At 40.9% G+C, this 115,343-nt stretch carries 99 protein-coding genes, 2 pseudogenes and 2 riboswitches (2 of these 103 only partly in view); of the genes and pseudogenes, 49 read left to right on the top strand and 52 right to left on the bottom strand.

Features of this window, described 5'->3' with window-relative positions; all coding sequences use genetic code 11:
* Positions 1–1,216: the 3' portion of an efflux RND transporter periplasmic adaptor subunit gene (locus AKG98_RS15765; RefSeq protein ID WP_067047946.1), read on the top strand. It extends 116 nt beyond the left edge of the window; the window shows 1,216 of its 1,332 coding nt (coding positions 117–1,332); its start codon lies beyond the left edge, outside the window; its stop codon occupies positions 1,214–1,216.
* Positions 1,216–4,317, top strand: coding sequence for an efflux RND transporter permease subunit (locus AKG98_RS15760; protein WP_067047938.1), 3,102 nt, complete (start codon positions 1,216–1,218; stop codon positions 4,315–4,317). Before AKG98_RS15765 ends, AKG98_RS15760 begins: the two co-directional genes overlap by 1 nt.
* Before the next feature lie 104 nt (positions 4,318–4,421).
* Here the strand turns inward: AKG98_RS15760 and AKG98_RS15755 are convergent, their stop codons facing one another.
* A complete protein-coding gene (locus tag AKG98_RS15755) occupies positions 4,422–4,754 on the bottom strand; it encodes a hypothetical protein (RefSeq protein ID WP_067047935.1) in 333 nt (110 codons plus the stop codon).
* 426 nt (positions 4,755–5,180) lie between these two features.
* Between AKG98_RS15755 and AKG98_RS15750 the strand changes: the two genes are divergently transcribed.
* The 3 genes from AKG98_RS15750 (at position 5,181) to AKG98_RS15740 (ending at position 7,974) form a co-directional block, all read left to right on the top strand.
* Positions 5,181–5,531: a phasin family protein gene (locus tag AKG98_RS15750; protein WP_067047933.1), complete on the top strand. Its 351-nt coding sequence runs from the start codon at positions 5,181–5,183 to the stop codon at positions 5,529–5,531.
* 346 nt (positions 5,532–5,877) lie between these two features.
* A riboswitch (purine riboswitch) is annotated at positions 5,878–5,979 on the top strand.
* Between the two features lie 90 nt (positions 5,980–6,069).
* On the top strand, positions 6,070–7,395 hold the full coding sequence (locus AKG98_RS15745) for an NCS2 family permease (protein ID WP_067047931.1): 1,326 nt from the start codon (positions 6,070–6,072) through the stop codon (positions 7,393–7,395).
* Between the two features lie 15 nt (positions 7,396–7,410).
* Entirely contained in the window at positions 7,411–7,974 is a 564-nt protein-coding gene (locus tag AKG98_RS15740; RefSeq protein ID WP_067047928.1) for a xanthine phosphoribosyltransferase, read from the top strand.
* A gap of 182 nt (positions 7,975–8,156) precedes the next feature.
* Here the strand turns inward: AKG98_RS15740 and AKG98_RS15735 are convergent, their stop codons facing one another.
* From AKG98_RS15735 to AKG98_RS15695, 9 genes are all read right to left on the bottom strand, one after another.
* On the bottom strand, positions 8,157–9,410 hold the full coding sequence (locus tag AKG98_RS15735; RefSeq protein WP_067047925.1) for an FAD-binding oxidoreductase: 1,254 nt from the start codon (positions 9,408–9,410) through the stop codon (positions 8,157–8,159).
* Complete coding sequence (locus tag AKG98_RS15730; protein WP_067047923.1) at positions 9,407–10,795, bottom strand: NAD(P)/FAD-dependent oxidoreductase; 1,389 nt, start codon at positions 10,793–10,795, stop codon at positions 9,407–9,409. Before AKG98_RS15730 ends, AKG98_RS15735 begins: the two co-directional genes overlap by 4 nt.
* Positions 10,788–11,105: a (2Fe-2S)-binding protein gene (locus AKG98_RS15725; protein ID WP_067047921.1), complete on the bottom strand. Its 318-nt coding sequence runs from the start codon at positions 11,103–11,105 to the stop codon at positions 10,788–10,790. The genes AKG98_RS15730 and AKG98_RS15725 overlap by 8 nt, the downstream gene beginning before the upstream one ends.
* A 538-nt stretch (positions 11,106–11,643) precedes the next feature.
* Entirely contained in the window at positions 11,644–12,201 is a 558-nt protein-coding gene (locus AKG98_RS15720) for a prepilin-type N-terminal cleavage/methylation domain-containing protein (protein WP_067047919.1), read from the bottom strand.
* Positions 12,202–12,249: 48 nt separating this feature from the next.
* Positions 12,250–12,534, bottom strand: a complete 285-nt coding sequence (locus tag AKG98_RS15715) for a hypothetical protein (protein WP_067047917.1) — start codon at positions 12,532–12,534, stop codon at positions 12,250–12,252.
* Positions 12,535–12,620: 86 nt separating this feature from the next.
* Positions 12,621–14,165 (bottom strand): YdiU family protein, encoded by a 1,545-nt coding sequence (locus AKG98_RS15710; protein ID WP_198155549.1) that lies wholly within the window; start codon positions 14,163–14,165, stop codon positions 12,621–12,623.
* A gap of 140 nt (positions 14,166–14,305) precedes the next feature.
* A complete protein-coding gene (gene msrB, locus AKG98_RS15705; RefSeq protein WP_067047913.1) occupies positions 14,306–14,740 on the bottom strand; it encodes a peptide-methionine (R)-S-oxide reductase MsrB in 435 nt (144 codons plus the stop codon).
* Between the two features lie 19 nt (positions 14,741–14,759).
* Positions 14,760–16,604: an ABC transporter ATP-binding protein gene (locus AKG98_RS15700; protein WP_067047907.1), complete on the bottom strand. Its 1,845-nt coding sequence runs from the start codon at positions 16,602–16,604 to the stop codon at positions 14,760–14,762.
* Positions 16,605–16,661: 57 nt separating this feature from the next.
* Positions 16,662–17,240: a VOC family protein gene (locus tag AKG98_RS15695; RefSeq protein ID WP_067047902.1), complete on the bottom strand. Its 579-nt coding sequence runs from the start codon at positions 17,238–17,240 to the stop codon at positions 16,662–16,664.
* Between the two features lie 205 nt (positions 17,241–17,445).
* On the opposite strand from AKG98_RS15695, the gene AKG98_RS15690 reads away from it, so the two are divergent.
* Together AKG98_RS15690 and AKG98_RS15685 are read left to right on the top strand one after the other, a co-directional pair.
* Positions 17,446–17,748 carry a DUF496 family protein gene (locus AKG98_RS15690; RefSeq protein ID WP_045109488.1) on the top strand — a complete coding sequence of 101 codons (303 nt, stop codon included), beginning with the start codon at positions 17,446–17,448 and terminating at the stop codon, positions 17,746–17,748.
* 251 nt (positions 17,749–17,999) lie between these two features.
* Positions 18,000–19,196, top strand: coding sequence for an MFS transporter (locus tag AKG98_RS15685; protein ID WP_067047891.1), 1,197 nt, complete (start codon positions 18,000–18,002; stop codon positions 19,194–19,196).
* Positions 19,197–19,306: 110 nt separating this feature from the next.
* On the opposite strand, the gene AKG98_RS15680 is transcribed toward AKG98_RS15685, so the two are convergent.
* Together AKG98_RS15680 and AKG98_RS15675 are read right to left on the bottom strand one after the other, a co-directional pair.
* Positions 19,307–20,890 carry an ABC-F family ATPase gene (locus tag AKG98_RS15680; protein ID WP_083543987.1) on the bottom strand — a complete coding sequence of 528 codons (1,584 nt, stop codon included), beginning with the start codon at positions 20,888–20,890 and terminating at the stop codon, positions 19,307–19,309.
* A 227-nt stretch (positions 20,891–21,117) separates the two neighbouring features.
* Complete coding sequence (locus AKG98_RS15675; protein ID WP_067047886.1) at positions 21,118–21,762, bottom strand: LysE family translocator; 645 nt, start codon at positions 21,760–21,762, stop codon at positions 21,118–21,120.
* 339 nt (positions 21,763–22,101) lie between these two features.
* On the opposite strand from AKG98_RS15675, the gene AKG98_RS15670 reads away from it, so the two are divergent.
* Positions 22,102–22,995 carry a hypothetical protein gene (locus AKG98_RS15670; RefSeq protein WP_067047881.1) on the top strand — a complete coding sequence of 298 codons (894 nt, stop codon included), beginning with the start codon at positions 22,102–22,104 and terminating at the stop codon, positions 22,993–22,995.
* An 82-nt stretch (positions 22,996–23,077) separates the two neighbouring features.
* Here AKG98_RS15670 and AKG98_RS15665 read toward each other — a convergent pair whose 3' ends face one another.
* The 4 genes from AKG98_RS15665 to AKG98_RS15650 all read right to left on the bottom strand — a co-directional run bounded on the left by AKG98_RS15665 (position 23,078) and on the right by AKG98_RS15650 (position 27,136).
* Positions 23,078–23,980 (bottom strand): LysR family transcriptional regulator, encoded by a 903-nt coding sequence (locus tag AKG98_RS15665; protein ID WP_067047871.1) that lies wholly within the window; start codon positions 23,978–23,980, stop codon positions 23,078–23,080.
* Positions 23,981–24,160: 180 nt separating this feature from the next.
* Positions 24,161–24,874, bottom strand: coding sequence for a lactate utilization protein C (locus tag AKG98_RS15660; protein WP_067047857.1), 714 nt, complete (start codon positions 24,872–24,874; stop codon positions 24,161–24,163).
* A gap of 2 nt (positions 24,875–24,876) precedes the next feature.
* Positions 24,877–26,337: a LutB/LldF family L-lactate oxidation iron-sulfur protein gene (locus tag AKG98_RS15655; protein WP_067047854.1), complete on the bottom strand. Its 1,461-nt coding sequence runs from the start codon at positions 26,335–26,337 to the stop codon at positions 24,877–24,879.
* A 1-nt stretch (position 26,338) separates the two neighbouring features.
* Entirely contained in the window at positions 26,339–27,136 is a 798-nt protein-coding gene (locus AKG98_RS15650) for a (Fe-S)-binding protein (RefSeq protein WP_255358642.1), read from the bottom strand.
* Between the two features lie 740 nt (positions 27,137–27,876).
* Here AKG98_RS15650 and AKG98_RS15645 point away from each other — a divergent pair.
* Positions 27,877–29,466 carry an L-lactate permease gene (locus AKG98_RS15645; protein ID WP_067047851.1) on the top strand — a complete coding sequence of 530 codons (1,590 nt, stop codon included), beginning with the start codon at positions 27,877–27,879 and terminating at the stop codon, positions 29,464–29,466.
* A gap of 147 nt (positions 29,467–29,613) precedes the next feature.
* Here AKG98_RS15645 and AKG98_RS15640 read toward each other — a convergent pair whose 3' ends face one another.
* The 4 genes from AKG98_RS15640 to AKG98_RS15625 form a co-directional block, all read right to left on the bottom strand.
* On the bottom strand, positions 29,614–30,306 hold the full coding sequence (locus AKG98_RS15640; RefSeq protein WP_067047849.1) for a hypothetical protein: 693 nt from the start codon (positions 30,304–30,306) through the stop codon (positions 29,614–29,616).
* A 238-nt stretch (positions 30,307–30,544) separates the two neighbouring features.
* The gene (locus AKG98_RS15635; RefSeq protein ID WP_067047845.1) at positions 30,545–31,510 is read right to left on the bottom strand and encodes a porin; all 966 of its coding nucleotides are present in this window, start codon (positions 31,508–31,510) and stop codon (positions 30,545–30,547) included.
* 564 nt (positions 31,511–32,074) lie between these two features.
* On the bottom strand, positions 32,075–33,004 hold the full coding sequence (gene nudC, locus AKG98_RS15630) for an NAD(+) diphosphatase (protein WP_067047842.1): 930 nt from the start codon (positions 33,002–33,004) through the stop codon (positions 32,075–32,077).
* A 65-nt stretch (positions 33,005–33,069) separates the two neighbouring features.
* A complete protein-coding gene (locus tag AKG98_RS15625; RefSeq protein WP_067047837.1) occupies positions 33,070–33,975 on the bottom strand; it encodes a LysR family transcriptional regulator in 906 nt (301 codons plus the stop codon).
* A gap of 164 nt (positions 33,976–34,139) precedes the next feature.
* Between AKG98_RS15625 and AKG98_RS15620 the strand changes: the two genes are divergently transcribed.
* The 3 genes from AKG98_RS15620 (at position 34,140) to AKG98_RS15610 (ending at position 38,142) form a co-directional block, all read left to right on the top strand.
* Positions 34,140–36,977 (top strand): FAD-binding and (Fe-S)-binding domain-containing protein, encoded by a 2,838-nt coding sequence (locus tag AKG98_RS15620; protein WP_067047830.1) that lies wholly within the window; start codon positions 34,140–34,142, stop codon positions 36,975–36,977.
* A 153-nt stretch (positions 36,978–37,130) separates the two neighbouring features.
* Complete coding sequence (locus AKG98_RS15615; protein ID WP_067047827.1) at positions 37,131–37,457, top strand: hypothetical protein; 327 nt, start codon at positions 37,131–37,133, stop codon at positions 37,455–37,457.
* A 136-nt stretch (positions 37,458–37,593) separates the two neighbouring features.
* Positions 37,594–38,142, top strand: a complete 549-nt coding sequence (locus AKG98_RS15610) for an ankyrin repeat domain-containing protein (protein ID WP_067047825.1) — start codon at positions 37,594–37,596, stop codon at positions 38,140–38,142.
* Positions 38,143–38,344: 202 nt separating this feature from the next.
* Here the strand turns inward: AKG98_RS15610 and AKG98_RS15605 are convergent, their stop codons facing one another.
* The 3 genes from AKG98_RS15605 to AKG98_RS15595 all read right to left on the bottom strand — a co-directional run bounded on the left by AKG98_RS15605 (position 38,345) and on the right by AKG98_RS15595 (position 40,300).
* A complete protein-coding gene (locus AKG98_RS15605) occupies positions 38,345–38,887 on the bottom strand; it encodes a CatB-related O-acetyltransferase (RefSeq protein ID WP_067047823.1) in 543 nt (180 codons plus the stop codon).
* A 54-nt stretch (positions 38,888–38,941) separates the two neighbouring features.
* Positions 38,942–39,481, bottom strand: a complete 540-nt coding sequence (locus AKG98_RS15600) for a GNAT family N-acetyltransferase (RefSeq protein WP_067047821.1) — start codon at positions 39,479–39,481, stop codon at positions 38,942–38,944.
* A gap of 198 nt (positions 39,482–39,679) precedes the next feature.
* Positions 39,680–40,300: a helix-turn-helix domain-containing protein gene (locus tag AKG98_RS15595; protein WP_083543986.1), complete on the bottom strand. Its 621-nt coding sequence runs from the start codon at positions 40,298–40,300 to the stop codon at positions 39,680–39,682.
* Positions 40,301–40,399: 99 nt separating this feature from the next.
* Here AKG98_RS15595 and AKG98_RS15590 point away from each other — a divergent pair, with 99 nt between their 5' ends.
* The gene (locus tag AKG98_RS15590; protein ID WP_067047819.1) at positions 40,400–41,581 is read left to right on the top strand and encodes a benzoate/H(+) symporter BenE family transporter; all 1,182 of its coding nucleotides are present in this window, start codon (positions 40,400–40,402) and stop codon (positions 41,579–41,581) included.
* Positions 41,582–41,601: 20 nt separating this feature from the next.
* Here the strand turns inward: AKG98_RS15590 and aqpZ are convergent, their stop codons facing one another.
* Positions 41,602–42,303, bottom strand: a complete 702-nt coding sequence (aqpZ, locus tag AKG98_RS15585) for an aquaporin Z (protein ID WP_067047817.1) — start codon at positions 42,301–42,303, stop codon at positions 41,602–41,604.
* A 308-nt stretch (positions 42,304–42,611) separates the two neighbouring features.
* Between aqpZ and AKG98_RS15580 the strand changes: the two genes are divergently transcribed.
* Positions 42,612–44,525 (top strand): ATP-dependent DNA helicase RecQ, encoded by a 1,914-nt coding sequence (locus tag AKG98_RS15580; protein WP_067047815.1) that lies wholly within the window; start codon positions 42,612–42,614, stop codon positions 44,523–44,525.
* 114 nt (positions 44,526–44,639) lie between these two features.
* On the opposite strand, the gene tpx is transcribed toward AKG98_RS15580, so the two are convergent.
* Entirely contained in the window at positions 44,640–45,137 is a 498-nt protein-coding gene (gene tpx / locus AKG98_RS15575; protein ID WP_067047813.1) for a thiol peroxidase, read from the bottom strand.
* A 218-nt stretch (positions 45,138–45,355) separates the two neighbouring features.
* On the bottom strand, positions 45,356–46,810 hold the full coding sequence (gene nagE / locus AKG98_RS15570) for an N-acetylglucosamine-specific PTS transporter subunit IIBC (protein ID WP_067047811.1): 1,455 nt from the start codon (positions 46,808–46,810) through the stop codon (positions 45,356–45,358).
* A gap of 290 nt (positions 46,811–47,100) precedes the next feature.
* On the opposite strand from nagE, the gene nagB reads away from it, so the two are divergent.
* The 5 genes from nagB to ribB all read left to right on the top strand — a co-directional run bounded on the left by nagB (position 47,101) and on the right by ribB (position 51,850).
* Positions 47,101–47,910, top strand: coding sequence for a glucosamine-6-phosphate deaminase (gene nagB, locus AKG98_RS15565; protein WP_067047798.1), 810 nt, complete (start codon positions 47,101–47,103; stop codon positions 47,908–47,910).
* A 4-nt stretch (positions 47,911–47,914) separates the two neighbouring features.
* On the top strand, positions 47,915–49,051 hold the full coding sequence (nagA, locus tag AKG98_RS15560; protein WP_067047795.1) for an N-acetylglucosamine-6-phosphate deacetylase: 1,137 nt from the start codon (positions 47,915–47,917) through the stop codon (positions 49,049–49,051).
* The gene (locus tag AKG98_RS15555; protein ID WP_228140325.1) at positions 49,051–50,280 is read left to right on the top strand and encodes an ROK family protein; all 1,230 of its coding nucleotides are present in this window, start codon (positions 49,051–49,053) and stop codon (positions 50,278–50,280) included. The genes nagA and AKG98_RS15555 overlap by 1 nt, the downstream gene beginning before the upstream one ends.
* Before the next feature lie 115 nt (positions 50,281–50,395).
* Complete coding sequence (yciH, locus tag AKG98_RS15550; RefSeq protein WP_228140324.1) at positions 50,396–50,737, top strand: stress response translation initiation inhibitor YciH; 342 nt, start codon at positions 50,396–50,398, stop codon at positions 50,735–50,737.
* A 106-nt stretch (positions 50,738–50,843) separates the two neighbouring features.
* Positions 50,844–51,087, top strand: a riboswitch (FMN riboswitch).
* A gap of 109 nt (positions 51,088–51,196) precedes the next feature.
* Entirely contained in the window at positions 51,197–51,850 is a 654-nt protein-coding gene (gene ribB, locus AKG98_RS15545) for a 3,4-dihydroxy-2-butanone-4-phosphate synthase (protein WP_067047791.1), read from the top strand.
* A 67-nt stretch (positions 51,851–51,917) separates the two neighbouring features.
* On the opposite strand, the gene AKG98_RS15540 is transcribed toward ribB, so the two are convergent.
* On the bottom strand, positions 51,918–52,373 hold the full coding sequence (locus AKG98_RS15540) for a hypothetical protein (protein WP_067047790.1): 456 nt from the start codon (positions 52,371–52,373) through the stop codon (positions 51,918–51,920).
* Between the two features lie 752 nt (positions 52,374–53,125).
* Here AKG98_RS15540 and AKG98_RS15535 point away from each other — a divergent pair.
* Genes AKG98_RS15535 through AKG98_RS15525 form a run of 3 tightly spaced genes read left to right on the top strand, consistent with a single transcriptional unit; the run spans position 53,126 to position 55,457 of the window.
* Positions 53,126–53,878 carry a hypothetical protein gene (locus tag AKG98_RS15535; RefSeq protein WP_157534148.1) on the top strand — a complete coding sequence of 251 codons (753 nt, stop codon included), beginning with the start codon at positions 53,126–53,128 and terminating at the stop codon, positions 53,876–53,878.
* On the top strand, positions 53,848–54,255 hold the full coding sequence (locus tag AKG98_RS15530) for a VOC family protein (protein WP_067047787.1): 408 nt from the start codon (positions 53,848–53,850) through the stop codon (positions 54,253–54,255). Before AKG98_RS15535 ends, AKG98_RS15530 begins: the two co-directional genes overlap by 31 nt.
* Positions 54,252–55,457 (top strand): MFS transporter, encoded by a 1,206-nt coding sequence (locus AKG98_RS15525; protein WP_198155548.1) that lies wholly within the window; start codon positions 54,252–54,254, stop codon positions 55,455–55,457. The genes AKG98_RS15530 and AKG98_RS15525 overlap by 4 nt, the downstream gene beginning before the upstream one ends.
* A gap of 63 nt (positions 55,458–55,520) precedes the next feature.
* Here AKG98_RS15525 and AKG98_RS15520 read toward each other — a convergent pair whose 3' ends face one another.
* The gene (locus AKG98_RS15520) at positions 55,521–58,037 is read right to left on the bottom strand and encodes an ABC transporter permease (RefSeq protein WP_067047784.1); all 2,517 of its coding nucleotides are present in this window, start codon (positions 58,035–58,037) and stop codon (positions 55,521–55,523) included.
* Positions 58,034–58,792, bottom strand: coding sequence for an ABC transporter ATP-binding protein (locus tag AKG98_RS15515; RefSeq protein WP_067047780.1), 759 nt, complete (start codon positions 58,790–58,792; stop codon positions 58,034–58,036). Before AKG98_RS15515 ends, AKG98_RS15520 begins: the two co-directional genes overlap by 4 nt.
* Here AKG98_RS15515 and AKG98_RS15510 point away from each other — a divergent pair.
* Positions 58,791–59,417: an arylesterase gene (locus AKG98_RS15510; RefSeq protein WP_067047777.1), complete on the top strand. Its 627-nt coding sequence runs from the start codon at positions 58,791–58,793 to the stop codon at positions 59,415–59,417. The two genes, AKG98_RS15515 and AKG98_RS15510, sit on opposite strands and share 2 nt — an antisense overlap.
* Before the next feature lie 105 nt (positions 59,418–59,522).
* On the opposite strand, the gene AKG98_RS15505 is transcribed toward AKG98_RS15510, so the two are convergent.
* Complete coding sequence (locus tag AKG98_RS15505) at positions 59,523–61,973, bottom strand: DNA polymerase II (RefSeq protein WP_067047775.1); 2,451 nt, start codon at positions 61,971–61,973, stop codon at positions 59,523–59,525.
* A 178-nt stretch (positions 61,974–62,151) separates the two neighbouring features.
* On the opposite strand from AKG98_RS15505, the gene AKG98_RS15500 reads away from it, so the two are divergent.
* Positions 62,152–64,290: an MFS transporter gene (locus AKG98_RS15500; protein WP_083543985.1), complete on the top strand. Its 2,139-nt coding sequence runs from the start codon at positions 62,152–62,154 to the stop codon at positions 64,288–64,290.
* 101 nt (positions 64,291–64,391) lie between these two features.
* Entirely contained in the window at positions 64,392–64,604 is a 213-nt protein-coding gene (locus AKG98_RS15495; RefSeq protein ID WP_067047771.1) for a hypothetical protein, read from the top strand.
* 59 nt (positions 64,605–64,663) lie between these two features.
* On the opposite strand, the gene AKG98_RS23025 is transcribed toward AKG98_RS15495, so the two are convergent.
* The gene (locus AKG98_RS23025) at positions 64,664–64,807 is read right to left on the bottom strand and encodes a zinc ribbon domain-containing protein (protein WP_369814928.1); all 144 of its coding nucleotides are present in this window, start codon (positions 64,805–64,807) and stop codon (positions 64,664–64,666) included.
* On the bottom strand, positions 64,800–64,904 hold the full coding sequence (locus AKG98_RS21955) for a helix-turn-helix domain-containing protein (RefSeq protein ID WP_083543984.1): 105 nt from the start codon (positions 64,902–64,904) through the stop codon (positions 64,800–64,802). The genes AKG98_RS23025 and AKG98_RS21955 overlap by 8 nt, the downstream gene beginning before the upstream one ends.
* Before the next feature lie 183 nt (positions 64,905–65,087).
* Here AKG98_RS21955 and AKG98_RS15490 point away from each other — a divergent pair, with 183 nt between their 5' ends.
* Complete coding sequence (locus tag AKG98_RS15490) at positions 65,088–65,510, top strand: MAPEG family protein (RefSeq protein WP_067047769.1); 423 nt, start codon at positions 65,088–65,090, stop codon at positions 65,508–65,510.
* A gap of 128 nt (positions 65,511–65,638) precedes the next feature.
* Here the strand turns inward: AKG98_RS15490 and AKG98_RS15485 are convergent, their stop codons facing one another.
* The 5 genes from AKG98_RS15485 to AKG98_RS15465 all read right to left on the bottom strand — a co-directional run bounded on the left by AKG98_RS15485 (position 65,639) and on the right by AKG98_RS15465 (position 73,098).
* A complete protein-coding gene (locus tag AKG98_RS15485) occupies positions 65,639–66,931 on the bottom strand; it encodes an MFS transporter (protein ID WP_067047766.1) in 1,293 nt (430 codons plus the stop codon).
* A complete protein-coding gene (locus AKG98_RS15480) occupies positions 66,931–67,680 on the bottom strand; it encodes a glycerophosphoryl diester phosphodiesterase (protein WP_067047760.1) in 750 nt (249 codons plus the stop codon). The genes AKG98_RS15485 and AKG98_RS15480 overlap by 1 nt, the downstream gene beginning before the upstream one ends.
* Positions 67,681–68,079: 399 nt before the next feature.
* The gene (locus AKG98_RS15475) at positions 68,080–69,933 is read right to left on the bottom strand and encodes a sugar phosphorylase (protein ID WP_067047757.1); all 1,854 of its coding nucleotides are present in this window, start codon (positions 69,931–69,933) and stop codon (positions 68,080–68,082) included.
* Between the two features lie 38 nt (positions 69,934–69,971).
* Positions 69,972–71,195 carry a glycosyl transferase gene (locus AKG98_RS15470; RefSeq protein ID WP_067047749.1) on the bottom strand — a complete coding sequence of 408 codons (1,224 nt, stop codon included), beginning with the start codon at positions 71,193–71,195 and terminating at the stop codon, positions 69,972–69,974.
* A gap of 52 nt (positions 71,196–71,247) precedes the next feature.
* Positions 71,248–73,098, bottom strand: coding sequence for an HAD-IIB family hydrolase (locus AKG98_RS15465; RefSeq protein ID WP_083543983.1), 1,851 nt, complete (start codon positions 73,096–73,098; stop codon positions 71,248–71,250).
* A 242-nt stretch (positions 73,099–73,340) separates the two neighbouring features.
* Here AKG98_RS15465 and AKG98_RS15460 point away from each other — a divergent pair, with 242 nt between their 5' ends.
* The 3 genes from AKG98_RS15460 (at position 73,341) to AKG98_RS15450 (ending at position 75,762) form a co-directional block, all read left to right on the top strand.
* On the top strand, positions 73,341–74,345 hold the full coding sequence (locus AKG98_RS15460; protein ID WP_067047726.1) for a rhodanese-related sulfurtransferase: 1,005 nt from the start codon (positions 73,341–73,343) through the stop codon (positions 74,343–74,345).
* 189 nt (positions 74,346–74,534) lie between these two features.
* Positions 74,535–74,963 (top strand): DUF4399 domain-containing protein, encoded by a 429-nt coding sequence (locus tag AKG98_RS15455; protein ID WP_067047720.1) that lies wholly within the window; start codon positions 74,535–74,537, stop codon positions 74,961–74,963.
* Positions 74,964–75,042: 79 nt separating this feature from the next.
* Positions 75,043–75,762 (top strand): DUF4184 family protein, encoded by a 720-nt coding sequence (locus tag AKG98_RS15450; RefSeq protein WP_067047717.1) that lies wholly within the window; start codon positions 75,043–75,045, stop codon positions 75,760–75,762.
* Positions 75,763–75,987: 225 nt separating this feature from the next.
* Here AKG98_RS15450 and AKG98_RS15445 read toward each other — a convergent pair whose 3' ends face one another.
* A complete protein-coding gene (locus AKG98_RS15445; RefSeq protein ID WP_198155546.1) occupies positions 75,988–77,889 on the bottom strand; it encodes a hypothetical protein in 1,902 nt (633 codons plus the stop codon).
* A gap of 587 nt (positions 77,890–78,476) precedes the next feature.
* On the opposite strand from AKG98_RS15445, the gene AKG98_RS15440 reads away from it, so the two are divergent.
* The gene (locus AKG98_RS15440; protein ID WP_067047713.1) at positions 78,477–78,725 is read left to right on the top strand and encodes a hypothetical protein; all 249 of its coding nucleotides are present in this window, start codon (positions 78,477–78,479) and stop codon (positions 78,723–78,725) included.
* Positions 78,726–78,791: 66 nt separating this feature from the next.
* On the opposite strand, the gene AKG98_RS15435 is transcribed toward AKG98_RS15440, so the two are convergent.
* The gene (locus AKG98_RS15435) at positions 78,792–79,535 is read right to left on the bottom strand and encodes a sulfite exporter TauE/SafE family protein (protein WP_067047711.1); all 744 of its coding nucleotides are present in this window, start codon (positions 79,533–79,535) and stop codon (positions 78,792–78,794) included.
* A 305-nt stretch (positions 79,536–79,840) separates the two neighbouring features.
* On the opposite strand from AKG98_RS15435, the gene AKG98_RS15430 reads away from it, so the two are divergent.
* Positions 79,841–80,047, top strand: a complete 207-nt coding sequence (locus tag AKG98_RS15430; protein WP_067047709.1) for a DUF3565 domain-containing protein — start codon at positions 79,841–79,843, stop codon at positions 80,045–80,047.
* Positions 80,048–80,056: 9 nt separating this feature from the next.
* On the opposite strand, the gene AKG98_RS15425 is transcribed toward AKG98_RS15430, so the two are convergent.
* The gene (locus tag AKG98_RS15425) at positions 80,057–80,383 is read right to left on the bottom strand and encodes a putative quinol monooxygenase (protein WP_067047707.1); all 327 of its coding nucleotides are present in this window, start codon (positions 80,381–80,383) and stop codon (positions 80,057–80,059) included.
* A 555-nt stretch (positions 80,384–80,938) separates the two neighbouring features.
* Between AKG98_RS15425 and AKG98_RS15420 the strand changes: the two genes are divergently transcribed.
* The 6 genes from AKG98_RS15420 (at position 80,939) to AKG98_RS15395 (ending at position 91,661) form a co-directional block, all read left to right on the top strand.
* On the top strand, positions 80,939–81,730 hold the full coding sequence (locus AKG98_RS15420; RefSeq protein ID WP_067047704.1) for a hypothetical protein: 792 nt from the start codon (positions 80,939–80,941) through the stop codon (positions 81,728–81,730).
* A 10-nt stretch (positions 81,731–81,740) separates the two neighbouring features.
* On the top strand, positions 81,741–83,393 hold the full coding sequence (locus AKG98_RS15415; RefSeq protein ID WP_067047702.1) for a GH3 auxin-responsive promoter family protein: 1,653 nt from the start codon (positions 81,741–81,743) through the stop codon (positions 83,391–83,393).
* Positions 83,394–83,467: 74 nt separating this feature from the next.
* A complete protein-coding gene (locus tag AKG98_RS15410) occupies positions 83,468–84,568 on the top strand; it encodes a hypothetical protein (RefSeq protein ID WP_067047699.1) in 1,101 nt (366 codons plus the stop codon).
* Between the two features lie 121 nt (positions 84,569–84,689).
* Positions 84,690–87,095: an efflux RND transporter periplasmic adaptor subunit gene (locus tag AKG98_RS15405; protein ID WP_067047689.1), complete on the top strand. Its 2,406-nt coding sequence runs from the start codon at positions 84,690–84,692 to the stop codon at positions 87,093–87,095.
* Positions 87,092–90,370: an efflux RND transporter permease subunit gene (locus tag AKG98_RS15400; protein WP_067047686.1), complete on the top strand. Its 3,279-nt coding sequence runs from the start codon at positions 87,092–87,094 to the stop codon at positions 90,368–90,370. Before AKG98_RS15405 ends, AKG98_RS15400 begins: the two co-directional genes overlap by 4 nt.
* Positions 90,371–90,395: 25 nt before the next feature.
* Positions 90,396–91,661 (top strand): peptide synthetase, encoded by a 1,266-nt coding sequence (locus AKG98_RS15395; protein WP_067047680.1) that lies wholly within the window; start codon positions 90,396–90,398, stop codon positions 91,659–91,661.
* A 110-nt stretch (positions 91,662–91,771) separates the two neighbouring features.
* On the opposite strand, the gene AKG98_RS15390 is transcribed toward AKG98_RS15395, so the two are convergent.
* The 5 genes from AKG98_RS15390 to ubiG form a co-directional block, all read right to left on the bottom strand.
* Positions 91,772–92,614: a DUF692 family multinuclear iron-containing protein gene (locus AKG98_RS15390; protein ID WP_067047676.1), complete on the bottom strand. Its 843-nt coding sequence runs from the start codon at positions 92,612–92,614 to the stop codon at positions 91,772–91,774.
* A gap of 277 nt (positions 92,615–92,891) precedes the next feature.
* On the bottom strand, positions 92,892–93,167 hold the full coding sequence (gene yfaE, locus AKG98_RS15385; RefSeq protein WP_067047673.1) for a class I ribonucleotide reductase maintenance protein YfaE: 276 nt from the start codon (positions 93,165–93,167) through the stop codon (positions 92,892–92,894).
* Positions 93,167–94,297 (bottom strand): class Ia ribonucleoside-diphosphate reductase subunit beta, encoded by a 1,131-nt coding sequence (gene nrdB / locus AKG98_RS15380; RefSeq protein ID WP_067047670.1) that lies wholly within the window; start codon positions 94,295–94,297, stop codon positions 93,167–93,169. Before nrdB ends, yfaE begins: the two co-directional genes overlap by 1 nt.
* A gap of 87 nt (positions 94,298–94,384) precedes the next feature.
* Positions 94,385–96,658: a class 1a ribonucleoside-diphosphate reductase subunit alpha gene (gene nrdA, locus AKG98_RS15375; protein WP_067047667.1), complete on the bottom strand. Its 2,274-nt coding sequence runs from the start codon at positions 96,656–96,658 to the stop codon at positions 94,385–94,387.
* 582 nt (positions 96,659–97,240) lie between these two features.
* The gene (gene ubiG, locus AKG98_RS15370) at positions 97,241–97,939 is read right to left on the bottom strand and encodes a bifunctional 2-polyprenyl-6-hydroxyphenol methylase/3-demethylubiquinol 3-O-methyltransferase UbiG (RefSeq protein ID WP_067047665.1); all 699 of its coding nucleotides are present in this window, start codon (positions 97,937–97,939) and stop codon (positions 97,241–97,243) included.
* Between the two features lie 250 nt (positions 97,940–98,189).
* Here ubiG and gyrA point away from each other — a divergent pair, with 250 nt between their 5' ends.
* From gyrA to AKG98_RS15355, 3 genes are all read left to right on the top strand, one after another.
* Positions 98,190–100,910, top strand: coding sequence for a DNA topoisomerase (ATP-hydrolyzing) subunit A (gene gyrA / locus AKG98_RS15365; RefSeq protein ID WP_067047662.1), 2,721 nt, complete (start codon positions 98,190–98,192; stop codon positions 100,908–100,910).
* 876 nt (positions 100,911–101,786) lie between these two features.
* Entirely contained in the window at positions 101,787–102,818 is a 1,032-nt protein-coding gene (gene ltrA, locus AKG98_RS15360; RefSeq protein ID WP_369814932.1) for a group II intron reverse transcriptase/maturase, read from the top strand.
* A gap of 470 nt (positions 102,819–103,288) precedes the next feature.
* The gene (locus AKG98_RS15355; RefSeq protein WP_067047659.1) at positions 103,289–103,786 is read left to right on the top strand and encodes a hypothetical protein; all 498 of its coding nucleotides are present in this window, start codon (positions 103,289–103,291) and stop codon (positions 103,784–103,786) included.
* Positions 103,787–104,061: 275 nt separating this feature from the next.
* Here AKG98_RS15355 and AKG98_RS15350 read toward each other — a convergent pair.
* Together AKG98_RS15350 and AKG98_RS22325 are read right to left on the bottom strand one after the other, a co-directional pair.
* Positions 104,062–105,124, bottom strand: a pseudogene (locus tag AKG98_RS15350) (transposase).
* A complete protein-coding gene (locus tag AKG98_RS22325; protein WP_157534147.1) occupies positions 105,121–105,297 on the bottom strand; it encodes a hypothetical protein in 177 nt (58 codons plus the stop codon). The pseudogene AKG98_RS15350 and the gene AKG98_RS22325 overlap by 4 nt, the downstream one beginning before the upstream one ends.
* Before the next feature lie 213 nt (positions 105,298–105,510).
* Between AKG98_RS22325 and AKG98_RS15345 the strand changes: the two genes are divergently transcribed.
* Positions 105,511–106,008: a GNAT family N-acetyltransferase gene (locus AKG98_RS15345; RefSeq protein ID WP_067047656.1), complete on the top strand. Its 498-nt coding sequence runs from the start codon at positions 105,511–105,513 to the stop codon at positions 106,006–106,008.
* A 114-nt stretch (positions 106,009–106,122) separates the two neighbouring features.
* Entirely contained in the window at positions 106,123–106,524 is a 402-nt protein-coding gene (locus AKG98_RS15340; protein WP_067047652.1) for a GFA family protein, read from the top strand.
* 288 nt (positions 106,525–106,812) lie between these two features.
* Here the strand turns inward: AKG98_RS15340 and AKG98_RS15335 are convergent, their stop codons facing one another.
* Together AKG98_RS15335 and AKG98_RS15330 are read right to left on the bottom strand one after the other, a co-directional pair.
* Positions 106,813–107,874 (bottom strand): IS91 family transposase, encoded by a 1,062-nt coding sequence (locus tag AKG98_RS15335; protein WP_067047648.1) that lies wholly within the window; start codon positions 107,872–107,874, stop codon positions 106,813–106,815.
* Positions 107,871–108,626 carry a site-specific integrase gene (locus tag AKG98_RS15330; protein WP_067047645.1) on the bottom strand — a complete coding sequence of 252 codons (756 nt, stop codon included), beginning with the start codon at positions 108,624–108,626 and terminating at the stop codon, positions 107,871–107,873. The genes AKG98_RS15335 and AKG98_RS15330 overlap by 4 nt, the downstream gene beginning before the upstream one ends.
* A 210-nt stretch (positions 108,627–108,836) precedes the next feature.
* Between AKG98_RS15330 and AKG98_RS15325 the strand changes: the two genes are divergently transcribed.
* The gene (locus tag AKG98_RS15325) at positions 108,837–109,244 is read left to right on the top strand and encodes a GNAT family N-acetyltransferase (protein WP_067047642.1); all 408 of its coding nucleotides are present in this window, start codon (positions 108,837–108,839) and stop codon (positions 109,242–109,244) included.
* A 127-nt stretch (positions 109,245–109,371) separates the two neighbouring features.
* Positions 109,372–109,773, top strand: a complete 402-nt coding sequence (locus tag AKG98_RS15320; RefSeq protein WP_067047639.1) for a RidA family protein — start codon at positions 109,372–109,374, stop codon at positions 109,771–109,773.
* Between the two features lie 249 nt (positions 109,774–110,022).
* On the opposite strand, the gene AKG98_RS15315 is transcribed toward AKG98_RS15320, so the two are convergent.
* Together AKG98_RS15315 and AKG98_RS22320 are read right to left on the bottom strand one after the other, a co-directional pair.
* Entirely contained in the window at positions 110,023–111,084 is a 1,062-nt protein-coding gene (locus tag AKG98_RS15315; RefSeq protein WP_067047636.1) for an IS91 family transposase, read from the bottom strand.
* On the bottom strand, positions 111,081–111,257 hold the full coding sequence (locus AKG98_RS22320; RefSeq protein WP_157534146.1) for a hypothetical protein: 177 nt from the start codon (positions 111,255–111,257) through the stop codon (positions 111,081–111,083). Before AKG98_RS22320 ends, AKG98_RS15315 begins: the two co-directional genes overlap by 4 nt.
* A gap of 191 nt (positions 111,258–111,448) precedes the next feature.
* On the opposite strand from AKG98_RS22320, the gene AKG98_RS15310 reads away from it, so the two are divergent.
* The 4 genes from AKG98_RS15310 (at position 111,449) to AKG98_RS15295 (ending at position 114,040) form a co-directional block, all read left to right on the top strand.
* Entirely contained in the window at positions 111,449–111,964 is a 516-nt protein-coding gene (locus tag AKG98_RS15310) for a GNAT family N-acetyltransferase (protein ID WP_198155545.1), read from the top strand.
* A gap of 78 nt (positions 111,965–112,042) precedes the next feature.
* Positions 112,043–112,510 carry a GNAT family N-acetyltransferase gene (locus AKG98_RS15305; protein WP_083543982.1) on the top strand — a complete coding sequence of 156 codons (468 nt, stop codon included), beginning with the start codon at positions 112,043–112,045 and terminating at the stop codon, positions 112,508–112,510.
* Positions 112,497–113,390, top strand: coding sequence for an SDR family NAD(P)-dependent oxidoreductase (locus tag AKG98_RS15300; protein WP_198155544.1), 894 nt, complete (start codon positions 112,497–112,499; stop codon positions 113,388–113,390). The genes AKG98_RS15305 and AKG98_RS15300 overlap by 14 nt, the downstream gene beginning before the upstream one ends.
* 128 nt (positions 113,391–113,518) lie before the next feature.
* Positions 113,519–114,040: an SMI1/KNR4 family protein gene (locus tag AKG98_RS15295; protein ID WP_067047633.1), complete on the top strand. Its 522-nt coding sequence runs from the start codon at positions 113,519–113,521 to the stop codon at positions 114,038–114,040.
* A 71-nt stretch (positions 114,041–114,111) separates the two neighbouring features.
* Here AKG98_RS15295 and AKG98_RS21950 read toward each other — a convergent pair.
* Positions 114,112–114,654: pseudogene (locus AKG98_RS21950) on the bottom strand (transposase); the annotation flags it as partial.
* A 199-nt stretch (positions 114,655–114,853) separates the two neighbouring features.
* Here AKG98_RS21950 and AKG98_RS15285 point away from each other — a divergent pair.
* Positions 114,854–115,343 carry the 5' portion of a LysE family translocator gene (locus AKG98_RS15285; protein ID WP_067047619.1) on the top strand. Its footprint extends 149 nt past the window's final position, so only the first 490 of its 639 coding nucleotides appear in the window; it begins with the start codon at positions 114,854–114,856; the stop codon falls past the right edge of the window.

Raw genomic sequence — 115,343 nt, 5'->3', positions numbered from 1 at the left:
ACACAGTGTTTATACTACTCAGGTCCAAGTTCAGAGCATTGCTCCCGCAGTAAAAGGTTATGGTCATGTCATCGCGAAAAACAAGTGGCAAGGTATCTCCGAAGTCAACGGTAAAGTCATTTACAAAAACGAACGATTACAAGGTGGTACGTTCATCAATGAAGGTGTGGAACTACTGCGCCTAGACCCGGTATCGTATAAATTAAATCTAACAACTGCACACGCGAACTTAGACAATATTAACGCTGAAGTTGAAAATCTCGATATTGAAGAGCAGCGCTTAACGCGTTCATACCAAGTCGAGAGCAAAACCCTTGCGCTGGAAAAAAAAGAATACCAACGTAATATCAAACTAAACAAAAAAGGTACTATCTCGGCGTCAAGTTTAGAGCAGCAAGAACGTATCGTATACAATACCCAGCTACAATTAAATGATTTAAAAGCACAAGTAAATCAACTTCCAGCCCGTAAAAAAGCACTACAAGCACAAATAGCCCAAGCGCAAAGCCAAATCGATCAAGCACTACTTGATTTAGAAAATACCATCATTACCATGCCATTTAACGGTCGTATTATTGATGTTAGTGCCGAACTGCGACAGTTTGTGTCTGCTGGCACGAGTCTGATCTTGGCCCATGATGTGTCGACATTAGAAGTCGAAGCGAAAATGCCCACCAGCCAGCTCAGCCGCCTCATACACAGCTTAAAACAAGACCGAGATGTATTAGATAATCTTAACGCTGTCCCTGATATCGCTATCGCGAATTTAACGGCACGTATTACATTACGTAATTCATCATCAGAAACCCATTGGCAAGGTAAGGTAACCCGAATCCTGGGTGAAATTGATTCGCGCTTAGGCACTGCAGGCTTAGTCGTTGAAGTTGACTTTGATTTCCTTGAATTCATTAAACGTAATGATCCCAATGACAGTCCGATTATCTCGGGTATGTTTGTTGAAGTGACCGTAAATGGCCAAGTTCAACCGCAATTAACCGTACCATTAGCAGCCCTGCATAATAATCGTTTATACCTGGTAGATGAAGATAATAGACTGCAATTACAAACCGTTAATGTGCTGTTTATTCGCGATCAAGTCGCCGCCATTAAAGCAGATGGCCTTAAAGTCGGTCAACAAGTGGTGTTATCTGACATTATCCCTGTTGCCAATGGCCTAAAACTAGCGCCGACAGTGTGGGCAGAGGATAAAGAATAATGATCCTGTTCTTTACCAGACATCCGACTGCTGCCAACTTAATTATGGCGATGTTTTTAGCACTCGGTGCGATCACTATTTCTGATATGAAGCGGGAAACCTTTCCAGACTTCTCCGTGACCATCGCACAAATTACCGTGCCCTACCCAGGTGCGAGTCCAGAAGATGTCGAACAAGCCATTTGTTTACCAATGGAAGATGCCCTCGATGGGATCAACAACCTTAAAAAACTCACCTGCAGTGCCAGCGAAGGTGTTGCGGTCACCACAGCTAAAATGACCCATGACGGTAATGGTACTACCTTTATTTCGGATATTAAAACCGTGGTCGATGCCATTGACCAATTCCCTGATGAAGTGGAAACGACTATTGTAAAAGAACTCCTGACATATGACAGTGTGGTCAGTCTGGTTATTTACAGTGACATGGATAAACAAGCACTCAAACTGTATGCCGAAGATGTTAAACGCCGTCTAAAACGCTTAAAAGGTATTGCCCAAGTTGAGATCAATGGTTTCTCTGATCCACAACTGCGCGTCGAACTTGATTTAATCGCCCTACGTCAACTCAATGTATCAGTCCAGGACGTGGCAAATCAGATCGCCAAACAAAATGTGAAAATGCCCAGTGGTAACTTGAATACCCCCAGCAGCACAATCCTATTACGTTTCGATGCACAGCGTTATACCTCACGCGAGCTGGGTGAGATCATTGTTTTTAGTAATGAAGATGGCAGTAAAATACAGTTAAAAGACATCGCCACAATAACCCGACGCTTTGAACTAGACGAATCGAAAATATCGGTCAATGGTAAAGAAGGTACCATGCTCGATATCAAAAAGTCGAAAGCCGATGACTCACTGGATGTACTTGAAGAAGTGCAACAATTTATTGTAAGCGAAAAACTGAAAACACCGGATAGTATTAAATTCTCGCTCACAAAAAACATTGCCTCGATCGCGAAAGATCGTCTGGAACTGCTGTTATCAAACGGTTGGCAGGGGTTCATTTTAGTATTCTTGGTGATGTGGTTATTCTTCCCTTGGCGCTACGCCATTTGGGTTGCAATGGGCTTACCAGTCTCTTTCCTTGCCAGTATGTATGTACTGTCATTAGTGGGCATTAGCTTAAACCTGATGTCGATGGTGGCGCTGCTAGTAGCTATCGGCCTGTTAATGGATGATGCCATTGTATTATCCGAAAGTATCGCTCATGAACTCAGTAAAACCGAAAATAAACTTGCGGGGATCGTCAGGGGGGTTGACCGGGTTAAAAATGGTGTATTTTCATCGTTCTTAACCACAGTGGCAATTTTTGGCTCGCTGGCATTTCTTGAAGGGGACATGGGCGCAGTACTTAAAGTGATCCCGATAACCTTAGTGATTACCTTAAGTGTATCCTTGGTTGAAGCATTTTTGATCTTACCGCATCACCTTTATACATCCATTAAAGATGTCGATGGCAGCGTTGCAGAAAGCAGTTTCAAAGGACGTTTTAATAAGAAGTTTGAATACTTCCAGTTTACTATTTTACCTAAAGTGATTGGTGCTGTTGTGGACCGTCGTTATATGGTCACGGCAGGCATCATAGCTTTGTTCATCGGTACAATATCGCTGGCATCCAGTGGTATCCTACGCTTCTCAGCCTTTCCCGAAGTGGAAGGTGATTGGGTACAGATAACAGTATTGATGCCGCCTGGCACCCCCCTTCATAAAACAGATGACGTTGTTGCCCGAATTACTCATGATATTAAGGCTACCAGTGCCAACTTTGGTGAACAACCCGATAAGGAATCATTGCTTAAATATATCACGGTACAAAGTGGCGCGAACGCTGACGCAGGGGAAACAGGTGAACATGTCGCCACGATCTTTGTTGACCTGCTCACATCAGAAAAACGCTCGACACGTATGGCCGATTATTTAGCTGCACTGCAACAACAGATTGGTGTGATTCCCGGTGTGACAAACCTGATTGTCCGCGAGCCTACAATCGGACCAGCGGGGCGTGCGATTGATATTGAACTCAGCCATCCTAGTATTCAAACGTTGAAAGATGCAGGTAATGAATTGGCACAATACCTGTCACAATTTAATGGTGTGAGTAACATTATTAGCAATCTTCGTGATGGTAAACCCGAACTGAGAATGTCACTGCTGCCTGGCGCTGAAACGTTTGGTGTCACAGGACAGGATATTGCAATGCAACTGCGCGCGGCATTTTTTGGTGTCACCGTCGATGAATTACAAATCGGCAGTGAAAATGTCGAATTAGACGTAAGGCTGGCCGAGCGTTACCGCTCTAATCTGGCTTACTATGAAGATTTCCCTTTTACCCTTGCTGATGGTAGCCAAATACCCCTTGCCAGTATTGTGAAAGTAGAATGGGGCCGTGGTGTCAGTCAGTTAAACCGTATTAATAATATCCGGACGATGTCGTTAAAAGGTGACATTGATAAAGAAAAAGCCAATACCGTAGAACTGATGACGCAGATGCAGAAAGATTTCGTCCCTAGCCTGACACAGAAATACCCTGGTATTGAAGTGCGTTTAGGGGGGGAAGTTGAATCCACCGCTGAAACTGGCACTTCAATGGTAAAAAGTTTCTCAATCGGTCTGTTCGTGGTCTTTGCGATCTTAAGCTTCCAGTTCCGCAGTTATGTTGAACCTCTCATTGTTATGCTTGCGATCCCACTGGCACTTATTGGGGTATTCTGGGGTCATTACATGCTGAATTATGATCTGACTATGCCGTCAATGCTGGGCTTTACGTCACTGGCCGGGATCGTAGTGAATAACTCCATTTTGTTAGTGCAGTTTATCAAAGAAGATTTAATCAAGAGTAATAACATTAGGCAAGCAGCAATACATGCAACAACTCACCGTATTCGTGCGATCTTAATTACCACAGCGACAACGGCAGCGGGCTTAATGCCGATATTACTTGAACAAAGTATCCAAGCTCAGGTGATTATCCCACTGGTTGTGGCATTGATTTTTGGTTTGTTAGCATCAACCATGTTAGTAATCTTAATTCTACCGGCTTTTTATGGCATCTTAGATGACTTTGGTTTAACCGAACGTCACAAATTAAGTGACTAGACCATTAACATGAATGACGCATAAAAAAAAGCCAGAAACAAAATGTAACTGGCTTTTATCGATACGGTTATCGCATACTTTAACTTGAATGTGACAATCTTTCGTTAAGCACAAATACCAATATGACGGCTTACATCATCAAACCAAGGTTGGCTTTCGCAGTCGAGTTCTACATCAAATTTACGGGATAACATTGACTGTACGTTTTTAATCGCATCACTGGCAATCAATACTTTTTCGCCTGCTGCATCATTCTGTTTTAAGGCAAGTTCATCGGCATAATTCAGTAAATCTTCAGCAGAAGCCAAATTAAAAGAAGCTGTGTGTAAGATGTCTAAACTTGCTTGCTTATAATTACATCCACGGATAAAACTAATCTCTTGTCTTACACGTGACACAAGCGCCAAACCATCTTTTATTAATTGTTGAAATTCCACTGTTAGCCTCTCAATTAAATTTAAGTCGCCGAATTATAGTCACCATCCTCAAAAAGCAGAATTGAATATAATTAAATTTTCGTTATAACAATGTAACTGGTCATTAATAATAAGATAGCTGTTCAATTAATAACTTACAATATGTATAAACAAAAATTATGAGCCTTGATAAGTATTATATGAATAAAAAATCGTTCCCATCACCCTTTCACTAATCCTACATATAATCACACAGATACATGTTTGAATTACTCATACTAAAATAAGATTGCGACCAAATAAGTGAAGCATAGTTAGACTGAAAAACCATTCTAAATTAATCTTTATTTTTCTATAAAAGTAAATCCACAATTTGTATGCATTTTCTAATTTAAAACCATATTCTGGCCACATCAAATAGAAACGCACCCTGAAAGGATAAGTACCATGACACAATTAAACGTAGTTGATACAGCTAAAAAACTTTGGAGCAGCAAAGACGAAATCGCTAAAAATATTTGGCTAGCAGGTCTTGGTGCATACGGTAAAAGCATTGATGAAGCGAACAGAGTTTCAGACAAATCTTCAACATTATTCGAAGAGCTTGTTGCTAAAGGCGCTAAGATTGAAGAATCAGCAAAAGCAAAATTATCTGATAAGAAAATCTCTACAGACGTTTTAGAAAATCGCGTAAACCAAGTGTTCACTAAAATCTCTGGTGTTGATAGCACTAAAGTTGACACGCTAAATGCTAAAGTTGACGAATTAACTAAAGCAATTGCTGAACTTAAAAAGTAACTCTTTTTGACGTTAAAGTAGTTCTTTTAAAGTTGATAAAATGGTGAGCCTAGGCTCACCATTTTTCGTTTTAGGATATAATAAAGTGCAAATCAGCAACAAGTTCACCAATATTTAGTCAAATATGAACATATAAAGCATATTATCGACTTGTTTAGATATTGACCAAAAAGTCAGTTAAATGAAAAATATTTAATATTATCCAGTTATACACCTAAATCCTTTCAAAGCCCTATAAGTAGCAGTCCGCCCTAACAATACTGGCTGTTTATATCCTAGATACCTGCCTGTTTTGAATCATCGCATCGCACAAAAAAATTGACAACCGCGTCAACATCTTTAAGATGCCCCGCAAGCAATGTGACGTTGTATAATTTTGGCAATATGGGCCTTAAGTCTCTACTCTGAAACCGTAAATTTCAGACCTACAATGAAGCAGGATAATTGTACCTTTTTTCTGGTATAGTTCCCCTACCCAAGTTTATACTTCGGAATATTGTCATTTTAAATCAACCAACTAAATAGTAATGGGTGTTTAATGGACAAGTACTTCCTCCTGTCTGCGCGTGGCGCAACTGTAAAAAATGAAATCTACGCGGGTTTAATTACCTTTTTAGCGATGAGTTATATCTTAGCAGTGAATCCGGCAATCTTAGGAAGCATCGAAGGGATAGACAAAGGCTCGGTATTTACCGCAACAGCACTCTCTTCAGCTATCGCAACATTTATTATGGGTGCGTTTTCTAAATATCCAATTATGTTAGCGCCAGGTATGTCGATGAACGGCTTCTTTAAAGCTATCTTACTCGGTGGCGGTATCTCGTTACTTTGGCATGAAGCACTCTTTGCTATTTTCCTTTCTGGTTGTCTCTATTTAATTTTAAGCTTAACACCCGCTCGTAAGGTGATGATTGATGCGATTCCTGAAGATTTAAAACTCGGTATTGCCGTTGGTCTGGGCTTATTTGTTTCTTTTCTTGGTTTACGTAACGCCGATATCATTGTAAGTAACCCGTTTACCTTGGTCAGTATGGGCGATGTTAGCGATCCCAAAGTGTTTATCGCCCTGTTCAGTATCTTTATTGCGATTGGCTGTTTAGTCCGTGATATGAAACTCGCGACTGTTATTTCGTTCATCTCATCTATCATTTTAAGTTTATTAAGCGATCACTTCCTAGGTAGTAACTTAATTACTTTACCAACTGAAGTATTTTCTATGCCGCCAAGTTTAGCGCCCACATTTGGTGCTATATTTGATTTGTCACAACTGACAATGCCAAAACTGACTGATTTAATTTTCTTAGTTATTATCTTCTTTATTGTCGATTTCTTCGATGGTTTAAGCACGATTGTGGGTGTCGGCCGTGATGCGGGTATTATCGGTAAAGATGGTAAAGTACCAAACGCGAAATCGGCATTAGTGGCTGATTCAGGCGGTACGATCATTGGTACTATACTAGGGACAACGTCAATTACCGCTTATTCAGAATCTGCAGTCGCGTCATCATTGGGGGCTAAGACAGGTATCAGTGCGATCACGGTGGCTGTGATGTTCTTGATATCTATGTTCTTATTCCCTGTATTCTCAATCTTTACCTCGGCGATTGTGGCGCCAGCACTGGTTGTTATCGGTATTTATATGATTAAGAATTTGGCAAACGTTAACTGGGATAAGAAAGAGTCAGCAATTCCTGTATTCTTTATTATGGTATTTAGCTTGTTAACCTTCTCGCCTGCAAACGGTATGGCAATGGGTTTCATCAGTTACTGTTTCGTCATGTTAGTACAAGGTGACGGCAAAAAAGTTCACCCGATTATTTACTCACTCGCACTACTATTTGTTGTTTATTTAGCAATTTCATAATTTAGGGACTGACACATGAATTTATTAGAAAAAGCGATTTTAGAGCACGGAAAATCAGTTAACAACGTAGCCCTAGACGCTAGTAGCTTTTTAACAAAGCAAATCGATATTCAGATTTTAGACTGGTGTGCATCACAATTAGCTATCCACTTTCAAGATGCCAAGATCGACCGTATTTTAACGATTGAGAGCGGTGGTATTGCGATCTCTACATTGGTGGCCTTAAAACTCAATGTGCCATTAGTGGTCATGAAGAAAAAGCGTAGCATGTTAGACCCAGAGAATGTACTAACGGCTAACGTATTCAGCTTTACTAAAAATACCTCATACGAATTGAACTGCAATGTTGAACACATTAATGACAATGACCGCGTATTATTTATTGATGATGTATTGGCACACGGTAATGCGGTTGAAGGGACGCTGGCTATTCTTGAGCAAACCACAGCTAAATTAGTCGGTGTTGGTATATTATTCGAAAAATCGTTCCAAAGTGGCGCAGCAATGCTCGCAGAAAAAGGCATTGACACCTTGTCATTGGCCCGTATAAGTTCGCTAGAGAATGGTATCCATTTTTAATAAAATACCTGTTAGTAGAACAAAATAAACCGAAAGGGGAGAAACCACATATGTTTCTCCCCTTTTTAGTTTTTATGCTTAACGAGATAGCCATAAACAAAATACTAGGATATAAGCAAATCCTCATCTTTAATTGTCAACAGCCCCCCCCCCCCCCNNCCCCCCCCCCGAATAAACTATTTTTATAAAGCCGTTTCTAAATGATATGCGCCAATCATCTTACCCTCAAGATTCAGGAACCGTTCATAGGAGAATGGCTTGATATCGACACTGGTTGGTTGACCCCGAACAAGTTCATCCAAAATCTTCCCTGTGATCGCAGACGTCAACATACCAGTGCGAAAATGACCACAGGCATTCAGATAACCTTCAACGCCTGGAACAGGCCCAAGAATAGGTAATTCATCAGGCGTCCCTGGACGCAGTCCAGCCCAGCAACGTTTAATATTCATATCCTTTAGAGCAGGAATTGATTTTAAAGCACCTTGTGCTAATTCTCTGATGTGCTGAATATTATTACTGGTATCAAAACCAGATTCTTCAGTTGTCGAGCCTATCAGGATCTCACCATTATCCTTCTGTGCAATATAGCAATCACTCGTGGTCAGACAGCCATTTAATAACTTAGGCAATTTCTCCGTAATCACCACCTGTCCTTTTACTGGAAATACAGGGAGTGCATATCCTGTCGCCCATTTACTGATTGTTTCGGCCCACGCGCCTGCCGCGTTAACCATTAACTTGCAATTTAATGTACCTTGCTCAGTTTTTACAGCCGTTACTTGGTTTCCATTTCGCTCAACACCAGTCACCTTAGTATTCAGATATAACTCAACACCATTTTGCCGCGCAGCTTCTAAATACGCTTCGTTAAGACGATAGGGGTTAATCTGATGGTCACAATCGAATTCCATTGCACCGATGGCTTCAGGAGAAATCTGTGGTTCCTCGGCACGTAATTCTTCCTGAGTGACCCAGCGAACATGCTCCTGCCGGTTCGGTACTGCTGCTGCAATCTGCTCTGCATACAAACGGTCATATTGATCAAACATGACAAACTTAAGACCAGTCCGTTCCAATTTGAAATCCACATTATGCTTTTCAAGTAACTCTTTATAGAGAGACGGATACATTGCATTAGACATCATTGCCATATCAAAGAATGGTTCAGGCATGATGTGTGGGTTCATTTCAGGCGTTTTACCTGTTGCAGATTTCTCCATCTGCTTAGACAGTGTTTTAAATAGAATTACGCCACAACCTAGTCCTGTTGATTCGCCCATAGGCCACAAGCCTCCAGCAGAAGCTCGAGATGCATTACCCGGATACTTATAATCAACCAGTGCGATTTTTAAATCCCGTTGGCGACTAAGAAAGTAGGCAACTGAAGCTCCAATAACACCACCGCCACAAATTACTACATCATATGTATTCATACTTCGTTCTCCATAAGCGCTGAGAATGGAATCGGATCTAACGGAAATCTTGGGCGTATTAAACCGATCTCTTGACTAAACCCTTCTTTCTTCATTCGGTCATAACAATAATGAGCACAGGTTTTTCCCTGACAGTCTCCCATCGTGACGCGTGTGCGCATCTTTAACGTTACAATATCCCGGCATCCCTGTGCAATTGCTTCATCTATGGATTTTTTCTTCACTTGTTCACAACGGCAAATAACCGTTTCATCATCAGGCAGTGACACTAACCCCAATTGACGATGACTTGTATTATCGAAAGCCTTTCGGAATCGGTACAAACGAGAAAGAGTACGATGAAAAGCAATAATACATTGCTCCGCAGTTGCATGATCTAATTTTCCTAGCTCACAAGCGATAGCTTTCGCGGCAATCTTTCCTTCGGTTATAGCGGCATCAGCTCCAGCGATCTTTACGCTATCTCCCGCACATAAGACTCCACCCACACTACTTCGCTGCCACTTATCAACTTTTGGAATAGCGCCACTCATGTGATCATATTCCACATCAAGTTCCAAAAGTTGTGCTAATTGTGAACGCGCAGCAAAACCATAACCTACACCAAGAGTATCTACAGTGTGAGTCACCGCTTTTGATTTATCCGGTAACCACGACCCATCATAAGGTGCCACCATAACTTCATTTAACTGATTATCCCCCTCAGCTTTCACCAGCCCCCAACCATAGTGGAGAGGAATCTTTTGTTGCTTGAGATACCACATCATAGATAAGCCATCGAGCACCTGTTGCGGGCGGTTGAGCATCGCTAGCGTTTCTTTGGCAATAGCACTGAATTTTGCGGCTTCATATATGGCTTCAACTTGACAACCCGCTTTGTGCAACTGACAAGCTACCAGTACTAAAAGTGGTCCACTACCCGCTATCACAACTTTATTTCCCGGCCTGACCAAACCACTTTTTAGCTGTAATTGTATCGCACCGAGTAACATCACTCCCGGAAGCTGCCAACCCTTAAAAGGTATACTGCGCTCCTGACAGCCTGTTGCCAGAATGAGGTGATCATATTCAATATTGGTAAGTTGGTGGTCATGTGTAATTAGAAGGTTATTATTTCCTAATGGCCCAAGGACTCGAGTTTGGGTTTGAAGATTAATAAAAGATGAATAACTTTGATATTCCTGCTGAAACTTATCCATTGAAGCTTTTAGCTTCTCATCGAGATGCGGCATATCTGGTGTATTACGCCATGGCCCACGATAGATAACGCCTCCCGCTTTAGGCGCTTCATCAATAACAGTACTATAAATACCATTTCGAGCTAATTCTATCGCAGCAGACATACCCGCCGGACCAGCACCCACAATCACAATCTTCTTAGCCATGTTTCCCACCTTGTTCCTGTACCATATTGCGCCCAGTCTCGATTTGCATATCTGGTTTTACAATAGTCTGGCATGCTCGCTGTTTATGCTTGCCATCGATATGTAGATGGCAGCAATGGCATACCCCCATACCGCAATAAGGTCCAGATTTAACACCGTAATCGTTTTTCATCAACTGGCGAACGCTAGATGCCAATAATGTACTGAGTACACTTTCTCCTTCAATTGCCGAAATCTGTGTTCCATCAACATTAATAGTAAACAGCCTGTCCATAGCTTCTGTTATATCTTGCTTTCTTTTTTCTGACATTATTCTGTTACTCCATAGAAGTTGAAGTTATGACAAATACTTATTATTCGCCTATAACTGACACCAACGGCGCGATAACATACGCTGTCATTACAGTAAGGCGAGTAAATAAAGTCATCAAACAATAACCATAAAAATAACAAGGTTAAAGTATCACTAAAGGGTTATCATTTTATTTTTGACATCAATCACATTTTTAATTTAATTTCATGATCAACATCACACATCACTGAAATAAAAAAACAAAAAATGAACCTAAATCAGGACTATACCCCATTAAATATCGACAAAGCAGACATTAACACTGTAAGTCAAAGTAAATTAATTACACTGTAAATAAGAAGTTTTTTACATAAGTAGAGTTGAAAATCTAAATTAGTGGGTATGGAGGTTGAAATTAGAATCTTGTTTGAACGAATATTCAGACATTACGCTGCAATACGAGCAGAAAATACATTGGTATCCTGTCATTGGCACGTTCTAGTTCACTAGAGAATGGGATTAATTTTGAATTAAATGACTATTAGTTAGTATAAAACTAACACCCGTCTTCAATTGTAGATACTTCATTGTATACGACAATCCCATTACTCACCCTGAATGCATAAAATGCATAACATTGGTCCCTCACTGATTTACCATTTGGTACAAACAGCATACCCCAGCCTTGGGGGTAACCGGCAGTGATACTACTAGCAGGCGTTTGATCAACAACACATGCTGGCGCTTGCGAACACACCTCATCTAAAACCGTCGGTTGATAATAACCATTACCCAGGTAATGCAGATTACTGTTCATTAACTCTGCTAACGCATTATCCCAGATCTCTTGTGGCTTACCAAAGTAGGTATTTATTTCGACATCACCGATAGTCACTTTGACGCTGGATCGGTCCTCGACACCTTGCATGATCGCGGCATAACGAACTTGCTCAACAACAAAGCTAAAGTTACCAGCAATACCCTTAATCGCAGCTATTCGAGCGCCTTGCTGGATATTGATAAATCGAGGGATTGCGACCGCGGCAAGCACGCCGAGTATAATGATCACGATAACCAACTCGATAAGGGTAAAGCCTTTATTCTTATGTCTCATTAATTTGATATCCCTATCCTAGAGATGAGTTCATCCCGTTATAATCCTTTATTTAATGAGCGACACACCTTCAACTTGAGTCACTGTGCTCGCATTAGTACGTTCGATTGTTTTAACAAGCACAGATTGAATCGTTTCATCTTCTCGGGCATCACTTTTGCTCACAAACTTTTGTGCTTGTGGTTCCGCGCCCTCTTCTAACGTGAACGTCACAACAACTTCGGTTGCAGCATCCTTCGTTTCACCAAAGTACGCTAACGCGACTAACGGATAACCTTTAAAACCTTTCTTAACTAATTTTTCGATACGCTTTTTTGCTTTATCTAAATTCATCATTGAATCCTTGTGGTTATTAAACCTGAAAATATAATACGTTAAAAAATAGGGAATAGTTATTCCCTAAATTGACTAGCTTGCGACTAAGACGAACAGCTCAACACCATCTTGCGTCCCCACTCAGGAGGTAATGCAGCGAGCTTTTCAAACTCAGGGTGTTCGGCAAACGGATTCGATAATACTTCAAGTAACTCATTCACCAAGCTGTAGTCGTAGTCAGTTGCTTGCGTGATCGCTTGCTGCGCTAAGTAATTACGTAAAATATACTTAGGGTTAACTTGGTTCATGCTCACTTTACGCAGTTCATCTACGCTCGATTCTAAGACTAAACGTTGCTGATATTTAACCGCCCAAACATCAAATGCCTCTCGGTCAATAAACTGATCGCGTATTAGGCTATTATCAGCATCCTCAGCGCTATTAAAATCACTTAATAGACGGAAAAAATAGGTATAGTCCACTGCGCTACCGGCCAATATTTCCAACAAGTGTTTAATCAACTCACCATCCGTATCATGCACTTGTTGTAAACCGAGTTTACCACGCATCAACTCACGAAATTTCGCTAAAAATATATCATCATAAGTTTGTAGCACTGCATTTAACGGATCGATATCAACGAACGGAGTCAGGGCTCGGCCTAACGCCATTAAATTCCAATAACCCACTTGTGGTTGCTGATTAAAGGCATAGCGACCCGAATAATCGGTGTGATTACAAACATAAGCGGGATCGAAGTTATCCTGAAACGCAAACGGGCCATAATCAAAGGTTTGCCCTAAGATCGACATGTTATCGGTATTCATCACCCCATGAACAAAACCAACCGCTTGCCAATGTGCCATTAACTCCGCAGTAGTGGTCATCACTTGCTTATAAAACGCCAAGTAAGGTACTTCTTCGTTTAAGGCATCAGGGAAATGCTTGGTTAGAGTGTAATCCAACATCAGCTTTAAATCGTCTAAACGCTGGGTATAATAAAAATGTTCAAAGTGACCAAAACGCACATGCGATTCTGCAACACGCACCACCATGGCGGCTTGTTCAACTTGCTCTCGCATCACCGTATCACTACCAACAACCACACTTAATGCTTGTGTTGTTGGAATACCTAACCCTTGCATTGCCGCACTGCATAAATACTCGCGAATACTTGAACGTAATACTGCGCGACCATCACCTTGACGGCTATAAGGCGTTCGGCCTGCACCTTTTAAATGCAGATCCCAAGTCGTGTTATTGCAACTATCGCCACTAGTATCATTACCTTTAACTTGCGCTAACAGCAAACCACGACCGTCACCGAGATCCGGGTTGTAGTGACCAAACTGATGACCGGTATACTTCATAGCCAGGGGTTCGAAACCGCTTGGTAGATAGTTACCAGAACATAGCTGCAATAACGCATCACTATCAGCAACAGCAGTATCGAACCCTAACAAGGCTAATACTTGCGGGTTTAGACTGACCATTTTCGGGTCGCTGATCCCATCTGGCATTTGCTTGTTATAAAAATGCGCGGGCAACGTCGCATAGTGATTATCACAGTTCAGTGAATCAATACTTGTCAGCTTATCAAGCCTATCGGTTTGCTCATGGCTGTCTACTGGCTTATTAACGATGCTCACAGATTATCCCTGCGGTTAAAGACTTTATATAAATATACCCAAATTATTGCATGGTATTGTGCTCAACACCTAACAACAACTTGGGTATATGCTTCATCGACTATTTTGTGACGATCGCTTTAGCGTTCTAGCTTAATGACCTAGTCTTTGCTATTGGCATTAAAACCCATCGATATCGAGTTAATGCAAAAACGTTGACCTGTCTCTGTTGGTCCATCCGGAAATACATGTCCTAAATGCGAATCACAGTTACTGCACGTCACTTCAATGCGTTGCATGGCTAAACTGCTGTCTTCGGTATACACCACTGCGCCTGATTTAATCTCTTTATCAAAGCTTGGCCAACCGCAGCCCGAATTAAACTTGCTATCACTGGTAAATAACGCACTACCACAGCATTTGCAGTGATATACACCCACGGTCTCATTGTTTAACAGCGTCCCCGTGTAAGGATGCTCTGTGCCTTTTTTACGGCACACGTGAAACTCTTCATCCGTTAACTCTGCTTGCCACTCGGCATCAGTTTTAGTCACTGTAATACTGCTTTTATCTGTGTTCTTTATCTCTTTATTCATACTCTTTTTGTCCTCACGGTTAATGAGTAGATTGTAAGCGACCGTACAATGTTTGATAAAGCCCTTCAACCTGTAATAATTCATGATGTTGTCCTGACTGGCTTATTTCGCCATCGTCGAGCACATAGATCAAGTCAGCCTGTTTAATTGCGCTAAGTCTATGGGCTATAATTAATGTCGTTCTGTCTTCTAAAAATTCGCTAAGGTTGTGGTGTAAACGACTTTCGGTTTCGGTATCTAATGCCGATGTTGCTTCATCAAATACCACCATTTGTGGTTTACTTAATACCATTCTCGCAATCGCTAAACGCTGGCGTTGACCACCAGAAAGACGCACACCATTACGTCCGACTAAGGTATCTAATCCATGACCCAGTTGTTTAATTGTGTCTGCCATTTCTGCGACTTGCAGTGCTTGCCATAATTCATCATCGGTAAAACTATTACCCATAGATAAATTTTCACGTATCGAGGTGTTAAACAAGATAGGTTGCTGTAATACCGTGGCAATATTTTCACGTACTTTATCATAACCAATCTGGTTTAGCGGCACATCGTTAATTAAGATCTCGCCTTGCTGTTTCTCATATAAACCCAATAGCAATTGCACCAGTGTCGATTTACCACCTCCGCTCACAGCAACAATCGCGACTTTCTTACCTTTCGGGATCACTAAGTTTACATTACGGATCACTTTGTTTTCACTATTGTAAGCAAAACACACATCTTTGAATTCAACCGTTACGCCTTCTTGACCTGAAAACGGATCAACCACACACGGATGTTGTGGCTCTTGTGTTAATTCGAACACGCCGTTTAATCGTTTCAATGCCGCCGAGGCTGCAAAGTAGGTATATTGAATACTTAATAATTCTTGTACCGGTCCCATCATAAACCACAGGTAACCAAATACCGCGAAGATCTGACCAATAGTCAGATCAGCAAAAACGACCATCAACATAGCGATCGCACGGAACACTTCAAAACCAATTAAGAAGATAGTGAAGCTTAGACGGTTAACCGCATCGGTTTTCCATTGTGATTGGATCGCGCTATGACGTAACTCACTCGCCGCATCAATAACACGGCTAAAATATTGTTTCTCACGTTGCGCAGTACGCAACTGTTGGATTGCATCTAAGGTATCAATTAGCGCTTCTTGGAATGCTTCAAAGGCGGCATTTTCACGTGTTTTTAAATTTTTAATCCGCTTACCAAACGAACGAGAAAAATAGATAACTGCCGGATTCAACAATAAGATGATTAAACCTAACTGCCAATCAATCCATAACAAGATCGCAGCCGTACCGATAATGGTGAGCATACTGACTAGGAACTTAGATAAGGTCTCAGCTAAGAATTTATCGATAGTTTCAACATCGGTGATACAACGAGAGCTGATCCCGCCCGAGCCCTGCGTTTCATACTCAGTTAATGATACCAGCGGTAAATGGTGCATTAATTTATTACGAATGTAGAAGCTTAAGTTCTTACCAATGATGGTAAATTGTCTCGCTTGCCATACCGACAAGACTAAACTAGACAAGCGTAGCAACACCACAAAACCAAGGATTGCCAGAATATACAGTTGCGGCCCCCACCATGATTCAGGGAACATATTTTGCATTGCTTGTACCGCCGCACCGGGTTTTTCTAACAATACTTCGTCCACGAGTAAAGGCATCATCAGCGGAATAGGGACACTGACTAAGGTGGCAAAAACGGCAATAATATGGGCAGTAATTAATGGTTTCTTTTGGCGTAATACACGTTGTCGGATCAACTGCCAGCTAATACGTGTACCCTTTTTTTGTTGATCATGTTGCTGAGATTTCGATTCAAATTGCGTATTTTCTTTTATCATAATTTATATAAAACCACGTTTACCTAATGCTTTTGAGAATGATTATCAATTGTATTATTATGCCGTAGATTCACTCGCAACAACAGCTTTAATGCCCGCACTATGTACCTTGATGCAGATATCACCTTGTTTAAATGCAATCGTAGGGTTTGCTAATGTTTCACCTGCTGCCTGTGGTGATGAACGTTTAATTTTAATGCTGCGGTCATTCGCTAACATCCTATCGATATCAGGATTAATCAGGCGTAATGCCTGTTCTAGCTCTGCCATATTAGTCGCATTACCCGGTAACACTAACTCAATGTGTTCCCAACCTTGTTGGGGATAATGCTTGGCAGGAAACGGCAGTTCGACACAATCAATCTGCCAATCATCTAACGTTAACGGCTTATCTAATACTATTATATATATCGGTCGACCGTTAATAATGCTGTCAGAAATAACCTTACCACGTTGTTTAAACTCAGCCAGTAGTGACTCTGCGATTGCAATATCATTAACCCGCAATGCGATATGATCACACCATAACGCATCAGTTTTTGAGTTTGATTGTTCAAGTAAACCAAGTTGATGTGAGAATGCTAAAATCGCTTTAGAGAATGCCGGCCACTGCTGAGTTAGATCTTGATATTGCATGGTAATTCCTTCAATGAGTTATCACGTAATAATAACACAAGCCACATTTTTACTGGGTGGTTTATAAAATAACCATTCTTGATGTAGTGCAAAAATTTTAAAGTTGGCTCTAATTAGGTCAAAAACACAGAGCTTTTAGGACATTATCCTGTTAAATTAAAGAGGATTTCTTTTAATAACTTTTCATGAACAATAGGGTGTACAAATGAATAATGCTTTTGATGCAGTAAAAAGTGCTCGTCGTAAAAACAAGCTAAAACGTGAGATCCTCGATAACGCGAAGAAGATCCGTGATAACCAAAAACGTGTCGATCTACTTGATAATCTACTTGATTATCTTGCGCCAGAAATGACTCAAGCAGAGATTGTTGAAATCATTGCGAACATGAAATCAGATTATGAAGACCGTGTTGATGACCACATCATTACCGGTGCTGAACTATCTAAAGAACGCCGTGAAATTAGCAAAAAAATTAAAGCAATAACAAAAGCTGTTAACGAAAAATAAGAAGAAATCGAACGCTATACACCTACACGATAATCCGCGCCCTAAATAAATCTAATAAGCGGATATCAATATTTAGACAAAGCACCAAGTAAACAAGCTCGCTCGTTTTGGTGCTTTGTTTTAATAAACAAGCCACCTCCTCCCCCTCTCACTACCATATACGATTCCCAGTACGCGAGGCGTAAAGGTTATAACTATACTAATAACAATGCTAATCTAACTGTCTCCCAGCCAATTAGCAGTCGATAGCCATGAAACCATTGCCTAAATCAATTTTTACATCCTTCTCCAAAGAAAGCCCATTTGTTTTTCTCGCCCTTGCCGGTATTGTCATGTCGATGACCTTTTCGGCATGGAACGCACTACTGAATAACTTTGCTATCGAGAATGCCGCATTTACAGGGGCCGAAATAGGCACCTTACAATCGATACGTGAGATCCCAGGGTTACTTGCTTTCACGGCTGCATTTGTATTGCTGATACTAAAAGAACAAGTATTTGCCATTATTGCCTTATCCTTGCTCTCGATTGGGGTGGCGATAACGGGATTTTTTCCCTCTGTTTATGGCTTATATGCCACAACCGTGCTTATGTCTGTGGGTTTCCATTATTACGAAACCATCAACCAATCATTGAGCCTGCAATGGTTTAGTAAAGCCGAAGCCCCTGCGCAACTGGGTCGCCTACTCGCGGTGAAATCATTTGCAGCCCTCTTTACCTTTGCGGGTATTTGGCTGGCGTTCACCGTGTTTGAGGCAGACTATGTAACCGTATACATGGCATGTGGACTGCTCGGGCTGGTAATCACCGCTTGGCTCGCAACCCATAGACCTAAAGTCCAAAATACCCATGTACAACACAAAAAACTCATCTTGCGTAAGCGCTACAGCTTGTATTACTTGCTGACTTTTTTAGCGGGTGCCCGCCGACAAATATTTATCGTCTTCGCAAGTTTCCTCATGGTCGAAAAATTCGGTTACGGTGTACCTGAAATCACCGCACTATTCATGCTCAATCATGTCATTAATCTGTATTTAGGGCCTAAAATCGGCGCATGGATTGGTCGTGTAGGTGAGCGTCGCGCATTAACATTCGAATATACCGGACTTATCTTTGTGTTTATTGGTTACGCCTTGGTAGAGTCAGCAGAGTTTGCCGCCGTGCTGTATATTATTGATCACTTATTCTTTGCAATGGCGATTGCATTAAAAACCTATTTCCAGAAGATTGCCGATCCGAAAGATATTGCCGGTAGCATGGGCGTGAGTTTCTCGATTAATCATATTGCTGCTGTCGTTATTCCGGTGATTTTCGGCATGATCTGGTTATATAATCCATCGTTAGTATTTTACGCTGGCGCGGCGATTGCTTGCTTATCTTTGATACTCAGTCGCTTCATACCAGTGACGTACAAATCAGAATCAAGCGTGAGCAATAACGCAGCTTAAGGCGGGACGCAGGTACAAAAAAGGCCATCACATAATGTGATGGCCTTTTCTATTTTTTAATCAATCATTCACTCACTTAAAACAAGCACCGATTGCTCGGTTAATGCTTATTATTTGCTTGCGATGTATTCTTCGTAAGTACCGTCGAAATCAATGATGCCGTTTGGCGTGATATCCCAGATACGTGTCGCAACTGTAGATACAAACTCACGGTCATGAGAGATGAATAGTAAAGTACCTTCATATTTCTCAAGCGCTATGTTCAATGCTTCAATTGATTCCATATCCATGTGGTTCGTTGGTTCATCCATTAATAATACATTTGGTTTTTGCATCATTAATTTACCGTAAAGCATACGGCCTTTTTCACCACCAGATAGTACACTTACTTTCTTGCTAATGTCATCATTAGAGAACAGTAGACGACCTAGGTAACCACGAACAGTTTGATCGTCATCGCCTTTTTCTTTCCACTGATTCATCCACTCCATTAGCGTCATATCTTCTTCGAAGTATGATTCGTGATCCTGTGCATAATAAGCGATGTTTACGTTTTCAGACCATTTGTACTCACCCGAATCTGGAGTAAGTTCGTCTACTAACATACGCATTAATGTTGTTTTACCAACACCATTAGTACCGATAATTGCAATACGCTCGCCAACTTCTACCATCGTCTTGAAGTTAGAGAATAATGGGCCATCATCAAAGCCTTTTGTTAGGTCTTGAACTTCTAATGCATTACGATAAAGCTGTTTTTCTTGCTCGAAACGAATGAATGGCGTTTGACGGCTAGATACTTTAACTTCATCAAGCTCAATTTTATCAAGACGTTTAGCACGTGATGATGCTTGTTTTGCTTTCGATGCGTTTGCAGAGAAACGAGCAACGAATGCTTTAAGCTCTGTAATTTGCGCTTCTTTTTTCGAGTTGCTTGTTAGTAGTTGCTCACGCGCTAATGCAGAAGCAAACATGTAATCATCGTAGTTACCTGGATAAACACGTAATTCACCGAAATCTAGATCAGCCATGTGAGTACAAACACTGTTTAAGAAATGACGATCATGCGAGATGATTACCATTGTGCTTTGACGTGCGTTTAGTGTTTCTTCTAACCAGTCAATCGTGGCGATATCCAAGTTATTCGTTGGTTCGTCAAGTAGTAAAATATCTGGATCAGAGAATAGTGCTTGTGCTAGTAGTACACGTAGTTTCCAACCTGGAGCAACTTCGCTCATTAGGCCGTAGTGTAGTTCTACTGGGATACCAACACCGATTAGTAGTTCACCCGCACGAGATTCAGCTGTGTAGCCGTCCATCTCTGCGAATTCACTTTCTAGATCGCCAACACGCATACCATCTGCTTCAGTCATTTCTGGGTTAGCATAAATTGCGTCACGTTCTTCTTTCACTGTCCACATTTCTGCGTGGCCCATGATCACTGTATCAAGTACAGTGTTGTTTTCGAATGCGAATTGATCCTGACTTAATTTACCTAGACGTTCGTTTTCATCAAGCTTCACGTTACCAGAGCTTTGATCTAAATCGCCGCCTAAGATTTTCATGAATGTTGATTTACCACAACCGTTAGCACCGATTAAACCGTAACGATTACCGCCACCGAACTTAACTGAGATATTTTCGAAAAGTGGCTTGGCACCGAACTGCATTGTAATATTTGCTGTGCTAATGATAGGGAACGCTCCTGTCCAAAAAGTGGACTAAATATAAATTACTGAATTTTAAGTTGGCGGAGTATAGCACCTAATGTGACGTAAATCACGTAGTCTAATTGGTAAATATAAATGAATAAGAGGAAATATTACTTTAAGGTTTATTTGACTCACTAGACTGCATCCGTGCAGTCTGCTTACGCTGTTTTAGCTGTTTATTTTATCTAATGACTATTTATATACTAGTACTAGCCAATGGCCGCTGGTACTTGCGAGAGCAACAACCAAGCGCCAAGTAATACGAATACCGAACCCATGATCTTATGTTGGTAGATGTGGAAGCGCTCGTTGGTTAATAATGATTTACCTAAGGTACCCACCGTCACCACTAACATTAAGTTAAACAATAAACCTAATACGTTAAGCAATAAACCTAGCGCGAGCATTTGTTCGCCAGAAGACGTCTCGATATTTGATGATACAAACTGTGGTAAGAACAACACAAAGAATAATAAGGCTTTAGGGTTTAACAAGTTGCTGAATACCGCTTTACGGTACAGTGAGCGTGCCATTTTGCTGGTTTGATTCACTTCAGGAGCAACAACCGAGCTAGTGCGTAAACAATCCCAACCCATTTTTAATAAATATAAACCACCCAATAAATGCAAGGCTTTAAGCGCCATCGGGCTCATCGCGATCATCGCAGACACACCCATCGCGGCCAATAAAGTTAAGATAATACCTGATGTTGCATTACCCAAACTGGCAAATACCCCTACTTTGCGACCATAACTTAAGCTTGAACTGGCAATTAATAACATGTCAGGACCTGGGATCAGTAATAGGGCTACAACAGCAGTCAAATAGACTGGTAGAATAGATAAATCAATCATGGATAGTTCGCATTACAAAATAAGGAACTGGATTGTAATGTATCTGATAAAATTTACACCTACTATTTAACCTATAAATCAGTTAATAATACAAATTAAATCAAGCACAAATATTAACTCTGGATATCTTCTCTTACCACCTACAGTATTAAACGCCCGAAAAGACTGTCGAAAAATTTTACAAAATATTAAAAAACGATTTACAGCTAAAATTTATCTGACTGATTTAAAAGATAAAAACCAATGTGGCATAGGGTATGCTCGCTCCTAAATGCTAAGTACAAGTAGTCTTCAATTCACTTTTCAACTTTATGAAAATGATATGAAAGGACAAGCGTCATGAAACACAATAAAGTATTTAAAAGCATATTATCAACAGTGGTATTATCTACAATGGCAGTGATGATAGCACCAGTAAAGGCAACACCAATTAATACTAACGTTGTCGCAGTTGTAGATGAATCCGGTTCAATGAGTACCGAACACGGCTGGTTAGGAATGATGATTACAAGTTTAGATGCAGCGTTACTCGCTGTTGCTGCTGGTGATTCGTTCAACGCTACCTATGGCTTAACAGGTTATGGTGCATCGGGTAACGGAGGTCACGCTGTAGCTGGTCATCAACATACCGTCGGTGGGGGTCAATTAGGCTCTGCAGCTCAATTCGATACAGCTACGGGCGGGTTAGTACTCACAGGTGGTCATGAAAATGGTCTCCAAGCAATCGACTATGCGCTCACTAGTTATGCGTACACAGGCGGTGCTGTCAAGAACATAATATTAGTCACCGACGAAGACAGTGACGGGGCATTCGGTGTAATAAATGCAGCAACGAGTCTATCAAGCGCAGCGGCATTACTTAACGCTATTATTAATGTCAGTTTCGAATGTGGTAACGGTAACACTGCACTTGGTATGACTAGCTCCCTAGGTTATGAAGCGGATGGTAGCGGTGGCTTTAGTACTTGTACTGGAGCGACTGCAACGACTGGTTCGGGTTCTTCAATCGCTCACTACGTTAATTTGGCACTTGATACTGGTGGGGCAGCATGGGATTTGAATCAACTTAGAGCAGGTGGCCTTACCGCGACTTCATTTACCAAGGCTTTTGTTGATATTAAAGTAGAGGAAATCATCAATGTACCAACACCAACGACGGTCGCATTCTTAGGATTGGGTGTTCTAAGTATAGGCATGCTAAGAAGACAAAGAAAAAACAATATGGACAATTAGCATAGCGATTATTCCATTTTGATTAGGTCATCGATCTATAATGTAGATCGCCAGTTGTGAATTATGGGTCGATACCAACACTTTAAAAATTTTCTTTCATTTCCAGATAACAAGTACGAATATGCTCAATGAGCAGCTGCACTTTTTTCGCCGGTTTACGGGTATAAGGATACACTGCATAAATACCAATGACCTTCGCTGTTTGCTGTGACAAAACTTCCACCAGCTTACCACTAGCAAGTTCGTTATAGACCAAACATTTTGGTAGATAAGCCAAGCCCTTCCCTGCCAATGCCGCTTGCTTAAGCGCAACTGCATTGTTAGAACTAAAATTACCCGATACTTTAACTTTATACGTGGCGTCATCACGAGTAAATAACCAATTAAATGCACCGCTAGTTTGGCAAGTATAGCCTAAGCAATTGTATGGTGCCAACTGTTCGGGGAATTGGGGCTCACCTTGTTGCACTAAATATTCAGGGCTGGCGCAGATCATCCAACGCGAATTAAAGATATGACGCGCGATCAGAGTTGAGTCTTCTAAATGGCCGGTACGGATCACCAAATCATAGCCATCTGCGACCAGATCGACAAAGTCATTGTTCATCGACATATCTACCGTGAGTCCAGGGTGTTTTTCACAAAATTCCGCCACGGCTCTCGCTAATAATAACTCACCCGAGATAGTGGGTACTGACATTTTGATATGACCCGCTAAGGTTTCGCTGTAACTGGTTACGGTATCAAAAGCATTCTTCGCGGTTTGGGCAATGCCTTTAGCGCGGTAGAATAACATCTCCCCCGCTTCGGTTAATGTCAGTTTACGCGTAGTACGGAAGATTAGCTGTACGCCAAGATCTTCTTCTAATCTACTGATACGTTTACTCACCACAGACTTAGTGACCTTGTTCGCTTCGGCAACTTTGCTAAACGAACCTTGTTCTATTACTTGGGTAAATAACACTAAATCATCAATTTGCGGCATGCCATTCTCAGCTAATTTTTTGGGGGCGATAATCTGTAATTATACACTTAAATCGTATAATTAAACGATAGTGGATAAATGTAACGAGGTTCTATAGATGCAACGATAGTGGATAAATGTAACGAGAGTGAATAAATACAACGAGGTTGAATAGATCCAACCTCATTGACTTCACTTAGATTACATATCTGCAATCACGACATACGCGGCATGGATAGGACCATGCACACCAATAACTTTAATCAACTCAATATCGGCGGTCGAACTTGGACCAGAAATGAAGTTAACACAAGACGGTAAACGCTCCCCAGCCTGCGCCTTATCATGTAAACGCTTAGTCGCTTGAGTCATGCGTGGCATAATTTGGCTTTGCGGGATCAAGAACACCGATGTTTCCGGTAATAAACTCACTGAACGGCCATGTGTCGATGCACTGTATAATACCATCGTCCCCGACTCTGCCAAGGCTTGCTCAGCGAATACGATACCCACTTTCGCCTGCTCCGCTTGCTTGATATTAGTGTCATGCGCTTGGTCTGTATCCCAAGTATAAACATCATCAAATTGCAGCTTAAGATGCTTAGTCACTTGTAACTCGGTTAAACGACAATCACCCGACACTACAATTTTACCGGCATTAAAACCAGTACAGATACGAGTGAGCGTTTCATGTAATTCATCTTTGTTACAGCTTACCCCTAACGACCCTAAGTTGTTATTCGTGTATTCTAAAAACACATCTGCAAGTTGTTGCTGGCTAAAATCCGCCATCACATCATGATGAGGACGATGTGGCAATGGTGGACGTTCTACACCTTGAGTATTCAGTTCACGACCCAGTTTTTTAGCCAGTGAGCCTAGAAAAGTATCGCGGTTATGTATCTTACCTTGCATGATTATTTCTCACTCTTATTAGCTTTAGCTTTAACTATACCAGTGACAGCAGCGGTATCACGGTTCGCAAACCAACTGCGGAATGATTCACCATCGGGTTGTGGTAAATCACGGGCTTCTGTCCAGTCAGCTATCGCGCCGACATTAATTGGCAACTTGCCATTTTTAATCAATTTAGGTGCCACTTTACCACCGATCTTCATGCTCATATTCCATAATTTAGGACTCGCATTAAGGTAGTTAAATGCTGATACCGCCATACGTTCACCCAATGGCGTGATTTTTTTAACCACCATTTTTTCACGGTGTTTTAATAGCAGATCGGACAGTGGGATCTTCACCGGACACACATCATTACAAGACTGGCACAACGAACACGCATACGGTAAGTCTTGGAAATCTTCATACCCACCCAGTAATGGTGACAGTACCGCACCGATTGGACCCGAATAGATAGAACCGTAAGACTGACCACCAATATGACGATAAGCAGGGCATGTATTAACACACGCTGCGCAACGGATACAACGTAAGATGTCTTTAAACTCTGACGCTAAAATATCTGAACGCCCATTATCTAAGATCACTAAATGGAACTCTTCAGCACCATCCATATCATTCGATTCTCTTGGGCCAGTAATCGCCGTCACATAACCTGTTAATGGCAGACCAACCGCACTACGGCATAACAAGCTCACCATGATGTCGAGTTCTTCAAAGGTCGGGACAATACGCTCCATGCCCATCACTGCGATATGTACTTTCGGTAACGAGGTCGCCAGACGTGCATTACCTTCGTTAGTCACTAAACTGATTGAGCCCGATTCTGCAACCGCAAAGTTACAACCAGTAATACCAATATCGGCTTCAAGAAAATCATGACGAATATGCTCACGCACAAAACGCGTCATTTCTTCTGGATCAGAACTGCCTGTATAACCAATCTTATCTTCAAATACGCCGCGGATCTGCTCTCGATTTTTATGTAACGCAGGTACTACAATGTGCGACGGTGGATCACAGTCATCCACTTGTAAAATATACTCACCGAGATCGGTTTCAATCACTTCGCAGTTGTTACGCTGGATCACAGCGTTCAAGCCGATCTCTTCTGTCACCATCGATTTAGATTTAACGATTTTTTTCGCGTTTTTTTCTTTGATGATATTTTCAATGTAGTCAGTTGCTTGCTGCGAGGTTTCGGCAAAAAATACATGACCACCGGTCTTTTGCACGTTTTCACTTAACTGATGTAAGTAATAATCAAGGTTGTCTAATACATGGTTACGGATTTCCATGCCGTTTTCACGCCACTCATCCCAGTTACCGAGTTTGTCTGCCGCTAATTGGCGATTGGTCAACATACGTTCTTGGGCATTAGCCACCGATTTACGCATGAAGCCATCTTGCATTTGTTCTTTAATACGCTGTTTAAAGATCACATCACTGGTTTTCATCGACATGTTATTCTCCTACCTGGCTCATTAGCACATCAACAATATGCAAGACTTGCACGGTTTTTCCTTCGCGCGATAAACGCCCGGCAATGTTCATTAGGCAACTCACGTCAGCACCAATTAAGTAATCGGGTGTTACGGCAGTAATATGGGTTGCTTTCTCTTTCACCATTTCACCAGAGATCTCTGACATTTTGATTGAGAAGGTACCGCCAAAACCACAACAGGTTTCTTGGTTTTTAATAGCAACAAGCTCTAGCCCTTCGACATTACCCAGTAATTTAAGCGGCTCCTCACGCACTCCTAATTTACGAATAAGACTGCAAGACGGATGATAAACACCGCGACCAGGAAGTTTCGCGCCAACATTTTCGACTTTAAGCTCATTCACAATGAACTGCGTCAGTTCGAACAAACGATCCGATACCGCTTGTGCACGCGCCGCCCATTCAGGATCATCCGCTAAATACTCAGGGTATTTCTTTACCGCTGCCGCACATGAACCCGCAGGCGTTACGATTGGATACTCGTTACCTTCAAAGGCACGAATTAATGATTTCATCGCTGGCTTGCTTGATTCGATATACCCGCTATTTAATGACGGTTGACCGCAGCAGCCTTGATCTTTAGGAAACAATACTTCGCAGCCTAACTGTTCCAGTAATAGCACTGTTTTTTTAGCGACGTTTGACTTAACGACATCACATAGACAGGTTACAAAAAAATTAACTTTCATCATCTCACCTTGCTCACCGAGCTTATTTTTTGGAGCATGATATAAGCAAGCACAGCAAAAAACGAACATGATTACAGCCTGTAAATATCTTAATGTCGGTGTTTGTGTGATCTTAACTTTTTGTAAAAGCAAACAAATTATTTTAAAACAACCAGTTATATTTTAATCTAGGAATTAGGACTGGCATAATTAGATCAAATATGGAAACAATGATGTTCGACATTAACGGTAATGAGTCATTTGGCAATGTAGTGTAATTAGTCAGCAGCAACTGGCTACCACGCCAGAGGTAATAAGGATTCTGACGTGTAATAAAATAACGAAACTATAAATTCAAATCTATAAACCCTACTTTTTGTAGTTAAATTTCATCATAATAAATTATCACATCATAAAAAACGCGTAAATCGGTTACTTTATCGATAGTGACACGCCTTTTTATTACCGTGAATTATGACAATCACTGTTTCTAATACCGCTACAATCATTTATAGCGACTCGCCCATTTATCATCAAGCAGTTGATTTTGAAGTAATTAATACTTTACGTTATTTTACACATTGTTATTTATGTCACATTTGTTACCCATAGTCCTTATTGCATACCTAAAAAGAGGGGTGGAATTTAAGGCTTAAGCTCTTACAATCCATTCCCCACACGATACGGGTATTTAGGAAAGCACAGGAATTTACTTACTTGTACTTTATCAACAATACATTCAAACAATATAATAAATAGACTCATGCATAACTATCATAATAAGTAAGCCAGATAGACGTATAGCCTGAGCACAAATGGAGTGGGTAGCAATGACATCCCTAATCTTGGCAATGATGCCAATTATCGCCCTAATATGGATGATGACCAAAAAGAATGGTGTACCCTCGTACATTGCACTGCCGTTAACAGCGTTGTTTGTGGCAGCACTGCAAATCTTTTATTTCCAAACAGACCTGACTCTGATCTGGGCAAATATAATCGCTGGTAGCTTGTCAGCCATTACCCCTATATCGATTATTGCCGGGGCAATTTTAATGAACCGCATGATGTGTCTGTCAGGGGCTGAAAATACCATCAGTCGCTGGTTAGAAGGCATCAGCCGTAATAAAGTTGCTCAGTTAATGATCATTGGTTGGGCGTTTGCCTTTATGATTGAAGGTGCATCCGGATTTGGTACGCCAGCGGCCATTGCAGCGCCGATCTTAGTTGGTTTGGGTTTCCCACCATTACAAGTAGCGATGTTAGCGCTAGTGATGAACTCGGTACCTGTATCATTTGGTGCGGTTGGTACGCCAACATGGTTTGGTTTCTCAGGCTTAGGCTTAACCGATAACCAGTTATTAGAAATTGGTCAACAAACGGCAATGATCCACTTTGTTGCGGCATTTGTTATCCCAGTATTGGCATTACGCTTTGTCACGTCTTGGACTGAGATCCGTCGTAACTACGTCTTCATTCTATTAAGTACCCTGTCGTGTACTATCCCGTATTTCTTATTCGCACAATGGAACTATGAATTCCCAGCATTAGTAGGTGGCGCAATTGGCCTGACTATCTCGATTGGCCTAGCTAAGTTAAACGTCGGTTTGGGTAAAGTAGCCGCAAGTCCAGACGACAACACATCGAAGCAGACTGTGAGCCGTGGCGAGATCTTCAAAGCCATGACACCCACACTGCTATTAATTGTTATCTTAATTGTGACGCGTATTAAGCAGCTTGGTATTAAATCAATGCTAACGGATGCGACTGAAGCAGTGTCAGCGTCGTTGGGGAACTTAGGTGACTTTAGTATCAGCCAAGCGTTAATCTTCAAGCTAAGTAACATCTTAGGGACTAACGTGACTTGGGCTTACAAAGCACTTTATGTTCCGGCTCTTGTTCCTTTCTTATTAGTGGTATTAATTTCTATCCCACTGTTTAAACTTAAAGGCAGCATGGTTAAGCAAGTATTTTGCGAAACAGGTAGCCGTATCAAAATGCCATTCATTACCTTGATTGGTGCGCTGATCATGGTAAAACTAATGATGGCGGGCGGTGAGAACTCACCTATTCTAATCATTGGCATGGCACTCTCTGATTTTATGGGGACTAACTGGCAGTTTGCATCTGCTTATCTGGGCGCACTAGGTGCATTTTTCTCGGGCTCGGCAACAGTATCTAACCTGACATTTGGTGGTATTCAGCAAACAATCGCAACCACAGTTGGCTTACCTGAAACAACTATCTTGGCACTGCAATCTGTGGGTGGCGCGATGGGTAACATGGTCTGTATTAACAACATCATTGCAGTATCGACTATCTTGGGTATTTCGAACAAAGAAGGTTACATCATTAAACGCACCGTTATTCCAATGATTATCTACGGTCTAATTGCCGCGGTAATGAGTACGTTTATATAATAAGTACACTTTATAACGCTTATTAATCAAAGGCCCCCAGCTAAGTCTAGCTGGGGGCCTTTTCACATGAGTAGTTAAGGGACTATATTCAATAAATAGCCACGCGATTTCGACCACCTCTTAAGCGGTGAATATTTTAAATTAGCCTTAGTTACCTACAGGAGCCAAATACCCTCGGCCTTCTTTAGCGACATTGCTTGTTCCCATGGTTATGTCATTTAGCGAGCTGCCATAATTATCTCGGCAGTGAGTACAAGGGCTCATTTTATTCACGAAGCGACCTTTGCGAGTATACTTTCTCACGTAGGCATGTGAAATTTTGACATTACCTCGATGTAATCCGATAGCATCATCCAGCTTATGTCTCAAATCACTTATCGCGGCATCTTCAGCACACATATGGTCACTTGCACGACCCCAGCCGATGACTTCTTCACTGGTATCACAGTTGATATATTTCGCTGCAGCCCAAGGACCTGCATGATCACCCGTTGGTGTTCCATCAGGGAAATTAGAGGGTTTGTTTGCTAACAGGTATGCGATTGATTCAAGCGAATCAGCAGGGGCGTCAGCACTGATTTTGTCATGAGCTGACACACTACTTGTTGTAACAAAGTAGTGATGATTGTGACTCAGTTTTAAATCAGGACGATATTGTGGTTCGTCGATTTTATTAATGGATAAAATCTCTGCTACAGTACCACTGCAACTGGATATTTTGTCACCCACATTAAGATCTTCGGCCTTTATCCACTCTTTCGCAATAAGGTAAAAAATGTAATCTTCTACGACAAACATCGACGTTTTAATTTCACCAATAGCATATTCAATCTCGATCATATTTTAAGTAATACTTCCAAATATTAGTTTTATAGGGCTAGGTTGTGGGGGGATTTTACAGTAATACCAATATTAAACGATCAAAAAAATCCCGCTTACTGCAAATAAGCGGGATTTAGCATAAAGGATTTATTATTTTATTCTGCGGTCAAGACTAAGAAACCGACAAAAGCAGCGAACGCGAACTCTTGGTTACACGCCGCTCAATAAGAGGCCAATTCCAATGAATCAGTCAGGGTTAGAAAGAGTAGCGAGCACCAACTACAAACTCATCTGCATTGTATTTATAGCCTGCTGAAGTATCAGAGTTAAGTGCAACTTTATAACTCGCATATGCAGCTACGTCACCAATATAGCGAGCATATTCAAATGCAACGAAGTTAATATCTAATTCGTTTGTATCATCGGCACTGTAGTAATTATATAAAACATTCACATTGTTTTTACCAAATGCATAAGCGGCATATGCATCAACGGCATTGAAGTCAGAACCGCCATAGCTACCAGCTTGTACTAACCCAGCAAGTAAAAAGCCATCTTTAGTGTAACGAGCACCGACCATGTATACATCTGATGATTCAGTCTCATCAATACCTACTATGCTAGATGTATTTTTCTCAAAACCTTCTGTTGCCGCATAACCAGCACTCACTTCAATATTTGGAAGTAATTGATAAGCAACCATCACACCACCGCCATTTTCCGTAGCTTTTAGGTTAGCGGATGCATTGAATTTAAAATCACCGTTGGTCACGCTATAAAGAACAGTATCTTCAGATCTGTCACCACTGGCTGTTATGTTTTCGTTTGTATAACCACTAAAGAATTCAGCCATATCGGTAAAATCGGTAAGGTATGTAACAGCATTATCTTGAGTACCGTACGTTAGAGTACCGTAAGCAGTCTCGGCACCAACGTATAAATAACGTGTATTATTTTTGGTAGTCGTACCAGATTCTTTCTCATCTTGTGTTATTTCAAATTCAAATTTACCAATAGCAGTGATATCTTCATTAATTTGATGCTTACCTTGGCCGTTTAAACGAACGCGAGATGCATCTGAAAAATCGCTGTCTGTAAGTACGGCCCTTGCTTCAACACGTCCACCAAAAGAAAAATCGTCGGTATTTATGCTCTCTGCAAGAGTAGGCATAGATACGATAGCTGCTAATGTGAGAGATAATGCTTTATTTATTTTTGTCATGAACAATTCCAGTTTTGTTTAGTCGATAGTTAAATAATTTTTTGAACCGCAGATTAAAAACAAGTTTTACGCCGTCGCTATCTATAAGCGTCATTAATACCCTCAGCTATAGCACGTGTACTTTGCCTTGCTTGCTATCAGTATATTAGTGAATCTAATACTCCGTAACTCGTAAAAATACCAGATTATCGTCCATCCCTATTACCAGGGACGACACGAAGTAAAACGGCGGTGCTTTGGCGCACAGAATTGATTGGAATGGATTGAGGATGAAAAAAATCCCACTTACTGCAAATAAGTGGGATTTTACATCAAGGATTTATTGCTTTCTTCTGCGGTAAAGACTACGAAACCAATAGAAGCATCGGCAATGAGTACGCAGCAGGATCGATACAAATTCCGCTAGCACGTTTAATTAAATGTGCTTCTTTAAATTCGCCAGTATCAATTATGACTTTAAGTCATATTTGACCACAAGCTTCTTTACATTCTTTAACCAGTTCAAGTACTTATTACGCGAATAGACGGCATAGGCTATGCGCTAGTAGCCCACAACGACAAAAATTAATCACCCAAACTAACCCAGTGATCAATTAAATAACCCGAAATTGAATCGCGTCTTGGTACTTTAAAGCCGGGAGCATCATCGCCCCAATTACCGAACGATTGTAATTCAGCACGGGAAAACCAGCGGGCGTCATCGATTTCCTGTTTATCAACATGGATATCATCACTGCTGGCATCGGCAATAAATCCTAACATGATAGAGGATGGAAATGGCCAAGGTTGTGAGGCTAAGTACTGCACATTGGTAACGCGAATACCCGACTCTTCTTGTACTTCTCTGGCAACGGCAGTTTCTAACGTTTCACCAGGATCAACAAAACCCGCCAAGGTCGAGTACACGCCTTCTGGCCATTCGACTTGACGGCCTAACAGACAACGTTCAATACCATCAGGAAACTGCTTTCGCACAATCATGATCACCGCAGGATCGGTACGTGGAAATGTTTGATGCTGACAATCTGGATTGGTACATAATCGTGCATGTCCTGCAGATACCGATTTATTAGCACTGCCACAGCGCCCACAAAAACAATGCGAACGATGCCAAAAACCTAAACCACGTGCCAGTGCCAATAATGACGCCGACTGGTTATCCAGTATCACCGCGACTTTACGCAGATCGCTAAACTCACCATCAACCAAAAAGGCAGCGAATAACGCGTCATCAACATGGGTTAAGTCCAACGCAAAGTAAGGCGTATTATCATTATTTTCATCAAGCCCTAAAAACACAGCAGCCTCTAAATCAAGGTGCTGGACAGCCTCAAGAATTAAAAATAACGGTGTATTATCTGCTTGGTTAAAATAGTTTTGATCTGAATGGGTTAATACCCAACGGCTATTGTTATTCTTTTGACTCGCTAGCCATTCGGGGCTTTTGCGTTGATTAGATGCACGATCAAGTAACATCTCACTGTATTTAAGCATCGTATCCTTCCTCGCTATTTATTCATTATTTATTTTTTTATGTTCTTTGGGTCGTTCGTCAACGTTTAACTAAAGTTATCAGCTTGGCGCTGGTAAAACTGATAAATGTGTTCGATAAACAGCTTCACTTTTAACGGTTGAAGTTTGGTATACGGGTAAATGGCATAAATACCTAACGACTTAGCCACCTGTTTTGGCAATACTTCAACCAAGGCTCCGGCTTGTAAATCATCGGCCACCAGCACTTTAGGCACGTATATCAAGCCTAAATTGAATAACGCCGCTTTACGTAAGGCGGCAGCGTTATTGGTACTGAAGTTACCTGATATTTTGACGCTGTAGTTTTCTTCACGCCCTTTGAACAACCACTCATTCGCGCCGCTTTCCTGATGACTGTAGGCCAAACAATTATACTTGTCTAAATCTTGGGGGCGCTTCGGTGTACCATTTTTAGCTAAATAGGTTGGTGATGCGCAGATCACCCATTGTGCTTGTACTAGACGGCGGGCAATATAGCTCGAATCTTGTAATGCACCAGTACGAATTGCCAAGTCAAAGTTGTTATCAATTAAATCAACAAAGCTATTATCTAAGTCCATATGCACATGAATATCGGGATAACTTGCACTAAAATCGGCAATTGCTTCGGCTAGAATAATTTCACCAGACACTGTCGGTACGGTTAACCGAATAGAACCGGATAAGCTATCCCCGAGCCCATTCATCGCATCGACTGCACCTTGCACCGATTGGTAAATGGTTCTGGCATGTTCAAAAAATACTTTACCGGCTTCCGTTAGCGTTAATTTACGCGTGGTACGAAAGATCAGTTGCACACCCATTTCTTTTTCTAAACGGGTAATGTGTTTACTCACCACAGACTTAGTTAAACCAACAATATCAGCCGCTTTACTAAAAGAACCTTGTTCGATTAGGTGATAAAAAATTAAAAAATCGTCGGTACTTCGCATTATTGGTCCACTTTATGAAACAGTCATGTGTAATCGGGCTAGTATATCAAATAGTGCTAGTTCGGTACTATGCCATTAGGATGTAAAACTAAATTTAAATAAATATAATGTGGCACATTAACAACAAAATAAAAATAAAATAGCCGTATTATTAGGAGCCTGCAATGTCTGACCCTTACCACATACTAATTAACACATTACGCCAGTCCATTGATGAAAAACGTATTATCACCGACCCAACACTGACACTCGCTTACGGTACGGATGCCAGTTTTTATCGTTTAATCCCAAAATTGATCTTACAACTTGCCAGCTTAGACGAAATGGTATTGGTAATTAAAACTTGCTATGACATGGCAATCCCCGTGACATTCCGCGCGGCAGGCACTAGCTTATCCGGTCAAGCATTATCAGACTCGGTACTGATCATGCTTACCTCTGATTGGCGCGAACATAAAGTCTTAGACAACGGCAAACAGATCTGGCTACAACCGGGTATTATCGGTGCTGACGCGAATAAGATCTTAGCCCCTTATCAACGTAAGATCGGTCCGGATCCAGCCTCTATCAATACCTGTAAGATCGGAGGTATTGCCGCAAACAATTCATCAGGAATGTGTTGTGGTACTGCGCAAAACAGTTACCAAACCTTAGCGGGCATGACAGTTGTACTTGCCGACGGTACGGTACTGAATACGTTAGATAGCGATAGCGTAGCGCAATTTAAAATCAGTCATAAAGAGATGCTCGATGATCTCACTAACCTTGCACAAGCGTGTAAAGACAATACTGCATTGGCCGACAAGATCCGCCACAAATATCGCCTTAAAAACACCACAGGTTATAGCCTTAACTCATTAACCGATTACAGCGATCCAATTGATGTGTTACAGCATTTATTTATTGGCTCGGAAGGCACATTGGGTTTCATTGCCGATGTCACTTACAATACGGTGATCGACCATAGCTTTAAAGCCACAGGTCTGTATTTGTTTGCCGATATTGAACAAACCTGTTTAGCCGTAAGCGCACTTGCTAATACCAGTATTGCGGCGGTGGAATTAATGGATAATCGCGCCTTAAACTCGGTGGCAGATAAACCGGGAATGCCAACCTTTATCACTCAGCTTGCCGCTGAACACAATACCGAAGCCGCTGCATTATTGGTTGAGATCCACGCTGAAAATGAAACATCATTAAACCAACAAATCGCCGAAATTAGCACCTTGATTAATCAATTCAATCCTACTGAAGCGGTTGAGTTTAGTACCGATACCAAGATCTATAATCAGTTGTGGGCGATCCGTAAAGAGCTATTCCCCGCAGTCGGCGCGGTACGTGAAGTGGGTACAACCGTGATTATCGAAGATGTAGCCTTTCCTATCGAACAGTTGGCCGCAGCGGTACGTGACTTAGAGATCTTATTTAAAAAATACCATTATGATGAAGCCATCATCTTTGGTCATGCATTAGCGGGCAACTTACACTTTGTTTTTACCCAAGCATTCGAAACAGAAAAAGAGATTAACCGTTATAGTGGTTTCATGGACGATGTAGCGCAGTTAGTCGCGGTCGAGTATCAAGGCTCATTAAAAGCCGAGCACGGTACAGGCCGTAACATGGCACCTTATGTCGAGCTTGAATGGGGCAGCGAAGGTTATGCCTTGATGCAAGATATCAAACGCATCTTTGATAAGACAGGTATTTTAAACCCGGGCGTGATCTTAAATGATAATAAAAATAGCCATATTACCGATTTAAAAGTCATGCCAGCAGCAGACGCACTGATTGATAAATGTATTGAATGTGGTTTCTGTGAACCGGTTTGCCCGTCACGTGAATTATCACTAACGCCCCGACAACGAAATACCGTATACCGAGAGATCAGCCGCTTACAACGCAGCCAAGAAGATCCAGCACGTCTGGCTGAGTTAGAAAAGTCGTTTAAATATTTAGGTATTGATACCTGCGCCGCGACAGGTTTATGTGCAGAGCGCTGCCCAGTAGATATTAATACGGGTGACCTGATTCGTAAGTTACGCCAACAACATTCCCCAATCGCCAACGTTATCGCGCGTTGGAGTAGCGATCACTTTGCTGGGGTAACCACTGCCACGCAAGCTGGACTCAGTGTGGCTAACGGTATTCATACTGTTTTAGGGTCCAAGGCAATGCGTACGGTTACCAAAGCCACCCGAAAACTCAGTGGCGGCGCAGTACCATTATGGACGCCGAGCATGCCGAAAGCCGCAGGTAAAGTGAAGCTATTAGCAAGTGATGGTCTGGCGCATAAAAAAGTCGTCTACTTCCCAAGTTGTGCAGCACGTAATATGGGCACAGCGAAGAATGCCATGGATAACCGCCCACTTGCTGAAGTGACGCAAGCTGTATTACAAAAAGCCGGTATCGAAGTGGTTATGCCAAGCAAGTTATCAGAAAAATGCTGTGGTATGCCGTATAAGAGTAAAGGTTTTGTGGATACCGCCTTGAGTAAATCAGCGCAGTTAGAAGCCGCATTATGGGAAGCATCAGAGCAAGGTAAATTACCGGTATTAATGGATACTAGCCCGTGTGCAAGCACCAGTATTGAGCTGATGACCAAAGACATCTCGATTTATGAACCATTCCGCTTTGTGGCTGAGTTCGTGATGCAGCATGTTGATATTATCCCGCAACCAGAGCCTGTGATGTTACATATTACCTGTACCTCACGTAAGCAAGGTTTAGCGGGTGTAATGGAAAAAGTCAGTCGTGCTTGTGCGCAACAAGTGATTATTCCAGAAGACATTCAATGCTGTGGTTTTGCCGGTGATAAAGGCTTTACCACCCCAGAATTGAACGCATCGGCATTATCACCGTTAGCACGTCAAGTGCCGAGTAATTGCAGTGAGGGTTATTCGAATAGCCGTACTTGTGAGATTGGTTTATCAGAGCACAGTGGAATTGAATATCGCTCGATATTGTATCTGGTAGATAAAGTGAGTGAAAAGCGTGTGAGCTAAAAGGTCGCTTTAGGCTAGTAATAATAGATAAGCAGGTCGATGGCCTGCTTATCTATTTTACTTAACAGATACACATTCATACTTTTTTCACTCTTTACTCTCCATGAGAAATGTTAGAGTTGATAACTACATGTTGCAACTTGGTTTAACCTTATGGGAATTACAAAATCTTATAGTGCTGACGAACTAATTTATAGTAAAGAAGAAACAATTATAATTTTGAAATTTATTTTTCAACCTGTACACCATCCCCTCATTAACGAATTATCTATAAGCAACACTGTCAGGAGTTTTGCACAAGCATTACTCGTTGAAGCTGTCGATGCTTCTTATGCTATGGGTTTTATTGATATTCTGATAAAAGCAATAATGCCAACAAAAATTAGATCAACAAGTATCTCCGCAATATTAAAAAAGTTAGGTAAGAATCTGCAAAACATTGGTTCAAACATGTTCCCACAAGCGATTTACACGAACTAAAAATTTATGAGTCTGTCAGGAATGCAATTGGTGTAAAGAATATCCATCAATTAGCGTTAATAAATGTAACTAATCATGCTCAAGTTCATATTATTAACAACGATAATAACTTATCTTTTCCTGGAGTCGAAAAAATATGGTGTTAAAAGCTAAAATAAAAAAAACACTATTAATATCATCACTCTCAATAGTACTTATATCCAGTTCCATAATTGTATATGCTTTAGAAACTATGAATATTGAACACCTGATTTCATACTCTGATAATAATGGTAATGGCAGTACAGACGCTAATTTATTTAATGATGCCAGTAAATTTTATTTAGAACACTTTCGAACTACAGAAAATGATATTCAGCAATTACAACAAAATTCGGGTATTGAATTTATATTGAATGGTTCAAATGATTACAAATATCAGACAGCAGAAATTTTTTTAGAAAATGGATTAGATATTAATGGTGTAAATCATTTCAGTAATCGTAATATAAACGCGCTACATTCAGCAGTCTTACTTAAAAATAAAGATAATGTCTTATTCTTACTGAAACATGGAATAGATATTAATGCTAAAACGAAAAATGGGTTCACCGCATTAGATTGGGCTAGAAAAATATATGACAAAACCCCAACCAAAGAGCTAAATGCAATTATTCAGATATTAGAAATCGAAAGTAACACATAATTCGATCTGGCAGATAAAGTAAAAAGCGGGCTAACTAGAAGGTCCCTCTAGATTAATCATAGCAGGTTAGTAACAACTATTTTAGCTATAAAATAAAGCAGGTCGATGGCCTGCTTATTCATTTCGTAACACTAAATAATCTCCCACAGTCCCCTTACCTATCTCAACAAACCCTTTAGCAAGATAAAACTGCTTAGCGTTTTCATTCTAGAACTTGGTTTTGCCAATAACGGTGTAATCCGTCGATATCCTCTGAGCACATAAGCGGCATTGCACCTTTCAGCTGTTCTTCCGTCCATGTCCACCATTGGATCTCGAGTAATATCGCAATTTTCTGCTCGGTAAATCGATAACGAATGTGTTTGGCTGGGTTTGAGCCGACGATAGAATAAGGTTCAACGTCATTACCAATCACAGTATCACCAGCACGTTGAAAGCCGTCTTTTGCATCTGCAAAGTTTTCATTGCCTTGATAGAAGAACGGAAAGGTGCTGATCCACTGAGGTTGATGGCCTTGATGACCCGCCATCATAAACACTGCACCCGAACCAATAGAACAGTAACTTCCGATAATTAGCTTATCAACGTCAGTGCGATCAGGTAATAAATAACGCGCGCAATCATCAAAGCTATGATTATGATAATAGCCAGAATAATAACTGTGTTCACCAACAATAATATTTGGGTTTGTCACCTGTTCTTTTAGCGATTTACCCACAAACGGGCTTTCAAAATAATTGTTCAACCTAGGTCCCTTTTACTTTGTCTCTATCTTTAATCATGTATTAATCAAATAATTTTAACGTAGATCTGAACGGTGAATACCGTAAATCGCATGATCGATTATCTCACCATTGACGTTTTCAGCGTTACTAATAATGCCTTCTAACGCCATATTCAAACGCTCACAGACTCGACGACTTGCGGTATTGTCGACAGCTGCACATATCTCGACTTTGTCCATGCTTAACTCAGAGAATGCGTATTCAATTAAAAAGCTCACCGCTTTCGTCACTATGCCCATTCCTTGGTATTTTTCACTTAACCAATAGCCAATTACAACTTTTTTAAGCTCCTGATCAATACGGTTAAAACTGATATTACCCACCACCGTATGCTGATAAACCAACGCACAACTCATCGACTTACCTTCTGCATATCCTTGCAAGGATTTACGGACAAACTCAAGAAAGAAAGCTTCATTATCGGCATTAGTCGCCCACGGTAACCATTTTGATAAATACGCACGTTCCGCCGTAACAATATCTAAATAGCGACGAGCGAATGACGGCTGCATAATCGCTAATTGTAAGTCTGGATCAACATTTAATGTGAACATTTTTCTCTCACCCTAGATAATTAATATATCTCCATACTAGGATTTATTAATACCTCAAACAAGGTAAATACGACAATATTACATAAAAAAAGAGCGGCCTTGATCTCGGCGGAATAAAAGAAGATATTTTCTATACAAGATTGCAGGCGAACGTCCGAAGGTAGACACTCGGCTATGGTTCCCGCCATCTCAGTTTAATTAGGCTTGGGTATAACTAATAATATTGTGGATTGTCACAGGCTTCCCCGTCATATTTCGGTAACCGTGCTGCTGGTCAGCATTAAACTTAACACTCTCCCCTTGCTTCAAAATATGCCATTCCTGTTCAATACCAGCGGGAGTCAACGTTAAGAAATATTCCATCGCCCCATCAACGGCAATAATATGCTCGACGACACCCGTATTATGCGGTCCCGAAATATGCGACCGCTGTGGATCTAACGTGATCTGGAATACTTCAATCTTAGTCTGTGCGTCATAGGGAAATAGCGTCACGATGTGAATATCTTGCTCGCTATTCTGCAATTTATTTAGGGCTGTATTTAACGATGTATTGGCAGAAGTATCTGCCTGTGTTTGCGCTAAGTCGGTCAGAAAGTAAGACAGCGGCAACTCAAAACCATTGGCAATATTCCATAATCGCACCACGGTTGGGCTTGATTCACCGCGCTCAATCTGGCCTAACATGGCTTTTGATACGCCTGTGTGTTGACTGGTTTTGTCTAAACTCCAGCCTTTGTTACTACGCGCAGTTTTAAGACGCGAGCCTAAAGATGCATGAATATTGATAATAATGTCCTTTGTGATAGCACAACCCATTGTGCGTTATAACATACAGTGTTACTTTATTGATATGGAGTGTGCGTTATTACGCACAAAGACTTTATCACGAAATCGATAATTGGAGAAGCGGTGACAATGACCAGCACAATTTTAAATAGAATAAACATGGGGTTTATTGCTTCTTTAATCGGCTTTACCAGCTCTATCGCTTTAATATACCAAGCGGCTTCGAACCTCGGTGCAGACATAGTGATGATATCAAGTTGGGTCTTTGCGTTGGGGCTTGGTATGGGGCTCTCCTCTATTGGCCTATCAATCTATTACCGCACCCCTTTGTTAATCGCATGGTCAACACCCGGTGCTGCATTACTGATCACCAGTACCCAAGGGTTTAGTATTAATGAAGCCGTTGCCGCCTTTATTTTCTCAGCGTGCTTAATTACCCTGTCAGGTATATCCGGTTTATTTGAGAAGTTAATGAATCGCGTGCCCTTACAAATAGCAAGTGCCATGCTAGCTGGGATCTTACTGTCATTTGGCATTGATGTATTTAATGTCATGAACGAGTCCCCACTGCTTGTCGGCCTGATGTTTATTACCTACTTAGTCTGTAAATCATTGATCCCGCGATTTGCCATGCTCGCGATTTTAATAGTGGGGATTACATCTGCATCGATGCAAGGACTCTTTGTAGTACCAGATTTAGAATGGAATATCGGCCAACTGGTTTATATTGAACCGGAATGGAACTTAGCCGCGCTAATCAATATCGGCTTCCCCCTATTTTTGGTGACAATGGCAACCCAAAACATGCCCGGCATCGCCATTTTAAAAGCCCATGGTTATCACGCGCCGGTATCCAAATTAATGACGGTCACAGGTATAACCAATATGCTTATTGCGCCCTTTGGTGGTTTCGGTATTAATTTAGCCGCGATCACAGCAGCAATCTGTATGTCAGAAGAAGCCGACCAAGATCCGAAAAAACGCTATTGGGCAGCGGTGAGTGCGGGAGCGTTCTATTTGTTAATGGGGGTTTGTGCGTTAAGCCTCATGACCTTATTTCAAGCCATGCCGTCAGCCTTAATATATGCATTAGCCGGGATTGCCCTCTTCTCTACGATTGGCAGTAGTTTACAACAGGCTTTTGTTGAATCGCCTTATAAAGAAGCGGCACTAATGACCTTTTTAGTCACCGCATCTGATTTTACCTTGTGGCATATTAGCTCGGCATTATGGGGCATTGCGGCGGGGTTAATCACCATAGTGATTTCAGGGCTAGTAACAGCGAAAAAATCCGTACCCGTTAAAGCATAGATCATAAACCAAATAGCTATCTATGCTGTATCTTCGCTTTCAAACCAGCGATACACGATACCGGCTAATATAGCGCCGACAATCGGTGCGACCCAGAATAACCATAGCTGCGACACAGCCCAATCACCTTGAAAAATAGCCACGCCAGTACTACGAGCAGGGTTAACCGAGGTATTGGTAACTGGAATACTGATTAAATGAATTAATGTAAGCGCAAAACCAATCGCAATCGGTGCAAAACCTTGTGGCGCGCGTTTATCCGTTGCCCCCAGAATGATGATTAAGAACATGAACGTCATGACGATTTCTGTCACTAATGCCGCCACTAACGTATAACCACCTGGAGAATGTTCACCATAACCGTTTGATGCAAAACCAGCGGAAGCATCAAAACCAGCTTGACCACTCGCGATCAGATATAAGATTGCAGCACCGGCAATACCCCCTAATACTTGCGCAAAAATATAAGGCCCAAGCTCTGCGGCAGAGAAACGACCGCCAGACCAAAGCCCGATTGACACTGCAGGATTTAGATGACAACCCGAGATATGCCCTATCGCAAACGCCATGGTTAATACGGTCAAACCAAATGCCAGTGACACCCCTAATAGTCCGATACCGACATCTGGAAATGCAGCAGCTAACACAGCACTACCACAACCGCCTAGAACTAACCAAAATGTGCCAATAAACTCAGCAGCCAGCTTTTTTGTTAACGTCATGATTAAATCCATATAATAGTGTCAAAACATTAATTGAGCATAGTCTAAAATGCCAGTTTTGCGCCCATGTTAATTTGCCCTTGCCACATTAACTCAGCATCAACTAGCCACTTACAATTGCCGCTATCGATAGTAAACTAGCACCAAATTGTTGCTTATACTTCATAGTGCACCCTGTAATATCGTGATTGACTGTTAAAAATATGCATTGCCACTGTATTATCCCCATCTACAGGATCACTTTTTCAACAAAAAACTATATACTCCCCTGCTCAACCGCCTTTGGTTTCATAATACGAGAGACAGATATGCTGCACCAGACGTTACAACACTATTTTGGCTATGATCAATTTAGAGAAGGCCAAGAAGCTGTCATTAACAGTATTGTCAGTGGCAATTCAAGTGCAGCCATCTTTCCAACTGGCTCAGGTAAATCATTATGCTATCAGGTATCAGCGTTACATTTACCTCACTTAACCTTAGTCATTTCGCCGTTATTAGCCCTGATCCAAGACCAGCTATTGTTTTTAAAGAAACATAACGTCGCGGCGGCTAAAATTGATTCGAGCATGTCAGTCGATGAAGTCAGAGATACCATGTCAAAAGTTCGTGAGGGCGAAGTAAAGATCTTAATGATCTCGGTTGAACGTTTGAAGAATGAACGCTTTCGTAAATTCATCAAGCAAGTACCGATTTCATTATTAGTGATCGATGAAGCTCACTGTATTTCAGAATGGGGCCATAACTTCCGCCCCGATTACTTGAAACTGCCGCAGTACCAAAAAGAGCTAAACATTAAACAAGCTTTATTATTAACGGCAACCGCGACACCCTCGGTGATTAAAGACATGGAAACCAAGTTTAATATCAAGCCAGAAGATATTATACAAACTGGTTTTCATCGCGCTAACCTTAGCTTATTAATGCACCCTATTGCCCAAGACAAAAAACTGCATGCGCTAACTCGTTGGCTAGGTAAAAAGGCCGGACAAGCATCCATTGTCTATGTCACCTTGCAAAAAACCGCAGAAGAACTAGCCAGTGCCCTGCAACAAACGGGGATTGAAGCAATGGCTTATCACGCAGGCATGCCTACCGAGATACGCGAAGAAGTGCAGCAAAACTTCATGCGTAATGGCATCGACTGTATTGTGGCAACTATCGCCTTCGGGATGGGTATCGATAAAAGTAACATCCGTAACGTCGTGCATTTTGATTTGCCTAAGTCCATCGAAAATTACAGCCAGGAAATTGGCCGTGCGGGTCGTGACGGTAATGATTCACAATGCCTGGTATTAGCGAATTTAGATAACCAAAGTATTCTCGAAAACTTCGTTTACGGTGATACACCCGAGCTCAATGGCATTGAAACGGTACTTAGCGAAATCCAAGCTGCCGGGACTGAATGGGAACATACTTTATACGGGTTATCGATGAGCAGTAACTTGCGCCAAGCCCCATTAAAAACCTTACTGGTGTATTTAGAAATGCAAGGCATCATCAAGCCACTGTATTCGTATTTTGCCGAGTACCGCTTTAAATTTTTAAAAGATCCGGCGCAAATACTCAGCCAGTTTACTGATGAAAAACGCGTATTTATTGAAGAAATATTTAATGCATCACCGGCGAAACGCACTTGGGCAACGGTTAACTTTGAACGTATGAGTGAAGGTTACCAAGAACAGCGGAGCCGTGTGATTACCGCGTTGGAATTTTTACATGAACGCAATAATATTGTCCTTGAAAGCAAGTTAATGACCGATGTATATCAGATATTGAATTCACGTTTTGATAGTCAACAATTAGCCGAAACACTGCATCAACAATTTGCACATAAAGAACAAAGTGAAATTAAACGCGTGCATGCGGTAGGCCAATATATTCAGAGCTCGCAATGCTTGAGTAAAGGTTTATCAACCTACTTTGGTGATGAAAAAGCGCCAGAACAATGCGGTACTTGCTCTGTCTGTCAGGGACGCATTGCACAGTTGCCACAACCCGCCAGCATGCCACCACTATCGATAGAGCACGTTGTCGAACTAAGCCAAGCGTTTATTAATGCTTGCGACAAACAGCCTACGCCAGTATTAATCACGCGTTTCTTATCCGGCATAAGTACACCGTTATTTATGAAAATGAAAGCGAAGAAGATCAGTAATTTCGCCGCGCTGCAAGCCTATCCTTATCAGCAAGTATTAACCTTGCTCACCAACAACCAGTAAACTTTTCTACTCGCATAAAAAATAGCGCTGCAGATCCTGCAGCGCTATTTCATATTCATTATTCCAAACTAAGTTTGAAACGTTAAGGCATTATTGATTCTTGATCAGTAATGACTATAGTGCTTTAAGCGCTAGCTCATAGTTAGCTTCATCTGTGATTTCAGCAACTAATTCACTGTGTGTCACAACACCTTCAGCATTGATACATACTACAGCACGCGTCGTTAAACCACGTAATGCACCATCAGGAATCGCAACACCGTAAGCTTCTGCAAACTCAGGGCTGCGGAATGTTGAAGCATGTTGCACATTAGCAATAGCTTCAACTTCACAAAAACGACCCGTAGCAAAAGGAAGGTCTGCAGAAACACATACCACAACTGTATTTTCTAATGTTGCAGCTGCTTCATTGAATTTACGTACGCCAGTAGCACATACAGGTGTATCGATGCTTGGGAAGATGTTAAGTACAACATTCTTACCTTTTAAGCTTGCTAGTGTTAATTCAGATAGGTCTGCAGCAGTTAATGCAAATGCAGGTGCTAATGAACCAACAGCAGGAATTGTACCAGAGATATTTACAGCATCGCCTTGGAAAGTAACTTGAGTCATATTTTTATCCGTTTGTTTGAATGAATACATTAATAATTAAACTGCCAACAAATATTGATCCAGATCAACATTTGTTGGCTAATTTATATTGTTACAAGATGAGTGTATAGCTAAGTTTTGTAAGGGCTCGTAATCAAAAAAAGGGCGATGCATTAAATGCATCGCCCTTTTCAATCCTATAAGATAGCTACAAAGTAGCCAATCTCATAACAAGGATATTAAACAAGTTTTTTAAGTGCGTTAGCAACGAATTCAACTTGTGGACCAATTACAACTTGTACTGCTGTTTTACTTGGCTTGATTACACCCGGAACATGACGTTTAAGTTCAGCGTCATTTACTAATGATGAATCTTTCACGTCAAGACGTAAACGTGTTGCACAGTTATCAACGTGTACTAGGTTGTCTTTACCACCCACCAGTTCAAACACTTTAGCCGCAACTTCAGCATGAGAAGCTTTTCCTGCTTTAGCAGGAGCAACCGCTTCGTCACCAGCGTCTTCACGACCTGGCGTTTTAAGGTCAAACTTAACGATGATAGCGCGGAATGCAACGTAGTAGATTACGAAGAATGCTGCACCTTGAACCACTAGCATGTACCAATTAACAGCAAGTGGGTTACGTGAAGATAATACTAAATCAACCAGACCCGCACTGAAACCGAAGCCCGCAATCCAGTGCATAGATGCCGCAATGAATACCGAGATACCTGTTAATAATGCATGTAACACGAATAGTGCTGGCGCAACAAACATGAATGAGAACTCGAGAGGCTCTGTCACACCGGTAAAGAATGTAGCGAAGCCAGCTGCCATCATGATTGACATTACTTTCGCTTTATTTTCCGGTTTAGCTGTATGCACAAATGCAAGCGCCGCACCTGGTAGACCAAACATCATGATAGGGAAGAAACCAGCTTGATACATGCCAGTAATACCCACAGTTGCAGTACCATTAGCAAGTGATTTTGCACCGCCAAGGAAGTTAGGGATATCATTAATACCTGCAACATCAAACCAGAATACTGAGTTAAGTGCATGGTGAAGACCAACCGGAATCAGCATACGGTTAAAGAACGCGTAGATACCAGCACCAGTAGGACCCATATCTTTAATGCTAGTACCAAAAGTAACCAGACCATCAAAAATAATTGGCCAGATGTACATCAGTACAAATGACAGACCCATCATGACAAAAGAAGTAATAATTGGCACTAAACGACGGCCGCTGAAGAAGGTCAGCGCTTTATGCAACTCAACTTCACTGAAACGGTTATAAAGCTCAGCAGTGATAACACCCACTAAAATACCAACAAACTGGTTATTGATTTTACCGAATGCAGCAGACACTTGGTCAGCACTCACACCTTGGATTGCAGCAACTGAACCCGGTGAAAGTAGCGTTGTCACCACTAAGAAGCCAACAAGACCAGCAAGCGCGGCTGAACCGTCTTTGTCTTTTGACATACCGTAAGCAACACCAACAGCAAATAGAAGAGACATGTTTTCAATGATTGCAGCACCAGATTTGATGAAGAATGCAGCAAGCATGTTTTCGCCGCCCCATGCAACTGGATCAATCCAATAACCAATACCCATTAATACCGCAGCAGCAGGTAGAACTGCTACTGGAACCATCAGTGCTCGACCAATTTTTTGTAAATAGCTAAACATACAGCCATTATCCTTATTTAAGTTTAAATCCAAATCAATGTTTTGTTCTTGTTATGAAACTGTTCAAATTCCATTAAAAGAACAGACTTTGTACTTACGCCATAACTTATTTCGTAATGTAAAGTAAGAACGGTTGAATGACAAACGTAATTCACCTTTAATTCATTATAGTGTGATCTGTTTCAACCATTTGAGCATAAAAATACAAGTTTTGATGGCTGGTTTCCAAAACTTAATTTACAATTTAAAAAAAGTATCAATTACCATTAAAAAACTATAGAGAGTAACGCATGAGATTAATTCCTTTACTTACCCCTGCTCAAGTTGGTCGCTGGAGCGCTGCTTACATCGCTAACAAGATTAACGCATTCAACCCAACTGCAGACAAGCCGTTTGTATTAGGTCTACCAACTGGCGGAACTCCTCTAACAACCTATAAAGAGCTAATCAAGTTACACCAAGCTGGTGAAGTTAGCTTTGAGCACGTTGTTACTTTCAACATGGATGAATATGTAGGTATAGATAAAGATCACCCAGAAAGCTACCGCACATTCATGTACAGCAACTTTTTCAATCACGTAAACATTCAAGATAAAAACGTTAACTTACTGAATGGTAATGCTGACGATCTGGATGCTGAATGCCAGCGTTATGAAGATAAAATTAAGAGCTACGGTCAAATTAACCTATTCATGGGTGGCGTAGGCGTTGATGGTCACATCGCATTTAACGAACCAGCTTCATCACTGGCTTCACGCACTCGCATCAAAACACTAACAGAAGACACGCGTATGGCTAATTCACGTTTCTTCGATAACGATATTAGCCAAGTGCCAAGACTCGCGCTTACCGTTGGTGTAGGCACACTATTAGACTCACAAGAAATCTTAGTGTTAATCACAGGTCATAATAAAGCCCAGGCACTTGAAGCGGCTGTCGAAGGTAGTGTTAACCACCTTTGGACAATCTCTGCGCTACAGTTACACCCTAAATCAATCATTGCGTGTGACGAACCAGCAACGATGGAATTAAAAGTGAAAACGGTACGCTACTTTAAAGAGCTAGAAGCGAAAAACATTCAAAGCTTTATTGCGGAGTAAGCCCATGTATGCACTCACTAATTGTACTATCTACACAAACGACAGTGTGTTAACTGAGCACTGTGTAATTATCGATGGTGAATACATTCATGACCTGGTTGCTGTCGCAGATTGCCCAGCAGATATCGAACGTATTGACCTTGCCGGTGCAAGCTTAACTGCTGGTTTTATTGATTTACAACTCAATGGTTGCGGTGGTGTATTGTTTAATACGGATATCAGTATTAACACCCTTGAAATCATGCAACAAACCAACGAGCGCTTTGGCTGTACTAGTTACTTACCAACATTGATCACGGCTACCGATACAGAAATGAAGTCTGCGATTGATACCATGGCGGCGTATTTAGAAAAACACAGCAACCAAGCACTCGGCTTGCATTTAGAAGGTCCTTACCTGTCTACAGCGAAAAAAGGCATTCACAGTATTAACCTTATTCGCCGCAGTGAACAAACGATGATCGACCATATCTGTACCAACAGTGCAGTGATCAGCAAAGTAACCTTAGCACCAGAAAATACTGACGCGGCACACATTGCACAGTTAACCGCAGCAGACATATTAGTATCAGTTGGCCACACGAACGCAACGTACACCGAATGCATGCAAGGTTTTGAAGCGGGTGCGCGTTTTGCGACGCATTTATTTAATGCCATGAGCTCAATTACGGGTCGTGATCCAGGTGTTGTTGGCGCAATTTACGATCATAAAGAGGTTTACGCCGGTATTATCGTTGATGGCCACCATGTCGATTACGCCAATGTACGTATGAGCCATAAATTAATGGGCGAAAAATTAGTCTTAGTGACTGATGCTGTCGCGCCAGCGGGGGCCAACATCGAATCTTTTGACTTTGTAGGCACAGAAGTGTTCTATCGTGATGGTAAATGTGTTGGTGCCGATGGTACACTAGGCGGTTCAGCATTAACGATGATCGAAGCAGTTGAAAATACAGTGAAACATGTTGGCTTACCGCTGGCAGAAACACTGCGTATGGCAAACCTATACCCAGCAAAAGCAATTGGTGTAGCAGATAAACTTGGTAGCATTGCAAAAGGCAAAGTTGCGAATTTAACAGCCTTCAATGCCGACTTCACCGTTATCAAAACGATTGTAAACGGACAAGTGAAAAGCTTCTAATGATGAAACATAGCCCAGTCGCCAATATTGAATTTATTAAACAAGTAAATACCGCTTCTGTTTATCGCCTTATCGATGAACAAAAGCAAATTTCACGAGTCTCTTTAGCAAGACTAAGCGAGCTAGCGCCTGCAAGTATTACTAAAATGACACGTCAATTAATGGCGGCAGGGTTAATTAAAGAAATCGCACAGCAAGCCTCTACAGGTGGTCGACCAGCGATATCACTGACCTGCGAGATCGAAAAATTTGTCTTTGTCAGTTGTAAACTTGGTCGTAATAATTTAACCATCGCATTGCATGATATTGCAGGGACTAAGCTCACGACTTACCGTGTTGCTTTAGACACTGCACCAGACAACGATGTGATCCCATTTTTATTAGCACAGATTGCCGATTTTATCGGCGCTAATATCAATACTGATTTACAACGTTTGATCGCCATTGCGGTGACATCACCCGGTTTGATCGACCGTGAATCAGGTACCATTGTGTATCTACCAAAACACAATCTAAAAGATATCCCACTCGGAAACTTACTCACCAAAAGTTTTAGTGTTCCCGCGTATATCGCCAACCACACCCAATCTCTATCATTAGCAGAGTTGTACTTTGGTGCGGCGCAAGATTGCCAAGACAGTGTGTTACTGTCTGTTCATGATGGTGTGGGTTCAGGTATCATCAATAACGGTAAAATCTTTACCAACTACAATAACCAAGTCGGTGAAATCGGACATATTCGCATTGATCCACTCGGTTTACCTTGTCATTGCGGTAGCCATGGCTGTTTAGAAACGATAGCCTCTAATGAAGCGATCCTTAAACAGATAACAGGGTTAATTAATCAAGGTCACGAAACCAGCCTCACGATCGAAGGCTTAACTATCGAAGGCATCTGTAATGCCGCAAATAGCGGTGACGAATTAGCCGTACAAGTATTACAACGCGTGAGTAAGTTACTTGGTCAAGCAATCGCAATCATCATTAACTTGTTCAATCCGCAAAAGTTGTTAATCAAGGGCGAGATTGTCGCAGCAAAAGAATTAATCTTCCCAATCATTGAACACAGTGTGCAACAACATGCTTTAGGTAGTTTTGTACCAAACGTAGTGATTAACGAAGCTAAATTTCAAAATGAGCCCTCTATGGCTGGCGTAGCATTAGTTCGTAAAGCGCTATTGGAAGGTAGCCTGCTCAATCATATCATTCATGAATATGGTAATAACTAGCGTAACATCAAAGTAAACTATCCGCCCTAAACTCACTCACACAGTTTAGCGCGGACTCATTTCTAGCGTTATCATTTTTACTTTTATTTGCTATAATCCCTTTTATTGACTGTTAATGAGTATTGATATGCATTTCGATGACAATGTCCGCATGGTTTTCTCAACCGAAAGCGGCCGTATTAAAGAAGAAAAACACGTTGAAACGGCACCTGAAGGTGATGGCATTGTACGTATCCGCCGCGAAACCAAAGGCCGTAAAGGTAAAGGCGCGACAACGATTAGCGGTATCGAATTACCCGAAAAAGAATTAAAAGCGCTCGCTAAAGAATTGAAAAAGAAAAGCGGTGTGGGTGGCAGTGTCAAAGATTTCATCATCGAGATCCAAGGTGATCAGCGTGACATGGCAAAAGAATTTTTAGAGAAAAAAGGCTACACAGTGAAACTCGCTGGCGGCTAATCATGTCACCTAAGCGCTAAACTAGCCATCACTTTAAATACTTGTTATTTATCTCAAATCAAGGCAACATAACCTTGTCGACGGTGATCACATGATCATTAATCGATTAAATTCTCAGGGCGGGGTGTAATTCCCCACCGGCGGTAATAATCAGGCGGTCGATTTATTCGTCACCGATTTCAGCCCGCGAGCGCCTAAGTTGCTTATGTTTATAAAGTCTTCTGATTTAATAAAGTCATCGCTTAGGGTCAGCAGATCTGGTGAACGCTATGCCCCATAGCCTAGTCCAGAGCCGACGGTAATGTGCATACGTATCATGTATGGCTAAGTCCGGATGAGAGAGAATGTAAGATGCGTTAACATCTGCCTTGGTAGATGATTAATCACGCACCTCTAATTCTGCACGCCCTGATTCTGGAACCCAATATTTTATATAGTTGTATATTAAGGATCTAAACCATGAATCAGTCTTTACTTTCCCCTTTTGGCGACGCGATCACGCGTGTTGAAACAGCACTAACAGCATTACGTTTAGGCAAAGGGGTTTTAGTTGTTGATGATGAAGACCGTGAAAATGAAGGCGATATGGTGTATGCGGCTGAATCGCTTACCAATGAACAGATGGCATTACTGATCCGAGAAGGCAGTGGTATTGTTTGTGTTTGTCTACCTGACGAGCGTGTTAAACATTTAGAACTTGCACCTATGGTTGAGAACAACTCAAGCCAGTACGGTACTGCGTTTACTGTGAGTATCGAAGCGGCCGTTGGCGTAACAACAGGCGTATCAGCTGCTGATCGCGTTACCACAATTAAAGCCGCGATTGCCGATAATGCAATGCCAAGTGATTTGGCGCGTCCTGGTCATGTTTACCCGCTACGCGCACAACCAGGTGGTGTATTAACGCGCCGTGGCCATACCGAAGGGACCATTGATTTAATGAAACTCGCGGGGCTAAAACCTGCAGGCGTATTATGTGAAGTAACCAATCCTGACGGTACAATGGCACGTTTACCAGAAATCATTACGTTTGGTGAAAAGCACGATTTACCAGTATTAACGATTGAAGATATTGTGACTTATCGTAACGCACAGTTAGCGCTAGTCGGTTAATCGTTGTCATTAAGAAAAGGCACTGATATTAACGCTAATCAATCGTTATACAGTGCCTTTTTTGATTCTATTTAGTTGCGTTCACAGTCGCAACATCAGGCGTTAATGCAGCCTCTTTATGTGCCGTAATACGGTTACCTTTATACATAGCAACCTTGATAAAGAACACCATAAACAGTAAATCATTTAAGCCGTAAATGGTATAAAATATACCGGCAAATAAATCTGTTTCATACAGGCTAAATAAATTATTTGTGCTTAACCAATACACCCATGCGCCCACGTATACCAACTTTTCTATCGCAAAAACTGAGACTAACAAACGAATATTACCTTTGGTCATCGCGGCAGCAAAATATGCCAGTCCCCATACCATGATCATGACTAAACCAAAGTTAGACATCACAACAGGGTCTGCATCATTAATGGCCGTATTACTAAACAATTGCGAGAACGTCAGTACTCCACCAATATTAACCAGCGCAGCTAATATCAGGCCATATTTAATTACCGTTTTATTCATTACGACTTCCTTATTAAATTTCTATATGTATCTATTGGTTTATGACAACAATATAAAACATAAACTTCAATTATATTGATCACAATTTATATAGTTTAATAAGGACCCCGGAAATTGCAGTATCAGGCAATTAATAGCTGTAATTATTTTAATCCGTAATCCCCAGAACAATATAAAACTTGATGTAGCTAAGCTAAATAACAAGGTGATTATATTTTCTTGTAATTCTGAGTATTCTTTTTGTAAGCGCTCTCTAACGGCAACGCAATAAGAACAAATACATCGCTACCGCTATTAACTAAAACATAGATTTGTAGGCAACTAAACGACGTATATTACTAGCCAATAGACTGTGTATATGTGAACGCCATTACCTTTTTATCGTCTTTCATTTGAATGAGCGTTATAGTTAATAATGCTATTAAAAAAAAACAAGCAAGGCATGAACAGCATAAATACAGCCAATAATGCATAATAATAGAAAGTCATAAATTTCCCTTCACCTTTTTTTTAATTGGACACAGTGTTAAATTCATTAACTAAAACGAATAGTACCAATAATTAGATAGTTTAACAGTGGTATAAATTATACCTATACTTAACTATGAAAATATGTTAATGAATTCCAGCGCATGTTATGAGATGTAAATACTGAATACTAAAAATATTACTTTTTATGTATATTTTAGTGTTATTAACTCAGGTTTATGGGTATTCTCTATCCCAAAGTGATTAGATTTAGGGATGCGGTCTTGGATGTACATAATTTAGATAGCGAAAAACAATGTCAAAGTTTTGCAGAAAAATTTACGTACAAGGGTAGTAAAGAACAGATAAGTTTTTCTATCATCAATATTAAAAAACGTACGGTTTTAACCTTATCAACGAGATATGAATGGCATTTACAATATTGGGAATCAGGCCTTTATCGTAGCCTAGATGAACGGCTTCATCATGGCGTCCATTTATGGAATACATTTAGCGATGATCACAGTAACATTTCAAAAAAATATCTGCATAGCTCAAATAAAATCGATATTTGCACTCAGCACGCAGATTATTTTGAGCTCTTTTCATTTAGCTCTAATAAAAATTTATCCTCATCAACTATTATGGAGCTTGGTCAACTCAAGCCCCAGGTCAGTAAAGTGGCAAATCAACTTTGGTTAAATGCTAAAGACACTACTTTGCCTATGTTCAATCATAACTTCAGCAACATAAACCCGCTACCGACGTTCCATATTGCAAACTCGAATAAAATACAGTTTGGGGATGTAACTTTAACGCCCAAAGAAATGGCTACAATTCATCTCTTACTCGAACTAAAAAGCATTAAAGAAATCGCACGTTACCAGCATTGCAGTGAAGCAAATGAACGGAAGCGCGTGAACGTCATTAAAGAGAAATTCAATTGTGCGAACTTACCTTTATCCTTCTTATTTAACGCACTAAGAATACAGGGAGTAACCCTAGCATGTCTGGACGCCTACATCATGTCTCAATAACATGCGCTTCACTGACCGCCAGCCTCGCATTTTATCGCCAGTTTGGTTTTATCATTAATCAAGATTTTCAAGATGAACAGTGCACAATCGTATTGCTGCAAAGCCGAAACACACATATTGAATTGTTTACTTTTACTGATGTTGTATCAGCTAAAACTCACGAAGACTTGATCTATCTAAAAGCCATTGGCATTCGTCATTTAGCAATTGAAGTCGATGACTTAATAAAGATGCACCAAACATTATCTACAACGACAACCGTAACCCCTATTAAACAAGCTCGACTCGGCTCGTTTAATTATTTTTTCTGCTACGACCCAGATGGCAATCAAATTGAAGTGCTTAACATTAATAATGGAATGAAAGGAATAATATGATCAGATTAACATGGAAACAAAAAATTGGTGCTGTCACTGGTAATGCATTAGAGTTTTATGATATTGCGGTTTTCGCCTCAATTTCAGGCTTTATTTCAGTCTTATTTTCCCATCAGGGGGTTGAACACGCCGAGTACGTAGTGTGGGGAATATTTGCGTTACGATTTTTAGTTCGACCACTAGGTGGGCTAGTTATTGGTCATTATGCTAAAAACCACGGCGTACGTTCAGCATTAATATTAACTAACTTAATGATTGGACTTGCCACCCTGAGTATGGCGTTCATGCCGGTTGAAGCACTTGGGAAATATATCGTTGTCGCCTTTTTATTACTGCAAATTGTACAAGCATTTAGCTTCGGTGGTGAATACCCAACCTTGATATCATATTTACATCAAGGCACTGACCAAGCAGACAAATCCAAAACAAGCAGTCTAATTGTCGCCAGCTCATTAGCCGGTGTTGTCATGTCATTAATTGTCGTTTACGCCTTAAATCAGCTGTTAACAGTTGAAGAAATGAATGACTATGGTTGGCGATTACCATTATTAGTGGGTGTCTTAAATACACTAATGAGCCTGTATTTCCGTTTGTCTCTACCAGCATTTCCACCCGTTAAAACGGTTATTCAACCAATGCAGCGTTCACGATTAATTTTACGTATATTTATGGTGACAATTATTGGCGCTGTAATTTTTTACACCCAAAACTTTGCCAGTAAAATGATTGGCGAAGAGTTAAAAATTGAAGACCTACCTTTAATTAACTCAATGTTATTATTATCAATAATAGCATTCGTAGGTTACTTCACCGATAAATATAGCTCTGTAACACAAGTGTTTCGTTTTTCGAGTATCGCATTAGCTCTCTGCTCTATCCCATTATTCTTGCTACTTTCAAGCGGTAATCAGGTTTACATGGGAATTTCAATTTTCCTATTTACACTTATTTCAGGTGCGCTATTAGGAAATCTAGCTGCAGTGTTATGGCAAGAATCCGAAGGTGATATTATTTCGCTCGGTTTTGGCTATAACATCGCATTATCATTATTTGGTGGGGCAACGCCGCTCATCATTGGCTTATTAATTCCAAAAGGGTTTGCGTTTGTTGGCCTGTATGTCGCACTCGCTGCAATCCCTGCATTATTGATACTTTCACGTCCAAATAAAAGCATAAATATTAAAATACAAAACGCAAGATAACTAATATAGAAGCAGAATCACCTTGGGCATTATGGTTCTGCTTCTATGTTAAATTAGCTAAAACTACATGGTCCGTCTAATTAGCGTCACACTCGACATATTTAATAAACGCCAACAACTAAGCAAACCAATCAGACCAACAAAGCCCGCACCTGCACCAATCCCTAACAACCAATACTGAAAATGGAAAGTTCCTGGCATCTCGAAGATACGACTTTGTAAAATATACACGCCCAGCTCCATAGCAATACTCGCCATCAGTCCAGCTAACGCGCCTAAGGCTACAAATTCAAATAACACACTATTACGAAGTAATCGACCACTTGCACCAAGCGTGCGTAAGATAGCGAGCTCTCGTTCACGCTCTTCCATACTGGCTTGTACCTGCGCCACTAATACTAAGCTGCCAGCCAGTACCACCAGCACCAAAATAAACTCAATGGCAATAGAGACTTGCCCTATCACACTTCTTAGCTGGGTAATAATGGCGTCCACATCAATTAAGGTAATGGTCGGATACTGGCTCAAAAAATCCTGCAAAGCATCAGTTGCATCATCTGGTACATATAACGATGAAATATAAGTTGCAGGGAAATCAGCTAGCACATGCTGGTTAAAAATCATGTAAAAGTTAGGTTGCAGCGTTTGCCAATTCACTTTACGAATACTGCTCACCATCACTTGTACTTCTTCACTGCCCAATTGGAAAGTTAAGTTATCCCCGATAGCGACATCTAACTTATCTGCTAATGTCGATTCGATAGACACTAACGCGCGGGTATCTTCTGGTTGCCACCAGCTTCCAGCAATTAAACTATTTTCATAAGGGATCACATCACGCCAAGTCAGGTTTAACTCTCGGCCCACACCACGACGGCCATTATCAGCAGACTTGGTTTCTTCTTTACTCACACGTTTGGTCACTTGGTCATCATTAATTTTGGTTAAGCGTCCACGAACAACGGGAAATAGACCGCTGGATTCAATGCCTAACGCATCAACAAAATTGTCTACCTGCTCGACTTGGCTGGCAGTAATATTGACTAAAAATCGATTGGCACTGTTATCCGGTAATTGCTTCTGCCAGTCATCAATGAGGCCATTCTTCATGACCACAATAATCAATAGCAGTTGAATAGCGATGGTAAAGCTAATCAATTGCACCGAATTTTCATTAGCACGACGTTTCAAATTGGCTAATGCTAAATGCCAAGATGTGCCTGCCTTACTGCCCGCAGAACGTCCCGCAGACATAAACAAACGACCAATAACGAGCAGTACGAATGCCACCAGCATACCGCCAATTAATAACGCCGCACTTAGCACGGCATCTTGGCTAAACAAATACAGCAGCGTAAAAATAGCGAACAACGCAGGTAGCGGACTCATTAACCTCGTCAGCAAACTATTTTCAGAGCCACTATCACGACCGCGTAACAGGGTCATAGGCGAAGTATTTACTAACTCTCTTAATGGCGTGATAGCAAAAGCCACAGCGCAAATAATGCCCGTAACAATCGCGACTACGAAAGGATACGCCATATTACCCGTCGTCGAGGTATCAAGATAATCGCGCATAGCATACAAACCAATATTCAATATCAGATAACCCACAATTAGCCCTAAACTGATACTCAGTACACTCAATAGCGACCAATGTAGGCAATACAGTTTAGTCACATAACGTTTGGATGCGCCCATGGCTTTAAACACCGCCACCACAGATTGATGACGCTGACTATAACGACGACTTGCGACCGCAACTGCAACAGAGGCTAAAACAATGCCCAGCATACTGGCTAATGACAAGTATTTATCCGCTTTAGTTAGCGCTCTCGCCAAGGGTGAATTTTGTGATTTGATATCATACCAACGCTGGTTATCAGTCAACTGTGGTTTGAACCATTGCTCAAATTCGGTGATATTGTCGGTTTCTCCGGCGAACAGGTATTTATAACTTAGTCGACTACCCGGTTGAATAAGCTCGGTTCGCTGTACATCTTGAGTATTAATAAACACCACAGGACCAGAACTAAACACACTAAACGACGCATCCGGTATTTGCGTGATCACCCCAGTGACTTTAAAGCGCATGACGCCGACTTCAATGCTATCGCCAAGCTTAATGCCTAACTGTCTTAATCCTTTCGCTTCTAACCAAGCTTCACCGGATTTCGGTGAATTAGCCGCAACCGCTTGTGAGGTATCTAACGACGGACTTACCAATAATTCACCGCGTAATGGATAGGTATCCGACACCGCTGATAAGGCCGCCAGCGCCATCTGATCATCAGTGAATACCATCGATGACATTTGTATCTGCTGGGCTTGGATTAACGCCAAACTGGACGCTTTGGCTAATACCGCAGGATCAATAACACTGCCGGTATCCAATACTCGATCCGCTGCAATAAAGGTACTACTCTCGGCGGTTAATGCTTGTTTAACACGACTAGAAAAACCAGACAAAGCAAATACAGCAGACACAGCTAATACGATCGCCAGCAAGATAATAGTCAGTTCACCGCGTTTTAACTCGTGTTTTAATAAACGCAGGGAATGGTTACGCCAATAACTCATAACGACTCACTTAACGGCTGTTTTGTCGCTAAAGGCTCTGCAACGAAAGACTCCACAACCAAAGGCTCTACATTCGCTTCTGTTAACTGGCCACTGTCCATGATCACTTGACGCTGGCAACGCGCGGCCAATTTAGGATCATGGGTCACTAAGATCAAGGTGGTTCCCTCTTGCTTGTTAATTTCAAACAATAACTCAGCAATGTGTAATCCCGTTTTGGTGTCTAAGTTACCCGTTGGCTCATCGGCAAATAAGATATCGGGTTTAGAAATAAAGGCACGGGCAATCGCCACGCGCTGCTGTTCACCACCCGACAATTGTGACGGGTAATGCTCTGCTCTGTCGGCTAAATCAACTTTGGCTAATAATTCACGCGCTAATTGTTCGGGATTATCCATACCCGCTAACTCAGCCGGTAACATGATATTTTCCAATGCTGTTAAGCTATTAATAAGTAAGAACTGCTGAAAAATAAAACCAACATGTTTCGCACGAACCGCACTGCGTTGTTCTTCATTGAATTGGTGCAATGGCTGATTTTTAAGAAAAACTTCACCACTCGAAGGTAAATCTAGCCCCGCTATAATAGACAATAGGGTAGACTTACCTGAGCCAGACGCACCAACAATCGCTAATGAATCACCTGCTACCACAGTTAAATCCATCGGATGTAATATATCGAGGGTTTTAGCCTCTGTTTTAACTGATTTAGTTAAGGCACTTACTTTTAATATAACGTCGGAATTTAGCTTCATGTTTAAAAATGCCTTTAAAGTATTATTATTGATGGTTACCTTGTTACCTGTAGCACATGCCACAGCTAACCATAAAATTTTGTTATTGGGTGACAGCCTTAGTGCCAGTTATGGTATGACACAAAGTGAAGGCTGGGTAACCCTGCTTAATCAACAGTTAGTAAAGCAAAATGCCCCGTATAACATTATCAATGCCAGTATCAGTGGTGAGACTACCGCTGGCGGCCTGTCTCGGTTACCAGGTATTTTGGCCAAGCAATCAATTGATACACTGATCATCGAACTCGGTGCTAACGACGGTTTACGTGGCTTTCCACCCAAGTTAATCAAGAACAATCTGACTAAAATGGTAGAGCTAGCACACGCGCAGAATATTCCTGTGTATGTGATGAATATTCGTATTCCACCTAATTATGGTCCACGCTACAGCAAAATGTTTACCGATGTATTTACGCAGGTTGGCAGTGAAAAAGACATTACCGTGTTACCATTTTTCATGGAGCAGATCGTGCTTGATCCAAGTCTCATGCAAAACGACGGTATTCACCCTAACCGCACTGCACAACCTAAAATTGCCGATATTATGTCAAAGCAATTAGCGGCCATTTATAGTGAGCATAACTAATATTAATGAATTCATAACATATTAAGATAAACCAGTTTGTCTTAATATGTCAGGATACGTTTCACAAAGGCGGGTAAAGTACTGTCAGGGGAAGTAGTAGCGAGATTAAAATAATCCCATTTGTTGATCGGTTATCAAATCAAAACTCAAGCCAATAAAGGGCAAGATACCATCGGCAATAGGTTTAATTTGTTTTTCAATGTAATGCTCAAAATCTAATACCGAATGTTGATGCTCGACAGCTTCAGGTCCACTCAGGGTTAACACATAACTGATCCACGCTTTGTGCTGATAACGTAACGGTTGCCCTAATTGACGGTTATGTTCATCTGCGGCGCGCGCAGCTTTTACGTGTGGCGGCACGTTTTTCACATATAGCGCTAATTCTTGGCGTAAACGTTTACGGTAAACCAGCTTGTCGTTAAACTCACCGGCTAACGTCTTTTCTACAATTTCCAACACGTAATCTTCGACCGCAATATTATGGAATACCCGATGGTATAACTCCATCTGGAACATCTTGGCTAAGTCTGTCCAATCGGTGCGTACGGTTTCCAAGCCTTTGAAGATCAGCTTTTCCCCGTCTTTAGTATGCACTAATCCGGCATAGCGTTTTTTACTGCCTTTATCCAAACCCCGGATGGTGGGCATTAAGAATTTGTGATAATGCACTTCGTATTCAATATCTAAGAAACAATCGATATCGTAATCTTCACGTAATAGTTGCTGCCATTGTTGGTTAATATACGCCGACAGCTCTGCGCCCATGCGGTCGGCTTGTAAACCGCGATCAGCTGACGACCCACTATAACCGTCGGTAAATTTAGCCGCATCGAGTAACACAAAGGTAGAATCAGTATCGCCATAAATCACCTTATAGCCCTGTTCTTCGATCCATTTTGCAGTGGTCTGCATGATCTCTTGCCCACGCATGGTGATCGACGAGGCTAATCGGGTATCATAAAAACGACACCCGCCCGACCCTAACACACCATAAAACGAATTCATTAAAATCTTAATGGCCTGTGAACGGGCGGCATCTTTATCGAGTTTAGCTTGATCACGCTGCGCCCACAGTTCAGTAATAATATCGGGCAGATAATGTTTATCTCGATTAAACAAACCACCACGGAAACCGGGGATGGCCTCCGTAGGGTTTTGAACCCCTTCTAACAACCCAACCGGATCAATTTTGAATGTGCGAATAATCGACGGATACAGACTTTTAAAATCCAGTACGATCACATGGTCATACAAGCCTGGGAATGAGTCCATCACGTAACCACCAGGACTTGCCAGTACTCCACTCTCACGTAGATTCGGGGCAATATAACCCGCACGATGTAACTTAGGCAGGTATACATTGGTAAACGCCAGCACCGAGCCACCGTTACGATCTAATTCTAATCCCGTTAACTGCGAGCGTAATAACAAAAAATCCAACAAACGGGTTTTAACAAAAATATCCCACACTAATACGCAATCTTGTAGGTTGTATTTTGCCAGTTTTACCTTGTTAAAATGAAAGTCGTGGTTGATCTGTTCCATGCGATTATCTACATCGTCAGTATCTTTACCAACACCGAGTATTTCTTGTGCCACATTTTCTAAACTAAAGCTTGGGAAATTATAGGTTGCGGTTTTTAGACTATCAATGCCATCAACCACTACCCGACCATGTAAGGTTAAAAAGCCTTGCTGTTGTGGTGTGCGACCATCTCGCCAATGCAGGTTTTGCCCACCTCGACCCAGCGCTAATTTAAGATTATGAAATGTGGCGCGCTGAGCTAATAAACGGAAATCAAAATTAATTACATTCCAACCGATAAAAATGTCAGGATCGTAACTGATCACAAAGGCTTGCAGTGCCAGTAATAAACTTTTTTCGTCGGCAACCCAATGGATTAAAAGGTCGCTTTCAGGATCCTGAGGTAAATCGCGATCAGGTGCTTCCCCAATCATATAGACACGTTTAAAGGGTTGGCCGTCTGGGCAATACGCAGGGCTTAATGAATACAAACCAATTGAGTAAAGCTCACCGTGTTCTGAACATTCGATATCCAGTGAGATCTGTTTAATTTTGTCAACTAAGTTATCTGGCAGTTCCGCTGGTTTAAGCTGTGCTTGTTGAAATTCCACATAACCTTTACGCTGCACAGGCGTACCCGTAAACTCGATAGCCCCTTTAACAAAACGCTCCATTAAGTAACGTTCTGCTGGGCGAATATCGGCTTCTAATACCGTAACCAGCTTACGTCTTAATAACTCTTGTGCGCGATGGTAATCATGCGAAGTACGGAAATAAAAGGCACTCATGAATTCTAAATCAAAACTGCGCATTTTCAGATCTTTATAAGTAAAACGCGGATTCAATTCACTTAAACAAGCTAATGCTGTCGTGAGTTGATCTTGGGGAATGAACATCACCAGCGGCTGGGTTGCCGGGATCAGTTTAACCGCACCCATTTCAGATGCTAACCAGTAGCTTAATTCATTGTTACCATTACGATCACGGCTATGGCGCGATAATAAAAAACCCAGATATGTAGCAGACAAAATCAACCAGAAAAAGTAGTTTAAGACTGGTTAAGTGTACAGCATTTTTAGAGGCGTGAAAATATTTACACAAAGACGTAATCTGATGCCATCATTTGTTAGTTATATGTTATAAAGCTTACAGGAATTATTAAAAAACAATTTTAGATTAAATAAAGAAGAGAATACGCCCGTGGTCATGACCCTTAAACCCTTCATATTACTGCTAATCAGTGGCTTCTTGCTCATGCTTGGTTATGGTTTGAGTAACATTTTATTACCTGTACGCATGCAAAATGACGGTATCAGCGTCGATAACATAGGTATCATCTTATCTATGCTGTCTGTGGGTTTTTTACTTGGTGCTATCTATAGTCGAACACTATTACAGCGGGTTGGCCACATTCGTATATTTGCCATGTGCGGTAGCTTAACCTCAGTGGCGATCTTGCTTTCTGGCCTGTATCCAGAGCCATTAATGTTAGCCGTAATGCGTATGCTTACGGGATTTTGTATGGCCTGTGCCAATGCCACACTCGATAGCTGGTTAAGCCATAGCGCCACAGAAGAAAGCCGTGGCCGAATATTATCGATTAACCAGATGGTGATCATGTCTGCGCTTTTCTCTGGGCAATTTTTGTTAAACGTGGCACCGGTCACCGATGTCACTTTGTTTGTTATCTCCGGTATTCTATTTAGTCTTTCTATAACCCCCATGGTGATCAGTAAACATCAAGGTCCGCAGATGGAAGACAGTCAATCCATGTCCTTAATGACCATTATAAAACTGTCACCGCTCGGGGTGATCGGTTGTTTTTATGGCGGGTTTCTGTATGCAGGTTTAGTCAACATGTTACCTATCTTTGCCAGTGATAATGGTATTCAAGGTTTCAATTTATCCATCTTTATGGGGGCATCTATCTTTGGGGCTATTATTTTCCAATATCCGATCGCCTATTTATCCGACCGTTTTGACCGTCGTAAAACCATGTTCTGTATGGTACTAACCATCGCTGCATTGTCTTTATTAGTGCCGCAACTGATTAGTGCATCACAATTTAATCTCACCTTATTAACGATTGCGATCGTGATGGGGCTAACCGCTTGCCTCTACCCAATGAGCATGTCAGAAACCTTCGATAAAGTGTTAAGAGAGCAGATCCTCGCGGCAATGGGATCCTTACTACTCATTTACGCACTGGGTAGTATTCTGGGACCCAATCTCGCGTCGATCGCCATGAATATGTTTGGCAGTGCCGCATTATTTTCATTTGTGAGCATTACGGCCATTACGTTACTGGCTTTGATCATCGGTAATATGATCAAGCAGACAGCATTACCGCGCGATGAACAAGAAAACTTTATCATGCAAACCCCCTCGGGTGTGGCATCAGAGCTGGATCCTCGAACCCAGTATGCACAACCTTCTTTTGAACAAACAACAGAAGTTGAAGTGGCGATTAGTTTGGCCGCTAACAATCCAGCCGCCGCAGTAAACATGGCAAAAACCTTAGCTATGCGCGACCCAAATGATGCCTCAAACTTAGCCGCTGCATTAAGTACCATTGACGAAATTGATATTAGCCGTCTGTATCGCGCCATCACAGCGGCCGCACCAGAGATGAGTATTCATATTGCCGAAGCACTCACCAACGCCTCACCAGAACAAGCTGAAGAATTAGTCGACTGGATCACCACTGAACGTCCAGATCAATTTACCAATATTATTGTTGCCATCGCCAACTCAATGCCAGACAACGGTATTGATGTAATGGAAGTTGCGGCTGAAAATATGGTTGAATCTCACCAAGAAGAATTGCTAGAAATGACCGATCAATACATGACCAATCTATCTAATTCTTTAGATGAAATGCGTCCTGTCGATCGTGCTGCAGCCGCATCTGAACAGACAGCAACCGAGCTGTATAGCCGTTTAACAGACGTATCACCTGAACAGTCTGCCGAGTTAGCCTTAGCAGTATCAGAAGCGCTACCAGAGTCATCGAACGTGGTCGCCGAAGCGTATATCGCTAATCTTATTGAAGCGGAACAATCAACACCCGGTGATACCACCGCGAATATTGAAACGGCAGTGAGTGAGTACATTACTCAAATTGCAGAAACCATCCCAGAATACGCGGTCGATATTGCCAGTACTATGGTTGATTCAGTCCCTGACATCGCTTCTAACATGGTCGAGATATTACAATGTTCTGACGTGTTCGATGACAGCGAATTGAGTGTGTCGATCAAGGATAAGCCAGAGCATGATGCGCTAGAAGAACAATTACAATATGCAGTACAAACGCAAGCGGATGAGATTGATAAGAATAGTTAAGCGTTAGGAGATGAAGTATTAACTGAAACCATACTCCAGTACTTTTTGCCTATGTTAAAGTCATTAGAAGATATTTAAAGCATATTCTAAAGGACTAAAATATGACAATTGAAATCTGTATTTGTGCACGAACAGAATTAGTCGAACCTAAAGGTGAATCAACACAACAAGATATTGATTTATTTTTACAAGATAATAAACATGTGGCAGGTGGTATTTTACACAATGGAACAGCTTATTTGAAGCTCACCCAGCTAAAGCAAGGTGATTCTTGTCGTCAACGGTTTAAGCATTGTGATATTAAATCACTTTAGACTTCTAAAACCTCTTACAAGCATTTAATGTGTCGGTACTACCTACCGTCACAAATTATTTAAGCTGCTATCCTCAACCCTTCATTGTGAATATTGATAGCAGCGTTATGATCTCTGTCATGAGTTGCACCACACGAACAAGACCAGTTTCTTATCGCTAATGACCACTCACCTGAATACAGCGAGCCACATTCATTACACATCTTNNTAAGCGAAACGAACACAACCAAATGTATGAGCAAGTATTGTTACCTGCTCATTGTTTGGGTAGAACCTGTATTTATACGCAATAAGTTTCAATTTCCAGCACCTTAGATAACTGTATCCATATACAGCACTAAGTTCTAAACGTAGACTCTATGTGCAAATATGTCAATATTAATAACAACACAGAGTGCTTATTGCTACGCAATAATGACTTACATCACCGCCCTAAAGGACAGTATTTTTCGTCAAAGGTGATAAAAATAAAGGAAGAAAGAGATGGATGGAGTCGGTATTTTATACCCGTTACTTGCGCATATATTGCTAGTGGTATTACTGTATATTTTGTTGATAATACGTAAATCAAAAGCGATAAAAGCAAAGGCGGTCGATTTTAAGAAAACGGCGTTGAATAATAAAGCTTGGCCAGAAGATGTCGTGCAAGTATCTAATAACTTAGATAATCAGTTTGAATCGCCTTTGGTGTTCTATAGCTTGTGTATTATTACCGTGTTGGTTGGGGCAGTGAATAGTTTTGCTATTGGACTGTCAGTGGCTTATGTGGTGTTTAGATATATTCACGCTTATGTGCATGTAGGGACGAACTATGTGCCATATAGATTACGTGCGTTTGCACTGTCTTTGTTTGTGCTGTTATTACTGTTAATTCAAACGTCAGTACATATAGCGATGGCTGCATAGCGACAAATAGAGCGTTATACAAAGGTGTTATTATTGAGAATAAAAAATAGCCGCAATTGATGCGGCTATTTTGTTTGTATTATACAGTGTTTAGATGACGCTAATTAGGTCGTCTTAACTCATCTAGATTATGCTGGTGTTGCATCATCAGTTGAGATATTACCTGCTTGTTTACGTTTTAATAGCAGTAAACAAACCGCCGTGAACATACCAAATGCTGATACGCTCAGACCAATACCAAAGATCATTTGATACGCTTCAATTGCAGGGTAAGTATCAATGATCCAACCGTTTAGTGCGTAAGCCCAGAATACAGATGCATACGCAGCGAATGAACCAACACTCATCGCCGCGCCACTGAATTCTTTCGGTACACCGGCTTCAGCAATCGGCGCTAAGATGATGCCTTTTGCTAGGAAGATACTAAACGAGAAGCACATTAGTAGAATCATGTTCATTACTAACATGTCAGCTGATTTTGGTAGTAAAATTGTAATACCTAAACAGATAACCGTAAGACCCAATGCACACAACATCATTTTAATCGATGATTTAAACACAAAGTCAGCAATTGAGCCTGCAACAAGCCCCGCAACAACACCCATCGCACCAGTATTAATGATACCGAAGATAGCCGCTTGTGCAGTTGTTAAACCAAACACAGCTTGTAAGTATGGCACTGTGTAGATAAGCGTAATGTAAGTCCAGTAAACAGTCAGAGATGTTAATGCAGCTAACCATACTGTTGGCATTTTTAATACATGGATTAAACCTTGTAATGCCGCTTTGTTTTTACTTTCGCCTGCTTTAACTTCTAATTGATTGTCTGGTACAAATTTCCATACACAGAAGATCATTGGCAGGATAAGTAAGGTATAGAATACGATAGCACCTTGGAAAACCAAGATTGAACCACTCACTAGCGCCATGATACCAACGATAATTGCGTTCATGCTCATTTCTGTTGCACGACGAATTGACTCTAATAAACCAAATGCCATACCTTTGTTGTTATCGCCTGACATTAAGTTAACGCCATTCACAACAGCTGGCCAGAAAATCGCGTCAACCAGACCCCAAAGTCCGGCAATGACGATCAAGAAGGTAAATTCAGGTTGAAAGATGATGATAGCCATCATACTTAAGAATCGTATGCACATACTGGTCATTAAAATCGAACGTACAGAGAAACGGTTATTTACCCAACCAGCAGGAATGTAGAAGAACATTGCTGACCCGATTAAGGTAAACAATATACCCATCTGTGTATTATCGATACTTAATACTTCAAGCAGTAAGTTATAAAACGTACCTTTAAATGCTTCGAAAGCAGAGTAAATGATTTGTCCTGATAGCACGACAGTCAAGAAACCGTAAAAGCGGTTTTTTGAGTCGAAGCCAATTTTGCCTAATAAACTCATTATTTATTACCTAACACTTTGTATTTTGATGGGAATTTATGGGCGACATCGGTACAAATACCGTCAACACCCCAGTTGAATAATTGATTAGCGCGCGCAAGATCGTTGACAGTCCACACGTTTACTTTAAAACCAGCGGCTTTAAATTTGTGAACCATTTCTTGCGTTAAGCCTTTGTCTTCTGGATGGATGTAATCTGCGTTACACCAATCTAAAATTGAGTTCCAATCGTCCCACAAGGTATGGCTTTCAAATAAACAAGCAACTTGGGTTTTTGGGCTACGACGTTTAAATTCGGTTAGGGCAAGGTGGTTGAAGCTTGATACGATTAATTCGCGTTCAGGATTTAGCTCTTTCAAACCAGCAATTAAATTATCAATGAGGGTATAACTAAGCTCTGCACTTGCTGCACATGATTTAATTTCGATATTCATGTTTAGCTCAAGCTCATTTGCTAATGAAATTAGCTCTTGGAGAGTCGGTAGTTTTTCACCAATGAATTCATCTGCAAACCAGCTACCAGCATCGATATTATCGATATCGTCATGACTGATTTTACATAATTGACCGCTCTTATCGGTGCAACGATCTAAGGTATCGTCATGGGAAACAATGATCGTACCGTCTTTTAAAATATCAACGTCACATTCGAACCACTGAATATTATGTGCTTTACATAAAGAAAATGCAGCTAATGTATTTTCTGGTGCCAGTGATGACATTCCACGATGAGCAATCAATCTTTTCATTGTTAACCTTCTTGCAACTTAAATGATGGCGAGATAATAGGTGAGATTATATAAACGAATTGTGACATAGATACAATTATCACTATTCGAAAGTAAAAATGTTCAAATAAAGTTTTTATTCGTTCGAAAATTCATCAATCGAAACGTTTTTTAACTGGTGTAAATACTTAAATAATAGTTTGGTTTCAATCGAAGGTTGCATTTGAAGGTGTAAATGAATGTATTTGTGAGAGTGGTTAATTTGAAGTTAAAAGTTGTAAGGTTAACTGTTTTGTTATTATTATGCTTTCGATTTGGTGGTGGTGACCTATAAAACACTCATTATCTCTTCGTTATTTAAATAAATGTTATCAATAATAGGGCTACTGTAAGGTAACCCTAGCATTAAATTATGTTTATTTATCGGTTACTCAACCACAATGTCTGGTAGGGTTTGAGTGTTAATATTTGGCTAATATCCTCGATAGTATCGCCAGTAATTAAATCATACCAAAAATCGCTACTGATTAAGTTCACATTGGCTAGCGGTAATGTAAGTTGCGTATTCGAAATATTACTGATGCAAAATATGCTTTGTCTACGGTCTATACTTTGTCGCCAAAACCCAAAGAGCTGTTCGCCTAACTGTAAGGTGAATTGAGTTGCGTTTGGGTGAAACGCAGGTTGCGCAGTTCTTAATGTGATCAGGTGATTAATGTCATGTAATGAACGAGCGTGTTGGCTTTCTGGAGTATTAAGTTGTTCTGTGAGTGAATTAAGTGACCAGCGATGTCGGTTGATAGAACGGTTATGACTGGTGTGTTCACATTTTTTATAATCATTACTCGTGCCCAGTAAACTGTGAATGTAGATCCCGGGTATACCTTCCAGTGCGAGCATGATCGTGTGAGCACAGATAAAACGTGCATGCCCCCATTCGTCTTTACCTGCTGTTGTTCCTTTTAGTGCATCGTATAAGGTAATGTTTAACTCGTAAGGCTTGCGCTCTTCTTCGGACTTCGAATTCGCGGTATTTTTAGTGTCTGCGGTCACTGTTCGCCAAGATATTTTTCCACCAAATTCTTGCATTGTGGTGACTAATTGATTTATTTCTTGATCTGACAATAAACCTTCTGTAGGTCGTAAGCCGATACCGTCGTGTGAGGCGATAAAGTTAAAATAAGCCGTACCATTTTGTGCTGGTGGCATACTCATCATCCACTGTTTTAAGTATTGGCAATTACCTGTGATTAACGTATTTACCAACAAGGGCGGTAGGGCAAAGTTGTAGATGCAGTGTGCTTCGTTGCCATTACCAAAATAGGTGAGGTTTTCTTTGTTCGGTATATTGGTTTCAGTAATGATCACCGCGTCTGGACGCGCGTGTTCGATTAAGGTTCGGAGTAAGCGCACCATCTCGTGAGTTTCGGGCAAGTTAATGCAAGGTGTGCCTGCTTTCTTCCACAAGAAGGCGATAGCATCGAGGCGGAATATCTTCACGCCATTATCTAAGTATTGACGGATAATGGACACGAAATTGATGAGCACCTTGGGATTGGTAAAATCGAGGTCGACTTGGTCATGACTAAAGGTGCACCATACTTGCTGTTCGCCAGAGGCAGTTTTTGTGTTCCTGAATAAGGGCGATGTACGTGGTCTCACGACGGTTTCTATACCGTTACGGTCAGTACTGCTATCGCCATTAGCTGAGACTGTCGCGTTTGAAAGTGAATAGGTTGAGGCGGTATAAAAATAATCATAACCAGTACCTTCACCACGGATGAAATTGTCAAACCATTTACTGCGGCTAGAGCAGTGGTTGATGACTAAATCAGACATCAGATGATGGCTTTGTGCTATCTGTTTTATATCATCCCAATCACCTAGTGCATCGTTCACACTGGCGTAGTCAATAACCGAGAAACCATCGTCACTGCTATACGGAAAAAATGGCAAAATATGCACACTGTTAATGGTATCTGCGCAGTAACTTTGTAGAAAATGGTGCAATGTCTGCAGCGGTTTTTCATCCTGATTAAGGATACTGTCACCGTAAGTTATCAAGATGGTATCTTTTTCAGACCAATGATTTATTTGTGGTGTTGGCGTATGAAACTGATCGGTTAGCCGCATTGTGCTGATCAATTCTGCAGCCAGCACTTCGATTGATACGGATAAATTAATATCCGCATAAATTGTGCTGATCTGTTGTTCTACTCGCTGTTGTAGCTGCTGTTGTAATCGTAGCTGTAAGTCGCCGTTTGGATTTAACATCGTCACCATCCATTTTCTAATTTTGATACAACTTATAGTTAAGAGATGAACTCTGCTCTATCTAATTCAACGGCTTCCTTGAGCCGTTCTAATACGTCAGGCATTGCCGATATTACGCGATTCCAGCTAGGCATAAATGGTTTTTCCATTGGATTGTCGAGGAAGTTTTGCCCAGCGATCATGATGTTCTGCGCAAACATTTCAACCGCTTCTTCTTCTGAGTGAATATCGAGCGTTAAGCCATTCATCACTGCGTCGTTATAATAAGTTTCAACAAAATCTAAGGCGATACGGTAATAGGTTGCTTTGATAGTGCGGAAATTTTCATTGGTGAAGGTATGACCTTGGGTGGCTAATTTACGGAAGAATGCCTTGGTAATATCAATCGACATTTTTGATAAACCGCCGTCTTTATTATCCAATGATAGATCTTGATGTTTGTGATCGTACACATCCGCAATATCAGCTTGGCATAATCGATTATGAGAATAATTACGGTGCATTTCTGACAATACCCCGATTTCTAATCCCCAGTCACTTGGGATACGGATATCATTGAGTACGTCTTTGCGGAATGAGAACTCACCGGCAAGTGGATAGCGGAAACTATCCATGTACTCAAGGTAATCGTTATGGCCGACAACGCGTTTAAGCGAGCGTAATAATGGCGTAATTAATAATCGAGAAACACGGCCGTTAATTTTACCGTCTGCAACGCGAGCGTAAAAACCTTTACAAAATTCATAGTTAAATTGCGGATTCGCGACGGGATAAATCAAGCGTGCTAGTAGTGATCTGTCGTAGGTTAGAATGTCGCAATCATGTAACGCCACCGATTCTGATTTCCCCGATGCAAGTGTGTAACCCATGCAGTACCAGACGTTACGGCCTTTGCCTAATTCTTTGGGTGCTAATCCAAGTTCGGCGAGTTCAGCGTCAAGTGCTTGCAGGCGAGGGCCGTCATTCCATAAAATGCGGTGATGCTGTGGCAATGCGCCGAAGAATTTTAACGCGTGTTTATATTGCTCTTCATTAGCGCGGTCTAAACCAATCACAATCTCGTTTAAATACGGCACATCTTGTAAATGATGAATAATATTAGGCAGTGCTTCTCCTTCTAACTCCGAGAATAACGACGGGAGAATTAACGACATAGGACGCAGTTTTGAAAATTCAGTGAGTTCTGCTTCCATTGCTTCTAATGGACGTTGGTTTAGGTTATGCAGTGTTGTAATTACACCATTTTGATAAAAATCTGCCATGATAAGCTTTCCTTAATATTTGAATCGAAGTATTGAATTAATGCTTCAAAATTTAAACCGTTGTTAGCTCAAACTCAGGTAATACTTTCGGTAATAGTTTGGGTGGTCGCTCAGGTAATAACTTGGGTAATAATTTGGCTAACACTTCAGCCCAGCCCGTTGGCCCTGTATGTTTACTTGTGATTAAGCGCTGTTTACGTTTTAATTTTGGTGGGATGTGCACTGGAGATAAAATGATCGCGGCATATTGCGCAGCTTCTAACATGGCAATATCATTGTTGCCGTCACCGAGTGCAATAGAGTAAGGCGTTTGCTGTGGGTTAAATAATTTAAATTGATTCATTAACCAATTCATTGCTTTACCTTTATTGCAATCGCCACAAACATGCAGGAAACGTCCACCTTCTAAAATTGTCGCGCCTTGTTTTTTTAGGTGTTGGATGAACATTTGTTTCTGAGCTGCATTGCCTTTCCAGAGTACGGGTTCGCCATATTGTCTTTGACTTGCAAGCGCTGCGCTTGCCTCATCCAATCCTGTCGCATCAATAATGTTGTCAATTGTCATTGTATCCATATTTGTGAACAGTTCAGTCAGCTGTGCTGGTACTGTTTGTAATAGTGATAACCAATGTTCGCGTGAATGTACGAGCGATTTAACCCAATAGCCATCTTGTTGTATGGTACCGATAGGTTGGTGGCTAAAGTAGTTAACTGGGATGTAAATAGCAGCCCCATTTTCAACAATAAAAGGCCCATTTAAATCTAACTGTTTTCTTAATTCGAGTAATTCGGCATAGGTTTTACTGGTATTTGGAATAACGGGTATTGCCGCGCGCTTTAATTTGGCAAGGGTACTTAATGCAGGTGTAAAGCTGTAGTTATCATGATCGAGCAAGGTACCATCAAGGTCAGTGAAAATGGCAGGGTAGTGATCAAGTTGCATCGATTGAGGACTGTATGAATGCACTATATTTCGGTTAGTATCGAGTTCAAACACCCAGTTGCATAACGCGGGTAATGTCGTTAATCCATGTTCGGTGAGTCGTTGAAAATAAGCTATAAACAGTTTTATCTCAGATTCGTTCATGACCCGACCAAGTGGGGAACTGAGCGTAAGCGCTTGCTGCTTTAATTTTAACTCTTGTTCTAGTCGCCACTGGTAAACGGTATCAAAACTCGGTGCTTTAAGCATGACTAACATATCAAGTCGTTCATAAAGCGCAGCGTAGTGATGCTTGATCTGGTTGTTTACATAGCGACGCCAAACGCCGTATTTGTCTTTCGTCGCTTCAAGGTTGTTGACGGATTCTAATAGTGCCTCATCTGTTTGTGCCTGTACGCCTAAGCACCAACCTTCCAGAATAATGACATCAACAGCGCCGCGAATCACTGGCCACTCTGATTCAGGGTACGGGTTATCGGTGACTTTATTAAACCGAGGCAGGGCAACTGGCGCTGATTTATTGTTAGCGGATTGCAACTTATCTAATGTGCTGTGTGCGAGCGATAAATTATGTGTTCCTGGCACGCCACGGGTTTGTAATAGGTGATGCTCATGCTCAGACAGGTTTTTACGTTGCTGGTGGCTATAATAAAAATCATCGAGCGAGAGAACCGCGACATTCATTTTATAGGCACTGGTTAAATAGGTCGCGAGATAATCGGCAAGTGTTGATTTACCCGAGCCTTGGCAGCCATTAATACCAATTAAAACAGGTGTTTGTTTGTTATTCGTGCGTTCAAAATTTGTTACGGTACTGTCTATTGGACTGTTTGTTGCACTATGCTGGTGCGCTCTGATTGCAGATATGAGCCCTGTGTACCATTTTGCAGCATCGGTTAAATAAGCTGTTTCTAGCTTATTACGCTCAATAAATGCGGTTAGTTGTGGGTTTGTCATCATAATAGCCATCCTTGAATGAGCGAGTCTTACAATAAGTTAATCAATAATTGTGCCAGCTATTGATTAAATCAATAAGTGGGTACCTCTAAAGTGTAGTTTAAGTTTGTCAACAAGGGATGCTAGGTGGTATTTATTGAGCGAGATCAATTTTTCTGGTCGATATAGGGTATTTCTGTTAACATCGCCGCCTTAATCTACAGCTCTGGATTTACGTTCCAGCTAGCTCAATGGGGAATAACCAAATGTCAGCACCAATTACTACAAAAAATACCGCTCAAATTACAGTTTGTGCATTATACAAATTCGTACGTTTAGAGAATTTCGAAGCGTTACGCGCGCCTTTATTAGCAAAAATGGAAAGCCAAGATGTTCGCGGTACGCTGTTATTAGCGGCCGAGGGTATTAACGGTACAATTGCTGGGCCACAAGCAGGTATTGATGCTGTATTAAGCTTTTTATCTCAAGACCCAAGTCTGGGCGAAATCTCTTTCAAAGAATCTTATAACGATGAGAATCCGTTCTTACGTACTAAGGTTAAGTTGAAAAAAGAAATCGTAACTATGGGCGTTGAAGGTATTGACCCTAACCAAGTTGTTGGCACGTATGTAAAACCACAAGATTGGAATGCACTTATTTCTGATCCTGATGTTATTCTGATTGATACACGTAACGATTATGAAATTGAGATCGGTACATTCCAAAACGCTGTAAACCCGAACACAGCGACTTTCCGTGAATTTCCTGAGTATGTGAAAAACAACTTAGACAAAGCAAAACACAAGAAAGTAGCGATGTATTGTACTGGTGGTATTCGTTGTGAAAAATCAACTGCTTATTTAAAAGAGCAAGGTTTTGACGAAGTTTATCACTTAGAGGGCGGTATTCTTAAGTATCTTGAAGAAGTGCCAAAAGAAGAAACAATGTGGGAAGGTGAGTGCTTTGTATTCGATGCTCGTGTTTCAGTCAATCACGACTTAGAGCAAGGCGAATGTGACCAATGCTTCGCTTGTCGTTACCCGTTAACGCAAGACGAAATGCAAAGTGAACATTACGTGAAAGGCCTTAGCTGTCACCGTTGCCACGATAAAGTAAGTGACACTCAGCGTAGCCGTTTTGCAGAGCGTGAACGTCAAATGGAATTAGCTGAGAAACGTGGCGAGTCACATATCGGTGGTGAAATTAAACATATCATTGATGAGCGTCGTGTAGAAAAAGCCAAGAAGAAAGCTGAGCAAAACACGAAGTAATATTAGGGTTTATAGATGCTTAAATAAGTTAATAAACGCTTAGAATAAAAACCGCTGGTTAGGTTACTTGGAATAGTAGCTTACTCGCGGTTTTTTATTATCTGCAATTTGAGATTATTATTTATAATTTTAGGTGTAGTCTACAATTAATAGAATGTGGTGAAAACATTCATTAATGAGGTGCTAAGTATGTTACAAAAGTTACTGTTTATTATGTTATTCCTTATTGGTTTTAATGCGTTTGCATTGACACAGGAGTCGGGTAATTTAGCGCCGCCAGGTGTTGATGTATACATTATTAGTCCGGCAGACGGTGACATTGTTTCACCGACATTCACTGTTAGGTTTGGTTTACGTGGAATGGGCATTGCGCCAGCGGGAATAGATCGAGTTAAAACGGCGCATCATCACTTGCTTATTGATACTAAGGTACTGCCAAATTTGACTAAACCGTTACAAGCAACAGATAAAGTACGGCATTTTGGAGGTGGTCAAACGGAAACACAGTTAACACTTAAACCGGGTAAGCATACTTTGCAGTTACTGCTTGGGAATTATGCTCATGTGCCTCATGATAAACCGTTAATGTCGACGAAAATAACAATTACGGTTAAGTAAACTGTTTATGATAATGAAATTAAACTGGAATTCACGTTATACGGAATTCTGTATAATAACCTGTTAGGCGAATAAAACGATGCCATACACATTATCACACGCTGTAGTCGCACTTCCTGTCTCGGTAATTACGCGGGGAAAGGTTCCGCTTGCTGCAATGGTTGTAGGAAGCATGTCACCTGATTTCCCATATCTTTTCGCGCTTAGTCCAACAGAAGCGCCTGGGCATTCGGAGCTCGGGGTGCTTATTTATTGTCTTCTTCCGTCACTTTTAATGTTACTTGTTTGGTATCGATGGATCGAGGGGCCAACTCTTGAGCTGTTTCGGTTGCCGCAAAGGGAATGGTCATTCGGTAAGTCTTCGTATCTTTTAGTCGTGTTTGGGGTGTTGGTTGGTGCATACAGCCATGTATTGTGGGATGCGACGAGTCATTTTGACGGTTCGTTTGTTGTGAATAGTGAGTTCTGGAATAGAGAAATATTCTCGTTGCCCATGTACAAGTTGAACCAATACGGCGGTGGTATATTGGGGCTAGCGGCTTTGTTTGTGTGGTACGCGTTTGCGGTCAGTCAGAATCGCCAAGAACAATATCAGGGTAAGTTGCTCGAAGGTGTGCTTATGTATTCTATAAGCATTGTTTTTTTTGTCTTATTGGCAAATATTGTTCATGGCTCGACGGTTATTATTGAGTACGCAGTTCGTTCTGCCATTGGGGTGATTGTGGGAGGTATTTGTGGAATGTGTATGTACGCATTTATGGTACATTTACAGGTCGATAAAAAATATTATAATGAATGAATTACACTCTTTCTGCGTCATATTATAATAATAAGTTAAACTAACCATTGCGCAGTGCTGGACTTCATTCGTGTATGTGGAAGTCCGATAATGGGTTGTAATCTCTTAGCCCAACTCGGTAGCTAATAGCTACCGAGTTGCCCCATTGTTTAAGAGATACGAATATAGTGTTGTAAGCCGTTTTAAGTCTGTGCTAGAGGAACCTTGTATTGGTACTACTCGCGTTTAACAACTTAGGCATGCTCCAGGCCCCCAGCCTAGACCTGACATAGCGTCCACCATAGCTTGTTGTTCTAGTGCGAGTATTTCAGCTTTTTTCTGCTGTAAAACTTGTTCTATAGAAATCGCTGGTAACGGCGCAATGTAACCGATAGGCGTCATGTTTTGATAAAAATAATCAGGGAGCTCGTTATAGAGGTCAAATTTTTCACTTAAACACGCCTGTTGTTGTGACTTATTGAGTTGGATTATTGGACAACCTAGTTCATCCCCACGAGGTCGATAAAATTTACGCTCTGGTAATTCCTGCACAAAATAAAAACGATTGTTTTTAATAACCCCCCCATATTGTTTTTCAAATATTTGTGGAGATAGCTGGATAGAAGCTATGTCACCGCGTGTAGCTGGATTGGTACTGGAAATATACATGACCATTTGGTCTAAATTAAATGGCGCAAGTGTCGAATATTTCAATGTGATTTCTTCCCGATTACTGATTTTTCTACTCATCAGGGTTTGATTAGTTGGCTTATGATAAATAGATATTTCATAATCATATTGATCTTGTATTCCATAGGTCGTCGAAGCAGTTATTGAGAATTTACCTGTTTGAAAAGACGGACTGTAAACACACTTATCTTCTAGCAGCATATAGAATGGCTGAGGTGGCGCCCATTCATCAGAAGCACAACCATATCGTTGTGTTTCGCCTAAGATTATATTGGGTATTTTAGTTAATATGACATTTGCCGCAATGTTCACCGCGAAAATTTTATTGTGAGATCCAGCATTAAACTGATTAGATGCAAGTCCATTTAAAACCGCACCAGAGGATAGCATAGACTCGATTTGTCCCGTTGCGGTTAACCACCTAAAAGTCGTATGTAATATTCGCAGGAAATTAGGAGACACTGATATGTTTTTAAACTGATGTGCTACATCATCAAGAATCAGATCTTGTTCGGCTTTATCTAACGAACTAAAGTTATTAAGATCAACCATAAAGAGCGATTCGTTTTCATGAAAGAACACTTTAAAATAGAGAATGAACTGAGCAACATTACGAGTGTAATAGTGCGGAAAAGCAATTCTATGATGTTCCAGTTCTATAATTTCAGGTACTTGATAGGCGACATACTCTAGCGCATCAACCTCTTCATACCACTTTTGCTCGGTGCTACTGCTGTAGTACTCAACAATAAAAGTTGTGGTGCACTGTTCACATAACTGACGCCCAGTTTGTTTATTTACAATATCTTTAAATATGTCTCCCATTAGGCTTAGTAGTGCCGTGCGTCCAACCCCTTTTTCGGCATGATGCTTTAACAACGCAATTAATAGTGTTTTATAGGATTGAGTGATGGGGTTAGCTAAATCTAATGATTCATCAAATTCACTGACATACAGAATACTGGGATTGTTAGCTTGATATAGCTGTAATAGAAGTGGGTATGAGCCTGGATAGTTTAATGGCGTTGCTTGACCATTACGGGCTAATGTAGCTTTTATAATTGTTTGGCGCATTAACTCAATACGTTGTTGAGCAAACGCAACAGGTATTCTTAACGGAGTAAAAACACCATTACCTTGGGCTAACTGAGTATATGAATCCTGCAAAAATAAGAATGTTTGTTGGTATAACGGAGATCCCAATTGGTTCGCTTTTATCTCGGCTGTCGTCCGTAGTGAATATAATGCATGTTCACATTGGCCCTCATCCGTAAGACATTCAGTCGCTACTTGCAGTTGTGTCTGAATTAACTTATCTGAATCTTCTGCAGAAAGAGTTGCATGATATTGCCCTAAGTCACTACTCAATATGTACTCTCGCAAATTAGTTGAAAGAGGATTAGCTTGTGCGTGGAAAGAAGTCATTAATACAAAAAATAAATTAAAAAAATTCTTCATGTTATATATTTTATACTCGATATTTTAAGATACTTAGGCGTATCTATATTTAGAGCCGTCTGGCTATATTATTTTCAATATTAATTGCGTAGTTAAATACACTTTTAACTTACTAATTTATAATGGAAAAATTGTTTTTTATTTTCATGCACAAGCTAACATAAATGAGAAATTAATTACGGAGTTTTTTTTTGTTTTTTTTTGTTGTTTTTTAAGCGAAGTTGAATTTAAGTTTTTTGTATTGGTTTTATTTTTTTTAAATGTTTTAACGTATATTTAATAAATAAAACAAACCGAAATGTTGGGTTTTAATTGTCAAAATATATTTTATATTTAATTTAACGATTATTAATGTGAGTAATTATTCTACTTTACTTTTTATTCTGAGGATCGAATATATCGAGAATTATGATGAAGTTTGAAGTTTGAAAGTTAGTGGTTTTAGCGTGACAAATAAGGCAGGGATAGCAAGGATAAAACGACTAGTTTTCAACTTAGGTAGTCGCGCGTCAAGTTATTTTTGTAGCATTTGAAACACTAATCTATATTTACTGTGTCACCCATAGAATCCTCAAGGAATAGGTCTAATGAAAACTATATCTGTATTATTCGCAATATCTCTAACTATGCCCGTACTCGCGTTGGCAGTCGATTTTAATAAACTGACAGAGTCTGTAGACAAAGAAAAAGTCTCCGATTCGGTCGACAAAGAAAAATTAAAGTCATCAGTTGATGGTACTAACGTTGATTACAAAAAAGCTTATGAGTCGCTTGATAAAGAAAAAGCTTCAGATGCTATTGATATGGATAAAGCAAAGGAAGCACTAACAGAGTAATGTCTTTAATGTTATGTTTGAGATCATCTATGATTTATTTTGTTTGAGTATCTCAAGCATATCTCGCTATCTAAATAATAAGCTTGAGCCGATAACCATTAACATACAAAAAGCTATTTTACGCATTGTGTCTAAACTGATCGGTGGTGGGTAATGTTTGGCAAGCCAGCTAACGCCGAGCACGATAGGAATACATACAGCGGAAAAGAGTAGCATTTCTGATGTTAATTCACCGCGTATCCCAACCATAGTGAGACGGCTAATTGAACTAACAAAAAATATACTTAGCAGGTATAAACGAATGAGATTAAGCGTAAAAGGTTGGCGATAGAAAATATAGACGAGTGGTGGACCACCCATACTAAACATTCCGTTTAAAATACCCGATGCAGTACCTGCACAGAAAAACGTGGGTTCTTTAGAGTGTTTACGGTCTTTATGTGGCGACTTTAAGATCATACTGATCCCTGCACCGATAATCGCAACGCCCAGTATCGTTTGTAATATCTCATTAAAAGAGCTGCTGAGGTATTCTAGTAATGTTAAGCCTATAAACATGCCTGGCAACATGCCAGTTACGGTAATCATGACTATTCGCTTATTTAATTGCCCGAAACAGCCTTTAAGTATGAATATACTATTCATTAGCGTGACGCTACTAATTACAACGGATGTAAAAGCGATAGGCACTAGGTTAAAAGTGGTGACAGTCCCCATTACGATCATGCCTAAGGCAAAACCTGCGATACTCTGTACGTAGGTAGCCACAGCAATAATCGCCATAAAAGGCAATAAAGTTTCAACGAGCATTATGTATTCCTAACCTAGGGAATTGATACGATTACGCGGTGCTTACCCATGAAAACTAGCGTTAATGCGCTGTTATGTGTAATTACTTAACATTTTCGAAGGTATAGCGTTATTGTACTGATAATGTAGCTACGACTCAATCATTCTACGCCGCTAGCGTGTAATTACGTGTAAAATCGGGACGGATTAATGTGAACCTTAAATAGGTTTTCATTCTTTTTTTTAGTATGCTTACTTTATGAGTAAGGTCTGTATCATTATTGCTTGTTAATGTGGTATTGGTCGTGTCAGGTTTGGAGAGGAAAATGAAGCAACCAATAGTTGGTTATCACAAAGATGAAGAAGATGATTGGGTTGCCGAGCTGGTCTGTGATCATTTCCAGCATGTTCGTCACAATCCACCTTGGTTTTGTCGACCTTGGGTGATCACACTAGAGGGGCGAAAATCAATGTTAGGCTTTGAACTTAACTGTAAAAAATGTGATGAAGGAGCCCCTCGCGATAAGGGCTAGCCTTAGTGATTAAAATTGCTCGTCGGTATAAATACACACATTAAAGTCTGCAACTAACCCCGTTTCTGCGATACATTGAGTTTCAAAAAAATGTTTGATTTCAGCTCGTTCACAGTGTTGTTCAAATGCTTCATTAGAGGCCCAAATTTCATTAAACGCAATGGGAAAGCTTTTTCCTTCTGCATAAGGAGATACTAGCTGGCGGGTTACTGTATATTGAATGCAACCGTCTTCACGTGTTGAGTTGGGTTCTAAATCCTGTAATACCTTAAATAACGCCGCTTCTTTGCCTGCTTTTGGTAAAAACTGGGCAATACAATAAACCTTAGATGACATGCTATATTCCTTTATAAATTAGATGCCTATTATCGGCATGTAGCTGATTAAGTGTAATCTTGGCTGTGATTCAGCCGCTGCCTGATTGTAACAACCTATTATATTAAATCATAGTTACAACGACTTAAATCATTGTAATGCAATAATTAAAAGCACGAGTAGATACTCATACTAATGGTTTAAAAGTTAGATCGTTTATTCTATCCATATCCATGTTTTCTTGTGATATCGGTCACTTTTCCACAGATATAATGGTCTGAACTACAATTTAAAAATCGTCTAAGTTGAAATATTATTTTTATATAACTTGTTCGTTTGAAGCTTAATGTTTATTTCACTCTTTATTTTAACGTTATTATCCAGTTTTGTTGCATTTACGTATTAATTTACGGCTGTTTTACTTACTTCAAGCGGTTATATTTTAGTGATACATTAATTTTACTTTCAGATTAATCTGATTAACCGATTTTTATGAAACACTGCAAGCTAAGGATGGCTTGAGACTGGATGAGGGTACGCTGTACTCTCACACATTTGCCAAGGATTGGATCTCAAATGGACACGATAAAACAAAAAATATCTGCAAATTACATTACGTTAGATCGTCTTTCTATACAGCAAGTAAAGGAGATGCATAACCTGTTTATTCAGTATTATCACAATGCTGATTTTTCAACATTTATTGATGACCTATCTGAAAAAGACGGTTTGATATTGATCCGAGAAAATAAATCAAAACGCATTGTCGGTTTTAGTACCCTCAAAATATTACGCTTTAACCTCAAAGGAAAAGAAGCCAGAGGTATCTTTAGTGGCGATACTATTTTAGAGCGTCAATATTGGGGAACGAATAAGGCGATGATCTGTTTTATGAAGGTCTTACTAAAAGAAAAATTGAGAGACCCGCTTACGCCACTATTTTGGTTACTGATCTCTAAAGGCTATAAAACTTATTTATTATTAGCCAATAACTTCCCTAAACATTATCCACATCATCAAGGTAAGTTTGATGAATTGTCATCAGTTGTAGAGCAATATTGCCAGCACCTTTACCCGAGTTATTACGATGCGCGGCAGCAAATTTTAGATTTTGGTGGTGATTACCAAAAGCTGCGTGGTGAAGTTGCAGAAATCACAGCTGAAATGAAGCTTAACGTACCTAAAATTGAATTCTTTGAGGAGCGAAACCCCAAATGGCGAGAGGGTAAAGAGCTACCTTGTATTGGTGAAATTAACGCATCAATGTTTACTTTCTTTGCGCAAAAAACATTACGAAAACGACTACGAAATAGCAATGTTAATTGGGACTTGGGCCTGATCAGTTTAACTCGACGTTTAGTTAAATAGGGAGCATGTTATGGCGTTATTAAATGGCATTACCCGTAAAATGGCACATAAATTTACCCATAAAGCGGCGCAGAGCATGAGCGCCCGTGGTTACAACCAGTTTTGTAAAGCGTTAGCACACCCACAAGCGGTACAGCGTGAAAAGCTAAGTTCATTACTTAAAGTGATTGCACCCAGTGTATCGGGTAAAAAATATAATTTATCAGGTTCGCTATTTTATGAAGAGTTTATTCGTAAGGTCCCTATTACTGAATACGATGATTGGGCTGCACAAATAGACAAAGCGAGAGCGGGAAGTCGTCATGAACTGAGTATGGAAGCAAATGAACGTTTTCAACCAACAAGTGGCTCAACGTCAAAAATTAAATGGATACCTTATACTCAGTCATTTTTAAATGAGCTTGATGCGGCCATTTCGCCTTGGATGATGGATATGTATAAACATAATCCAGGGATGTTAAAGGGCACTCATTATTGGTCATTATCTTGGGTTCCCACCGAATTACGACGTACCATGTCTGGTGCCGTTAATGATGATTTGAAGTTATTGCCTTGGTGGAAACGAATCTTTATGGGACTGACAAGCGCAGTACCAGAAGGTGTTTCTTTAGCTGATACATCGGAAGATTCTCAGTTTGCCACCTTGTGCTATTTACTTGCGGATAAGTCACTCTCGTTTTTGTCAGTGTGGAGCCCGACCTTTGCACTGACATTGTTTGATAATATTATTGAACATAAATTAGAGCTAGTCTCGGTGCTTGCCACTGGAAAATGGGGTGAGCGAACACCCGCATTACCGGGATTGAAATGCCCTAAATCGTACCGTGTCGCAGAGATATTATTGCAGTGGAAAGGGAGTTTATCGGCAGCGTTATTACAGCTTATTTGGCCAAAATTAGCGCTGATTAGTGCTTGGGATACATCGTCATCTGCAACATGGGCAAATAAATTACAACGTTTGCTACCGCAAGGAGAATTTCAGGGCAAAGGATTATGGGCAACAGAAGGTGTGGTGACTATTCCTTTCCAAAATCAGTATCCACTGGCTATATGCAGTCATTTTTACGAATTTATTGATCTTGAAACGGAAGAAGTACTACCCGCTTGGAAACTAAAACAAGATCAACTGGTGCGCCCTGTATTAACGACGGGCAGTGGCTTGCTGCGCTATGCGATGAAAGACAAATTGCGTGTGAGTGGCTTTCTGCAAGATTGCCCTTGTTTTGAATTTTTAGGCCGTTTAGATGGTATTGACCTTGTCGGTGAGAAAATGAGTCCAGAGATTGCGCTCGAAGTGATGAAAATGGCAGAGCAAAACCAACGCTTAACCGCGATCACTGTTTTTGCTGTTCCGGCTAATACGTCAAATAATAAACCATTTTACCTGTTACTTTGTGAACCAAATGCCGATATTTCTGATCTGGAAATGAAGCAGGTTGCAGCGAACGCCGAAGCCGAACTAAATACGTGTTTTCACTACCAATTAGCCAGAGACCTTGGTCAGCTGGATACTTTAAAAGTATGTTGCAGCCAGAACGCCCGTGACCTGTATTACTCGCGCTGTGAAGCGCGTGGCATGGTGGTTGGAAATATTAAAATAGAGCCTTTAGTGCTTTGGGATATTGAAACGCCAAACGTATTTTTAGAGGCGATTGCGGCGTAACTATGTCGTAACTGTGTCGAAATCATGGCGTAATCGTAGCGTATGAAATTTTATAGGTAGTAGAGGTAAGGTAAATGGCAAGTCGATTTTATACAAGACCAGCACAAGCAAGTGATTCTGATGAATTGATTGATTTAATCGCAGCTACGCCACAATCTGGCGCAATTACAATCAATTTTGAACGTACTCCTGACTTTTTTATGGCCACCAAAATTGTGACTCAAACACCCGATGTATGGGTCGCTGTAGAGCGTGATAGCGAGCGCGTTGCGGCTATTTTTAGTATTGGTCACCGTGATGTTTATGTGAATGGTGAGCGTCAGAATGTACGCTATGGTAATGATTTACGTATTCATCCTGATTTTAAAAGTGGGCGTACTTTGTTCAATCTTCTTAAATGCTATCGTAAAGTGATGGGCAGAGATTGGATGCAAACGGTTATTCTGAGCGATAACAAAGCATCATTAAATTCGATGGGAAGTGGGCGCAGTATTACTCCCACGTATTATGACTTTGGTGAGATGACAACACATATGTTGTATTTAACGAAACCTCGCCCAAGTACAGGGCATCAGTTTCATATTCGTAACGCGCATCATAATGACATTGAACTGATGCAAACGTTTTTTGAGGAACAAGCTAAGACAAAGCAGTTTTATCCTTATTATGATTTTATGAAATTATTGCACGGTGATGAATATTACCGAGGATTGGTGATCAGTAACTATTATTTGATGTTTGAAGATAATAAGTTAGTGGCGATGGCGGGCATTTGGGATCAGAGCAGCTTTAAGCAAACCCGTTTTGTTGCTTATAGTAAATTAATGTCTGTGGCGCGTTTATTTAATAACCTTTATTCCAAGTTATTTGGCGGCATGATGTTACCGAAAGCCGGGGATAAATTGAGTTATGTTTCATTGCATAGCCTGTTAGTTGTTAATGATGACGAACAGCTATTTTCAGTGTTATTACAGCATATTTATAATGATTGTTTAGCCCAAAACTATCAGGCATTAGTCTGCGGTTTACCAGCACTGGATAAGCGTCAACGTATTCTTGAAAAATATCGGTCTAAGGTGCTAAGAAGTAAACATTTTATTGCCAGTTATCATGATGATCCTCGTGGTGGGTTTGATACTCAATATCCGCTGTATTTAGAGCCAGCAAGACTGTAAATACAGCGGTATTGAACGAACAGTTTAAGGCTCTCATTTCAGATTAATGATTTGAATGGAAGAAGAGGGACAGTTTCGATTTAATCGAGGCATTCAGTTTGGTTAACAAGGAAGCTAACCGATGAGTAGTAGCCAAAAGAAAGATTATATAGCTATGTGGTTTCAAGCGCGTAAAGCGTTTGGGATCGGTGACCGAATGAATGTTGGGTTGCTAAAAAAAACCACGGATGAAATTAATTGGTTTGAATTTTCACACAGTGAAATGGATGGGCTCGGTGGATTAACGACTATTTTACGTGAGCATGATTACCCGTGTGAAAACCTACCAAAAACAGCAGACAAATTTGCGCCGTCGCATTGGCAGCAAATTAAAATGCTTTTTGCTGGTGGAAAATCTAAAGCCCCGAAAATGATTCGTTGGAAAACGACTTATCCAGACTACGCCGCAACAAATTTAGCGGATACTCAATACAGTAATGATGCGCCTATTGTTAATGCTTATTTTACTCAATCCGAAACGATTGAAATTAAGAAGCGAGCAAGGAAGCATCGTGTTGCACTGAATATTTATCTATTCTGGGCGTTAAACAGAGCGATTTCAGAACAGCTGCTTGCCTCTCAGCAAGACTATTATTGGTTATATCCCATTAATCTACGTGGTGCACTACCCAATATACCCGAAACGGGAAACTGCTCTTCTGGGATTCATGTACTGCTAAATAACACCATTGCAGCTCGTGATATTCAGCGGCAAGTGAAGCAACAAATCAAAGCGAAAAGTCATTGGCAACTTTGGTGGCAAGCGCATATTGGTAAAATAGTTGGTGAAAATGGCGTACGCCGTATTTATCAATATGTCAGTGAGCGCCAATTCTATGCGGGTTCGTTCAGTTTTTTAGGCAGTTGGCCGCTTAAAGGCGATAATAACCCACCGGTTAATCAAGATGATATGTGGGTTTGTTGTGGTATTGGCACCAAGAATTACCCTGTCTCCACAGGTATTTTATTGTGGCATGAACAGTTGTCGCTAGGACTCAAATTACATCCTTATGTTGCAGATGATATTCAAACAACACAAGCGACGATGCAGTGTTGGAAGCAACATTTGTTACAAGGTGACTTACTGACGCCGAAAAAAATGGCTGCAACGATGATTGCTGAAAAGGATAAAATAGACGCGAAAAATAGCACTGATGAAAAGAGTGATAAAGCATCGATAGCAAGGCTAAACAGTACAAAAAAAACAAGTAAATTAAAGGAAGTACTTGTACCTAAAATACAGCAAACGCAAATGTTGTTATCGCCATATTGGCAGCAGGGGAAGGCGCTATTTTCCAGACATAAAAAAGTATCTATTCCGCTTTCTATTATTGTGTTTACCTTTATCTGTATGGCGTTGCTATCAGCCATTAGGCCGCAAAGCCAAATCAGTCCTGAGATTAATCGTTTTCCCTCTGTGCGTTATATGAACGTGGCGTTTGATGATGCCGTTATTCCTATTTTTAGTCGTGGAATAGTGACTGCGAAAACACAAATAAACCTTAACTCTGAAGTGACTGCAAGAGTAAAATCGGTTGCTGATAATTTCACCGCTGGAGGCTATTTTAATGCTGGTGACGTGTTGTTATCAATGGATGATGAAGCCTATAAACTCGAAGTGATTAAGACGCAGCAAGCTGTTGATGGCGCATTATTACACTTGGCAGAAAGCAAAGCGAAAGCGCATGTTGCACGACGAGGCGTATCGAGTAAAGCAACCAGTTTTGCCCGCCATATCCCCCAAATTAATGACGCAAAAAGTCGGGTTAAAGCGGCTGAAGCTGATTTACGTTTAGCCAATTTAAAGCTAGATCATACCGTGATTACAGCACCATTTTCTGGTCGAGTTAAAGCGGTGAGTGTTGGGCGCGGTCAGTTAGTCAATTCGGGCGAAGTGATTGGTGAAATCTTCTCGTTAGACAAAATGCATGTGCGTCTGCCTGTTGCCGACAAGTACCTAACGCTGATGGATTTACCACAGCAAATAAATGCGTTTGTTCATGATGCAAATGTGGCGGAATCCGTCGAAAGTCCAAGAGTGATACTTTCTGTTAGCGTCAATAACAAACGTTATCAATGGCAAGGAACAATCACGGGAACTGAGGGGGGACTTGCAGAGAACCGATTGCAGTATGTGGTTGCTGAGGTGCTTAACGATCCTGAACAACCGTTATATTTACAACCAGGCCGTTTTGTTAAAGCTGAAATATCTGGGCGTGAATTTGAAAATATAGTGATCATCCCTCGCTTGGCATTACGTAACGATAATAAAGTGTGGTTGTTAGATGAACAACAACGTTTGCAGATTGTAACGGTCGATGTAATACATCAAGGTAAAAACCAAGTTTATATCAATGCTGGTCTTGATGAGGGCGATAAGCTGATATTAACTCCACTTGATGTTGCGGTTAATGGCATGAAGTTAAATGTGATCCGTTTAGATACAGGGTTACAAAATGTGATTGTGCAACATGAGGTACGCTCATGAAAGTAATGATAGCTTGGTTTGCGCATAATAAGGTTGCAGCAAACCTGATCATGATGGTGATTGTCGCACTGGGTTGTTTAGCGTTACCAGAAACACGTAAAGAGTTAATTCCGGGTGTGTCGCTAGAGCGTATTGCGATCTCAACCTTGTATCCTGGTGCTGGTCCTCGTGATGTTGAAGCCGTGGTTTGTACGCGTATTGAAGCGGTCGTTTATGATATTGAAGGTACACTCGATCTCACCTCATTCGCCAGTTCAGGCTCGTGTTATACCACCATTGATATTGCTGACGGCTATAGCACCAAGGCCGTATTAGATGAAGTTAAATCAAGGATTGAAAGTATCAACTCATTTCCGGATGAAGTTAAAAAGCCGGTCGTCAGTGAATTGATTGAGCGTTATCGTGTTGCAAAACTGATTATTGCTGGCGCAGGTGATGAATGGGCGTTAAAGCGTTTGGCTGAAAATATCAGGTTAGATTTGTTAGAAGAACCTGTTATTTCGGTTATTGAACTGCAAAATGCAAGACCGTATGAAATCAGTATTGCATTATCTGAAGACAGTTTGGCGCACTATAATTTAAAATTTGAAGATGTCGTTAATATACTCAAAGCCACCGCGATTGATTTACCCGGTGGAAGCCTTGCGACAGAACAGGGCGATATACTGATCCAAACCTTAGGCCAGATTGAAAGTGCAGATGATTTTTCCAGTATTATTCTGCAAGCGAATGAAGATGGTGGGCGGGTTTTACTGAGTGATATTGCGACGATTACAGATGGGTTTCGTGATGAAGGTACAATGGCACAACTTGACGGTAAACGGGCTGTTTCTTTAGATGTATACCGTGTTGGTGAGCAAAATATTATCGAGGTTGCTGACGCGATAAATAAATATGTACAAACCCCCGCAACTTATCTGCCCGAGGGTATCAGCTTGTATGTCTGGCAAGATGACTCTAAGTTATTCATGAGTCGTATCGATTTACTGGTTAACAATGTGTTTAGCGGGTTATGTTTGCTGTTTGCTATTTTATTATTGTTTTTAAATTGGCGTTTATCCTTTTGGGTCAGCCTGGGTATCCCTATTTCATTTATGGGGGCTTTTTGGTTATTACCGGTGTTTGATGGCTCGATTAATATTATTTCGTTATTTGCATTTTTACTGGTGCTGGGAATTGTTGTTGATGATGCCATCGTTGTGGGAGAAAGTATTTATACTGAGCAAGCAGCAGGTAATAAGGGTGTAGAGGGCGCTATTGAGGGGGCTTATAAAGTCGCTAAGCCAATCACATTTGCCATTATAACAAGTGTTATCGCCTTTATGCCGTTGCTGTTTTTACCTGGACCTGAAGGTAAACTCATGCAAGTTATTCCTGTTGTTGTGATCACGACATTATTGTTTTCATTGTTTGAATCATTGTTTATCTTACCCGCTCATTTAAGTCATCAACCTGCCGAGAGTGATGCTAATGAAAAGGCAAATATAACTAAGTTAACGAATCTGCATACCTCTAATAAAAAATCATTAATCAGAAAAATAAAAGCCATTGGTGGAATATTGGAAGGGATACAAACTCAATTTTCTGCCGCGTTAGAAATGTTTGTGATACGTCGATATAAGCCTTTTCTTGATCATGTGTTGGTGTGGCGTTGGAGCTATATTTTAGGGTTTGTAGGCTTGTTTTTTATCTCTTTAACCTTACTTTCTAGTGGCTGGTTACGAACGGTCTTATTTTCGGCCATTGAGGGGGATGTTGCGTATGCCAATGTCACTTTTGCAGAAGGCAGTAACCCTGATAAAACCAAGCATGCGATATTAAAGATTGAGAAGAAGGCATTACTATTGCAACAAGAGTTGACCGATGAAAGCGGGGTTTCTGCGATTGCGCATGTGTATTCTGTCGTTGCGCCAATCAGTAAATATTCACGTGAAGCACAAGCGGCTGCCGATGATCATATTGGCAGAGTGTATCTGGAGTTATCAGTATCGAATGATCGAGTGATGTCTGGTCATGACATTATTCGTCGCTGGCGAGAACGTGTTGGCGAAATTGAAGACAGTATCGAATTAAGTTTTGTGTCGGATCTAACCCCGCCAAGTGCAGATATTAATATTGAGCTGTCGAGCCGTAACTTAGATGATTTAGCGCTGCAAGCAGAAAACTTAAAGCAAGTGTTAGCTCGGTTTGAAGGTGTCTACGATATTCAAGATTCTCAGCAGCGCAGTTCAAGACAGGTTCAACTCGCGCTAAAGCCTGTGGCACGTGATATGGGATTAACATTAAGTGCGCTTGGTCAGCAAGTTCAACAGGCTTACCTTGGTGTTGAAGTGCAAAGCATGCCGCGTGGCGAAGATGAAGTAAAAGTGCAGGTGAGTTATCCAAAAGAGGCAACCAGCTCATTATGGCATTTAGAAAATATGCATATTCAACTCCCCGGTGGTGAAGGCGTACCTCTCTTTACGATTGCAGATGTGAGTTATAAATCGGCTGATAATAATATTAAACGTTATGAGCGAAATCGGGTTATTTCTGTTTCGGCATTTGTTGATACAGGTAAGAACAGTACGAAGGCGGTTATCGCTGATTTAGAAGCCGGATTTTTACAGCAATTAACAGAGACTACCGCCGTTAAGTGGTCAAAGGCTGGCAAGCAAAAAAGTATTGTGGAGTTTGTGGATATATTAACAAGCAGTTATTTGCTCGCATTGATCGCGATGTACTTAGTGATGGCTATTTTATTTAGCTCTTACATGCAGCCACTATTGGTCATGTTTGCGATCCCGTTTGGTCTTGTTGGTTCGTTATTAGGTCATTTATTGTTAGGGGTTGATGTTACCTTATGGTCTTTTATTGGCATGGTTGCCGTGAGTGGGATTGTGGTCAATGACAATTTAGTTCTGATTGACTATATCAACGAAAAACGCCGTCAAGGTGAAGACTTAGAAACGGCGATTACCAGTGCGGGCATTCGCCGTTTCCGCCCCATTATTCTTACATCGTTAACCACCTTTATTGGCTTAGTGCCGATCATGAGTGAAACTAGCTTACAGGCACAGTTTTTAATCCCGATGGCTATATCGCTCGCGTTTGGTGTGTTGTTTGCCACACTGGTGAGTTTGTTATTAGTGCCTGCCGTGTATTTATTAATTCAAGATGTAGTGAATGCTGTCACGACACTACTCTTTAAAAAACAAAGTGCTGAAGCCGAAGTGCTTGATGACCATCAAGATATGGCTAGCCATGATAATCGCGCGACAGATAGCGCTGCATAACCGTCGAACAGTTCAAGGAGGAACGATGACGTTTAAACGTAAACTTTCACCAACAGAGCGTTTTTATATTAGTTGTGATGATTTTAATGCCGAAGAAACCGCAACTTGTGTTGCTAATCAAATGGTACTTGAAGGCCACGGTAATATTGATATATCCGCGTGGCAACAAGCGGTCACCCAGGCTTCAGCAGTATTACAAGGAACGCGGTTTAAACTTGCAGGTAAGCTTGGTTTTAGCCACTGGTCTGATGCAGGTCAAACGACAGAGCTTGAAGTTATACGGGGGCTAGATTGGGATGGTATGAGCGATAAGTTAGCGCCATTTTTAAATCGTCCTCTCGATGTAAAAACCAGTACGGGTTGTGAAGTATTGCTGGTACTTGGTAATAAAAATGATAAACATCATATTATTTTTAGAACGCATCATGCGGTAATGGATGGGCGAGGTACAAAAACGTTTGCTGATGAAGTATTACGAGCCCTGCGTCAGCAGCCGTTACAAGGTGATAATAGTTTTGTACGTGATATTGATCTCGCTAAATCAGTGACATCAATACCTGGTGACAAAATAACCGATACCGTTGCAGCACCAACGGGAGTTCCCGCAGGGCAAGATTTTGGATCCTCTTGGCAACGCAGAACCCTACCAGGTAGTTATAAAAAAATCTTAGCTAACGCGGCTATTAGCATTGCTAAGTTAGCAAATCTCTATTCTGACTCAGCAGTACGTATTCAACTCCCTGTTGATTTACGTATGCATGACGCCGATATTATCTCAACGGGGAATTTAACTGGTGGACTATTAATGCAAGTATCACCAGAAACAACCACTGCCGATTGGGCTAAGCAAATTAAGTTGAAAATTGCGGATAATGAACATGCAAGAATGCCTCGCTTTGCCGGTGTGCCAACACTCAATGCATTAAATTGGGTGCCATTGGCATGGTTGAAAAAATGCAATGACAAATTAGCGTTGAAACGACAAGAAACAGGTCAGTACCGTACTTCCGCTATTATTTCTAACCTGGGTCTCCTTAAGGTGGATGAATACAGTGCTGCTGGTTTCAACTGTTCGAGTGTTTTTTTTATCCCACCTTATTTTAATACAACGGCGTTATTTTTAGTGTTAGCGGGCAATAAAGAGGGGGTTGAAGTTATTTTGCGTATACCACACCAACTAAGCAGTAATGGCCGTTCTGAGCACGCGTTATCACAAATATGTCATGGCATTTGCTATGGGCATGAACAAGATATGGATAAACTTGAGCACCCTGTTAAGCAGGCTAGTTAATGGGTGACTATATGGTTCACTGGAAAATGAGCAGGAACGTGGTTTATATCGGGGGTCATCTGCTGGTTTTTAGATTGTTTTTACGACTGTAATCTAGAGAGCTAATTTGATTAACATGTGTTTTTAAAACGTTGTGATTTCAATATCATTTTTTGAGCTGTATGTGCTTCATGCAGTAATTCATTGAGTTGTGGAATATTAGTATCCCATTCAATGAGGGTTGGGATTGTGTTGCAATGCTGCAAATAATATTCAAATAGCTGCCATACTTCGGGCGTTACCTTTTGGCCATGTTCTTGGTCGAAGGTGATGTGGTTATTCTTTAATTGTTTATTGCTACCAGACAGGTGGATCTCGCTGACAATACCGCTTGGTATTGATGCTAAGTAATCATAAGGGTTGAATTCGAGCTGATGACTACTAATATGAACATTATTAATATCGAGCAATATTTTACAGTTTGTAGCGGCTTGTAGCTCGGTCAAAAAAACGGCTTCTGTCAGGGTATTATTTGCATGTAGGCAATAACAGGCGGGATTTTCGATTGCAATGGTTTGACCTAAAATATGTTGCACTTGTTCAACCCGCCCAATCACACGTTTGAGGTTTTCTTCTGTGTAGGGAATTGCTAATGTATCACTATAATGCTGACCAGCAATGGAGCTCCAGCCTAAATGTTCTGACACACGAAATGGTTGATAACGGTCAATCAGTTTTTTAATATTATGAATATGGATAGTATCAAGTAGCTCATTAGAAGAGAGTGCTAAACCAATACCGTGTAAGCCGATTGGATAGCGGTCATTGGCTTTATCCAAGTAATACGTTGCCTCAGAGTTTATCTCGAAGTGATTCTCACTGTGTACTTCTATCCAGCCAATATCTACTTGGCTATTAGTGAGTTGCTCATAATGTGCTGGACGCATACCGATCCCAACTAAATCATCTAACATAAAGTTGTCCTATTTTAAAAACGGTGGTACTTATACGTTATTGAAGTGCTTATACGTTATTGAAGTTTTTATATGTTATTGAAAGGAGTATGGGTAAGGTTTGCTCGTTTTGCAAAGTAAATCACATTCTATCTCGTAAGGTATTGAGAGTTGGATTATGTGAGGTGAGAAAATGAATGTTGGATCACAATATGAACAAGCCTTAACATAGTGCATATTGTTAAGGCTTGTTATTTTTCGGGTGTAAATACACGCTACTTAATTAATCATAAGTATATTATGCTGAATCTGTTATTGTCGCGATCACAGCAAGTGTGATGTCACTATCTGCTTTACAGCAACAGGGTAATATCGAGCCCGCTGCAACCACTGCGAGTGGCTCGGTTGTATAAGTAACCGATCCAGAAGTTAATGGTGTTCGGCAAGCGCCACAATAGCCCTGGCGGCACTGGTATTCAATTTGATGACCAGTGCGCTCAAGCGTATCAAGCAGGGAGTTATCTTGTGTTGAAACTTGATAGCGCCCTGAATCAGTCGTCAGCGTAATCGACATTATAAAACGAATGAACCAATATCTGCGTGGTTGATTTCAGCGTTAATTTGACCAACTAAGTATGAGCTGATTTCTGACTCTTGTGGTGCAACTTGTACGTTATCAGAGATTAACCAAGCATTGATCCACGGTAGTGGGTTGCTTTTCACTTCAAACGCCTTAGGTAGACCAACGGCCGCCATACGGGTATTGGTAATGTATTCAATATAATCAGCAAGAATATCTTTATTCAAGCCTATCATAGACCCATCTTTGAACAGATATTCTGCCCATTCTTTTTCTTGCTGTGCTGCATCGGTAAATATTTTTTGTGTTTCTTGGAAGCACTCAATCGAGATCTCTTGCATCTCTGGATCGTCTTTACCATCCGCCATTAAGTTTAGAATGTGTTGGGTACTGGTTAAATGCAGGGCTTCATCACGCGCAATAAGCTTGATGATTTTAGCGTTACCTTCCATTAATTCACGTTCTGCAAAAGCGAAAGAGCAAGCAAAGCTGACATAGAAACGGACCGCTTCAAGTACGTTTACCGATACCATTGCGAGGTATAATTTCTTCTTCACTGCACGCTGGCTAACGACAATTGTTTCACCGTTTACGACATGTGTGCCTTCACCAAGTTGGTGTAGTTGTTGAGTCGCATTGATTAAGTCATCGTAATAACCGGCAATGTCTTTGGCGCGTTTTAGAATCTCTTCATTGGCAACGATATCATCGAATACTTCTGATGGGTCGTTAATAATATTACGAATAATATGGGTGTACGAGCGTGAGTGAATAGTTTCACTGAATGACCAGGTCTCGATCCAAGTTTCTAGTTCTGGTAGTGACACCAGTGGTAAAAAGGCAACGTTAGGAGAACGGCCTTGAATACTGTCTAATAATGTTTGGTATTTCAGATTACTGATGAAAATGTGTTTTTCGTGATCAGGTAATTGCTGATAATCAATACGATCTTTACTTACATCAACTTCTTCTGGTCGCCAAAAAAATGATAACTGACGTTCAATTAACTTTTCAAAAATTTCATATTTTTGTTGGTCAAAGCGGGCAACGTTAACATGTTGGCCGAAAAACATTGGTTCTTTTAATTGATCATTTGGGGTTTGGCAAAAAGTAGTGTAACTCATTGGTCATCTCTATTAATACATTAAATTGGCAGCCTAAGCTGCCAAATGAAAGGGTGTAGGTTTAACTTGGTGTATGTAGTTGATTGTTTAGATCTTACATGCGCCGCCTTCACAACCCTCGTCTTCTTTAACTACATCTACGTCTGATGCACCGTCACGTGTGTTATGGTAGTAAAGCGTTTTTAAGCCGTACTTATACGCTAACATCAGATCGGTTAACAGCGTTGTCATCGGTACTTTTTGCCCCGGGAAACGTTGTGGATCATAGTTAGTGTTAGCTGAAATCGCTTGGTCTACGAATTTCTGCATTAAACCAACAAGTTGTAAATAACCGGTATTACTTGGAATGTTCCAAAGTAGCTCGTAGCTATCACGTAGATTTTCGTAATCAGGTACAACTTGCTTCAAAATACCGTCTTTACTTGCTTTAATACTGATTAAACCACGTGGTGGCTCAATACCATTTGTCGCATTTGAAATCTGGCTTGATGTTTCTGATGGCATCAATGCTGTTAGTGTTGAGTTACGTAAGCCGTGCTCTTTAATTTCGCTACGTAATGTTTCCCAATCTAGATGCAGTTCTTCATCACAAATCTCATCTAACGCTGACTTATACGTATCAATTGGTAAGATACCTTGTGCGTAAGTTGTTTCGTTAAATGCTAAACACGGACCTTGTTCTTTCGACAGGTTCATTGACGCTTTTAATAGATAGAATTGAATTGCTTCAAATGTCTTATGCGTTAAGTTGTTTGCACTACCGTCTGAGTATTTAACCCCGTTTTTCGCTAGGTAGTATGCGTAGTTAATCACGCCTATACCTAATGAACGACGCGCCATTGTTGACTTTTCAGCCGCTGGCATCGGGTAGTCTTGGTAATCAAGTAAGCTATCTAGTGCGCGAACTGCAAGGTCTGCAAGGTTTTCTAATTCACTTAGGTCTTTAATTGCACCCAGGTTGAACGCTGATAATGTACATAGTGCAATTTCACCATCTTCATCACCAGGGTGCTGCATTGGTTTCGTTGGTAATGCAATTTCTAGACATAAGTTACTTTGTCTTATCGGTGCCACAGCTGGGTCAAATGGGCTGTGGGTATTGCAGTGGTCCACATTCTGAATGTAGATACGACCAGTACTTGCACGTTCTTGCATGAGTAAAGCAAACAGTTCGCTGGCTTTAATCGTTTGCTTGCGAATTGATGGGTCTTGTTCATAAAGCGTGTATAGACGCTCAAATTCATCCTGATCTTGGAAGAATGCATCATACAAACCATCAACATCAGACGGGCTGAATAAAGTAATGTCTGTGTTATCAATTAAACGTTGGTACATTAAACGGTTAAGTTGCACGCCGTAGTCAAGGTGACGTACACGGTTTTCTTCAACACCACGGTTATTTTTAAGTACAAGAAGTGACTCAACTTCTAAGTGCCACAATGGGTAGAATAATGTTGCTGCACCACCACGAACGCCACCTTGAGAGCAAGATTTAACTGCTGTCTGGAAGTGTTTGTAGAATGGGATACAACCAGTGTGGAATGCTTCACCACCACGGATTGAGCTACCTAGGGCACGAATACGACCTGCATTGATACCGATACCTGCACGTTGCGATACATATTTAACAATAGAGTTAGATACTGCATTGATAGAATCTAGGCTATCGTCACACTCAATCAGTACACATGAACTGAATTGACGAGTAGGGGTACGAACACCGGCCATGATTGGTGTTGGCAGTGAAATCTTAAACGTTGACGTTGCTTCGTAGAAACGACGAATGTAGTCCATACGAACAGATTTGTCATAAGTCGCAAATAAGCTCGCAGCCACTAAGATATAGAGAAATTGTGGGCTTTCGAAGATATCACCAGAAATACGGTTTTGTAGTAGGTATTTACCTTCTAATTGCTTAATTGCAGCGTAAGAGAAGTTCATGTCACGCCAGTGATCAACTAACTCATCCATTTCTGCGAATTCTTCCGCTGTGTAATCAGCAAGTAGGTGTGCATCATAGCGAAGCGCATCAACATTGAATTTTACGTGATCATAAAGCGCAGGTGGTTCAAATTTACCGTATGCTTTCTTGCGTAGATGGAAGACGGCTAAACGCGCAGACAGATATTGGTAATCTGGTGCTTCTTCACTAATTAAATCCGCTGCAGCTTTGATCATGGTCTCATGTATATCTTCAGTACGTATGCCGTCATAAAACTGGATGTGAGATTTTAACTCAACCAGTGACACCGAGACATTATTCAACCCTTTGGCTGCCCATTTGATCACGCGGTGGATCTTTTCAAGATCGATCGTTTCTTGCTTACCGCTGCGTTTTGTAACTAGTAAATTCTTATTCATTTAGCTGACTGACCTTAAAACAATGTTAAGAATATTTCCACCAACACTAGTATTGATATTCTTGTTAATACACAAGATGTAGTGTTGTCCTGTATTTATGCATACAAGATAGTGTGATAATCGTGTTTTGGCAAGTAGCACTAAACTGAACAACATGTGGATAATTTAGTGAGTTAGTGGCGACTTTCATTCTGGCCTCAGTGATCAATTACGGTTAGCAAAAATCAACAGTTAAAGTGAAAAAAAAAAGAAAAAAAAGTGTTGCCAAGGTTGTGAGGAGATCCTCAAAAATTTTGATTATATTTACAGCTAATTCGTTTATAAAACTACCACGCAAGTACTAATTTAGTATTTTTTGAGGTGGCTGTTATTACAAACAATACCGTCATTTTATACGCAGTAAGTTTCATATTACCTATAAAGTAGATAACTTTGTTTGCGCGTGTTGATTAGAGTGGGCCCAGTTATTTGGGTTAAATGACAGTAAATGGCTATATAGAGGTAGTGAATTTAAAGCAGGAAAAGAGGCGTTGAGCTACTCACCTAACAGCGAAGGTGCTGTTAGGTGAAATGAGGATTACATTAATCGATAAGCTGCGTGTGTAGCATATAGTTAACGTCAACATTCTCGCCTAGTTTGAACTGGTCAACTAATGGAATGTAATGTAGGCCTGTCATGTGATGACAGAATAGACCCGATTGATCAACCCAGTGCAGTAATTCTGAAGGACGGATAAATTTCTTATGATCATGGGTACCGTTAGGCATCATTTTTAAGATTTTTTCAGCACCAACAATCATAAATAAGTACGATTTTAAATTACGATTGATTGTCGAGAAGAATACATGGCCACCTGGTTTTACAAGACGCATACAAGCGTTAACCACAGAGCCTGGATCAGGTACGTGTTCTAGCATTTCCATACACGTGATCACATCAAAGCTGTTTGGTTGCTCTTCTGCTAACTCTTCGATTAATACTTGGCGGTATTCAACTTCAGTTTCAGATTCAAGCGCATGCAATTTTGCCACGTTGAGGGGTTCTTTACCCATATCAACACCCAGTGCTTTTGCACCACGGCGAGCCATGCTCTCAGTTAAGATACCGCCACCGCAGCCAACATCAAGAACTCTCTTGCCAAATAAGCCTCCACAGCGCTCATCAATGTAATCTAAGCGTAATGGATTGATTTGATGTAATGGCTTGAAGTCACCCGCTGGATCCCACCAACGACTGGCCATGGCTTCAAATTTAGCGATTTCCTGTTTATCTACATTCATACAAAGTCTTCTTGATACGTTAATTAAGGTGAAAAGTAATTAAGGTGAAACATAAAAATATGGACACAGTATATAACGAGAAAACGATTTCAGAAGTATTATTTATAGGTGAGTGAATAAATAGTTAATAAAATTGTATTCAAGTGAGTTAATTTTCTTATATATTGTATTTGCTGGCAAATATTATGCTAGAATGAATCTCTAAAAAATATAATAGAAAGCACTTTAAAACTTAGGGGTAAAGGCTTATATGAGTAATTTAGCCACAGCAATCACACCCATCAATATTGAAGAAGAATTAAAAAATTCCTATTTAGATTACGCTATGAGCGTTATTGTTGGTCGTGCTCTTCCTGATGTTCGCGATGGGTTAAAGCCAGTTCATCGCCGCGTTTTATTCGCGATGAACGAATTGAAGAATGATTGGAACAAACCATATAAAAAATCAGCACGTGTTGTTGGTGACGTAATCGGTAAATATCACCCACACGGTGATACAGCTGTTTATGACACTATTGTACGTATGGCGCAGCCTTTCTCTTTGCGCTACATGCTGGTTGATGGTCAAGGTAACTTCGGTTCTGTTGACGGCGACTCTGCAGCCGCAATGCGTTATACCGAAATCAGAATGTCAAAAATTGCGCATGAATTACTTGCTGATTTAGACAAGGAAACGGTAGATTTCGTAGCTAACTATGATGGTACTGAATTTATTCCGGAAGTTATGCCTACACGTATCCCTAACCTATTGGTTAATGGTTCGTCAGGTATTGCCGTGGGTATGGCAACGAATATCCCACCTCATAATTTAAATGAGGTTATCAATGGTTGTTTAGCATTAATTAAAAATCCAGACCTAAGTCTTGAAGAATTAATGGAATACATTCCGGGTCCTGATTTCCCAACATACGGTATCATTAATGGTAAAGCGGGCATTGAGCAAGCTTACCGTACTGGTCGTGGTAAAATTCATATTCGAGCACGCGCCGATATTGAAACCAATGAACGTGGTCGTGAAACAATTGTTGTTCATGAACTACCGTATCAAGTAAACAAAGCACGTTTGATTGAACGTATTGCTGAGTTTGTAAAAGATAAGAAAATTGAAGGCATCAGTGCCCTACGCGACGAATCTGATAAAGATGGTATGCGTATGGTCGTTGAAGTTAAGCGTGACGCGGTGGGCGAAGTTGTATTAAACAACCTTTACGCTCAAACGCAAATGCAAGTTGTGTTCGGTATCAACATGGTTGCACTGATCGATAAGCAACCAAAAATCTTTACTTTAAAAGAAATGCTAGATGCATTTTTACGCCATCGTCGTGAAGTTGTTACACGTCGTACTGTATTTGAACTGCGTAAAGCCCGTGAACGTGCTCATATCCTTGAGTCGTTAGCGATTGCATTAGCAAATATTGATGACATCATTGCGCTAATTAAGCAATCAGCAACATCTGCAGAAGCAAAACAAGCCTTGATCAGCCGCGGCTGGCAGTTAGGTGATGTGGCTACAATGTTAGAGCGTGCTGGTGATGATGCAGCGCGTCCTGAATGGTTAGAACCTGAGTATGGTATTCGTGAAGGTTCGTATTTCTTAACTGAAATACAAGCTCAAGCGATCCTAGACTTACGTTTGCACAAACTAACAGGTCTAGAACACGAGAAGATTCTTAACGAATACAAAGAATTACTCGAAGTTATTGCTGAGTTGTTGTATATCCTTAATACGCCTACGCGTTTACTAGAAGTGATCACTGAAGAGCTACAAGCTTCAAAAGATGCCTTTGGTGACGAACGCCGTACCGAGATTTCGGCAAGCAGCGCAGACATTAATTTAGAAGACTTAATTGAACGTGAAGATGTTGTAGTAACACTGTCTCATGAAGGTTATGTTAAGTATCAGCCTATTACCGATTACGAAGCGCAGCGCCGTGGTGGTAAAGGTAAATCAGCAACGAAGATGAAAGAAGAAGATTTCATCGAACGTCTGTTGGTTGCTAATACTCATGATCATATTCTGTGCTTCTCAAGCCGTGGTCGCTTGTACTGGATGAAGGTATATCAATTACCATTAGCTAGTCGCCAAGCCCGTGGTAAGCCCATTGTTAACTTACTGCCTCTTGAAGATGGTGAGCGTATTACTGCGATTCTACCTGTGTCTGAGTTTGAAGATGACAAGTTTGTCTTCATGGCAACGGCTAATGGTACAGTGAAGAAAACAGCACTAAGTGCATACAGCAAGCCTCGTGCTGGCGGTATCATCGCTGTTAACCTGAATGAAGGGAATGAACTGATTGGTGTTGATATCACTGATGGTACTAACGACATTATGTTGTTCTCTGATGAAGGTAAAGTAGTACGTTTCTGCGAGTTTGAAGAAACGCCTGTACTTGATGAAGACGGTAACCCGGTTCTAGATGAAAACGGTAAACCTGAAATTAAGTTCAAAGGTGTACGTCCTATGGGTCGTACAGCGACGGGTGTTCGTGGTATCAAACTTGAAGAAGGCCAAAAAGTAGTATCGCTAATCGTACCGAAGAACGATGGCGCTATCTTAACGGCAACAGAAAACGGTTACGGTAAACGTACAGCACTTGAAGAATACCCTGCGAAGAGTCGCGGTACTAAGGGTGTTGTTTCAATTAAAGTAAGTGAACGTAACGGTAAAGTTGTTGGTGCTACACAAGTACTTGAAGGTGATGAGCTAATGCTTATTACTAATGGCGGTACACTAGTAAGAACACGTGCTTCTGAAGTCTCTACGGTTGGTCGTAACACCCAAGGTGTTCGTTTGATCCGTACTGGTAAAGACGAGCTCGTTGTTGGTTTACAACGTATCGATGAAGTTGAAGAAGACGAGAACGCAGTTGTTGTTGATGCAGAAAATGCAGAAGCACCAACCGAAGTTCCTGCTACTCCAACTGACGCGACTGATGCAACAGACAGCGCAGAAGAAGCTACTGAAGAGTAATTAAGGGTAGTGCAGTGATGCATTAACTGAAATTAACTTCATAAGGCCCGCTACTCCTAGAGTAGCGGGCCTTTTTTATGTGTTCAGCAAAGCTGGCAACCCCGTTCACTTGCAAGAAAGTGAACTCACCCTGACTAAGGGGAAGATTATCCGAATGGCAAGGGAGTCACTGGCTAATGGTGGAGTCTGAAGGAAGCCATAGGAAGTTAGGTGTACACAACTAACCGTAACCTGTTTCGGCGGCATTGGTGGGTAAGCGTCCAAAATAGCGCGAAGCCCAATACTTAGTCAGACCAATGCTGTGTTTGAGGGGGGCATATCTAACAGGGCGTCAGTGCAATAACTGGGGAAGCCTGGCATCTAAACTTAATATGAGTAAGTGGCTTAAATTCAAGATGAAACTCAAGATTTAACGTCGATGTGAGGTGGCAGATGAACCTGTAGTAGTGAGTAAGGCTAGGCCTGTGAAAGCCAGTAATGGTGTGGAGGATAAACCAAGCCGACTATCAGCAATATGTCTGATAGAGTCAATTTGAGTCAAAAACACAGATTGGTTGCGAAGGGGGGAAGTGATTTATAAATCACGTAAAATTGATGTAATTTATAATGGGTTCACAAATTACCAAATAAGGTAGAGTCTCTATCAATGGCAAAGGGTGATACCAAAGCTGTAAATAGAACTGAACACGGGGAGTAATTGTTTCTCTTCATTAGAGACATAAAAGGCGATTAAGCATATTGCAAATAAAGGGGTTTACACCTGCTAGAACACTTAACGCGACAACGAAACAAACCTAACCAATATAAACAAAATCAGTAGCGGGTGATGTGAGATAATAATTTGAGAGTACACTATAGCCTTTATGGACGCATGTTATCACTGCAAGCGCTCTACGTGGCATACAAACAAGTGAGAAAAACGGTGGAGCTGCTGGTATTGATGGGCAGAGCATTCGTGATTTCACACAAAACTTGGAAGTAGAGCTCAAACGATTGTTACTCGAACTGCAAGAAAAGCGCTATCAAGCGTGCCCTGTAAAACGTGTCGAGATCGCGAAAGACGATGGCGGCATGAGGTTATTAGGGATCCCCACAGTTCGAGACCGAATTGTTCAACAATGCTTAGCGAATATAATGACACCCATATTTGACCCAAACCTTCATCCATCGAGTTATGGATATCGGGTTGGGCGAAGTTGTCACCAAGCTATTAGCAAAGCCACGCTGTTTATACGAAAGTATAGTAAGCAACACGTTGTTGATATGGATCTGTCTAAATGCTTCGATATGCTTGACCACGACTTGATTATCAAGTTCGTGCTAAAACGGATAGTGGACGGCAGTATCTTAAGTTTGATTAGACAATTTTTAAAAAGTGGGGTCATGGTTGGGGCTCATTGGCAAGAAAGTGTGATTGGTAGTCCACAAGGCGGCGTTATTAGTCCGTTGCTTGCCAACATATACTTAGATGAGTTTGATCAAGAAATGATAAAGCGTCAGCACAGAATAGTGCGATATGCGGATGATATTTTGATATTCTGCACCTCAAAGAAGGGCGCAGATAACGCGTTAAAAGCAGCAAGCCATATCTTAGAAGTGACACTGAAACTTAAAGTGAATGAGCGTAAAACCCATATCGCACATAGCGGTACAGGTATAAAACTCTTGGGTGTAGAAATTTACACAAGTTATACCAAGCTCCAAGAAAAGAAACTTAGCGCATTTAAAGTGAAGGTAAAGGAACTGACCAAACGCAATGGAGGCGTTAATTTAGCAACAGTGTTAAAACGGCTCAATCCAGTGCTGAGGGGTTCTGTAAATTACTTCAAAATAGCCAACATAACGACCATACTCAAAAAGCTAGCTCCTTGGGTTAGACGCAGGCTGCGAGCTGTACAACTGAGATAGTGGAAGAAGTCGAGCAAATTGCACAGGCGTCTGAAACAATTAAAGTATAAACCGCCATTTCGGTTCATCAAAATGAGCTCATGGTGAAATAGTGCAAGTCCGTTAGCGACTTATGCGATGTCTAATCAGCGGTTTAAAATGATAAGTCTGTATTCAATAGACGAAGTTAAAACAGGAGTTCTCGCTCCTTTTTACTAAGGAATAGTAAATTACAGGAGCCGTATACGAGGTCCGTACGTACGGTTCTGTGAGAGGGATGAGGTATAAGCCTCACCCGACTCGATATGGGAAAATTGTCGTCGGGTGGTTTTACTATATCCCATGCTTTTTTAATGAAATCTCCTTATTTTATGGTGCTATGGTAATTATTGTTGTTCAAACGTAATTGTGCTGTTGGCGCAGTTAGACAATATTAATATTCTGAACTCCTAGAACATGAGGGTGAATGGACTATAAATAAGGGATAAATAATGAAATTAATGCGTGGTTACAGAGGTGATGCTCGAGATCCTGATACGTTAAAGAGTCATGGTGGCCTAGCAGGCTTTATTGCTTTGAAATTATATTTTGCCTTAATTTTTCTGAGCATTTCAGGGTTTACAAATACCTCAAATAAAGAAGTGGAAAATCATCATATTGGCTCATGGGATCTTGTAGCTGACTATGTAGCTGACTATTGTGATGAAACCTATGAATTAAGAGATGAGGGCACTCAAACAGTAATAAGACACCCTGAAATTAGTGTGGGCAAATATACATTTAAAAAGTTTGGTGATACTGATTTTTATGTGTGGGCATATACTGTAATTGAGTACAACAACAAACCAAATTGCAATGGAACATTTGATACACATTTGGGCGAGAAAATTTTAGCGTATGTAAAATTTAAAAATAATTATACAGAGATGCATATTTATTCTTGGCCAAATGAAGAAGCACATATTGGTGGTTACTTAATAAAGCGTTAATGTCGTGTATAACATATAACATATGAAATATAAAAATAGGTGTCGCGCAGCCGACACCTATTCGAGTGTTGAGCAAGCCCAAGCCCTTCTTTATATAGTAAATTACGTGTTTGATCTTAGTGGGTACTACGTCTTTGCGTTAAATCCAAGACGAGCGAAATTGAGATAAATAACAGACTTGTTATTTATCAATTAACTAGCCAGTGTTTACCATAAATTGAGTCTCTCCAAGTTCTAATGTTAATGCCATTATTCCTATTATGTTCGCCTTTCGGCTAGGTCGTTCGCGTAATGCCAACACACCTAATTTCATGCTGACAGCAAGGACAAATACGGATTGCTTTTGCTGTGCTAGTTGCAACGAGCTCAGGCATACTCCAATTAAACAGATGCAGCAATATGACTTGAATACGCATTCGTAGCCGCTTGGCATTACCGTGCAAAAAACCATAATCCCGCACTCGCTGTAATCCTTTGGGTAAGACATGCTGCAAGATGAGCCAGAGAAATTTCAAGGTCGGTAAGGCTCTGGTTTTCGTTGCTTGAGTTTGCCCGTCTTTATATTTGAATGTCACGTTATTATTACTTGTGTCGATGATGTCTTTGTCGGGTAAAACACCTCGATATAAATAGCGTGACAGGTATTGCAATGCAGGCAGACCGTAACCAATTTTTCGGCAATCAACGACCACATTTAGTGGGTAATGTGTCGGTGTTAGCCAGCGATAAATCAGCGTGGTGATTAATTGCTTCGAGCATTCTAGCTCGCCAGACTTTGGCCAGTGCAAAGGCATTAAACAGGTATTTACAGTCTCCTTTGTGCCATTGATTTCGCACTTTATTGTAACTACCACTGACAGCAATAATATGCAGGTGAGGATGTAAGTTACGTTGTCGGCTGTGAGTATGTAAAACGGTGGTAAAGCCTATTTCACCACCGTGTTTACGTTTCGCAAAGTCTTTCAACAGCGATGCCGCAACGGAGAACATGGATTGATAAAGTGCTTTGGGTTGCGAGCGTGCCAATATCCGTAGTTCATAAGGTAGAGTGAAGGTCACCATAAAGTAATGCACGGGCAGTAACTTACTTTGTTGGCGCATTAGCCAATCAGAAGTGGTGCGCTGTTGGCATTGCGGACAATGTCGATGCCCATAGGACAGTGGCAGTCGTTCATCATGTTGGCAATGAGAACAATACCATTGTGATCGACCTTGCTGCCCCGTTTTACAGCTGAGCATGGCATAGATTGCGCGGCGACTGTCATGAGAAAGCTGATTACCAAATTGCCATTCAAACTCGTCATGATGCTGACGAAGCAAGTCAATGAAGGTGCTCATTTCAAACTCCAATCAAGCGTTAATTTATCTGTGGCGTTATCAAAATACGCACTAATCTGTCGAATTACACGAGAATAGGTATCAATAGTCGCTGGTTGTTTACCTTGCAAACGTAAATTGATAAGGTGTTGTTCATAAAGAACATTAAAGCGTTGTTGTTGTGAGTTGTTCATACTGAATTCTCCAATTTCATCCCCATTATGGTGATGTTATTGGTAAGTATGACAGGTCGGGAAATGACTCCGCCGCGCAGCGGCTTCGTTCAACAAGTTTGTCAACGAGGACAAATTTTAGCTACGCATTTTGTGTTGCCGCTGCGCGTCAGTATTACACAAACTGTTTCACAAAAATGAGCCTGTTACAAAGGCGTTATGCGTAGGTGGTTTATGAATATTCGAGAATGCCTGAAAAGTGATGCGAAAGCCATTTGTGATATATACAATTATTATATTGAACATACGGTCGTAACTTTTGAAGAAGAGCCGGTTTCTGAGGCTATTATTTTTCAGCGAATTAAATATTACACTAAGGAATATCCTTGGTTAGTGATAGAAAATTCTAACTGTGACGTTGTCGGTTACGCTTATGCCGCAAAATGGGCTGAACGATCAGCATATAAAAAAACTACTGAAATAACGGTTTATCTTGATCATGCCGAATCAGGAAAAGGTTATGGGTCTGAACTATATAGAGCAATGTTATCGACATTATCATCATCTGGTGTCCATGTTGTAGTCGCTGCGATAGCTTTGCCAAATAAAGCCAGTGTAAAGCTTCATGAGTCATTTGGTTTTAGTAAAGTTGCTCACTTTAAAGAAGTAGGGCGTAAGTTTAATTCTTGGGTTGATGTCGGGTATTGGCAAATTATACTTACAAACGAATAACAATAACCTAAACCAGACGGCTAAATCTGTCACATTTTTAGCAAATATACGCAAAAAACTACGCCTGCACGCCGCTGGTTAGGTGGGCGTTATGCAACAGGAGATTAACTCGGGATGAGTTCATGTTTTAATGGTTCTTGCTTATGTGGAAGTGTGCTTTTTTCGGTTGAGAGTTTCAGTGACAAAGCTGCAAACTGTCATTGCTCAATGTGTCGAAAGTTCCACGGTGCAGCATATGGAACTCTAGTCACAGTTAAAGGGTTAAAATGGCTTTTGGGTGAAGAGTTATTAAAAGAGTATGTAGCTGAAAATGGTACAACTCGTACATTCTGCTTAAATTGTGGTTCAAGTTTGGGCTTCCGTTGTAAAGGGGAACCAAGCGAACGAATAGAATTAGCAATATCAACATTTGATGCAGACATTCCCGTAAAAATTGACGCTCGAATATATACAGGCAACAAGGCAAATTGGTGCGAACTAGACCCTAATTTGCCAACATTCGTTGAAGGTCGGTAGATTTAAATGTAGATGTGCGCGTGTTAAGTCGTTGCATAACAAATAAGAATAGGTGTCGCGTAGCCGACACCTTATTCGGGTGTTGAACAAGCCCGAGCCCTTCTTTATATAGTAAATTACGTGTTTGATCTTGGTGGGCACTTCGTTTTGGAATTAAACCCAAGACGAGCGAAATTGAGATAAATAACAGACCTGTTATTTATCAATTAACTAGCTAGTTGTACCATAAATTTAATATCTCCAACCTGTCATGTTAATGCCATTATTCCTATTATGTTCGCCTTTCGGCTAGGTCGTTCGCGTAATGCCAACACACCTCATTTCATGCTGGCAGCAAGGACAAATCCTGATTGCTTTTGCTGTGCTCGTTGCGACGAGTTCAGGCATTTTCCAATTGAACAGATGCAGCAATATTGTTTGAATGCGCACTCGTAGCCGTGTGGCATTACCGTGTAAAAAGCCATAATCCCGCACTCGCTGTAATCCTTTGGGAAGCACATGTTGCAAGATGAGCCAGAGAAATTGCAACGTCGGTGAAATTCTGGTTTTCGTTGCTTGAGTTTGTCCGTCTTTATAGTTGAATGTCACCGTATTATTGCTTGTATCGATGATATCTTTATCAGGTAATACGCCCCGATATAAATAGCGTGACAGATATTGTAAGGCGGGAAGACCGTAACCGACTTTTCGGCAATCAACGACCCATTTAGAGGGTAATGTGTCAATGTTCGCTAGCGATAAATCAGCGTGCTGATTGATTGCATCAATCATTCTAGCTCGCCAGACTTTAGCCAGTGCAAAGGCGTTAAACAGGTATTTACAGTCTCCTTTATGCCATTGGTTACGCATTTTATTGTAACTACCACTGGCGACAATAATATGCAGGTGAGGATGCAAGTTACGTTGTCGGCTGTGAGTATGCAAAACGGTGGTGAAGCCTATTTCACCGCCGTTTCTACGTTTGGAAAAGTCCTTCAACACACTTGCTGCGACTGAGAACATTGATTGATAGAGTGGCTTGGGTTGCGAACGCGCAAGCGCTCGTAACTCGTAAGGCAAAGTGAACGTGACCAGAAAGTAGTGCACGGGCAGTAACTTTGATTGTTGGCGCTCAAGCCAATCAGAAGTCGTGCGTTGCTGGCATTGCGGACAATGTCGATGGCCGCAAGAAAGCGGCAGTCGGTCATCATGTTGGCAGTGACCACAATACCATTGCGAGCAACCTCGGTTACTCGTTTTACAACTGAGCATAGCGTAGATTGCACTACGGCTTTGATGGGAAAGATGATTGCCAAATTGTTGTTCAAACTCGTCATGATGAATGCGCAGTAAATCAATGAAGGTACTCATTTTAAACTCCAATCTAGCGCTAACTTGTCAGCAAGTTGGTTAATGGCAACTGAAGTATCCTTCTGCTTGAGCTGGGTTAATTGAGTATATCTAGCGGTCGTATTTAACGAGGCGTGACCGAGCAATACTTGCAGAGAGCGCAAATCCAAGCCGTTGTCCAATAAATGAGTAGCAAAGCAATGACGTAGTGAATGGGGGCTGATGAGTTTGTTGATATGACAATCACGCAGAACTTGCTTGATGGCTTTTTGAATGCCGCCTTTAGCATCACGAATATGTATTTGCATGGTTTGGCTATCAATATCATGAACGGTCAGGTTTAAACCTTCGCTTAACCGCAATCCCATGCTGTAAAGCGTGAGAAAGAATACTTGGTAGCGTAGCTTCTTGGTACCGCTAATGACTTTACTTATTTGCGTAGGAGTTAAAATATCAGGCAGGCGTTTAACTTGTGGTGGTTTGACAATGTTGAGCCATTCCCACTGCTTGTCGAGCATATAGCGGTAGAAAAACTGTAAACCGTTACGGTCTAATTTAACGGTACTCCAAGAGTGGGTCTGGATCAGGCTATTGAAATAAACTTTTAAATCAGCAGTAGTTAATGTGTCTGGGGACTTATCAAAATAAGCCGAAATGCGTCGAACTGCACGAGAATAGGCATCAATGGTCGCTGGCCGTTTACCTTGTAGCCTTAAATTGGTAAGGTGTTGTTCATAAAGATAATTAAATCGTTGCTGTTGTGAATGATTCATACTAATAACTCCAGTAAGGCACCATCGAATGGTGATGCTATTGGTTAGTATGAACGCTGGCTTGTTTACTCTGCCGCGCAGCGGCTTCGTTCAACAAATAAATCAAGAACGGACGCATAAAGGTTGGCTTGCGCTCATTCTTCGCTAATTTTAGCCAACCTCTATTTGCCGCTTATTTAGGCGTTATGTGCAAATGAATTCGAGAGCAGTATGAACATAGAAATAGAATTAAACGATTCGATTGAAGATAAAGAAGTTATCGACTTATATAAAGCTAACTCTTGGTCTTCTGCTAAGAAACCCGAATTATTAATCCCTGCTTTGCGTAACTCACATTCTTTGGTTACTGCAAGGGTTGGCGGAAGCTTAGTTGGTATTGGCAATGCTATTTCAGATGGATATCTAGTTGTTTATTACCCACATATGTTAGTTCATCCTCAGTATCATGGGAAAGGCATTGGTCGTAAAATGATGGAATTAATGCAAACTGTTTACGGAGGTTTTCACCAACAAATGCTTACCGCAGATGGTGAGGCCATTGATTTCTACAAGGCATTGGGGTTTGAGCGTGCAGGTAAAACAGAGCCAATGTGGGTGTATGCAGGTAATGAGCACTAAGCACATAACAAAAACCAGCAATCTGACTCCGCGAACTGTCATGCATTTTGTGCCAAAATGCCCGCCATTTCGCTGCGCAGTTGTGGTTGGCGTTAGCCATTCGTGTTAATCAATAAAGGGTATTATTTTGGACGATAGAAAATTCATCACAACTGGAGCTGATTTGCCTCAATGGTCAAATCCAATTAGCCATGCTGTAGTAGTGAATAATATGTGCTTTATAAGTGGACAATTATCAGTAAATGTTAAAGGTGAATATGTAGTTGGCACTATAAAAGAAGAGGCTATACGGGCGTTTGGTAACGTCTTTTCCGCTGCAAAAGCAGCTGGGTTTGATAAATCAGAAATAGTATATGTTGATATCGCATTCTCAGATTTAACTGAAGTCCAAGACGTCAATGATATCTATATGGATCTGTTTCCAGAAGGAAAAAGACCCGCTAGGACGATTTATGAAGCTGCAGCTTTGCCTTTTGGTGGAAAAATAAAAGTAGTTGCTACAGCTGTTAAATCTATGAAAAATGGCTAACATATAAGAATAGGTGTCGCGTAGCCGACACCTTATTCGGGTGTTGAACAAGCCCGAGCCCTTCTTTATATAGTAAATTACGTGTTTGATCTTGGTGGGCACTTCGTCTTGGAATTAAACCCAAGACGAGCGAAATTGAGATAAATAACAGACCTGTTATTTATCAATTAACTAGCTAGTTGTACCATAAATTTAATATCTCCAACCTGTCATGTTAATGCCATTATTCCTATTATGTTCGCCTTTCGGCTAGGTCGTTCGCGTAATGCCAACACACCTCATTTCATGCTGACAGCAAGGACAAATACGGATTGCTTTTGCTGTGCTCGTTGCAACGAGCTCAGGCATACTCCAATTAAACAGATGCAGCAATATGACTTGAATACGCATTCGTAGCCGCTTGGCATTACCGTGCAAAAAACCATAATCCGGCACTCGCTGTAATCCTTTGGGTAAGACATGCTGCAAGATGAGCCAGAGAAATTTCAAGGTCGGTAAGACTCTGGTTTTCGTTACTTGCGTTTGTCCGTCTTTGTACTTGAACGTGACAGTATTATTACCTATGTCGATGATATCTTTATCAGGCAACACACCTCGATACAAATAATGTGACAGGTACTTTATTGCAGGCAATCCATAACCTACTTTGCGGCAATCAACGACCCATTTAGTGGGTAATGTACCAGTGTTCGCGAGAGATAAATCAGCGTGCTGATTGATTACATCAATCATTCTAGCTCGCCAGACTTTAGCCAGTGCAAAGGCGTTAAACAGATAGTTACTCTTACCTTTATGCCATTGGTTGCGCATTTTATTGTAGCTCCCACTGGCGACTATAATGTGTAAGTGGGGATGTAAATTACGTTGCCTACTGTGAGTATGCAAAACGGTGGTGAAGCCTATTTCGCCGCCGTTTCTACGTTTGGAAAAATCCTTCAACACACTTGCAGCGACGGAGAATATTGATTGATAGAGTGGCTTGGGTTGCGAACGCGCAAGCGCTCGTAACTCGTAAGGCAAAGTGAACGTGACCAGAAAGTAGTGCACGGGCAGTAACTTTGATTGTTGGCGCTCAAGCCAATCAGAAGTCGTGCGTTGCTGGCATTGCGGACAATGTCGATGGCCGCAAGAAAGCGGCAGTCGGTCATCATGTTGGCAGTGACCACAATACCATTGCGAGCAACCTCGGTTGCTCGTTTTACAACTGAGCATAGCGTAGATTGCACGACGGCTTTCATGGGAAAGATGATTGCCAAATTGTTGTTCAAACTCGTGATGATGAATGCGCAGTAAATCAATGAAGGTACTCATTTTAAACTCCAATCTAGCGCTAATTTATCTGTGGCGTTATCAAAATACGCACTAATCTGTCGAATTACACGAGAATAGGTATCAATAGTCGTTGGTTGTTTACCTTGCAAACGTAAATTGATAAGGTGTTGTTCATAAAGAACATTAAAGCGTTGTTGTTGTGAGCTGTTCATACTGAATTCTCCAATGTCATCCCCATTATGGTGATGTTATTGGTAAGTATGACAGGTGGGGCAATGACTTCGCCGCGTAGCGGCTTCGTTCAACAAGCCATTCAAGCAGGACAAATAACAGTTGGCTATTTGCTCCTTCGTCGCTTATTTTAGCCAACTATCATTTACCTCTTAATGGGGCGTTATACGCGATGAGGAATCAAAAATTGTACTCAATTAAAAGAGCGCTTTTCCCGAAGGATTTAAAGGATGTTCTTTGTCTGTATAGAGAATATATTTCTAGTACCAAGGCAGATCTTGGCTTTCAAAATAATGAGAAAGATTTTTTGTCTATTGCAGAGCTGTATGAGGGGGAGTCTTCTCAAATATTTTTAGCTTCTGACTCAGAAAGGGTGCTAGGCTGCGCAGCTTTTCGTCGATATGACGACGATTGCTGTGAAATGAAACGTGTATATGTTTGCCCCCAAGCTAGAGGAATAAAGCTAGGGGAAACTCTAGTCCGGAGGCTTTTATTGGAGGCAAAAACTGTTGGGTATAAGAAAATGTGCTTGGATGTTCTACCGGAGTTTAAAGCGGCATATAAGCTGTATAAAAACATGGGTTTTGACGATCATGAGCCAATTACAAGTAATCCAGTGCAGGGCACGAAATACCTAGCAATAAACTTAGAAGCGTATAACAAGGCCAGTCACAATCAGCCGCAATAAAACGCGGCTTGGACTCGCTACACTACGTTCCGCTCGCCTGTGCTGGCGGCGTTATGCGTTAAAAGGATTCGATATCGCGTGAAATACAAGATTATTGATAACTCTCAATCTGAAGAAATTGCAAAGTTAGCAATTTGTCTAACGAATGAGATTATTGAACGCACTGGAATACAGCACTTTGATGTTGATGTTCCTCTAGCTGTAAGTTTATGTGAGAATTATGTTTCAAATGGCCTTTATCATGTCATGGCTGCATTTGATGGAAATAGTATTATTGGGTTTGGCGCTATCTGTGAAAGCCACTCACTTTATGCAGAAGGCAGCTTTGGCATTATTCAAGAATTTTACGTAATGCCAGAATACCGTTCCAAAGAAGTAGGAAAATCACTTATTCAAGAAATAGTGAAATTTGCAAAACAACAAAAATGGAAGCGTCTTGAATTATGCACTCCGCCAGTACCAGAATTCGATCGTACTGTAGAGTTCTACCAATCTAACGGTTTTGAAATTACTGGTGGTTACAAAATGAAATATGCAATCGCATAACAAGTGGCAGCAACCGACAGCCAAAAGTGTCACTTGTTTTTACAAAACGCCGGCAAAACAACCGCCAATTTTGTCTGCGACTGTGCCAGGCGTTAGGCTCATCAATCAAATGGAGATGGCATTGAGTTCTCATCAAGAAAAAAATAAAGGGAGAGTTGCTCTCATAACTGGTTCGACATCAGGGATAGGTAAAGCTATTGCACAACAACTCGCTGAAGATGGGTTTACTGTTGTATTTCATTCTCGATCATCGGTAACCGAAGGTGAGAACTTAGCTAGAACAATTCCTAACGCAACATATTTTCAAGCTGATTTATCTGAACAGATCCAAACTAAAAGGTTGATAGCCGAAGTTTTACTTCATCATGGACGGTTAGATGTATTAGTGAACAATGCAGGAATAAATGCGATGATTCCTCATGGTTCACTAAAAGATGCAACGGCAGAGATATGGCGTGATCTTTATGAAGTAAACGTTATTGCTCCATGGACTTTGATCTCAGAGGCGGAGCAAGCCCTCAGAGAATCATCAACCTCAGAATGCCCCAGTAGTATTATTAATATCAGCTCACATGCTGGTGTACGTCCGAAAGGAGCTTCTATTCCTTATGCAGCAAGTAAATCTGCGCTTAATCATATGACGCAACTTTTGGCTTTGACTTTATCTCCAGATATTCGAGTTAATGCTATTGCTCCGGGTCTTGTCGATACGCCAATGACAGAAAGTTGGGTTGAGGCGCAAAAGCTTTGGAAAGAAAAATCTCCAATGAAACGGGGAGCAAAACCAAATGAGATTGCACATACAGCTTCAATGCTTATTTCTAGCAGTTACCTAACAGGTGAAATTATTCTTTCTGATGGTGGGCTTAATCTCACGTAGGTGTGGATGAGCTTAACAAGTTGTTAAACAAGGACAAAAAACTGCTCCTTCGTCGCTAATTTTAGCCAACTGTATTTTACCTGTTAACAGGACGTATAGAGCATGTGCTGTGATTAAAAAGGGAAGTTATGAACATAGAATCGATTTGGAACGACTTAGAAATATTCTTAGAGAATAACGCAAAAGGTGTGCTAGATACTCTTAATCCTCCTGCATCAGGTGCAGAGATAGATGCTTTCGAACAAAAAATAAATGGCACATTGCCCGAAGCCTTTAAAAGCTATTTAAAAGTGCACAATGGACAAACGGAGACATCCCATAGAAATATATTGTGCGAAGAAGGTCAGCTTTATTCAATAAAATCAATGTTGAAGTGGTACGATGCGACTAATGATTTTAACTTGTCGGAAAAAGGTGGGCTAATAAATGGTTGGTCAGCTTTACTCGTGCCATTTGCAGATGGAAATGGTGGGGATTATCTCTGTATTGATATTTCTACAGGAAAGATAATTAAGTATTGGGGAGATGATCTTGAATGTGAAGAGATATTTGAAAATTTTAGTGTTTGGTTTCAGTCTAAGTTAACAGTTTTTCAGCAAAAAGAGTTTGGTGTAGATGAAGGGATCCTAGATTTTTGGGAGTACTTATAAAGCTCTATTACTCACCGCTTAAGGCGGTGTTTGTATGACTCCCCACGTCAAGTAAAACGCAGAGACCCTTGCTAAAAATATAGCCATAAATTCATTTTCATTAAATAAAGTGAGTTAACGTAAGAATGAAGCAAGTATATTCGTCGGTGATTGTGCCACACCCGGTGCTTGATTCTATACGCTAACTCAACAATGGTTTGACCTAGATCTTCCTGTCGAAGTTGCAGCTCTTTGGAGATGTTTGCTGCAAAGCGATAGGTGTGTGCCCTTCGACCAGTAATCGCCTTGCTCGGTTATTACCACACGTGGTGATAGATCCGACTTGCGACTGCCACCACTACTACTACTACTACTACTACTACTACTACTACTACTACTACTACTACTACTACTATGCTCGCTAGGAGTTAGCCCTAAGTAACTCATTAGTTTTCTTGGATGGTCGAAACGGGTTAGATCCACGAGTTCTGCAAAAACACCTGTTGCTTCGACCAATTGTCTTTCATTTTTGCTGTAACATTATTGCGCAGCAGCAAGGCTTTAAGTTGATATTTACCTTCTTTAAGATCTTTCATTGCCGTGTCTCTGTCACGAGATAAATCCCGCACATCTTCAATATAAGCGACCTCAATAAATGATTTGTGTGTGTCCATGCCAATAAAAACTATGTTATGTTTACTCATGCTAGTCTCCATTTTATATTTGTGATGAATATATTATGGCTCTGGTTTTAAAAACTAACCCACGAAGTTGGAGGCTAGCACCTCGTGGGAGTCATTATGTCTATATGTACTCACGGAATGAGAAATCAATATGAATTTTGAAATATGGTTGTTATTTTTTGTTGCCTATTTAATCGTTACTTTGTCGCCAGGCCCAAATGTTTTATTAGTTGTAAAAAATGCGATTAAATATGGTTATAAAGCAGCAAGTATTACGATTCTGTTAAACCTATTTTGTCAGCTTGTAATTATTACATTAGTCGCTTTCGGTGCTGGGGCGTTATTAGCAAAATCTCCGATTTTATTTTTCGCTTTGAAAGTAATTGGTGGAGGGTATTTAATTTACCTTGGTATTACAGGGTTATTTACTAAAATTAAAGCTGTTGAAACTCCTGAATTTGAAGCGACTAGTTCCAGACGGCTATCTTATTATAAAATATGCAAAGAGGCATTTTTGGTATCAGCGAGTAATCCTAAAACGGTTATTTTTCTTTCTGCTTTTTTACCACAATTTTTATCAACTAATGAACCTGTTTTCTGGCAGTTTGCGCAAATGTTTTTAACTATGTGCTTTCTTGTTA

It is taken from the genome of Moritella sp. JT01 (assembly GCF_001574435.1).
Taxonomy (GTDB): Bacteria; Pseudomonadota; Gammaproteobacteria; order Enterobacterales; family Moritellaceae; genus Moritella.
The sequence above is the reverse complement of the archived record's forward strand: the minus strand, read 5'-3'. Positions and strand labels throughout refer to the sequence as shown.

Excerpts from the sequence above, each read along its gene's own strand:
- AKG98_RS15720 (WP_067047919.1), bottom strand. The coding sequence starts at position 12,201 with ATGAGACATAAGAATAAAGGCTTTACCCTTATCGAGTTGGTTATCGTG.
- AKG98_RS15395 (WP_067047680.1), top strand. The coding sequence starts at position 90,396 with ATGACGTTTAAACGTAAACTTTCACCAACAGAGCGTTTTTATATTAGT.
- AKG98_RS15580 (WP_067047815.1), top strand. The coding sequence starts at position 42,612 with ATGCTGCACCAGACGTTACAACACTATTTTGGCTATGATCAATTTAGA.
- AKG98_RS15670 (WP_067047881.1), top strand. The coding sequence starts at position 22,102 with ATGAAACACAATAAAGTATTTAAAAGCATATTATCAACAGTGGTATTA.
- AKG98_RS15345 (WP_067047656.1), top strand. The coding sequence starts at position 105,511 with ATGAATATTCGAGAATGCCTGAAAAGTGATGCGAAAGCCATTTGTGAT.
- nagA (WP_067047795.1), top strand. The coding sequence starts at position 47,915 with ATGTATGCACTCACTAATTGTACTATCTACACAAACGACAGTGTGTTA.
- AKG98_RS15740 (WP_067047928.1), top strand. The coding sequence starts at position 7,411 with ATGAATTTATTAGAAAAAGCGATTTTAGAGCACGGAAAATCAGTTAAC.
- AKG98_RS15645 (WP_067047851.1), top strand. The coding sequence starts at position 27,877 with ATGACATCCCTAATCTTGGCAATGATGCCAATTATCGCCCTAATATGG.
- AKG98_RS15300 (WP_198155544.1), top strand. The coding sequence starts at position 112,497 with ATGCAATCGCATAACAAGTGGCAGCAACCGACAGCCAAAAGTGTCACT.
- AKG98_RS15495 (WP_067047771.1), top strand. The coding sequence starts at position 64,392 with ATGACAATTGAAATCTGTATTTGTGCACGAACAGAATTAGTCGAACCT.
- AKG98_RS15340 (WP_067047652.1), top strand. The coding sequence starts at position 106,123 with ATGAGTTCATGTTTTAATGGTTCTTGCTTATGTGGAAGTGTGCTTTTT.
- nrdA (WP_067047667.1), bottom strand. The coding sequence starts at position 96,658 with ATGAATAAGAATTTACTAGTTACAAAACGCAGCGGTAAGCAAGAAACG.
- AKG98_RS15490 (WP_067047769.1), top strand. The coding sequence starts at position 65,088 with ATGGATGGAGTCGGTATTTTATACCCGTTACTTGCGCATATATTGCTA.
- AKG98_RS15315 (WP_067047636.1), bottom strand. The coding sequence starts at position 111,084 with ATGAGTACCTTCATTGATTTACTGCGCATTCATCATCACGAGTTTGAA.
- AKG98_RS15595 (WP_083543986.1), bottom strand. The coding sequence starts at position 40,300 with ATGGGTTGTGCTATCACAAAGGACATTATTATCAATATTCATGCATCT.
- AKG98_RS15525 (WP_198155548.1), top strand. The coding sequence starts at position 54,252 with ATGATCAGATTAACATGGAAACAAAAAATTGGTGCTGTCACTGGTAAT.
- AKG98_RS15700 (WP_067047907.1), bottom strand. The coding sequence starts at position 16,604 with ATGATAAAAGAAAATACGCAATTTGAATCGAAATCTCAGCAACATGAT.
- nudC (WP_067047842.1), bottom strand. The coding sequence starts at position 33,004 with ATGCTTAAATACAGTGAGATGTTACTTGATCGTGCATCTAATCAACGC.
- AKG98_RS15675 (WP_067047886.1), bottom strand. The coding sequence starts at position 21,762 with ATGATTGATTTATCTATTCTACCAGTCTATTTGACTGCTGTTGTAGCC.
- gyrA (WP_067047662.1), top strand. The coding sequence starts at position 98,190 with ATGAGTAATTTAGCCACAGCAATCACACCCATCAATATTGAAGAAGAA.
- AKG98_RS15725 (WP_067047921.1), bottom strand. The coding sequence starts at position 11,105 with ATGTCAGAAAAAAGAAAGCAAGATATAACAGAAGCTATGGACAGGCTG.
- AKG98_RS22320 (WP_157534146.1), bottom strand. The coding sequence starts at position 111,257 with ATGAACAGCTCACAACAACAACGCTTTAATGTTCTTTATGAACAACAC.
- AKG98_RS15715 (WP_067047917.1), bottom strand. The coding sequence starts at position 12,534 with ATGAATTTAGATAAAGCAAAAAAGCGTATCGAAAAATTAGTTAAGAAA.
- AKG98_RS15530 (WP_067047787.1), top strand. The coding sequence starts at position 53,848 with ATGTCTGGACGCCTACATCATGTCTCAATAACATGCGCTTCACTGACC.
- AKG98_RS15480 (WP_067047760.1), bottom strand. The coding sequence starts at position 67,680 with ATGAAAAGATTGATTGCTCATCGTGGAATGTCATCACTGGCACCAGAA.
- AKG98_RS15400 (WP_067047686.1), top strand. The coding sequence starts at position 87,092 with ATGAAAGTAATGATAGCTTGGTTTGCGCATAATAAGGTTGCAGCAAAC.
- AKG98_RS15660 (WP_067047857.1), bottom strand. The coding sequence starts at position 24,874 with ATGCAAGGTAAGATACATAACCGCGATACTTTTCTAGGCTCACTGGCT.
- aqpZ (WP_067047817.1), bottom strand. The coding sequence starts at position 42,303 with ATGACGTTAACAAAAAAGCTGGCTGCTGAGTTTATTGGCACATTTTGG.
- AKG98_RS15650 (WP_255358642.1), bottom strand. The coding sequence starts at position 27,136 with ATGTTCGTTTTTTGCTGTGCTTGCTTATATCATGCTCCAAAAAATAAG.
- AKG98_RS15735 (WP_067047925.1), bottom strand. The coding sequence starts at position 9,410 with ATGAATACATATGATGTAGTAATTTGTGGCGGTGGTGTTATTGGAGCT.
- AKG98_RS15475 (WP_067047757.1), bottom strand. The coding sequence starts at position 69,933 with ATGTTAAATCCAAACGGCGACTTACAGCTACGATTACAACAGCAGCTA.
- AKG98_RS15310 (WP_198155545.1), top strand. The coding sequence starts at position 111,449 with ATGAGGAATCAAAAATTGTACTCAATTAAAAGAGCGCTTTTCCCGAAG.
- AKG98_RS15555 (WP_228140325.1), top strand. The coding sequence starts at position 49,051 with ATGATGAAACATAGCCCAGTCGCCAATATTGAATTTATTAAACAAGTA.
- AKG98_RS15355 (WP_067047659.1), top strand. The coding sequence starts at position 103,289 with ATGAAATTAATGCGTGGTTACAGAGGTGATGCTCGAGATCCTGATACG.
- AKG98_RS23025 (WP_369814928.1), bottom strand. The coding sequence starts at position 64,807 with ATGTGTAATGAATGTGGCTCGCTGTATTCAGGTGAGTGGTCATTAGCG.
- ribB (WP_067047791.1), top strand. The coding sequence starts at position 51,197 with ATGAATCAGTCTTTACTTTCCCCTTTTGGCGACGCGATCACGCGTGTT.
- AKG98_RS15465 (WP_083543983.1), bottom strand. The coding sequence starts at position 73,098 with ATGATGACAAACCCACAACTAACCGCATTTATTGAGCGTAATAAGCTA.
- AKG98_RS15665 (WP_067047871.1), bottom strand. The coding sequence starts at position 23,980 with ATGCCGCAAATTGATGATTTAGTGTTATTTACCCAAGTAATAGAACAA.
- AKG98_RS15440 (WP_067047713.1), top strand. The coding sequence starts at position 78,477 with ATGAAAACTATATCTGTATTATTCGCAATATCTCTAACTATGCCCGTA.
- AKG98_RS15485 (WP_067047766.1), bottom strand. The coding sequence starts at position 66,931 with ATGAGTTTATTAGGCAAAATTGGCTTCGACTCAAAAAACCGCTTTTAC.
- AKG98_RS15425 (WP_067047707.1), bottom strand. The coding sequence starts at position 80,383 with ATGTCATCTAAGGTTTATTGTATTGCCCAGTTTTTACCAAAAGCAGGC.
- AKG98_RS15640 (WP_067047849.1), bottom strand. The coding sequence starts at position 30,306 with ATGATCGAGATTGAATATGCTATTGGTGAAATTAAAACGTCGATGTTT.
- AKG98_RS15615 (WP_067047827.1), top strand. The coding sequence starts at position 37,131 with ATGGGAATTACAAAATCTTATAGTGCTGACGAACTAATTTATAGTAAA.
- AKG98_RS15500 (WP_083543985.1), top strand. The coding sequence starts at position 62,152 with ATGACCCTTAAACCCTTCATATTACTGCTAATCAGTGGCTTCTTGCTC.
- AKG98_RS15435 (WP_067047711.1), bottom strand. The coding sequence starts at position 79,535 with ATGCTCGTTGAAACTTTATTGCCTTTTATGGCGATTATTGCTGTGGCT.
- AKG98_RS15455 (WP_067047720.1), top strand. The coding sequence starts at position 74,535 with ATGTTACAAAAGTTACTGTTTATTATGTTATTCCTTATTGGTTTTAAT.
- nagB (WP_067047798.1), top strand. The coding sequence starts at position 47,101 with ATGAGATTAATTCCTTTACTTACCCCTGCTCAAGTTGGTCGCTGGAGC.
- AKG98_RS15685 (WP_067047891.1), top strand. The coding sequence starts at position 18,000 with ATGAAACCATTGCCTAAATCAATTTTTACATCCTTCTCCAAAGAAAGC.
- AKG98_RS15460 (WP_067047726.1), top strand. The coding sequence starts at position 73,341 with ATGTCAGCACCAATTACTACAAAAAATACCGCTCAAATTACAGTTTGT.
- AKG98_RS15415 (WP_067047702.1), top strand. The coding sequence starts at position 81,741 with ATGGCGTTATTAAATGGCATTACCCGTAAAATGGCACATAAATTTACC.
- AKG98_RS15450 (WP_067047717.1), top strand. The coding sequence starts at position 75,043 with ATGCCATACACATTATCACACGCTGTAGTCGCACTTCCTGTCTCGGTA.
- AKG98_RS15430 (WP_067047709.1), top strand. The coding sequence starts at position 79,841 with ATGAAGCAACCAATAGTTGGTTATCACAAAGATGAAGAAGATGATTGG.
- tpx (WP_067047813.1), bottom strand. The coding sequence starts at position 45,137 with ATGACTCAAGTTACTTTCCAAGGCGATGCTGTAAATATCTCTGGTACA.
- AKG98_RS15515 (WP_067047780.1), bottom strand. The coding sequence starts at position 58,792 with ATGAAGCTAAATTCCGACGTTATATTAAAAGTAAGTGCCTTAACTAAA.
- yciH (WP_228140324.1), top strand. The coding sequence starts at position 50,396 with ATGAGTATTGATATGCATTTCGATGACAATGTCCGCATGGTTTTCTCA.
- AKG98_RS15410 (WP_067047699.1), top strand. The coding sequence starts at position 83,468 with ATGGCAAGTCGATTTTATACAAGACCAGCACAAGCAAGTGATTCTGAT.
- nrdB (WP_067047670.1), bottom strand. The coding sequence starts at position 94,297 with ATGAGTTACACTACTTTTTGCCAAACCCCAAATGATCAATTAAAAGAA.
- AKG98_RS15745 (WP_067047931.1), top strand. The coding sequence starts at position 6,070 with ATGGACAAGTACTTCCTCCTGTCTGCGCGTGGCGCAACTGTAAAAAAT.
- AKG98_RS15760 (WP_067047938.1), top strand. The coding sequence starts at position 1,216 with ATGATCCTGTTCTTTACCAGACATCCGACTGCTGCCAACTTAATTATG.
- AKG98_RS15695 (WP_067047902.1), bottom strand. The coding sequence starts at position 17,240 with ATGCAATATCAAGATCTAACTCAGCAGTGGCCGGCATTCTCTAAAGCG.
- AKG98_RS15405 (WP_067047689.1), top strand. The coding sequence starts at position 84,690 with ATGAGTAGTAGCCAAAAGAAAGATTATATAGCTATGTGGTTTCAAGCG.
- ubiG (WP_067047665.1), bottom strand. The coding sequence starts at position 97,939 with ATGAATGTAGATAAACAGGAAATCGCTAAATTTGAAGCCATGGCCAGT.
- AKG98_RS15600 (WP_067047821.1), bottom strand. The coding sequence starts at position 39,481 with ATGTTCACATTAAATGTTGATCCAGACTTACAATTAGCGATTATGCAG.
- AKG98_RS15335 (WP_067047648.1), bottom strand. The coding sequence starts at position 107,874 with ATGAGTACCTTCATTGATTTACTGCGCATTCATCATGACGAGTTTGAA.
- AKG98_RS15420 (WP_067047704.1), top strand. The coding sequence starts at position 80,939 with ATGGACACGATAAAACAAAAAATATCTGCAAATTACATTACGTTAGAT.
- AKG98_RS15750 (WP_067047933.1), top strand. The coding sequence starts at position 5,181 with ATGACACAATTAAACGTAGTTGATACAGCTAAAAAACTTTGGAGCAGC.
- AKG98_RS15635 (WP_067047845.1), bottom strand. The coding sequence starts at position 31,510 with ATGACAAAAATAAATAAAGCATTATCTCTCACATTAGCAGCTATCGTA.
- AKG98_RS15655 (WP_067047854.1), bottom strand. The coding sequence starts at position 26,337 with ATGTCGATGAAAACCAGTGATGTGATCTTTAAACAGCGTATTAAAGAA.
- AKG98_RS15470 (WP_067047749.1), bottom strand. The coding sequence starts at position 71,195 with ATGGCAGATTTTTATCAAAATGGTGTAATTACAACACTGCATAACCTA.
- AKG98_RS15730 (WP_067047923.1), bottom strand. The coding sequence starts at position 10,795 with ATGGCTAAGAAGATTGTGATTGTGGGTGCTGGTCCGGCGGGTATGTCT.
- AKG98_RS15390 (WP_067047676.1), bottom strand. The coding sequence starts at position 92,614 with ATGTTAGATGATTTAGTTGGGATCGGTATGCGTCCAGCACATTATGAG.
- AKG98_RS15620 (WP_067047830.1), top strand. The coding sequence starts at position 34,140 with ATGTCTGACCCTTACCACATACTAATTAACACATTACGCCAGTCCATT.
- AKG98_RS15325 (WP_067047642.1), top strand. The coding sequence starts at position 108,837 with ATGAACATAGAAATAGAATTAAACGATTCGATTGAAGATAAAGAAGTT.
- msrB (WP_067047913.1), bottom strand. The coding sequence starts at position 14,740 with ATGAATAAAGAGATAAAGAACACAGATAAAAGCAGTATTACAGTGACT.
- AKG98_RS15295 (WP_067047633.1), top strand. The coding sequence starts at position 113,519 with ATGAACATAGAATCGATTTGGAACGACTTAGAAATATTCTTAGAGAAT.
- AKG98_RS15445 (WP_198155546.1), bottom strand. The coding sequence starts at position 77,889 with ATGAAGAATTTTTTTAATTTATTTTTTGTATTAATGACTTCTTTCCAC.
- AKG98_RS15330 (WP_067047645.1), bottom strand. The coding sequence starts at position 108,626 with ATGAATCATTCACAACAGCAACGATTTAATTATCTTTATGAACAACAC.
- AKG98_RS15520 (WP_067047784.1), bottom strand. The coding sequence starts at position 58,037 with ATGAGTTATTGGCGTAACCATTCCCTGCGTTTATTAAAACACGAGTTA.
- yfaE (WP_067047673.1), bottom strand. The coding sequence starts at position 93,167 with ATGTCGATTACGCTGACGACTGATTCAGGGCGCTATCAAGTTTCAACA.
- nagE (WP_067047811.1), bottom strand. The coding sequence starts at position 46,810 with ATGTTTAGCTATTTACAAAAAATTGGTCGAGCACTGATGGTTCCAGTA.
- AKG98_RS15625 (WP_067047837.1), bottom strand. The coding sequence starts at position 33,975 with ATGCGAAGTACCGACGATTTTTTAATTTTTTATCACCTAATCGAACAA.
- AKG98_RS15590 (WP_067047819.1), top strand. The coding sequence starts at position 40,400 with ATGACCAGCACAATTTTAAATAGAATAAACATGGGGTTTATTGCTTCT.
- AKG98_RS15540 (WP_067047790.1), bottom strand. The coding sequence starts at position 52,373 with ATGAATAAAACGGTAATTAAATATGGCCTGATATTAGCTGCGCTGGTT.
- AKG98_RS15510 (WP_067047777.1), top strand. The coding sequence starts at position 58,791 with ATGTTTAAAAATGCCTTTAAAGTATTATTATTGATGGTTACCTTGTTA.
- AKG98_RS22325 (WP_157534147.1), bottom strand. The coding sequence starts at position 105,297 with ATGAACAACTCACAACAACAACGCTTTAATGTTCTTTATGAACAACAC.
- AKG98_RS15690 (WP_045109488.1), top strand. The coding sequence starts at position 17,446 with ATGAATAATGCTTTTGATGCAGTAAAAAGTGCTCGTCGTAAAAACAAG.
- AKG98_RS15610 (WP_067047825.1), top strand. The coding sequence starts at position 37,594 with ATGGTGTTAAAAGCTAAAATAAAAAAAACACTATTAATATCATCACTC.